We start from the raw sequence: 112,756 nt of genomic DNA, 5'->3' as shown, positions 1-112,756 counted from the left end.
CCGCCCGAGCCGCAGGACGCCGGCAGCGATGAATCGCCCAGCACCACGCGCACCTTGTCGAGCCCCACGCCCATCATCTCCGCCGCCGTCTGGGCGAGGATGGTGTAGCTGCCGGTGCCGATGTCGGTCATGGCGGTTTCCACCGTCACCCGGCCCTCGCCATCGAGCCGCACCCGCGCGCCGGACTTCATGAGCAGGTTGTTGCGGAAGCCCACCGCCATGCCCATGCCCACCAGCCAGTCGCCGTCGCGCACCTGTCCGGGCTTCGGATTGCGCCGGCTCCAGCCGAACCGCTCCGCGCCGAGGCGCAGGCAGGCGACCAGTTGGCGCTGGGAGAAGGGGCGGTCGGGGTTTTCGGGGTCGCGCTCGGTGTCGTTGAGGACGCGGAACTCCACCGGGTCGATGCCGAGCTTCTCCGCCATCTCGTCCATGGCGATTTCCAGCGCCATCAGGCCCGGCGCCTCGCCGGGGGCGCGCATGGCGTTGCCCTCAGGCAAATGGAGGGTGGCGAGCCGCATGGCGGTGAGGCGATGGGCACCGGCATAGAGCAGGCGCGTCTGGTTCACCGCCGTCTCCAGCCCGCCGCCGGGCAGGTCGCCGGACCAGCTCTTGTGGCCGATGGCGGTGATGCGCCCATCCCGCCCGGCGCCGATGCGGATGCGCTGGATGGTGGCGGGGCGGTGCGTGGTGTTGTTGACGATCAGCGGACGATGCAGCGCCACCTTCACCGGCCGCCCCGCCGCCCGCGCGCCCAGCGCGGCGAGCAGCGCATCGGCCCGGATGAACAGTTTGCCGCCGAAGCCGCCGCCGATATAGGGCGAGATCAGGCGCACCCTGTCCTTGGGCAGGCCGAGCATGCGCGCGAGGTCGCTGCGGCCCCACTCGATCATCTGGTTGGAGGTCCACACCGTCAGCCGGTCGCCGTCCCAGGCGGCGGTGGAGGCGTATGGCTCCATCATGGCGTGGGTCTGGTCGGGGGTGGAATAGGTGGCGTCGAGGCGCACCGGGGCGGCGGCGAAGGCGCCGTGGAAATCGCCCACGGCCGTGTCGGCCGCCCCGCCCATGCCGTCGCCCTTCTCAGGTCTAACGGCGCCTTCCATGGCCTTGGCGAGGTCGAAGGCGCCCTCGGCCGGCGCATAGTCCACCTTCACCAGCGCGGCGGCCGCGCGGGCCTGCTCGAACGTGTCGGCCACCACCAGCGCCACTGCCTGGTGATAGTGCTCCACCTCCGGGCCGGCGAGGAGCAGCGCCGTATTGTTGTTGCCCTTCTTCAGCGGCCCCGCGTTGGCAGCCGTGACCACGGCGACGACGCCCGGCGCCGCCTCCGCGGCCGACGTGTCGAGCGCGGTGATGCGGCCCCTGGCGATGGTCGCGCCGACCACGAAGCCGTGGGCGGCATTGGGGGCCACGTCGTGCCGCTCATAGGCATAGGGCGCGGTGCCGGTGGTCTTCAATGGCCCGTCGATGCGGGAGACGGGCTGGCCGATGATCTTCAGCTGGTCGATGGGATTGTCGGCGGCGGGTGTCTCGAACTTCATGGCTCAATTCCTCCCGTCCGCGAGCACGGCACCAAGGGTGCGCTCCACGAGCGTCACCTTGAAGGCATTGTCGGGGGTGGGCTTGGCGCCGGCCAGCAGGCGCTCGGCCACGGCCTTGGCGCCGCGCGGCAGCTCGGCTTCCGCCTCTTCCACCCGCCACGGCCTGTGCGCCACGCCGCCGAGGGCGATGCGCCCCGTGCCGTCCTCCTGGATCACCGCCGCGACGGAGACGAGGGCGAAGGCGTAGGAGGCGCGGTCCCGCACCTTGCGATAAATCTGCCGCCCGCCCACGGGCTTCGGCAGGGTGACGGCGGTGATGAGCTCGCCGGGCTCCAGCGCGGTCTCGATGTGCGGGGTGTCGCCGGGCAGGCGGTGGAAGTCCGCCATGGCGATCCGCCGCGTGGTGCCGGTGGGCCCGACGGTCTCCACCACCGCGTCGAGGGCGCGCAGCGCCACCGCCATGTCGCTGGGATGGGTGGCGATGCAGGCCTCGCTGGCGCCGATGATGGCGAGCTGGCGCGAATAGCCGCCGAGCGCCGCGCAGCCGCTGCCGGGCGCGCGCTTGTTGCAGGCCTGCGCGGGGTCGTAGAAATAGGGGCAGCGCGTGCGCTGGAGCAGGTTTCCGGCGGTGGTCGCCTTGTTGCGCAATTGCGCGGAGGCCCCCGCCAGCAGGGCGCGGGAGAGCACCGGATAGTCCCGCCGCACCCGTGCGTCGGCGGCAAGATCGGTGTTGCGCACCAGCGCGCCGATGCGCAGGCCGCCGTCGTCCGTCGCCTCGATGCGGTCGAGGCCGAGGCCGTTCACGTCGATGAGGTGGCTCGGCGTCTCGATCTGCAGCTTCATGAGATCGAGCAGATTGGTGCCGCCGGCGATGAAGCGGGCGCCGGGGGTCGCCGCCGCCGCTCCCGCCGCAGCGGCCGGCGTCAGGGCGCGCTCGTAGGTGAAGGGCTTCATGCGCGCCTCCCCGCCACCTCAACGATGGCCTCCACGATGTTGGAATAGGCGCCGCAACGGCAGATGTTGCCGCTCATGCGCTCGCGGATTTCCGCCTCGGTGAGTTCGACCGGTGCGGTGAGGTCATCGGTGACGTGGCTCGGAATGTCGGCCTTCACCTCGGCGATCACCGCCACCGCCGAGCAGATCTGCCCCGGGGTGCAATAGCCGCACTGGTAGCCGTCATGTTCCACGAAGGCCGCCTGCATGGGGTGGAGCTGATCGGGCGTGCCCAGCCCTTCGATGGTGGTGACGCTCTGGCCCTCGTGCATGAGCGCAAGCGACAGGCAGGAATTGATCCGCCGCCCGTCCACGATCACCGTGCAGGCGCCGCACTGGCCGTGGTCGCAGCCCTTCTTGGTACCGGTGAGGTGGAGGGTTTCGCGCAGCAGGTCGAGCAGCGTGGTGCGGGTATCCACTTCGACTTCGCGGATGACGCCGTTGACGGTGAGGGAGACCGTCGCGTGGTTGGGGCCGGATGCCCCCGGCAGGGCGGCGGGCTGGGCCTCGGCGCCGCCGGGAAGGGAGGAGGCGACCGCGGTGGCGGCCCCGGCGAGGATCACCTCACGCCGGTTGATATCGAGATCATGGGAGCGCGCCATGGGTGCCTGATCCTCCTTCGGACGGGTGCCTGTGGCTGATGGAATCGGATGCGGAGCGGCGCGAGCGCGGCCGTTGCCGTCAGGATGCGCATGGATTGGGCCGGCCGGCCAGACGACGCCTGCCGAACCGGCGTCCAACGCCGGCGCGGACGCGCGGTTCCGCACTGCGGGATCACGGAACCGTCAGGCCGTGGCGCGCGCGGGCCGGGCCTCGTCCGGGCATGGGAGATAGTGATGATCGCGCCGCCGGCGCCGGAACCTCTCAGTGGCCCCCGCCGCCTCCGGCGCCGGGTTTGGGCCGCTTCATCAGAGGCGCGGCGATCACCAGCGCGACGAACAGGAAGGTGAGCAGGTAGAAGACGTCCGAGAAGGCCATCACCAGCGCCTGCTGGCGCACCATGGCCGCCATCTGCTTCAGCGCCGCCGCCGAGGCATCCGAGCCGAGCCGGGCGAGGCCGGCGGTGATGGTGTCGAGCCGCTCCACCGCCGTGGAGCTTGCCCAGTCCACATGCTCGTGGAGGCGGGCGAGGTGCAGGTCCCAGCGGTTGTTCAGCACCGTGTTGATGAGCGCGAGCCCCACCGCGCCGCCGAGGTTGCGCATGAGGTTGAACAGGCCGGACGCATTCTTCATCTGCGCCGGCGGCATGGTGCCGAGCGAGATGTTGTTGATGGGGATCATCGCGATCATCAGCCCGACGCCGCGCAGGATCTGCGGGATGAGCAGCTCCCAGAAGTCCCAGTCCTTGGTGATGTACGTCACCCACCACGTGCCCACCCCGAAGGCGGCGAAACCGGCGCCCATCATGAGGCGCGGGTCGATCTTGGTCATCAGCCGCCCGGCGATGGGCGCGGTGAGGAACATGGCGATGCCGGTGACGAACATGGTCTCGCCGATCATGAGCGCCGAGTAGCCGCGCACCCGGCCGAGGAAGACGGGATAGAGATAGGTGAGCCCGTAGAGCCCGATGCCCATGATGAAGCTGAAGGCCGAGCCGATGGTGAAGTTGCGGTTCTCGAACGCGCGCAGGTCCACCACCGGATGATCGGTGGAGAAGACGCGGGCGAAGAAGGCGAGGGACGACACGGCGCACACGATGGCGAAGGCGACGATGGTCTGGTCCTCGAACCAGTCGTTGGTCGGCCCCTCCTCCAGCACGAATTCAAGGCTGCCGAGGAAGCCGGCCATGAACAGCAGGCCCCACCAGTCGAACTTGTCGAGCAGCGCGAAATCCGGCTCGTCGAAGTCGATCAGCGTCACCGCCGCCAGCACCACGAACATGCCGGGGATGACGTTGATGAGGAACAGCCAGTGCCAGGAGAACAGGTCGGTGAGATAGCCGCCCACCGTCGGGCCGATGGTGGGCGCCAGCGTCGCCACGAGGCCGATCATGGGCGCCACGATGGGCTGCTTCTCGCGCGGGAACACCGTGTAGGCGGCGGCGAAGACGGTGGGGATCATGCCGCCGCCGAGGAAGCCCTGCAGCGCGCGGTAGACGATCATCTCGTTGATGGAGGAGGCGGTCGCGCACATGAAGCTCATGAGCGTGAAGCCCGCCGCCGAGGCCGCGAACAGCCAGCGCGTGGACAGCGCCCGCGACAGGAAGCCCGAGAGCGGGATCATCACCACCTCGGCGATGAGGTAGCTGGTCTGCACCCAGGAGATTTCATCCGACGACGCGGCAAGGCCCGCCTGGATCTCGGCCAGCGAGGCGGAGACGATCTGGATGTCCAGGATCGCCATGAACATGCCGAACACCATGCACAGGAAGGCGAACATGCGCCGCCCGTCCACATGCGCGGCGGGGGCCGCAGGAGGCGCGGCCGGAGGGGCGCCGGCCGCGGATGGCTTCAGTGTCAGGGTGTCGGCCATGGCCGCGACTCCCGTTCGGGCTCAGGACGCGGGCGAAGGGGTGGGCGCGGCGGCCGTGGAGGTGGGCGGGGTGGACTTGGTGTCCACCGTCGCCGTCACCGACATGCCGGGGCGCAGCTCGCGCTTGGCGAGCACCCTGGGATCGATGGCGATGCGCACGGGAATGCGCTGCACGATCTTGGTGAAATTGCCGGTGGCGTTCTCCGGCGGCAGCAGGCTGAACACCGAGCCCGAGGCCGGCGACACGCTCACCACCTTGCCGGCGAACTCATGGTCCGGATAGGCATCCACATAGACATCCACGCTCTGGCCGGGCTTCAGGCGACCGAGCTGGGTCTCCTTGAAGTTGGCGTCCACATAAACGCCCTCCAGCGGCACCACGGCCACGAGGCGCGTGCCGGTCTGCACCAGCTGGCCCACCTGCGCCGCCCGGTTGCCCACCACGCCATCGATGGGCGCGCGCACCACGGTGAAGTCGAGGTCGCGCTGCGCCTGATCGCGGGCGGTCTTCAGCTCGTCGAGCACATGGGACGCCTCGGTGCGCTGGGCGGCGAGCACCACCACCTGCGCCTCGGCGGAGGCGATGGCGGCCTTGGCGGCCTCCACGCTGGCGGCGGTCTTGTCCTTGTCGGCGCGGGCATTGTCGACGGTGGAACGGCTGGCGAAGTCGGAGCGGGCGAGCTTGTCCTGCCGGTCGAATTCCGCCTGCGCGCGCTTCTGGTCGGCCTCGGCCGAGGCCAGCTGCGCCTTCATCTGGTCGACGGTGGCGCGGGCCGCCGTCTCCTGCTGGTCGAACCGCAGGAGGGTCGCTTGCTGGGTGGCGATCTTGTTCTCCGCCGCCTGGAGGGCGAGGCGATAGTCGCCGTCATCGATGCGGGCGATCACGTCGCCGGCCTTGACCCACTGGTTGGCCTCCACGTCCACGCTCTTCACGTAGCCGCCGACCTTGGCCGCGATGACCGACGTGTCGGCCGCCACATAGGCGTCGTCGGTCGACACGTGGAAGCGGCCCACCTGCCACCAGTGCATCCCGTACCAGCCGCCGGCCGCGACCAGCACCGCCAGCACCGAACCGAAGATGAGCGGCTTGCGCGAGCGCGCCTTCGAGGGGTCCTTGGCGTCGGCCGGAGCCTCCACTTCCACCGCAGGCGCGGCGGGATGGGTCTCCTCCCGCCGCGCCTTGAGCACGGTCACGCCGGCCGAGGGGGGTTCGGCCTGCGCATCCGGCTGCGGTTCGGGTGCAAAAGCGGGCGCCGCCGCTTCATTCCTGATGATCTGAGCCACCTTGATCTCTCCCGGCCAGCTGGGGCCTGACTGAACGGTTTAGTCAAAATCTGGAGTCATCATATTGAACTGAACGGTTTAGTCAATTACTTTGACAAAATGTTGGAACGGTCCCATGCAGGAACCCGCCGAAGGAGGGCGGACATGAACGAGGCACTCGAACACGCCAAGGCGCGCGCCACGGACGGGAACGCCCCCTCTCCCGCCGAGCAGGACATGGAGGCGAAGAAGCGCCTCGACATCATCGACGGTGCCCGCCGCGTCTTCTTCCACAAGGGCTTCGATGGCGCGAGCATGGACGAGATCGCCCGCGCGGCCTCGGTCTCCAAGGCCACCATCTACGTCTATTTCCAGAGCAAGGCGGACCTGTTCCGCGCGCTGGTGGAGGCGGACCGCCGCCAGTCCGCCGAACGTCTCTTCGAGTTCGACGAGGCGGACGCGGACGTGGAGAGCCTGCTGAAGCGCATCGGCGTGTCCTTCATGAGCATGATGATCCGGCCGAACCACATCCGCCTCGTGCGCATGGTGTTCGGCGTGGCGGAGAAGTTTCCGGCCATCGGCCAGACCTTCTTCGAGACCGGCCCCTGCTACGGCGGGCGGCGTCTCGGGGAACTGCTCCAGCGGCAGGTGGAACTCGGCCGGCTCGACGTGGACGACTGCCAGGCCGCCGCCTTCGAGTTCTTCAACCTGTGCCAGGGCAATCAGGTGAAGGCGCTCATGTTCGGCGTGTCCGAAGGGCCGACGCCCGAGGACATCGAACGCACGGTCGGCCGCGCCGTCCGGGTGTTCCTCGCCGCCTACGGGCCGAAGGACAAGCCCGCCGGCTGAAGCCCTCGCGTTCGCGGGCGTTTCGGGTGGGCCTGACCGGCTTCCGGCCGTATCTTTGGCCATCGCATTCCCCTGCGCGGGAGAACCGATTGTCCGCGACGCACCGGCAGAACCGGGTGACGCCCCTCGGCATGTTCGAGGCGGTGCCCGCGCGCGGCCTGCTCATGGGCAACCGGGGCAATCTGCGCCGGCGGGACGGCACGCAGAAGATCTGGCACGCGCGCGGCTGGGTGTGCTGCGTTACATCCTTCCGGGGCCGGCGGATCGATCTTGATGATCCGCGCCGCTACACGCCGCTCTTCTTCATGGACGAGGCGGTGGCGCTGGCCGCCGGTCATCGGCCCTGCGGCGAATGCCGGCATGCGGATTATCAGGCGTTCAAGCAGGCGTGGCGCCGGGCCTTCGCCATTCCCGACGATGCTCCCCTGCATGCTGGCGACATGGACAAGGCGCTGCATAAGGCCCGCATCGCGCGCGGCCATCAGGTGACGCACGTCGCCGCCCTGCGCGATCTGCCCGCCGGCACCTTCGTGGCGCTGGACGAGCGGCCGGGCGAGGCCTTCCTCGTGGAGGCCGGCGCGCTCCATCGCTGGAGCCACGCCGGCTACGGCGCGCCTGTCCCGATCCCGGATACAGACGCCACCGTGCTCACGCCCCGGCCCACGGTGGCGGTGCTGCGGGCCGGCTATGCGCCGCGGATGGCGGCGCGGGGATGAGCGGCACCGCGGTCTGAAGGTGCCAAACCGCCCCCCGCCCGCTCACTCCGCCGCGGCGGCGATGGCCTTCAGCGGCCGTTCCACGTCGCGCACGAGGCTCTCGCGGGAGATTTCCGAGAGGTTGCGCGCGCCGGTGAGGGTCATGGCCACCCGCATCTCCTTGGCGAAGAGATCGATGACGTTCTCGACACCCTTCTGCCCCTCGGTAGCCAGCGCATAGATGAAGGCGCGGCCCAGCAGCACGCCGTCGGCGCCCTGCGCCACCATGCGCACCACGTCGAGGCCGGAACGGATGCCGGAATCGGCGAGGATGGCGAGGCTGCCCTTCACCTTGTCGGCGATGGGCGGCAGCGCGCGGGCCGAGGAGAGCACGCCGTCGAGCTGCCGGCCGCCATGGTTCGACACCACGATGCCGTCGGCGCCGAAGCGCACCGCGTCCTCGGCGTCCTCGGGATCGAGGATGCCCTTGATGACCATCGGGCCCTTCCAGAACTCGCGGATCCATTCAAGATCGCGCCAGCCGATGGAGGGATCGAAATTGGCGCCGAGCCAGCCGACATAATCCTCCAGCGTGGTCTTGTTGCCGCGATAGGCGGAGACGTTGCCGAGATCGTGCGGCGTGCCCATCAGGCCCACGTCATAGGCCCAGAAGGGATGCAGCGCCGCCTGCACCATGCGGCGCACGGCGGCGTTGGGGCCGGACATGCCGGAATGGGCATCGCGATAGCGCGCGCCGGGCACCGGCATGTCCACGGTGAAGACCAGCGTGCGGATGCCCGCCGCCCAGGCGCGCTCCAGCGCGTTCTTCATGAAGCCCCGGTCCTTCAGCACATAGAGCTGGAACCAGAAGGGCTTCTCCACCTTGGCGCGCACCTCCTCGATGGGGCACACCGAGACGGTGGAGAGGGTGAACTGGATGCCCTTGTCGAGCGCCGCCTTCGCCGCCTGCACCTCGCCACGGCGGGCGAACATCCCGCACAGGCCGACCGGGGCCAGCGCCATGGGCATGGCGAGCTTTTCGCCGAGCAGCGTCGTGGACAGGTCCACCTCGCCCACGCTCTTCAGCACCCGCTGGCGCAGGGCGAGCTGGGTGAGGTCGGAGACGTTGCGGCCCAGCGTCACTTCCGCATAGGCGCCGCCGTCGATGTAGTGGAACAGGAAGGGCGGCAGGCGCCGGCGGGCGGCTTCGCGATAGTCCGAGGCGGAGGAGATGATCACGGCGTCAGTTCTTTCTGTTGCTGGCGTTGGGCGACGCGGGAGGAGCGACGGCGGCGCGCCGCGTCGTCCTCGATCTCCCGCAGGGTTTCCTCGACGAATTCGAGATGCAGCAGCGCGGCCGTGCGCGCCTCTTCGGGCCGCCCCGCGATGATGGCGGCGGCGATGGCGCGGTGCTGGTCGTCCAGCGCCTGCGCGGTGCTCGGGATGAGGTAGAGCTTTTCGAGGCTGCGGGAGATGGAGTGGCGCAGGAGATCGAACAGACCCGCCATCACCTGCCGCATCACCGCATTGTGGGAGGCTTCCGCCACCGCCATGTGGAAGGCGGAATCGGCCTTGGCCTGCGTCTGCGCATCGGTGGCGGCGGCGGAGAGGACATTTTCCAGCGCCGCCTGAAGGTTCGCCTTGTCCTGCGGGCCGGCGCGCAGCGCGGCGTGAAAGGCCATGTCCGCGTCCAGCGACTTGCGGATCTCCATCACGTCATGCCAGTAGCCCGGCTCCCCCGCCGCCTCGGCCGCAAGCGGGCCAAGAGCCTCGGCCAGCGGTGCGTCAGCCGGCGCGGCCACATAGGTGCCCCCGCCCCTGCGGCTCACCAGCCGGCCCCGGCTCGACAGATGGCGGATGGCCTCGCGCAGCTTCGGCCGCGACACGTTCAGCTCCGCCGCCAGCGCCCGCTCGGCCGGCAGGCGCGCGCCGGGCTCGAGGCCGCGTTCGGCGATGAGGGCTTCGATGGTGTCGGTCAGGTCGGCCAAAGGGCGGCTCCCGCGCAGCATCGGGATATTGGTCAGTCCAATATGGTCGTGCGGCGCGGGAAAACTCTATGACTTGAGATTGGTCAGGCCGCAAGCGGAAAATTGGCCTGACCAATTTACGCACCCCGGCAGGCTCAGTCCGCCCATTCCGGGTCCGTGGTGAAGGCGATGGTGAGCCAGCGGTCGGGCGTGTCGCTGCCGATGGCGACGCCGATCTCGTCGCGGATCACGTCCCACTCTTCCAGCCGCATGGCCGGCCAGCCGTGGGGCACGATGAAGTAAAGCTCGATCTGCCGCCCCCGCCCCACCCGCGCGACATAGGAGCGGAAGGCGAGGAAGCCGTAGCGCGCCACGATGCCGGCCGCCACCTGATCCACATGCTCCTTCAGCGCCGGCGGGGTGACGAGGAGGATGTCCGCCAGCGCCTGCTTCACCGTGGCGAACGGCAGGGGGATGATGACGAGGCACACCACCGCCAGCGCCACCGGATCGATATAAGGCGAGATCCACGCGCGCGGCGTGCCCTCCACCGCGAGGCCGATGAGGAAGGCCACCAGCAGCGCGAAGGTGAGCCCGGCCGACATCAGCCACGCCTTGGCGTCGAGGGCGAGGAAATCGGATTTGATGGTCCTGTTCGCCCGCCGCACGACCAGCGCCATCGAGAGCGCCACCGCCACCGTGATGACCGCATAGAGGATGGCCTGGTCGAAATCGAGCGCCCGCCCGCCGGACATGAGGCTGCCCACGGCATTGATGAGCGCATAGACCGACGCGCTCATGAGCAGGATGCCGTTGAGCCCCAGCACCATGGGCTCCAGATGCCAGAACCCCATGGTGAAATGGGCGATGAACCCCTTGGCCGATGCCCCCGGTGCGGTGGAGGTCGCGATCAGCCGCGCCACCACGAGGGCGAGCACCGTCATGCTGGCGTCGGTGAGCGCGTAGACGCCGTCGAACACGATGGCATAGGAGCCCGACATCAGGCCGAACACGATGCCCAGCAGCGCCAGCATCAGGGTGACGCCGATGGATATGCGCAGCACCCCCTGCTCGGTCATCCCCGCCCCTCCCCGCGCCCCGGTTCGAGACACAGACTATCCCGCGCCGGCCCCGGCTTGAAACCGCCGCGTTGAGGCGGGAAGCCGCGTGCGCCCGCGTCTCCCTCATCCTGCGCAGGGCGCGCCGGCAGGGCATCGCTTTTCGTTATATGCGGATTGGAAAACGGTATTATTCCTCCCTATCCGGCCTTCCTAGAGTGACCATCGACTTTGCGCCAACCCAGCCTCGGGGCGGCTCGCCAAACATGCAAAAGCGATGCTCACATTCCCGAACGATGCCAAGCTTCTGATCTGCGGACAGCTGACCGACGGGGCGGACCATGTTCCGATCCTCGACAAGTTCAGCACCAAGCCCTGTGGCGTGGTCCACATCCCTTCGCGGGTACAGGTGCGCGAGACGGTGGTGCGCATGCACCGCGCCCATCTTGCCGACAGGCTCTCCCCCTATGAGCGCGGCCAGATTCTGGAGCGGGCGGCCGGCGAGGTCGCGGCGCGCGCGGAGCACCTCGTCGACATGCTCCAGCGGGAGGCGGGGTTTACCCGCTCCGACGCCCTCGGAGAAATCAACCGCACCGTCGACACGCTGAAGCTCTCCGCCATCGAGGCGCGCCTTCTCACGGGGGATGTGGTGCCTTTTGGCGGCGCGCCCGGCCAGAAGAACCGCTTCGGTCTCACCATCCGCGTGCCGGTGGGCATCGCCTGCGCCATCACGCCGTTCAATGCGCCGCTGAACACGGTGGCGCACAAGGTGGGTCCGGCGCTGGCAGGCGGCAACGCCATCATCATCAAGCCGTCGCTGCACACCCCCTCGCCCTCCAATTTCCTGGCGGAAGCGCTCATCGCCGCGGGCCTGCCCCCGGACCTGATCGCGGTGCTGCACGGCGGGGGCGAAGTCGTGCGCTGGATCGCCGAAGAGCCGCTGGTCAATTTCTTCGCCTTCACCGGCAGCACCGAGGTCGGCGGCATCATTCAGGGCTATGCCGGCCTGCGGCGGACGCAGATGGAGCTTGGCTCCATCGCCTGCACCTATATCGGCGATGACGCGGACCTCGATGCCGCATTGCCGAAGGTCGTCGCCGCCGCCTATCGCAAGGCGGGACAGGTGTGCACCTCCATCCAGCTTCTCATGGTGCATCAGGCGCGCCTTGCGGAGGTGGGAGAACGCCTGCGGCCGCTCGTCGAGGCCATCGCCTATGGCGATCCGCGCGATCCGAAGACCGGCATGGGTCCGGTCATCAGCCTCGAGTCCGCCGAGCGCATCGAACGCTGGATTGCCGAGGCGGAAGCCGCGGGCGCGCGCCGGCTCGTGGGCGGCCCCCGCCGAGGCGCGGTCGTGCCCCCCACCCTGCTCGAAGGGGTTTCCGCGTCCACGCCCCTCGGGTGCCGGGAGGTGTTTGGCCCGGTGATGTCGCTGGTGCCCGTCAGATCCCTGGACGACGCCATCGCCCGCATCAATTCCACCCCCTACGGCCTCGCCGCGGGCCTGTTCACCAACCGCATCGACGACGCGGTGAAGGCGGCCTTCGCGCTCAGGGTGGGCAACGTCTTCATCAACGAGACATCCAGCTCGCGGGTGGACCTCATGCCCTATGGCGGCTCGAAGGACAGCGGCTTCGGTCGGGAGGGACCGCGCCATGCAGTGCGCGAGATGACCGAGGAGCGCCTCGTCAGCTGGACCGTGTGAGCCCGCAGAAGCAACTCAGGGCCGGGAACAGAAAACAAAGAAAAACGAACACCGTTATGCGGTGAAGGGAGGACGACATGAAGAAGACGCCTTTGAACGGTTGGAAATCGTCTCTTGCGGTGACGCGCCGTCGTGCGCTCGCGGTCGGCGGAGGGCTGCTCATGCTGGCGGCCGCCGGCAGTGCACGCGCGGATGACGGACCGGTGAAGATCGGCATCATCACCCCCAAGCAGGGACCGAGCGCGGCCATCGGCCTGCACATGGCCCGGGGCGCGGAACTCGCCGTGGCGCTGGAGGGGGGCAAGGTCCTCGGCCGGCCGGTGGAGACCGTCTGGCTCGACGAGGCAAGCCCGCAGATTTCCCAGCAGAACATGCAGCGCATGGCCGACGAATATAAGGTCGCCGGTGTCGTCGGCGGCAATTCCAGCGCCGCGGTTCTGGCCATGATGAGCGTCGCCCAGCGCGAGAAGGTGCCGCTCATCGCCGCGGGCGCCGCCGCGCGCGAGATCACCGGCGCCAACTGCAACCGCTATACGTTCCGCACCCAGGCGCCGGCGCTGGTGCAGCTGAAAAGCGTGTTCGGCGACCTGAAGGGCAAGAAGATCTACTTCATGACGCCGTCCTACGCCTTCGGCCAGGACGTGCTGCGCTCGGCCCGCTCCCTGCTCCAGGAAGCCGGCGCCACCGAGGTCGGCAACGACGAGGTGCCGGTCAATACCGCGGACTACAGCTCCTACATCCTGAAGATCCGGCAGGCGAAGCCGGACGTTGTGGTGGGTGCGCTGGTCGGCCTCGACCTGTCCAACTTCATGAAGCAGTGGAACGAGCTGGGCATGAAGGGGCGCATCCCGATCTACGAGGTTGCGGTCAGCGACACCGACTTCTGGGATATCGGCGCCACCGCCGCCACCGGCACCCATGTGAAGCCCTGGTATTACAACGACCCCAAGAACAGCGAGCGCGAGAAGGCCTTCACCAAGGCGTATATCGAGAAGTACGGCCAGCCGCCCTCCGACAAGGCCTGGTCGGGCTGGGTCGCCATGCGCGCCCTGCTGGAATCCATCGACAAGGCGAAGTCCACGAGCCCGCAGGCGGTCGTGGCGGCGCTCGAGACCTGGCAGGCGAAGGACGGCGTCGTCCCCTACGGCTTCCGGGCCTTCGACCACCAGCTGGTGCGCCCCGCCGTGGTGGTGCGGCTGAAGGACAAGATCACCGACAAGTGGGACTACATGGACGTGGTGCGCTGGACCTCCGACACCGCGGACACGACCGAGAAGGCCTTCGGCACGAAGGCCGAGATCGGCTGCACCATGGACCCGTCCTAGGCCCTGACCGAACAACAAGCTGACCAGAACGGGAACGCGTCATGGAGATCATCCTGTCGCAGGCCGCCAACGGACTTGTATTGGGATTCATCTACGTCCTGATCGCCGTCGGCCTGTCCATCACCTTCGGCATGCTCGGCATCGTGAACTTCGCCCACGGCGCGTTCTTCGCGCTGGGAGCCTATTTCGCCTACGAGCTGAAGATGCGGTTCGGCTGGCCTGCGGTGGTGTTCGCGCCCCTGCTGGTGGCGGCCATCGGCATCGTGGTCGAAATCGTGGTGATCCGGCGTCTCTACGGCAAGGACCCGCTGGTCAGCCTTGTCATCACCTTCGCCCTGGCGCTCCTGATCGAGGCGATCATCCGCTTCGTCTGGGGCGCCGACGGCAAGCCGCTTGCGCCGCCGGAGTTCCTGAGCGGCTTCGTCGAGCTCGGCCCCATCTTCATGACGCAGTACCGCGTGGCTGTCCTCGGCTTCACCATCCTCGCGCTCGTGGCGTTGTGGGCCTTCATGAACTTCACGCCCTACGGCCGCATCCTGAAGGCCGGCAGCCGCGATCCTGAAATGGTGGACATGCTCGGCATCAACCTGCCGCTCGTGCTCACCGGCGTGTTCGGCCTCGGCTGCGGTCTCGCCGCTCTCGCCGGAGTGCTCGCCGGCCCGCTGTGGACGGTGTCTCCCTCCATGGCCGCCAACGCCATCATGCCCGCCTTCGTCATCGTCGCCATCGGCGGTCTCGGCTCCTTCGCCGGAGCGCTGGTGGCGGGCCTCGCGGTGGGGGTCGTCATGTCCCTCACCATCCAGTTCTGGCCCCAGGCCTCCACCGCCTCGATGTATGCCCTGATGCTTCTCGTGCTCCTGCTGCGTCCGCGCGGCCTGCTCGGCACCCGCTGGGAGCGTTTCGAATGAAACCGCTCCTGCGTGCACTCACTTCGCCGGTGGCGATTGCCGGCGTGACGCTCGTCGCCCTCACCGGCCTCGCCGTCCTCACCGGCGCCGCCATCAACCACGTCACCCAGATCGCCATCTATGCGCTCTACGCCGTGGGCGTGAATGTGCTGATCGGGTATCTCGGGCTGGTGCCGTTCGGCGCCTCCCTGTTCTTCGGCTGCGCGAGCTACGCGGTGGCGCTCACCCTGGGGCGCGTCCTCGGCAACGAGATACTGGCGCTCGCCTGGGCCATCCTGTTCTCGCTGCTGCTGTCCGCGGTGCTGGGGGCCATCATCCTGCGGCGCAAGGGGCTCTATTTCTCGCTCATCACCCTCGCCTGCTCGCAGGTGGCGTTCGAGATCGCCTTCAAGTGGACCGAGATGACGGGCGGCGAGAACGGCATCCAGAACGTGCCGCGCCCGCTGTTCCCCGATGCCGTCGCCTTCCACTGGTTCACGCTGGTGGTGGTGGTGCTCGGCCTCGCCGTGCTGTGGCAGCTGGCGCACACGCCATTCGGCCGGCTGATGCAGGCCGTGCGCGACAACGAGCAGCGCACCACCATGCTCGGCTACAACACCTTCGTCATCCGCTGGATCGGCTTCTGCATCAGCGGCATGGCGGTGGGCGCGGCGGGCGGTCTCCTCGCCATGATGCTCCAGGGCGCCTATGCCGACAACATGAGCTGGCAGCGGGCCGGCGACCCGGTGCTGATGGCGGCGCTCGGCGGCGTGCACCATTTCCTCGGCCCGATCTGGGGCGCCATCACGTTCCTCATCCTGGAGAACGAGCTCAGCGTCATCACCGAAAACTGGTGGCTGATCTTCGCGCCCATCATCATCATGTTCGCGCTTTTGTCGCCGGAAGGCATGGCCGGCATCGTCCAGCGCTTGCGCCGGCGCGAAGGCTGGGCGCTGACCCGCAAGGGCATTCCCCCGCGTCCCGCCGTCATCCGTCCCTATGTGTCGGCGCTGGCCGGCAGGGGCGCGGCGTCGAGCGAGCCGGTGCTCTCGGTGCGCGGGCTGAGCAAGAAGTTCGGCTCCATCGTGACGCAGGCCGACATCTCCCTCGATGTCCACGCCAACCAGCTGCACAGCATCATCGGCCCCAACGGCGCGGGAAAGACCACCTTCTTCAACATCCTCACCGGGCTCATCCGTCCGGATGACGGCCGCATCCTGTTCGAAGGCGCGGACATCACGACGCTGAAGCCGCACCAGCGCGCCCAGCGCGGCATCGCCCGCTCGTTCCAGATCCTCAGCGTGTTCCCGCATCTCACCGTGTTCGAGAATGTGCGGATCGCCGTCGCCCGTTCCCGCGGCTTCTGGCACGGCTGGTGGCGCGACGCCTACCGCGATGACGAGACCAACATGAAGGTGTGGTCCGCCCTCGCCGCCGTGGGCCTCGCCGACCGGGCGGCGGACCTGTCCTCCGAACTCTCCCACGGCGAGAACCGCCTTCTGGAGATCGCCATCACCCTCGCCGGCAACGCCTCGGTGCTGCTGCTCGACGAGCCGCTGGCGGGCCTCGCCGAGACCGACCGAAAGGTGGTGAGCGACCTCATCGTGCGCCTGTCCAGGAGCCACACGGTGATGCTCATCGAGCACGACATCGATCGCGTGCTCTCCCTGTCGGATCGCATCACCGTGCTGCACCAGGGTCGGCTCATCGCCGATGGCAAGCCGCAGGTCGTGGCCCGCAATCCCGAGGTCATCTCCGCCTACATGGGCAAGGCCAAGGGCGACGCCGGCACCGAACGCGAGAGCGTGCGCCCGCAGGCCCGCGCGGAGGCTCCCGCCGCCGCGAAGCCGGTGCTCCTCTCCTTCAAGGACGTCTGCGCCGGCTACGGCGGCGGCACGGTGCTGGAAGGCCTGGATCTGGAGGTGCGGGAATCCGAGGTGGTGGCGCTGCTCGGCCGCAACGGCGTCGGCAAGACCACGGCGCTGCGCACCATGATGGGCGCCATCCACGCCCACGAAGGGCGCGTCACCTTCGCCGGCGAGGACATCACGGCGCTGCGGGCGGACCGCATCAACCGCATGGGCATTTCCATCGTGCCCGAGGGCCGGCGGCTGTTCCCCAATCTCACGGTGCAGGAAAACCTGGCGTTGGCCGCCCGCGCGGGTGGTGCCGGGCTGGACGAGGTCTGCGATCTCTTCCCCAAGCTGCGCATCCTCATGCGCAACAAGGCAGAGAACCTTTCCGGCGGCGAGCGGCAGATGGTGGCCATCGCCCGCGCCCTGATGGTGCCGAGCCGCCTCATCCTGCTCGACGAGCCCTATGAGGGCCTCGCCCCGGCCGTGGTGCAGGAGGTGAAGGAGGCGGTGCTGAAGCTCACCACGCGGGCCAGTCTCGTCATCGTCGAGCACCACGCGGAGGAGGTGCTGGCCATGGCCGACCGTGCCTACGTGCTGGTCAACGGCCAGGTCGCCTTCGCCGGCGCGGCGCAGACCCTCGCCCACGACATCGCCTTGCAGGACCGCCTGCTCGGCATCGCGGCCGCCTGATCTCTTTCACAAACAGCGGCGGGCGCGGGCCTGCCACGGAGAAGACGAAAATGACCCTTGTCGTTGCCGAACCCCATGCCCACGCCGACGCCACCAGCAAGCCCGAGGCGGTGACGCGCAATCTCGGCGAACTGTTGTGGATCCAGTATCCCGGCCATCACGGACAGGCGCTCTCCAAGGCCATCGTCACGCCGGACCTCGTGGGCAGCCGCTTCTTCGACCACCGCATCTCCTGCTACGAGCCGGGCGCGTTCGTGGAGAGCCATGTCCACAAGGTGCAGGAGCAGATCTATCACGTGCTCTCCGGCGAGGGCGTGCTGGTGGTGGATGGCGAGCGCCGCCTCGTGCGGTCCAACGACGTCACCTACATCCCGCCCGGTGTGGTCCACGAATTCCACTGCACCGGCACCGACACGCTGGTGTTCCTCGTCATCACCAGCCCGCCCACCGACGAAGATCCGGCGGCACAGGGCGGAGCCGGCGCATGAGCCGCATTCTCGTCACCGGCGGCGGCGGCTGGCTCGGCAGCGCCATCGTCCGCGCCCTCCTGGCGCGCGGCCACGCGGTGATCGCCACCGACGTGGTGATCCCCCCGGCGCTGGAGGCGCTCGCCGCCTCCGACCCGCGCCTGACCTGCGCCACCGCGGATCTCGGCGAATGGCCGCAGGTGGTGGGCCTGTTCCGCGCCCATGCCCCCGACGCGGTCGTGCACTGCGCGGCCATCGTGGGCGTCGTCCAGTGCGCCGACCTGCCGCTGAAGGCCATGCGCGTCAATGTGGAAGGCGCGGTCAACGTGTTCGAGGCCATGCGCCTCTCCGGCGTGAAGCGGATGGTGCACGTCAGCACCGAGGAAACCTACGGCGACTTCACCGCGCCGATGATCGACGAGGACCACCCGCAGAAGCCCACCAGCATCTACGGCCTCACCAAGCTGGCGGTGGAGCACTATGGGCGCGCCTACGGGCGCGACCACGGCCTCGAATGCATCAATGTGCGCACCTGCTGGGTCTACGGTCCGCATCTGCCGCGCCCGCGGATGCCCAAGACCTATATCGACGCCGCGCTGAAGGGTGAGGCACTGCGCATTCCGGCCGGCGGCGATCTGGCCGTGGACCAGGTCTACATCTCCGACACCGTGGCCGGCGTGGTGCTGGCGCTGGAGAAGGCCGAGCACCGCTTCGACGCCTACAACATCGCCACCGGCGCCGCGCCCACCCTCGCCGACGTGGCGGGGCTGGTGAATGCCGCCGTCCCCGGCGCGCGCATCACGGTGGACCCCGGCCCCTATCTCCACGGCGGCCGCATCCTGACCGCGCGCAAGGGTGCGCTCGACATCTCCCGCGCCCGCGCCGAACTCGGCTACGCGCCCCAATACGACATCGCCCGCGGCATCGCCGAGATGATCGCCATCAGCCGGGCCGCAGCCGGCCTCTGAAAGGAATGCGCACCATGAGGCCCCTGGCCATCGTCATCGGCGGAACCCGCGGGATCGGCCTGTCCTGCGTCAACCGCCTCGTCGCCGACGGATACGCCGTCGCCAGCACCTATGTCTCGGCCGGGGCCCCGCCCGAGCAGGCCCACGTGCGCGCCTATGCGGCGGACGTGACGGACGAAGCCTCCGTCGCGGCCCTGTTCGCGGCGGCGAAGGCCGATTTCGGGACCGCGCCGCGCGCCGTGGTGGTGAATGCCGGCGTCAACGTGCCGCCCGCCCCGCTCGCCGATTTCCCGAGCGCGGATTTCGCCCGGCTCCTGAGCGTGAACCTCACCGGCGCCTTCAATGCGCTGCGCGAGGCGGCGCGCCATGTGGAGGACGAGGGGGCCATCGTCGCGCTCTCCACCTCGCTGGTGCGCCGGCCGCTGCCGGGAGCCGGCCCCTACATCGCCTCCAAGGCGGCGGTGGAGGCGCTGGTCCGCTCGCTCGCCATCGAGCTGGCACCCCGCCGCGTGCGGGTGAATGCGGTGGCGCCGGGGCCGGTCGATACCGACCTCTTCCGCTCTGGCAAGAGTGATGAGGCGGTGAAGCGCTCCGCCGCCCTGAGCCTGTTCAATCGGGTCGGCCATGCGGATGAGATCGCCGAGGTGGTCGGCTTCCTCGTGTCGTCGAAGGCGAGCTGGATGGACGGGCAGATCGTCCAGCCCAACGGCGGCTTGGTCTGAGCTGCCGCCATGCCCGCGCCCGCCCCACTGTCCAGCGCCGTCCCGCGCCAGCCCGCTTCCGCCTCAGGCGTGAGCGGCGATGCGTGGCGGCTCCGGCGTGGCCCGCTCGGGCTCTTCCGGATCGGACAGCTCGACCCCCTGCCACCGGCCGCGCTCGACCAGCTCGCGGACCAGCTGGATCAGTTCCGCCCGCACCAGCGCGGTCGCGTCGGACATCTTGTCGGCGGGCTGGGAGAACAGGTAGTTGGGCCGGGTGATGGACGCGTTGCTGATGCGCAGGCAGCGCCAGTTCTTGCTCTGCGCGGACCCATGCACATGCACCGCCGCCATGGGCTTGATGGTGGCGCCCATGCCCTGGGACAGGCACGACATCAGGAGCGGCAGGGAGTCGATTTCGGCGAGGGGCATCAGCTTGATGTTGAGCCGCTCGTACTCGATCTCGATGCGCCGTCTCAAACCATGTCCCTGGCTGGGCAGGATCAGGGGCAGGTCGACGATCTCCTCCAGCGTGATGGTGTCGCGCAGGCGTGGGAAGAGCGGGCTGTTGCAGGGCAGGATGACGAACAATTCCTCGGTCAGCAGCGCCGTGCGGCTCCAGTCCGGCACGGCGGCGGGACCGAACAGGATGGCGAGGTCCAGCTGACCGCTGATGGCCATGTGCTGGATGTGGCCGCTCAGCCCCTCCACGATGTTCACGCAGACGCCCGGAAACCGCTCCTGCATCCGCTCGATCAACGGCATGCCCACTTGGCACAAGGTGGTGGGCGCGAGGCCGACGCTGACCCGGCCGGTGGTCTCCGCCGTGTTCTGGCGGGCGAGCGCCAGGGCATGGTCCAGCTGGCGCAGGATGAACTTGGCGTGGCGGAACAGGGTGTGGCCGTTGCTGGTGGGGCTCACGCCCTTGGCGGAGCGCACCAGCAGAGGTGCACCGACCTCCTGCTCCAGCCGCGCGATCTGCTGGCTCAGGGCCGGCTGGGCGATGAGAAGCTGGCGCGAGGCCTTGGCGAAGCCCCCGCACTCCACGATCGCGACGAAATACTTGAGCTGTCGCGTATCCATGCGCGCGTTCCCTCCTCCACCCGTTCTTCTTCTGGCCGCCACTCCGGCTGGCACGAGCGGATGCCCTGGAGAGACGGCGCCCGCAATGAAGCGCCTATTCGGCAATGTCGCAAGAGCTTTGACGCTCCGCCTCCTGATACCGCAGGACCGGCGAATAGCTCGTTCCGCGCCGCTTCCGGAGGAACGAGCGAGCCCCAACACCCACCGTCATTTCATATTGCGAGTTCATATATCGCATTATGAAGTGAACCCGAGATCAAGAGAAACGGCGCCGGGCGCCGGTCAAGGAAGAGGACACTCCCATGCCCAAGGGCGCAGAACTCATCACCGAATTCCTCATCAAGGAAAAAGTGCCTTACGTGGTCGGCATCTGCGGGCACGGCAATGTGGGCATGCTGGACGTGCTGCATCAGGCCCGCGCGGACATCACGCTCATTTCGCCCCGGCATGAGCAGGTCGCCGCTCACATGGCGGATGGCTATTTCCGGGTGAAGCACGCGCCGCTGGCCACCCTCACCTCCTGCGGTCCCGGCTCCGCCAACATGGTGATGGGCACGGCGGTGGCGCTCACCGATTCCTCCGCCTTCCTCGCCATCACCGCCAACGTGCCCACCAGCCAGTTCAACCGCAGCCCGTTCCAGGAGCTGAACCGGCACAACCAGGCTGACTTCGCCAACGTCATGCGCCCGGTGGTGAAGCGCTCGTTCCAGCCGACGCGGGTGGACATGCTTCCGCTGGCCCTGCGCCAGTCCATGAGCACCATGCTGTCGGGCCGGCCCGGACCGGTCAATCTCGACGTGCCGTTCAACGTGTTCCAGGAAGAGGCCGATATCGGCCTCGAACCCGGCGCGCCCGCACTCATCAACGAGCGCCGCAGCGCCGCGGCACCGGAGGACGTGGCGACCGCCGTCGACCTCATGCTCGCCGCCGAGCGGCCCGTGCTGTTCATCGGCCACGGCGTCGCCCTCTCCGAGGCCGCGGAGGAGCTCACGGCGCTGGCGCAGCGTCTCTCCATTCCCGTCATCAGCTCGCCGAACGGCATGGGCTGCCTCGACATGGAGGACCCGCTCTCCCTCGGCTTCATCGGCCGCAACGGCGCCTATCCCGCCAACCAGGCCGGGCGCACCTGCGATCTGGTGATCGCCGTGGGCGCGCGGTTCGACGATCGTTCGGCCTCCTCCTGGATGCCCGGCTATTCCTGGAACTTCCCCACCTCCAAGCTCATCCATGTGGACGTGGATCACGCCGAGATCGGCCGCAACTACGCCCCGACCCTGCCCATCCTCGCCGATGCCCGCTCCTTCCTGCGCCAGGTGCTGGCGGAGCTGGACCGGCGCAATCTCGCCCCCGGCGCGCGGCTGGCCCCGTGGCACGCGTCCATCGCCGGATGGCGGTCGGAGTGGGATGCGTTCGTCGCGCCCAATTTCGACATCGACAGCACGCCCATCCGCCCGGAGGCCATCGTGCGCGCCTGCGCCGAGGTGCTGCCGGACGACGCCATCCTCACCTTCGATGCAGGCGTTCACCACAACTGGTTCATGCAGTTCTGGAAGGCCCGCCGGCCCCAGACCATGCTCAACAGCTGGGGCTATTCGGGCATGGGCTTCGGCCCGGCGAGCGCGCTCGGCGCGAAGCTCGCGGCGCCGGACCGGCCGGTCATCTCGGTGTGCGGCGACGGCGGCTTCACCATGGTGCCGCACGTGCTGTGCACGGCGGTGGAGTACAACATCCCCGTGGTCTGGGTGGTGTGGAACAACTTCGCCTGGGGCGCCATCCGCGACATCCAGTATGGCCTGTTCGAGGGCCGCGAGCTGGGCACCGCCTTCTATCGCGGCGAGAACGGCGAGCCCTACAATCCGGACTTCGCGCTGTGGGCCAAGGCGGCGGGCGTCGAGGCCGTCACCATCACCCGCACCGCCGATTTCGCCGAGGCCCTGCGCATCGCGGTCGCGTCCGGCCGGCCCTATCTGATCGACGTGCATGTGGACGCCAATGTCCGCCCGCCCGCGACCGGCGCCTGGGCGCTGCCCCCTGTTCCGCACAAGGAGCCGGTGTTCGGCCGCCGCCTGCTGCCCGGCGATCTCGACCATGCGTTCTGAAGACCAGAGCGGCCCCGCCGCCGCGTCGGAGGCCTACGACGTGGTGGTGATCGGCGCCGGGGCGGCCGGCCTCGCTGCGGCGGCCACCGCGGCAGCGCGGGGGCTGTCCGTGGCCGTGGTGGAGAGTTCGCCCTTCGTGGGCGGCACCTCCGCCATTTCCGGCGGCATGGTCTGGGCGCCGGGCAACGACAAATCCCCGCAATTGAACGACAGCCCGGACGCCGTGCGGCGCTATCTCGGCGCCACCGTGCCGGGAGATGCGGGGCGGGAGGCGCGGGAGGCCTTTCTTGCGCGCGCCGGGGAGGCCGTCGCCTTTCTGGAGCGCAACACCGCCGTGCGGCTGCGGCCGGTCGCGTCCTATCCGGACTATTATCCCGACACGCCGGGGGCGACGGCCGGCGGCCGGGTGCTGGAGCCGGTACCGTTCGATGCGCGCCGCCTGGGCCAGGCCTTCGCCCTGCTTCGGCCGCCCCTGCCGGAATTCACCCTGTTCGGCGGCATGATGGTGAGCCGCGCCGACATCCCCCACTTCCGCAAGGTGGGGCGCTCCCTGAAATCGACGCTCCGTGTCGCCCGGCTGATGGCCGCCTATGCCCTCCAGCGGCTCTCCGCCCCGCGCGGGACCACCCTCTATCTCGGCAACGCGCTCATGGCGGCGCTGCTGCGCTCCGTCCTCGACCGGAAGGTGACGCTGCTGCTCGCGACGGCGGCGGTCGCGCTGGAACGGGACGAGAATGGCCGCGTCTGCGGCGTCACGGTGGAGAAGAACGGCGCGCGCAGGGTCCTGCGCGCCAGACGCGGTGTCTGCCTCGCCTCGGGCGGATGCTCGCGGGACGACGCGCTCCGGGCCGCGCACCTTCCGGCGACCGCCGGCCGCCTCACCGCCACCGTCGCTTCCGGCGCGCCCGCTGGCGGCGTGCGGCTGGCGCTGGAGGCTGGCGCCCGCCTCGCCGAGCCGGCGGGCAACAATGCGTTCTGGGTGCCCGCCTCGCGCTTCCGCCGTGCCGACGGCAGTGAGGCCGTGTTTCCCCACACCGTGACGGATCGCGGCAAGCCCGGCCTCATCGCGGTGGACGCGACGGGCCGGCGCTTCGTCAACGAGGCCTTGTCCTATCACGAGTTCGTCCTCGCCATGCTGCGCGCGGGCAACCGGGCCGTGCCGGCCTTTCTGATCTGCGACAAGCACTTCCTGTGGACCTACGGCCTCGGCCGCATCCGCCCCTTTGCCCTGTCGGTGCAGGCAGAGCTGGACAGCGGCTATCTGAAGACAGGCGCCACCATCGAGGCGCTCGCCGAGCGCATCGGCGTGCCGCCGGACGTGCTCGCGGCCACGGTGACGCGCTTCAACGCCCATGCACGGGAGGGAAAAGACCCCGAGTTCGGGCGCGGCGGCGACATCTACCAGCGCCATTTCGGCGATGCGGACATCAAGCCCAATCCCAATGTGGCGCCCATCACCGCCGCCCCGTTCTACGCGGTGGCGGTGCATCCGGCCGATCTCGGCATGTCGCTCGGCCTCGCCACAGACGCCGGGGCGCGGGTGCTCGACGCGAGCGGCACGGCCATTCCCGGCCTCTACGCCTGCGGCAACGACATGAATTCCATCATGAACGGGGCCTATCCCGGCCCCGGCATCACGCTCGGGCCAGCCATCACCTTCGGCTACGTCGCTGCCACCAACCTCGCCGCAGCCTGACCCCCAAAACCAAAAAGACGGAAGGACACGCCATGTTCGAGAACGTGCTCATCACCGGCGCCAACGGGCTGCTCGGCCGGGCGGTGGTGAAGGAGATGCAGGGCCGCGCCCGCGTCACCGGCTTCGACCTCAAGGCCGGCGATGCGCCGATTTCCTGGGAGACCGGCAACCTGACCGATGCCGCCGCCGTCGCCCGCGCGGTGAAGGGCAAGGATGCCATCCTGCAGATCGCCGCCATCCCCAACATCTGGTCGGGCGGCGGCGAGAAGATCATGCAGGTCAACGTGGTTGGCCTCTATCTGCTGCTGGAGGCGGCGGAGGCGGCCGGGGTGCGCCGGGTGGTGATCTGCTCGTCGGATTCCGTGCTCGGCTACACCGTACGCGAGGGCAAGATGGTGCCCCCGTCCTATCTGCCCGTGGACCTCGCCCACCCGCTCAATCCCACCGATCCCTATGCGCTGAGCAAGCTCATGGGCGAGGAAGCGGGGCGCAGCTTCGCCACCCGTGGCATGGAAATCGTGGTGCTGCGCCCGGTCTTCGTCGCCTATCCCGAGATGTATGGCGAGATCCGCGCCCGCGCGGCCGCGCCCGACACCTATCGCGGAACCCCGGCGGGCGGGCCGTCGTCCGCCGGCGGCGGGCCATGCTGGCACCATGTGGACCCGCGCGACGCGGCGCGCGCCTTCCGGCTGGCGCTGGAGATGAAGAACGTCACGTTCGAGCGCTTCCTGCTGTGCGCCAACGTCACCCTCTCCCCCGAACCGACGCTGGAGCGCCTTGCCCGCCTCCTCGGCCGCACGCCGGAGGTCCGGCGGCCGGAGGTCTACGCCCGCAACCCCTTCGCGCCGATCTACGACCTAGACCCGGTGCGCGAGCGCCTCGGCTTCGACGCGGAATTCGACGCGCGCGCCATCGCCATACCGGCCGCAGCCTGATGGTGACGTGGCGCCACTTGCCGCATTGCCGGTCCCCTTCCGGCAATGCGCGCAACAGGTGTATGGAAGGCACAAATCAACCTTTGGCGAGGAAAGGACCGAGCCCATGCCGCCAGCCGTCAGCAAGGAGGACAAGGGCGAGACCACCGGCGAACGCGGTGGCGTTCAGTCCATCGAGCGTGCCGTCGCGATCCTGACCGAGGTCTCGCGCAACTACGGCATCAGCCTTGCCGATCTGTCCCGGGCCGTGGGCCTGCACAGCAGCACCACCTTCCATCTGGTGCGGACGCTGGTCGCCGAGGGCATGGTGCGGCAGGATCGCGAGACCAAGCGCTATCACCTCGGCCGCACCATCTACCAGCTCGCCGCCAGCGCCTCGAGCGAGGTGGAGCTGGTCTCCGCCGCGATGCCCTTCCTGGAGGACCTCGCGACCCGGACCCGCGAGTTCAGCCATCTCGCGCTGCGCAGCGGTCATGACATCATCATTGCCGCAAAGGTCGCGGGAGACGGCGCCTTCCAGATGACCGAACGCAATGGATCCGTGCGCCCCGCCCATGCGACGGCAGTCGGCAAAGTGCTTCTTGCCGCCATGGGCGACGGGCAATTGGCGCGCTACCTGGAGAGCGCTCCCTTCGCGGCCTTCACCGCGCGCACCATCACCGATGCCGAACGGCTGAGGGCGGAGATCACCAGCGTGCGCGCCGCGGGCATCGCCTATGACGACACCGAGTTTCACGACGAGGTCCGCTGCCTCGCCGTCCCCATCCGCGACTTCCGCGGCGAGGTGGTGGCGGCGGCCGGCGTGTCGGGTCCGGTCTGGCGCCTCAGCCTGCCGCGGCTGCACGAGCTCGCCGCGCAGGTGAAGGACACCTGCGCGCTCATCTCCCGGGAGCTCGGCCACCGGTCCGGGACGCTCTGACACCCCAACGTCCCGCGGCAAGATGGGCCATCCCCGGCTTCGCCGCCGGACGCTGCCGCACGCCCGCAACTCGAACCGCAAGGAAGCGCCTATGAACCGCACGCCGCCGACCGCGAGCTTCGGCATCAACACCTATTCCTACACCTTCAGCCGGCCGGCGGCCGCCTGTGTCCGCAGCGCGGCGGAGGCGGGCTATTGCGGCATCGAGCTGATGATCTATCCCGGCCATTTGTGGGAAGGCGCACCGGGTGATGCCGGCCCGGCGGCGGTGCGGCGCGCGCTGGAGGAGACGGAGCTCGCGGCCGTATCGGTCAACGGTCCGAACATTGATCTCAACATCGCCGCGGCGGTGGAGGAGATGCGGGCCTATTCGCTGCGCACGCTGGAAAGCCATATCCGCATCGCCAGCGAGATCGGCGCGCGGTTCCTGGTCCTCGGCCCCGGCAAGGCCAACCCGCTGTTTCCGCTCGACCGGGAGATCCTCCTCGGCCACCTCTTCGCCGCGCTCGATCGCCTTCTCCCGCTCGCGGACCACTGCGGCGTGAAGATCTCGGTCGAGAACATGCCCTTCGCCTTCCTACCCTCCGCCACCGACATCCTCGACGCGCTCGCGGCCTATGGCCATCCCGGCATCGGCGTCATCTATGACGTGGCCAACGCCCATTTCATCGGCGAAGACCCCTGCGCGGGCCTCCGGCTGATGCAGCAGCGGCTCGATCTCGTCCACCTGTCGGACACCACGCGCACGCTCTACCGACACGATCCCATCGGCATGGGCGACGTGGATTTCGCCGCCGTGCCGCCGGTGCTGGCAGAGATCGGCTATGACCGCGCCACCATGCTGGAGATCATTTCCCGCAGGCCCGACGACGATATTGCCGAGGGCGCCGCGCGGCTCGCCGCCATGGGCTTCGGCCCGCCCTATGGTCCTGATGCCGGAGCCTGACCGCGCTCACCTACTGATACCCAAGGAGCCATGGGGTCTCCCTTGGGGCGGGCCGGACCCAACGGATTGGGCCCCAACGCCCATCCCGAACCAAAACGGCGATGAGGGGTATGGAGCGAGACGCGAAGGAATACCAAGGCCGGCGAAAAGCCTTGCAGATGTTACATTCCGACGCTTTCAGGGGCGCCGTGAAACAAGCGACTGGCGGAGAGGGAGGGATTCGAACCCCCGATACGGTTGCCCGTATGCCGCATTTCGAGTGCGGTGCATTCGACCACTCTGCCACCTCTCCGCAGAGCCGGCGCCGGAGGAGTTCCGCTAGGGAAATCCATGACGCCGGTGGCGTGGTCGTGCGCTTCTAGCGGACGTTGGGGCGAAGGACAAGCGGTCGCGCGCAGGTCCGTCGCGGGAACATGAACCGATCTGCGCGGCCGGAGCGGGGCCCCCCAGAGTCCAGCGCCACCATGGGGCGAAGCGCACCGCTCACACCGCCTTCAGGTGCCGCAGTGGCCGGCCGGAGGAAATGCCCTGGGCGGCGGCGATGATGGCGGCGGTGTCGAGGCCGTAATGGGCATAGAGGTCGGCGAGCGTCCCGGTCTGGCCGAAATGCTCCACCCCCAGTGCCCGCACGCGATGTCCCGCCACGGCGCCGAGCCAGCCCAAAGTCGCGGGATGGCCGTCGATGACGGTGACGAGCCCGCAATGGCGCGGCAAGGCCGACAGCAACCGCTCCACATGGCTCTGCGCCCCGGCAAAACCGCGCTCGCGGGCGCGGGCGGCCGCCGTCCAGCCGGCGTTCAGCCGGTCGGCGGAGGTGACGGCGAGGAGGCCCACGTCGCGCCGGTCCTCGGCGATGAGCGCCACGGCATCGATGGCCTCGGGCGTCACCGCCCCCTGCACGGCGATCACCACGTCGCAATTGGGGCCGGGCTCGCGCAGCCAATAGGCGCCGTCCACGATGGCGCGCTTCTGCGCGTCGGTGAAGACGCGCTTCGGCTGCTCCAGCGGGCGGGTGGAGAGGCGGAAATAGACCGAGCCGCCGGTCTCGTCGCGCAGCCAGTTGCGCTCGTCGGCGGCGCCCTCGCCGTCCCGCTGCACATAATCGAAGGCGAATTCCATCAGCACCGCCAGCTCGTCCACGAAGGCCGGCTCGAAGGCGGCGAGGCCGTCCTGCGCCATGCCGATGAGCGGGGTGGCGATGGACTGGTGCGCCCCGCCCTCGGGCGCCAGCGTGATGCCGGAGGGGGTCGCGACGAGGATGAAGCGGGCATCCTGGTAGCAGGCGTAGTTCAGCGCATCGAGCCCGCGGCAGATGAAGGGGTCGTAGAGCGTGCCCACCGGCACGAGGCGGGCGCCGAACAGGGAGTGGGAGAGGCCGAAGGCGGAGAGGGTCAGGAACAGGTTCATCTCGGCGATGCCAAGTTCCATGTGCTGGCCCGTGGGCGAGAATTCCCAGGCGAAGGTGGAGGGGATGCGCTCGCGGCGGAACACGTCGGCCAGCGCCTCGTGGGCGAACAGGCCGCGCCGGTTCACCCACGGCCCGAGATTGGTGGAGACGGTCACATCCGGCGAGGTGGTGACGATGCGATCCGCGAGCGGGCTGTCGCCTTTCGCGAGGTCCTGGAGGATGAGGCCGAAGCCGGCCTGGGTGGAAATGCTGGGATTGGGCGGCGGGGCGAGCGCCGGCACCGTGAGCGCCGGGTCGGAATAGCGGCGCGGGCCGCCCTGCGCGAAGGGCACGCGATCGAGGAAGGCGCGCAGCTCGCCTTCAGGGCGCTTCAGCCCCTCGAACGGCTCCCATTCGCGGCCGGCGCCCACGTTCATGGACGCGCGCAGCGCCTCCATCTGGGTGGGGGTCATGAGGCCGGCGTGGTTGTCCTTGTGGCCGGCGAGCGGCAGGCCGAAGCCCTTCACCGTGTAGCAGAGGAAGGCCACCGGCCGGTCGTGGTCGATGGCGTCGAAGGCGGCGATGAGGGACGCGATGTCGTGGCCGCCGAGATTGGTCATCAGCGCGGACAGCTCGGCGTCCGAGCGCCGGGCGATGAGGGCGGAAACCTCGCCCTGGTCGCCGAGGTCGTCCATCAGGCGCTTTCGCCAGGCGGCGCCGCCCTGAAAGGTCAGCGCGGAGTATTCGGCGTTGGGGCAGGTATCGATCCAGCGCTTCAGCGCCTCCCCGCCCGGCTCGGCGAAGGCGGCCTGCTGGAGCGTGCCATACTTCAGCACGACCACCTGCCAGCCCATGGCCTCGAAGATGCCGGTGAAGCGCTCGTAGAGGCCCTCGCGCACCACGCCGTCGAGGCTCTGGCGGTTGTAGTCGATGATCCACCAGGTGTTGCGCACCTCGTGCTTCCAGCCCTCCAGCAGGGCCTCGAAGACGTTGCCTTCGTCCAGCTCCGCATCGCCCACGAGGGCGATCATCCGCCCCTTGGGCCGGTCGCCGGCGAGGCCGTGGGCGTGGACGTAATCCTGCGCGAGGCTGGCGAACAGGGTCTGCGCCACGCCAAGGCCCACCGAGCCGGTGGAGAAGTCCACGTCGTCGGCATCCTTGGTGCGCGAGGGGTAGGACTGCGCGCCCTTGAAGCCGCGGAAATTCTCCAGCCGTGCGCGGTCCTGTCGGCCGAGCAGATACTGGATGGCGTGGAAGATGGGGCTCGCATGGGGCTTCACCGCTACCCGGTCCTCAGGGCGCAGCACATGGAAATAGAGCGCGCACATGATGGCGGCGAGGGACGCCGAGGAGGCCTGATGGCCGCCCACCTTCAGGCCGTCCGTGCCGGGCCTGAGATGGTTGGCGTTGTGGATCATCCAGCTCGCCAGCCACAGCACCTTCTTCTCCAGTTCGCCGAGCACCGCGAGATCGGCGGTCGAGGGCGGCGCGGGCGGGGTGCGGAGTGCGGGAGCGGCGGAACGGGGGGAGGCCATGGCGTTTCCTCGGCGTGTTTCTTCGGCGATTTCTTCTTCAGCGGGCGGGCCGGAGCACCCGCCGCAACCCGATTGTAGCGTGGGCGGAGCGGCGTTTCCGGTCGAATCGGCCTTACCTTGGCGCGACTTGAGCCATAAATTGCCGCGAGACGCAGCCAACGGAGCAGGATCATGCGCCTCGACGCCATCGACCGGAAGATCCTCGCCGTCCTGCAGGCGGATGGCCGCAAGAGCATCGCGGAATTGTCCGGGGAGGTGGGGCTTTCCCCCTCGCCGTGCCTGCGGCGGGTGAAGGCGCTGGAGGAGGCAGGGCTCATCTCGCGCTATGCGGCGGTGCTGGACCAGCGCAAGGCCGGCCTGCCGGTGAGCGTGTTCGTCTCCATCAAGCTGGAGCGCCAGCAGGAGGAGGCGCTGGATGCGTTCTCCGCCGCCATTCGGGGCTGGCCGGAGGTGCTGGAATGCTATCTGATGACCGGCCCGCGCGATTACCTTTTACGGGTGGTGGCGGCCGATCTCGACGCCTATGAGCGCTTCCTGAAGGAGAAGCTCACGCGGCTCGACGGCATCGCCTCCATCGAAAGCTCCTTCGCGCTGGAACAGGTGAAATATTCCCACGTCCTGCCGCTGCCGTGACGGCCGGACGCGCAAGGAGGATCAGATGGCCATACGCGTCGGCATCGGCGGCTGGACGTTCGAGCCGTGGCGCGGCGTCTTCTATCCGGAAGGCCTGCCCCACGCGAAGGAGCTGCGGCACGCCGCATCCGTGCTGAAGACCATCGAGATCAACGGCACCTTCTACCGCACCCCCTCCGCCAAATCCTGCGCCGACTGGGCGCGGCAGGTGCCGGACGGCTTCGTGTTCGCGCTCAAGGCGACGCGCTACGTCACCCAGCGCCGCGTGCTGGCGGAGGCGGAGGAGAGCGTCGGCAAATTCATCACCAGCGGCATCGTGGAGATGGGCGACCGGCTCGGCCCCATCAACTGGCAGTTCGCGGCGACGAAAGCGTTCGACCCGGACGACATGGCCGCCTTCATGGCCCTGCTGCCGAAGGCCCATGAAGGCGTCACCCTGCGCCATGCGCTGGAGGTGCGGCACCCCTCCTTCGCCGTGCCCGAGTTCGTGGAGCTGGCACGGAAGCACGGCGTCGCCATCGTCTTCGCCGACCACGAGACCTATCCGGCCATCGCCGACCTGACGGCGGATTTCACCTATGCCCGGCTCCAGCAGACCGCCGAGGCGGTCGAGACCGGCTATGGCGCCGCCGACCTCGCGCGCTGGGCGAAGGCCGCGAAGGCGTGGGAGGCCGGCACCGTGCCCGAGGGCCTGCCGCAGGCGGGGGCGCCCGCGAAGGCGAAGGGAAAGACGGCGGCCAGGCGCGATGTCTTCCTCTACCTCATCGGCGGTGCGAAAGTGCGCAACCCGGCCGGCGCCATCGCCTTGCAGCGGCAGGTGGACGGCGAGTGAACAGCCGTTGACCTCAATCAACGCCGGATGTGTGCACTGCGGTAAAGAGATGATGCAGAGACGGTTCCCGACGCCCCGCGGGAGTGCCATCCTCCACCGGCATCGCGGGGGCGTGCCAGCCCCCTGAAGGTGTCCCTATGAAGCGCTCCCTTGCCATCCTCGCCGTCATCGTCGCCCTCGCGGCCGCAGGCGGCGCCGGAGCGTGGTATCTCGCGCACCGCAGCCGCGCCCTGCCCCCCGGCTTCGCCGAGGGCAACGGCCGCATCGAGGCCACCGAGGTGGACGTGGCCACCAAGGCCCCCGGCCGGCTGCTCGACGTGCTCGCCGAGGAAGGCGACTTCATCAAGCAGGGGCAGGTCATCGCGCACATCGACGTCTCGGACCTCGAGGCGGCCCTGCGCACGGCGGACGCGCAGGCATCGCAGGCGCGCCAGTCCCGCGACACGGCCATGCATGTGGTGGAGCAGAGGAAGGGCGAGCTGGACCTCGCCACCAAGGAGCTGGAGCGGCAGGAAACCCTCGTCGCCAAGGGCTTCGCCACCGAGCAGAAGGTGGACCAGTATCGCACCACCAAGCTCACCGCCGCCGCGGCGCTCGCCGCCGCCCAGTCGAGCCTCGCGGCGAGCGAGAGCGCCATCCGCGCCGCCGAAGCGGAGGTTGACCGCCTGAAGCGCCTCGTGGCCGACGGCACGCTCATCGCCCCCAAGTCCGGCCGGGTCATCTACCGCCTCGCCGAGCCGGGCGAGGTGCTGGGCGCCGGCGGCAAGGTGCTGACCTTCATCGATCTTTCCGATGTCTACATGACCATCTTCCTGCCCGCCGCCGACGCCGGGCGCATCGGCCTCGGCACCCCCGCGCGGCTGATGCTGGAGCCGCTGCCGGACCGCGCGGTGCCGGCCGCCGTCTCCTTCGTCTCGGCCCGCGCCCAGTTCACCCCCAAGCAGGTGGAAACCCAGCGCGAGCGCGACCGCATGATGTTCCGCGTGAAGCTCCGCGTCGCCCGGCCACTGGTGGAGAAGTATCTGGATCATGTGAAGACCGGCGTCACCGGCGTCGGCTACGTCCGGCTCGATCCCGCCGCCCAATGGCCCGCCTGGCTCGACTCGGACCTCGTGCGCGACGCCGCCGATGCGCCCAAGGACGCGGGGACCAAGGACGCGGGAGCCAAACCGTGAGCGAGGCCGCTCCGGCGGCACTCCCGGACGCCGTCCGGCTCGCCGGCATCCACCACGCCTACGGGAAGACGCGCGCGGTGGACGGGGTGGACCTCACCATCGCCGAAGGCTCCGCCGTCGCCCTCGTCGGGCCGGACGGGGTGGGCAAGTCCACCCTCCTCGGCCTCATCGCCGGGGCGAAGCGCATCCAGACCGGCCGGGTGGAGGTGCTCGGCGCGGACTTCGCAGCGCGCAAGGCGCGGGAGGAAGCCCAGCCGCGCATCGCCTTCATGCCGCAGGGGCTGGGGCGCAACCTCTATCCCAACCTCTCGGTGGCCGAGAACATCGCCTTCTTCGCCCGCCTGTTCGGCGAGGATGCGGCGGCCAAGGGCGCCCGCGTCGCCCCGCTGCTCGCCGCCACCGGCCTCGACCCGTTCGCCGACCGGCTGATGCGCAAGCTCTCCGGCGGCATGAAGCAGAAGCTCGGCCTGTGCTGCGCGCTGGTGCACGACCCCGACCTTTTGCTGCTGGACGAGCCCACCACCGGCGTCGATCCCCTCTCCCGCCGGCAGTTCTGGGACTTCGTGGACACCATCCGCGCCGACCGCCCGCACCTCACCCTCCTCGTCGCCACCGCCGACATGGAGGAGGCCGCCCGCTTCGGCCGCGTGGTGCTGATGGACAACGGCCGCATCCTCGCCGACGGTAGCCCGGCCGAGCACCTGGCCCGCACCGGCCAGCCGACGCTGGAGCGCGCCTTCATCGCTTTGCTGCCGGACGGCCAGCGCGGCGACGGCGACGCCGCGCTCCCGGTCGCGGCCATTCCGGCCGACGCGCCGGTGGCCATCGAATCCCGCGGCCTCACCCGCCGCTTCGGCGATTTCGTGGCGGTGGACGATGTGAGCTTCACCATCCGCCGCGGCGAGATCTTCGGCTTCCTCGGCTCCAACGGCTGCGGCAAGTCCACCACCATGAAGATGCTCACCGGCCTGCTGCCGGCAAGCTCCGGCGAGGCGCTGCTGTTCGGCGTGCCGGTGGACCCGAAGGACATCGAGACGCGCCGGCGCGTCGGCTACATGTCGCAGGCCTTCTCGCTCTACGGCGAACTCACCGTGCGGCAGAACCTGGAGCTGCACGCCCGCCTGTTCGCCCTGCCGGAGGACGCAGCGAAAAAACGCATCGCCGATCTCGTCGCCACCTTCGACCTCACCGACCATCTCGACGACCTCTCCGACGGCCTCCCGCTCGGCGTGCGCCAGCGCCTGTCGCTGGCCGTGGCGGTGCTGCACGAGCCGGAGGTGCTGATCCTCGACGAGCCCACCTCCGGCGTGGACCCGGTGGCCCGGGACGGCTTCTGGGATCACCTCCAGCGGCTCTCGCGGGATGAGGGCGTGACCATCTTCGTCTCCACCCACTTCATGGGCGAGGCGGAGCGCTGCGACCGCATCTCCTTCATGCACGCCGGCCGCGTCATCGCCACCGGCACGCCGCAGGCGCTGAAGGACGCGCAGCACGCGGCGAGCCTGGAAGAGGCGTTCGTCGCCTATATGGAGATGGGCGGCCGCGCCGCCGGCACCGAGGCCCGCCTGCCGCCGCCCCAGCCACGGCCGGCGGGAAAGCCGGCCGCCTTCTCGCCCCGACGCCTCGCCGCCTATGCCTGGCGCGAGACGCTGGAGCTGAAGCGCGATCCGGTGCGCCTCGCCTTCGCGCTGCTCGGCACCGCCTTCCTGATGATCATCTTCGGCTACGGCATCACCCTGGACGTGGACAAGCTGCGCTTCGCCGTGCTCGACCGCGACCAGACGCCGGAAAGCCGCGCCTATATCGACGGCTTCGCCCACTCCACCTATTTCCGCATCCAGCCGCCGCTCGCATCGCCGGACGACCTCGACCAGCGGCTGAAATCCAACGCCATCGCCTTCGCCATCGAGCTGCCGCCGAACTTCGGCGCCGATCTGCGATCAGGCCGGCAGACGGAAGTGCTCGTCACCATCGACGGCGCCATGCCGTTCCGGGCCGAGACCATCAAGGGCTATGTGGAGGCGGTGCACACCATGTTCCTCGCCGACGCGGCGCAGATGGCGGGGCGCAGCTTCTCCGCCTTCGCCGGGTTGGAGATGCGCTATCGCTACAACCAGTCCTTCCGCAGCCTCGATGCCATGGTGCCGGCCAACATCGCGCTGATGCTCATCTTCATCCCGGCCATCCTCACCGCGCTGGGCGTGGTGACGGAGAAGGAGCTGGGCTCCATCACCAACCTCTACGTCACGCCGGTGACGAAGCTGGAATTCCTGCTAGGCAAGCAGGCGCCCTATGTGGGGGTGGCGCTGTTCAACTTCGTCGTCATGGTGCTGATGGCGCTGTTCCTGTTCGGGGTGCCGCTGAAGGGCTCGTTCCTCGGTCTGGCGCTGGGGGCGTTTGCCTATGTGCTGGCGACGACCGCCATCGGGCTCGTCTCCTCCACCCTCACAAACACCCAGGTGGCGGCGCTGTTCGGCACCGCCATCGGCACCATGATGCCCGCCACCCAGTTCTCCGGCATGCTCCAGCCGGTGGCCTCGCTGGAGGGCGGAGGATGGGTGCTCGGCACCTTCTTCCCCACCACCTATTTCATGCGGGTGAGCGTCGGCGCCTTCACCAAGGGCCTGAGCTTCGCCGAGCTTCTGCCCTTCATCATGGCCACCGCCGCCTTCTGGCCGGCGCTGCTGGCCATCGCCTTCCTCATCCTGCGCAAGCAGGAGACCTGACATGGCCGCGCCCGCCCCCTCCGCGAAAGCCCCCGCCCCCCGCCGCCTGCCGCTGGCCAACGTCCACTGGCTGGTGGGCAAGGAGCTGCTCGGCCTGTGGCGCGACCGGGCGCTGCTGGTGCTGGTGGTCTATGCCTTCACCGTCGCCATCGTGCTGCAGGCGAACGGCATGAAGCACGACCTCAACCGCGCCGCCGTGGCGGTGGTGGACGAGGACAATTCCGCCCTCTCCAATGCCATCCTCGACGCGCTGCTGCCGCCCTCCTTCCAGCGCCCGGTGCCCATCGCCCCGCAGGACGTGGACCCGATGATGGATGCGGCGCGCTACACCTTCGTGCTGAATTTCCCGCCCAACTTCCAGGCGGACGTGCTGGCCGGCCGCAGCCCCGAGGTGCAACTGCTCATCGACGCCACGGCGCTGATGCAGGCCGGCCTCGGCGCCAACGACATCTCCGCCATCTTCCAGACCGAGGTGAACCGCTTCGTCCTGCGTCATTCGGAAGGGGTGGCGAGCCCGGTCAATCTCCAGATCCGCGCCGCCTTCAACCAGGGGCTGGAATCCTCCTGGTTCACCGGCACCATGGGCCTCATCACCAACATCACCATGCTCTCGGTGCTGCTCGCGGGCGCGGCGCTGATCCGCGAGCGCGAGCACGGCACGCTGGAGCACCTTCTGGTGCTGCCGGTGCGCCCGTCCGAGATCATGCTGGCGAAGGTGGTGGCGAACGGGGCGGTGATCCTCGTCGCCACCCTCGTCAGCCTCATCGCGGTGCTGAAATGGGTGCTGGGCGTGTCCATCGCGGGCTCGATCCCGCTGTTTCTCGCCGGTGCCGCGCTCTATCTCTTCTTCACCGCGTCGCTGGGCATCTTCCTCGGCACGCTGGCCGGGTCCATGCCGCAGTTCGGACTGCTGTTCTTCCTCGTGGTGCTGCCCATGAACATGCTGTCGGGCGGGTTCACGCCGCTGGAGAGCATGCCCGAATGGTTGCAGGTGGCGATGCAGGCCTCGCCCTCCACCCAGTTCGTGGCCTTCGCGCAGGCCATCCTCTACCGGGGCGCGGGGCTGGAAACGGTGTGGCCGCGCTTCGCCGCCACCTTCGGCATCGGCGCCCTGTTTTTCGCCGTGGCGCTGGCCCGCTTTCGCACCTTCCTCGCCGCGCAGCAGTGAGGAAGGGGGTTGCCTTCGCTCAGGCGCCGCGCGGGCTCTGGGCGTTGCCTTCGCTCAAGCGCCGCGCGGGCTTCAGATGTAGTCCACGAAAGAGGCGAGCTGCTCCTGAGAGAGGTCGCGCATCTGGGCGAGGGTGTAGGTGTCGAGCACCGTGCCGATGGCGTCGCGCACCCGCACCATGAGCAGGCGCACCTCGCAGGTGGCGATGTCGCAATCCTCGCACGGCTCGTAGGCGTTGCGGCTGGCGCAGGGGAAGGGCGCCAGCGGCCCGTCGAGGGCGCGGATCATCTCGCCGACGATGATGTCGTCCGGCGCCTTAGCGAGCCGGTAGCCGCCGAGCTTGCCCTTCTTGGACGAGAGGAAGCCGGCGTTGCGCAGCTCGCCGAGGATCACGTCGAGGAATTTCTTCGGGATATTGTTGGCCTCGGCGATATCAGCCACCTGCGTGGAGCCGCCGGGCGGCAGACGCGCCAGGTGCACCGCCGCCTTGAGACCGTATTTTCCCTTTTTCGTCAGCATGGAGCGCCCTCTTTCGGGCTTATGGGGACATCGCGCGTCGCCGTCAACGGCGGCCACGTGAAATTCGGGGCGGCGTCACTTGCCGCTGGAGCCGTCCTTCAGCTCGTATCGGCTCATCAGCGGCGCCTGGGCGATGGCGAAGGCGAAGGTCAGCGGCAGATAGCCGAAGGTCTTGAAGGCGACCCAGGTGTCGGTGGACACCGACCGCCACACGATCTCGTTCAGCACCGCCATGACCAGGAAGAAGATGCCCCAACGGATGGTCAGCTTGCGCCAGCCTTCCTCGGTGAGCTTCACCATCCCGTCGAAGACGTAAGGCAGGAGCGGCTTCTTGAAGTAGAGCCCGCCCAGCAGCAGCACGCCGAACAGGGCGTTCACCATGGTCGGCTTCAGCTTGATGAAATGGTCGTCCTGAAGCCACAGCGTCAGGCCGCCGAACACCATGACCACCAGCGCCGACACCAGCGGCATCACCGCGATGCGGCGCGCCAGCACCCACATGGCGCCGAGCGCCAGCAGCGTCGCCACCATGAAGACGCCGGTCGCCACATAGATGCCGCCGCGCCCGTTGGCGATGAAGAACAGCACCAGCGGGCCGATCTCCAGGCCGATCTTGAGCCACGGACTCATCTTGCGGGGGGCGGGCGAGGAGGCGGGCGCGGGCACTGGAGCTTGTGATTGGGTCATTCAGGCGGGCCGGCAGGAGAAAAATACCGCCAATCCCGGCGGTTCAGCCGGAACGGCGCGACGTCACCCATGTGGCGCGTGTCGGGCCAACAATCAAGCCGCGCGCGGGTTCAGCGCAGCGGACCGAGGCACGCGACCAGCTCCGGCCCCTCCTTCGGCACCCGCGCCTGCAGCCGGGACGCGAGGCGCTGGACGCCGGCGGTGGGGTTGCCGGCATCGCGCCGGTGCGGATTGGGCAGCATCACCGCCAGCAGCGCCGCCTGCCGGGCGTCCACCTGCGCCGCCGGGATGCCGAAGGCGCGTTCCGCCCCGGCCTGCACGCCGAACTCCCCGTTTGGCCCCCACTCGGCGATGTTGAGGTAGATCTCGATCAGCCGCCTTTTGCTCACCACCAGATCGAGCCAGATGGCGAGCGGCATCTCGATGGCCTTGCGGATGAGGGCCCGCCCCGGCCAGAGGAACAGGTTCTTGGCGATCTGCATGGGGATGGTGGAGGCGCCGCGGGTCTCCTCCAGATCGTCGGCCTTCTCAAGCGCCTCGCGCAGCTCGCCGATGTCGATGCCGATATTCTGGCAGAAGCTCGCATCCTCCGAGGCGATGACGGTGCGCACCAGCGCTGGCGACATCTTCTCGATGGGCGTCCACACGCGCTCCACCCGCTCACCGGTGATCCAGCGGCCGATCATCAGCGTCGAGACCGGATTGACGACGTTGTAGAGGACGGAGAGCAGCAGCGGGATGGCGGCGAGGACGAGCACCACCCGAAGCACCAGACGGATCATCCCCAGCCCTCCCCGCCGCCATGCGGCTTGACCTTGCCCCCTGGTTGGGGCACCCGGTGGCCCCCGTCAACGGTGCGCCCCGCCCGGGCGTTCCCACCTTGCCCTTCTCAGCCACGCTAGGCCACCCGGTGACCTCTTCCCTCAAGGATCGTCTCGACGCCGCCGCCGCCATCACCGAAACCCGGCTCGCCGCCGCGCTCGGCGCGGCAGCGCTGCCCGGCGAACGGCTGCGGCCGGAGCGCCTGATGGGCGCCATGCGCCACGGCGCGCTGGGCGGCGGCAAAAGGCTGAGGCCCTTCCTGGTGATCGAGGGGGCGGCCCTGTTCGGCGTCACGGCGGAGGCTGCCGTGACCGCGGCTACCGCCATCGAGTGCGTGCACTGCTATTCCCTCGTCCATGACGATTTGCCGGCCATGGACGACGACGACCTGCGCCGGGGCCGGCCCACCGTCCACAAGGCCTATGACGAGGCCACCGCCATCCTCGCCGGCGACGGGCTGCTGACGCTCGCGTTCGACCTGCTGGCGGGCGAGGACGCCCATCCCGATCCCGCCGTGCGCATCGCGCTGGTGCGGGCGCTGGCGCGGGCGGCGGGCATCGGCGGCATGGTGGGCGGGCAGATGCTGGACCTCGCCGCCGAAGGGCGGTTTACCGGCGGCACACCCCTCGCCCACGGCGAGGACGCCATCCGCGACCTGCAGGCCATGAAGACCGGTGCGCTGCTCGCCGTCTCGGCCGAGACGGGGGCGATCCTCGGCGGCGCGGATGCGGGCCAGCGCGCGGCGCTCCTTGCCTATGGGCGGGCGCTGGGCGCGGCGTTCCAGATCGCCGATGACATCCTCGACGTGGAAGGCACAGCGGAAGAGGTGGGCAAGAAGGTGGGCAAGGATGCCGCCGCCGGAAAGGCGACGCTGGTCTCCCGCCTCGGCCTGCCCGAGGCGCGCCGGCTGCTGGACCGTCTGGTGGCGGAAGCGGCGGACGCCCTCGCCCCGTTCGGCGCGCGCAGCGAGATCCTCGCCGAGGCCGCCCGGTTCGTGGCCGCGCGGCGCAGCTGAGTACATTTTCGGATGGGAGCGGCCGGCGAACCGGCCGCTCCCACAGGCGTTCTCAGAGGGCCGTCCTCAGACCGCGAGGTCGCGCCTGTCCTCGACGGTGGAATCGGCGCGCATCCGGTAGACCATCGGCACGCCGGTGAGCACCTCGCGCTTCATGATGCCTTCGGGAGACAGCTTCTCCAGCACCATGATGAGGGCGCGCAGCGAATTGCCGTGGGCGGTCACGATCGTGGTTTCGCCCCGCAGCACGCGCGGCAGGATCTCCTGGTTGTAATAGGGCAGCGTGCGGGCCACCGTATCGCGCAGGCTCTCGCCCCCGGGCGGGGGGATGTCATAGGAGCGGCGCCACACATGCACCTGCTCCTCGCCCCACTTGGCGCGGGCGTCATCCTTGTTGAGGCCGGAGAGGTCGCCGTAGTCCCGCTCGTTCAGCGCCTGGCTGGCCAGCGTCTCCACGCCCGCCTGACCCATCTCGCCGAGCACCAGCGACAGGGTGCGCTGGGCGCGGGAGAGGAGCGAGGTGAAGGCGACGTCGAACTTCAGGCCTTCGGCCTTCAGGAGCGCGCCCGCGCGCTTTGCCTCCGCGACGCCCTGCTCGGTGAGGTCGGGGTCACGCCAGCCGGTGAAAAGGTTCTTCAGGTTCCACTCGCTCTGCCCGTGACGGACGAGGACGAGGATGCGATCCGACATGAAAAGTCTCCAGACACTCAGAAATCGGCGAGGCCGAGCACGTCGGCCATGGAATAGAGCCCCGGCTCCCGCTTGGTCTCTCCGCATTTCGTCCAACGGGCGGCGGCAAGCGCGCCATTGGCGAAGAGCGTGCGGTCCTCGGCCTTGTGAACCAGTTCGATGCGCTCGGCGGCGCCGGCGAAGATCACCATGTGCTCGCCCACCACGGAGCCGCCGCGCAGGCTGGCGAAGCCGATATTGCCCTTCACCCGCGGGCCGGTGATGCCGTCGCGGCCGCGCTCGGAGCAGTCGTCGAGCCTGCGGTTGCGGCCCGCCGCCGCCGCCTCGCCCAGCAGCAGCGCGGTTCCCGAAGGGGCATCCACCTTCCGGTTGTGATGCATCTCCACGATCTCGATGTCGAAGTCGTCGCCCAGCGTCGCCGCCACCCGGCGGGTCAAAGCGGCGAGCAGGTTCACCCCGAGGCTCATGTTGCCGGACTTGACGATGACCGTGCGCAGCGCCGCATCGGCGATGGCGGCATTGTCCTCGTTGGAGAGGCCGGTGGTGCCGATGACGTGGGCGATCCCGGCCTCGGCGAGGCGGCCGGCGAGGCGCACCGTGGCGGCGGGGGTGGAGAAGTCGATCACCACGTCGGCGCCGTTCAGCGAAGGCGCGACGTCGCTTTCCACGGTGACGCCGTTCGGTGCCGCGCCCGCCATCAGGCCCGCATCCTCACCGAGATGGGGGGAGCCGGCATATTCGAGCGCGCCCACGAGCTTCAGCCCCTCGGTCTCGGCGATGGCGCGGATGAGGGTGCGGCCCATGCGGCCGCCGGCCCCGGCAATGACGATGCGCAGATCGGTCACGGGTGTGTCCTTAAAATGGGCCGCGCTCAGGCGGGTGGCAGCTCGCGCCCGGTATAGCCGGAGATGATGAGGAAGTCGGCCACCGACGCCTCCTGCCGGATCGCTCGCGCCTTCTGGTAGGCGGGAGAGAAATAGCACGCGCGCGCCGTCGCCACGTCCTTGAACGCGGTGACGACATACCGTGAACGGCCATGGCCTTCCAGAAGATGATTGCGCCCCCCGCGTACCAGGAACCACGCACCGTATTCGGTGAAGGCCTCGGCAGCGGCAGCGGCATAGTCCTTGTACCGATCGGGATCGGTCACATCCACCTTGACCATCCAGTAGCCGCGCGGGTTGTCGGCCGTGCCCTCCGGCGGCTCCGGCGAGAGCTGCGGGCCGTCGAAGCCCTCCACCGCGGCGAGGTCCGCGATGGCGGTGGCCCCGCGCAGATCGCGCACAGGCCGGTAGTCGGGCGCGTCGTAGAGGGTGACAGCATCCTCGTACGAGGGCAGCTCCACCAGCACGTTGCGATGGCGCTTGATGCCTTCGAGCTGCTCGAAATCGCCGCCGCGGATCACGTAGCGGAAGCCGTGCGACCGGGCGTAGGCGAAGGTCGCCTCCCGGTAGGTGATGTAGTCCACCGGATTGACCACATCGAGATTGAGGAACCAGTAGCCCTTTGCCATCGCTCCGCCCCCGTCACGCACCCTGAAGTTCGGCAAGGATCGCCTGCGCCGCCGCGACCGGGTCCTCGGCCGCCGTCACCGGACGGCCCACCACGATACGGTCGGCACCCGCCGCCAGCGCCTCGGCCGGCGTGGCGATACGCTTCTGGTCGCCCACCGCCGCCCCCTTCGGCCGCACGCCCGGCGTGACCACCCGGCGGTCGGGGCCGAGGATGGCGCGCACCATGGCGGCGTCGGTGGGGGCGCAGATGACGCCGGCGATGCCGGCATCCCGCGCCTGCCCGGCGCGCAGGCGCACGGTCTCGGTCACGCCGCCAACGACGCCGGTGGCGGCGAGGTCGGCATCGTCATAGGAGGTGAGCACGGTGACGCCCAGCACCTCCAGCTTGCTCCCCGCGGCGCCGCGCGCGGCGGCGGCCATGGTCATGGGGTAAGCGTGGACGGTGAGAATGTCGAAGCCTCGCTCGGCGGCGGCGGCGGTGGCCCGCTCCACCGTGTTGCCGATGTCGTGCAGCTTGAGGTCGAGGAACACCTTCTTGCCGGCGGCGATGAGGTCCGCGGCGAGGTCAATGCCCCCCGAGACCGCCAGCTCCAGCCCGATCTTGTAGAAGCTCACCACGTCGCCGAGCTGCGCGACGGCAGCCTCGGCGGCGGCGACGGAGGGATAGTCGAGGGCGACGATGAGCTTGTCGCGGACATCCGCGCGGATCGGGGTGCCCTGAACAACCTGCGTCATGCCATCTCCTCCATTGCGCGCCAGCGGTCCGGCCGCCGCGCGGGACCCGCGCGGAACCAGCAGCCGCCCCCGACCGGTGGCTGGTCGTGGACGCGGGAGATGGGGTAGCCCGCCAGGTGGCACAGAAGCAAGGTGCCGACGCCGCCATGGCCGACGAAGAGGAGGCGCTGTCCCGCCCCTCCATAGGCCGCGAGCGCCGCCTCCACCGCCGCGACGATGCGCGCCTGCGCCTCCACCGCCCGCTCCCAGCCGCGCACGCTCTCGGTGGGGCGGGCGAAGAAGGCGTCGGCCATCTCTTGGAATTCGGCTTCGGGCAGGTAGCCGGTGGCGGAGCGGTCGTTCTCCTCCATCCTGTCGCGGATGACCACCGGCAACCGGAGGGGCGTGGCGATGAGCGCCGCCGTCTCCTTCGCCTTCTCCTCGGTGGAGGAGATGACATGACTGATGCCGGAGAGATCGAAGCGCGCGGCAAACGCCAGCGTGCGCGCCCGCCCGACGGCGGACAAGCCCCAGCGCGGCACGGGGACGGCCGGGTCCACCTGGACCTGAGGATGGGTCAGATAGAGGAAATCCGTCACGGGCGGCACCGGCGGCGTAAGACCGGCGCCGGACCGGCCGGGAAGAGGATCAGGGCCGGCGATAGGCCCAGACGCGGGCCGGGGGAATGTTGCGCCACACCCGCGGCGAACGCTCGCCCTCGATGGCGCCCGGCAGCAGCGGGACGGGCGAGACCACCGCATAGGTGAACTGCACGAAAGGCATACCGGAATGGGAGAGGTCGAACGCCTCGTTGACCATCCGGTGGCGCTCGCTCTCCGGCATGGTGAACAGCGGCAGCGACGAAATGGTGCCCACCGCCTTGCCGGGCAGGCGATCCTTCAGCGTCTTGCCGAGCTGGTAGGCATCGCCGTTGATGACGGTGACGCCGGGATAGCGCAGGCGCAGCAGGGCGCAGAATTCGGGATTGTACTCGATCAGGAACAGGCGCTCGGGGGCGAAACCCCGCTGGATCAGCGCCTTGGTGACCGGGCCGGTGCCCGGTCCAAGCTCGATGACCGGGCCATCCATCTTGGGATCGAGGTAGCTCGCCATCATCTTGGCGAGCGCCGGGCTCGAGGGCGCGACCGCGCCGGTCTTGAGCGGATTCTGGAACCACGACTGCAGGAAACGCACCTCGTCCTTGAGGTTCGGCTTCTGGAGCAGGGGCTTCTGGAGCGGCCTGCGGTGGTCGTGGGACTGGAGCATCAACTGCACCTCGGGGCGCCCGAGCGGGTCGGATATCAGGCGCTTAGACGGGAAAGGGGGCCGGGTCAAGGTTCGCGGTTCGGGCGCAGGGCCCCGTGAAGCAGGTTGTCGAGGGCTGTCGCGAGGAGATCCTCCTCGGAAGCGACGAGAAAGGCGGAGCAGGTGAGCTTCAGGCTGACCATGCCGTGCAGGACGATCCAGAAGGTCAGCGCGAGGCTCTCGATGTCGAGCCCGTCCCGCAGCCGCCCGGCGGTCGCGAGATCCTGGAACACGCCGCCGATTAGCGCGAATGCCGCCGCCCCGGCCGCATCCTTTCCGCCCAGAGCGGTGGCCGCGAAGCCCGGCTCCATGAAGATCAGCCGGTAGGTCTCGGGCTCGGCGCGCCCGAACGCCGCATAGGCGAGCCCCAGGGCCTTGAGCCGCTGGAGCGGGTCCACCGTCTTGCCGGCTTCGGCCAGGGCGTCGAGCAGGGCGCGCATGCCGGCCTCGCCGAGCTCGCGGGCGATGGCCTCGCGATTCTCGAAATGGAGATAGAGCGCTGCCGCCGAATAGCCGGCGGCCTCGGCGATCCGGCGCATGGTGAGCGCTTCGAACCCCTGGTCGAGAACGATCCGGCGCGCCTCGGCGAGGATGCGGGCGCGGGCATCTTCCTTCCGACGGGCGCGCGTCGAGCCGCCGGCGGGCGGAGGCGAGGACTTCACTTCGGACACGACGGCTCCCTGCCGCTTGACATGAACAATGTTCAGTTTATGAACGATGTTTAGTGAACATTGTTCAGGACCCCACCATAATGACCACCCCCGCTCCCCTGCAAGCCGTGGACGCGCCCCGAATCGCCCTCGTCGGGGCGACTGGCGCCATCGGCGGCAGTATCGCCCAGGCCCTGAGCGCGGCCGGCACGCCGTTCGCCGTGGTCGGACGCTCCGCCGCCGGCCTATCGGCCGCCTTCCAAGGGTACCCCCTCGCCACCCCGCGCGTCTGGAACCCGGAGGACATGGCCAGCCTGCGGGCCGCCGTGCGCGGGATGGATACGCTCGTGCACATGGTTGGCGTGCCCTATGACGCCTTTCACCTCCACCCTCGCCTCATGCGGGCCGTGATCGAGGCGGCCGAGGCGGAAGGGGTGCGGCGGGTGCTGCTCATCGGCACCGCCTATCCCTTCGGCCGGCCGCAGGCGGCGCGCGTGGACGAGAGCCATCCGCGCATGCCGCACACCTTCAAGGGGCGGATGCGCAAGGAGCAGGAGGACATCCTGATGGAGGCCGACGCGCGCGGTGCGCTGCGAGGGCTGATCCTGCGCCTGCCCGATTTCTACGGCCCCGGCGTGGAGCGCAGCTTCCTCGCGGACCTTTTCGCCGCCGCCGCGGCGGGGCGCCGGGCCAAAGTGGTGGGGCCCATCGACACCCCGCACGAGTTCGTCTTCGTGCCGGACGTGGGGCCGGTGGTGCGGGCCCTGCTCGGCCGGGAGGAGGTTTTCGGCCGCAGCTACAATCTCGCGGGGGCGGGCACCATCACGGTGCGGGAGGTGGCGCGGCAGGCCTATGCTCTGGCGGGAAGCGCGCCGAAGCTCATGGTCGCGGGCAAGACCATGCTGCGCCTCGCCGGCCTATTCGATCCGGTCATGCGCGAGCTGGTAGAAATGCACTATCTGATGACAGAGCCGGTGATCTTCGACGGCAGCGCCCTTGAAAGGGCCATCGGCCCCCTCGCGAAGACATCCTATGCCGACGGCATCGCCCGATGCATGGAAGCGGCGCGCGCCGGCTGACCGCCAGCGGGGATCAGGCCCCCTCGCCGGCCGCGCCCTGGAAGAATTCCTTCACCTTGGCGAAGAAGCCGGCGGATTCGGGATGGGTCTCGCCGGAGCTTTCCTTGTCGAATTCCGCGAGCAATTCCCTCTGACGCTTGGTCAGCTTCTGCGGCGTCTCGACCACCACCTGCACATACATGTCGCCGGCGGAGCGCGAGCGCAGGATGGGCATGCCCTTGCCGGAGAGGCGGAAGCGCTTCTGCGACTGGGTGCCCTCGGGAATTTTCACCTTGGTCTTGTCACCGTCGATGGTCGGCACTTCCACCGCGCCGCCCAACGCCGCCGTGACCATGGAGATGGGCACGCGGCAATAGAGGTCCGCCCCCTCCCGCTGGAAGAAGGCGTGCTGCTCGATGGACAGGAAGATGTAGAGGTCGCCCGCCGGCCCGCCGCGCACGCCGGCCTCGCCCTCGCCGCCGAGGCGGATGCGGGTGCCGTCCTCGACACCGGGCGGGATCTGCACCGAGAGGGTGCGCTCGCGCGTCACGCGCCCCGCGCCGGCGCAGGCGCCGCACGGGTCCTCGATGACGCTGCCGCGACCCTGGCAGGTGGGGCAGGTGCGCTCAAGGGTGAAGAAGCCCTGGGCATGGCGGATCTTGCCGGCGCCGCCGCAGGTGCGGCAGGCCTTCGGCTGGGTGCCGGGCTTGGCGCCGGTGCCGTTGCAGGCCTCGCAGGCGACGGAGGTGGGGATCTTGATCTGCGCCGTCTTGCCGACGAACGCTTCCTCAAGGGTGATCTCCATGTTGTAGCGCAGGTCCGAGCCGCGCCCGCGCTGCTGGCCGCCGCCACCGCCGCGCCCGCGGCCCATGGCGCCGCCGAACAGATCATCGAAGATATCGGCGAAGGAGGAGGCGAAATCGTTGCCGAAGCCGGGTCCGCCGCCGCCATTCTCGAACGCGGCATGGCCGAAGCGGTCATAGGCGGCGCGCTTCTGGGGGTCCTTCAAGACCTCGTAGGCCTCGTTGACCTCCTTGAACATCACCTCGGCTTCCGCATCGCCCTGATTGCGATCGGGGTGCCACTTCATGGCGAGCTTGCGGTAGGAGGCCTTCAGCACCGTCTCGTCGGCGCCGCGATCGCAGCCGAGGGTTTCATAATAATCGCGCTTGGCCATCGTCTGCCTTCACCTGCCACACTGGCACTTGCCACGCCGGCTCTGTCTTGAGCGGCCATCCTGCAATAGCGATCGGATGCCGGTCCCCAGCCTCACGCACCCCGCTCAGCATCTGGAAGAAGGGTCGGCGCTGCGTCCGGCCTGCGCCCGGTCAATCCGGGGAATAACGCCTGAAACGGCGCGAATCAAATGGCCGCCGCGGCGGCGAAAGACCGGCGGGGCTCGCCCGCCGGTCCTTTTCAAAGTCACGCAGACTTCTTCTTGTCGTCGTCGACCTCGGTGAACTCGGCGTCCACCACGTCGTCCTTCTTGGCCGCGCCGGGCTCCGCGCCGCCCTGCTGGGCCGCATACATGGCCTCGCCGAGCTTGAGGGAGGCCTGGGCGAGGGTGTTGGTCTTGGCGGTGATCGCCTCCACGTCGTCGCCTTCCAGCGAGGACTTGAGGTCATTGAGCGCCGCCTCGATGGCACCCTTCTCCGCCGCGCCGACCTTGTCGCCATGCTCGGCGACGGCCTTCTCGGTGGAGTGGACGAGGGCTTCAGCGTGGTTCTTGGCTTCCACCAGGGCCCGACGCTTCTTGTCCTCGGCCGCGTGGGCCTCGGCGTCCTTCACCATCTTCTCGATGTCGGCGTCATTCAGGCCGCCCGAGGCCTGGATGCGGATCTGCTGCTCCTTGCCGGTGCCCTTGTCCTTGGCGGAAACCTGCACGATGCCGTTGGCATCGATGTCGAAGGTCACCTCCACCTGCGGCACGCCGCGGGGCGCCGGGGGAATGCCCATGAGGTCGAACTGGCCGAGGATCTTGTTGTCCGCGGCCATCTCGCGCTCACCCTGGAACACGCGGATCGTCACCGCAGTCTGGCCATCCTCAGCCGTGGAGAACACCTGGCTCTTCTTGGTCGGGATGGTGGTGTTGCGGTCGATGAGGCGGGTGAAGACACCGCCCAGCGTCTCGATGCCCAGCGACAGCGGGGTCACGTCGAGCAGCAGCACGTCCTTCACGTCGCCCTGGAGCACGCCCGCCTGGATGGCGGCGCCGATGGCGACCACCTCGTCCGGGTTGACGCCCTTGTGGGGCTCCTTGCCGAAGAACTGCTTCACCACTTCCTGCACCTTGGGCATGCGGGTCATGCCGCCGACGAGGACGACCTCGTCGATCTGCCCGGCGGTGAGGCCGGCATCCTTCAGCGCGAGCCGGCAGGGCTCGACGGTCCGCTGGATGAGGTCATCCACCAGCGCCTCGAACTTGGCGCGGGTGAGCTTCATGGTGAGGTGCTTCGGGCCGGTCGCATCCGCCGTGATGAAGGGCAGGTTGATCTCGGTCTGGGTCGCGGAAGACAGCTCGATCTTGGCCTTCTCGGCGGCTTCCTTCAGCCGCTGGAGGGCGAGCTTGTCGTTGCGCAGGTCGATGCCCTGCTCCTTCTTGAACTCATCGGCGAGGTAGCCGACGAGGCGCATGTCGAAGTCCTCGCCACCGAGGAAGGTGTCGCCATTGGTGGACTTCACCTCGAACACGCCGTCGCCGATCTCCAGCACCGACACGTCGAAGGTGCCGCCGCCGAGGTCATAGACCGCGATGGTGCCGGCCGACTTCTTGTCGAGGCCGTAGGCGAGAGCCGCCGCGGTGGGCTCGTTGATGATGCGCAGCACCTCGAGGCCGGCGATGCGGCCGGCGTCCTTGGTGGCCTGGCGCTGGGCGTCGTTGAAGTAAGCGGGGACGGTGATGACCGCCTTCTCCACCTTCTCGCCCAGGAACGACTCGGCCGTCTCCTTCATCTTCTGCAGGATGAAGGCGGAGATCTGCGAGGGGGAATACTTCTTGCCGTCGGCTTCCACCCAGGCATCGCCGTTGTCGGCGCGCACGATCTGGTACGGCACAAGGTTCTTGTCCTTGGCGACGGTCGGGTCGTCATAGCGGCGGCCGATGAGGCGCTTCACCGCGAAGAAGGTGCGCTCGGGATTGGTGACGCTCTGCCGCTTGGCAGGCTGACCGACGAGACGCTCGCCGTCCTCCGTGAAGGCGACGATGGAGGGCGTGGTGCGCGCGCCCTCGGCGTTCTCGATGACTTTCGGGGTGGACCCCTCCATCACCGCGACGCAGGAATTGGTGGTGCCGAGGTCGATACCGATGATCTTGGCCATATGATTCTCCTTGCCGGCAGGCCGACCGGGCCCTTGCGGCACCCGAGGTGGAGGGCCGCGAGCCCCTCTCGCGACCGATCCGCCGGCCCCCTGAAACTTTAGAATTGGGGTTCGCCGCGAAAACAGCGATCGAGGCGCATATAGGGGGGGTGATTTGGCCCCGCAAGGCATGGTAGCAGGCGCCACGCTCCATTTTTCACAGCCGCGCGAGGAAAACGGATGGCCCCCTTCAAGCCAACCGCCGGGCCCGGTCCCGGAGCCGATCCGCGCACGGCCCTCATCCTCGTCGATCTGCAGGTGGACTTCCTGCCCGGCGGCGCCCTTGCGGTGCCCGGCGGCCATGACGTCGTGCCCCTCGCCAACCGGCTCGCCGCAGGCTTCCGCAACGTCGTCCTGACGCAGGACTGGCATCCGCAGGGGCACATTTCCTTCGCCTCGACCCATCCCGGCCGGGCGATCTACGACATGATCGATCTGCCTTACGGCTCGCAGATCCTGTGGCCGGACCATTGCCTGCAAGGCACGCCGGGCGCCGCCTTCGCGCCGGGGCTGGACGTGCCCCACGCGCAACTGGTGGTCCGCAAGGGCCACCACAAGGCCATCGACAGCTATTCCACCTTCTACGAGGCCGACCGCACCACGCCCACCGGCCTTGCCGGATACCTCCGGGAGCGGGGGATCGATACCGTCTATCTCGCCGGCCTCGCCCTCGATTTCTGCGTCTCGTGGTCGGCAGTGGACGCCGCGCGGCACGGTTTTACCACCTACGTGATCGAGGACGCCTGCCGCTCCATCGACGTGGACGGCTCGCTGGCGGCCGCCCTTGCCGACATGAACAGGGTCGCGGTCCGCCGGCTGGCGGCGGCGGACCTTCTCGCCTGAGCGAATGACCGCGACCGCGGACTATCCCTGATCGGCGGCGGTCATCATGCCGAACGGCGCCCCGGTGGCATCGCAGACGATGGCGATGCGGCCGACGCCGGGAATGTCGAAAGGCTCACGGATCACCTGCCCGCCGGCCGCTTTCAGCAGCTCCACACGCGCGCCCACATCGTCCACATTGATGTAGCTGAACCAGTGGGGCGGCACCTGCGGCGGCAGGATCTCGGTCTTGTCCATCATCCCGGCCACCGGCTCGCCGCCGAGGGTCGCGACGTAATAGGCGTGGCCGCCGTCCATGGGCATCTCGCTGAAGGTCCAGCCCAGCGTCGCGGCATAGAAGGCCTGCGCCTTCTCCACGTCGTCGGTCATCAGCTCGTTCCAGTAGAATTTCCCGTGCGGGCCCATCGGCGCCTCCCTCGAACCGGCCGGATGGCCGGCGGCACTATGCCCGAGGCACGGCGCCGCCGCCACGCAGGGAGAGACCTACTCCACGATCAGGATGATCCGCCGCGAGCGCGGCTCCACCACCGCCGCCTCATTGCCGGGCAGGGTGACGTAACGGTATTGGGAGAGGCCGGCGCCCGGCGCGTATCCGGCCTCGTCCAGCGTCTGGTAGCCCTCGTCGGCGTCGAAGTCCGCGCCGTCGCCCGGCTGGCCATAGTCCTCCTGTGCCACCGCCTGCCCGTAGCGGCCATAGGGCTCCGGGGCGGCGCCGAAGCGGCGCAGGTCCACGTCGGGCGGCACCACCGCACCCACCTCGGCGACGAAGCCGCCGGGGATATCCGCCGGCGGAACCGGGTGGCGGACCACATAGGTCTCGATGTAGCGCCGCTGCACCGGCGTGAAGGTCACATAGCCGCCGGGCACCGCCACCGTGGTCTGGGCGGCGGCGGGGGAGACGCCCCCGGCAACCACCAGCGGGAGGAAGGCGACCGCGACCAGACCAGACAGCATCGCCGGACGCGCCCGGCCTCGAGAAAAAAGACCATTCGACAGGAGATGATTGCGCATGACGACAACTCCTCTTCCCGACCCCAGCACCGGGAAGGCATCGTCCGCGGGGATTCTGTCGGCATATGGCCGAAACCTGAGATGAAATATATAGTTACTACCTTGTTAAAACCGGCGTCAGGACAAGGGAAAGCCACCATGCCGCTGCCGCCTCTTCTTCAATCTGCCAAGATCACGTGCGCAAAGATCGTGGCGTCCGGGCGATGACGGGATCTGCGGCGGCAACGCCGGCTCCCCTCGAACTCCAGCCCGGCGCCCTCTGGTTCCGCGAGGCGCTGGACCGGGAGGCGCAAGCCCTGCTCCTCGCCGACATCCGCGCGGTGCTGGACGAAGCGCCCCTCTTCACCCCCACCATGCCGCGTTCGGGCCAACCCTTCTCTGTGCGCATGAGCAATTGCGGACCGCTCGGCTGGGTCTCGGATGCCGCCGGCTACCGCTACCAGAGCTTCCACCCGGACACGCGCCGCCCCTGGCCGGCCATGCCGCCGCGACTGATGGAGCTGTGGGAGCGTCTCGCTGGCGGATCGGCGCCGCCCGAGGCGTGCCTCATCAATTATTACGCCCCAGACGCCCGCATGAGCCTGCACCAGGACCGCGACGAGGCCGACTTCACCGCGCCAGTGCTGTCGGTGTCGCTGGGCGATACCGCCGTCTTCCGTGTGGGCGGCGAAACGCGGCGGGGGCCGACGCGCTCCATCCATCTCTCGTCGGGCGACGTCTTCCTGCTGTCCGGGCCGAGCCGCCTCGCCTTCCATGGCATCGACCGCCTGCTGCCCGGCACCTCCCGGCTGGTCGAGGAGGGCGGGCGATTCAATCTCACGCTGCGACGCGTCACCGCCGCGTGATCGGCCACTTTTCCGCCACGTCATTCACAGAAAAGCCGGATTGCCGCCGGACACAGGCAGACCGGCCCGCAGGCGAAGGCCCGCTTTGGCCGGGTTCCGCCGGAGCCCTCGATGCGCCTCGCCTTCACGTCCGCCTTTCTCTCCGCCGCCTTCGCCGTCCTCTTCGCCTTTTCGCTGGCCGCCCCGGCCGGTGCGACGGAGGTGATGTATCCGCGCGGCTCGGCCCTTGGCCTCGTGCCGCCGCCGGGCATGGTGGAGAGCAACCAGTTCGCTGGATTCGAGGACGACGCGACGAAGTCCTCCATCCTGGTGGTGGACATGCCGGCCGATGCCTATGACCAGCTCCTGCCGGGCTTCAGCGCACAGGCCCTGAACACGCGGGGCGTGATCCTGGAAGACCGCGAGGACTTCCCCCTGAAGGACGCGAAGGCGGTCCTGTTCATCGGCCGCCAGACGGCCGGACCGGTGACCGTGCGCAAATGGGTGCTGCTGGTGGGCAGCGACAAGGGCACGGGCATCGTCACCGTGCAGGTGCCCGAGGCGGGCGCGTCCAGCTATCCCGACAAGGTGGTGCGCCAGGCTCTGTCCACCATCACATTCCGCAGCGTCGCCGATCAGGCAACCTCCCTGCCCTTCGCCGTCACCAACCTCGCCGGCTTCCGCCCGGTGCGGGCGCTGGGCGGCACGACGCTGCTGCTCACCGACGGACCGAAGGATGCCCTCGACGGCCCCGACCAGCCGGTGTTCGTCGTCTCCATCGCCGGCGGCGCGCCACGCGACGACGAGCGCCGCCAGTTTGCCCTGCGCGCCCTTTCCACCATTCCCGGCGTGAAGGACCTCAAGCTCGACCGCGCGGAGCCCCAGCGCATCAACGGACAGGCCGGCTTCGAGGTGATGGCCACCGGCGCCGACGCCCGCACCGGCGTGCCCATCAAGGTGGTGCAGTGGATCCGCTTCGGACCCACCGCCTACATCCGCATGGTGGGCGTGACCAAGCTCGACGCCTTCCCCGACGTCTATGACCGCCTGCGGGCGCTGCGGGACGGCGTGGAGTCCCGCTAGGCGCGCATTGCGCCGGTACCACCCGCGGGATTACCCTTCGCGGTCACTTCCTCCGCCGAGGACCGCTCATGCCCATGTCCGGGCGCAAGGATGCGCCGAGGGAACCGCTGCCCGACAGTCCGCTCGCCGGCGCGCTTTCCCTGCCGGGGGCGGGGACGGACTTCGGCGCCATCGATGCGGACGAGGCGTGGATCGCCGTCATCCGCAAGATGGACGAGACCTATGCGGAGCTGGTCCGCCAGCAGGTGGAGCTGGAGGCCAAGAACACCGCGCTGGAAGAAGCCCAAGGCTTCATCGCCGGTCTCCTCGGCTCCATGACCGACGTGCTGGTAGCTTGCGACCTCTCCGGCCGGGTGGAGCAGGTGAACCTCGCCGCCGAGCGTGCCTTCGGCCTCAGGGCCGACGCCCTCCTCGGCCGTTCCCTGTCCGACCTGCTGGACCCCTCCTCCGAAACCACGGCGGCCGACGTGCTCGCCACCGTCGCCCGCCGCCAGCGCATCGCCGACCGGGAATTTACACTGGCGACGCCCGACGGTCCGCTCGCCATCGCGGTCAACGGCGCACTGAGGTTCGATCCGCGCGGGCGGGCGGTGGGCATCGTTCTGGTGGGCCGCCCCATCGGCGAGCTGCGCGCCGCCTACGGCGCCCTCGCCAAGGCCCACGAGCACCTGAAGCGCACCCAGCAGCAGCTGGTCCATGCGGAGAAGATGGCCTCCCTCGGTCGCCTCGTGGCCGGCGTCGCTCATGAGCTGAACAACCCCATCTCCTTCGTCTACGGCAACGCCCATGCGATGAAGCGCTACGCCGAGCGGCTGATCGCCTATCTCGATCAGGTGCATGCGGGGGCCGATGCCGCGACCCTCGCCAAGGCGCGGGGCGAACTGCGCATCGACCGGGCGCTGTCCGACATTCCCGCCACCCTCTCCGGCATGCTGGAGGGTGCCGAGCGGGTGCGCGACATCGTGGCGGACCTGCGCCGCTTCTCCTCCGACCGGCGCGAGGCGCGGGAGGTATTCGACCTCGCCGGCGTGGTCCGCTCGGCGGTGGACTGGGTGGCGAAATCCCAGATGCCGGACCTGCCCATCACGGTCGCCGTGCCCGAGGGGCTGGAGGCGGTGGGCCATCCCGGCCATATCCATCAGGTGATGATGAACCTCGTGCAGAACGCCGTGGACGCCATGGAAGGCCGCCCCGACCGCCGGCTGGAGATCACCGGCACCCGCTTCCAGACCCCGGACGGGCTGCAGGTGGCGGTGCGGGTGCGCGACACCGGGCCGGGCATTCCCGACGCGCTCATGGACCGCATCTTCGACCCCTTCTTCACCACCAAGGCCGTGGGCAAGGGCACCGGCCTCGGCCTCTCCATCTGCTATCGCATCGCCGAAGAGCACGAGGGACGGCTCGAAGCCGCGAACCATCCGGACGGCGGCGCCATCCTCTCCCTCGTACTTCCGGCGGCGCCATGATGCGGGACCTGAACGCGCCCTTCACCGTGCTCTGGCTGCAATCGGGCGGCTGCGGCGGCTGCACCATGTCGCTGCTGTGCGCCGAGGCGCCGGACCTTGCCGCGACCTTGGCCTCCGCCAACATCCGCTTCCTGTGGCATCCGACCCTCTCGGAGGAGACGGGGGACGAGGCCATCGCCGTGTTCGAGGCGGTTCTGTCCGGCGACATCCGGCTCGATGCCCTGTGCATCGAGGGCGCGCTGCTGCGCGGGCCGAACGGCACCGGGCGCTTCCATACGCTCGCCGGCACCGACACGGCGACCATCGACTGGGTCCGCCGGCTCGCGGCGGTGGCCGAGCATGTGGTAGCGGTGGGCACCTGCGCGGCCTATGGCGGGGTGACGGCGGCCGGCGTCAATCCGGCCGATGCCTGCGGCCTGCAATATGACGGGAGGCGACCGGGTGGCGCATTGGGCGCCGATTTCCGCGCCCGTGCCGGCCTTCCGGTCATCAATGTCGCCGGCTGCCCGACCCATCCCAACTGGGTGACGGAAACGCTGATGCTGCTCTCCGCCGGCCTGCTGCACGGCGGCGACCTCGACAGCTACGGACGCCCGCGCTTCTACGCCGACCACCTCGTCCACCACGGCTGCCCGCGCAACGAATATTACGAGTACAAGGCCAGCGCCGAGAAGATGAGCGACCTCGGCTGCATGATGGAGCACCTCGGCTGCCTCGGCACCCAGGCCCATGCGGATTGCAACACCCGCCTGTGGAACGGCGAAGGCTCCTGCACCCGCGGCGGCCACGCCTGCATCAACTGCACCGCGCCCGAGTTCGAGGAGCCGGGCCACGCCTTCATCGAGACGCCGAAGATCGGCGGCATCCCCGTGGGCCTGCCCACCGACATGCCGAAAGCGTGGTTCATCGCCCTGTCGTCCCTCGCCAAGGCGGCGACGCCGGAACGCCTGCGCCGCAATGCGGTGAGCGACCATGTCGTCACCCCGCCCGCCGTCCGGGACATCAAAAAGCGATGACCGAGGGCACGAAACGGCTGGTGGTCGGCCCCTTCAACCGCGTGGAGGGCGACCTGGAGGTGCGCCTCGACGTGGCGGACGGCACCGTGAAGCAGGCCTTCGTCTCCTCGCCTTTGTTCCGGGGCTTCGAGCGCATTCTGGAAGGGCGCGATCCGCGCGACGCCCTCGTGATCGCGCCGCGCATCTGCGGCATCTGCTCGGTGTCGCAATCCCATGCGGCGGCGCTGGCGCTGGCGGGGCTGGAGGGCGTGGTGCCCACCGACAACGGGCGGGTCGCCACCAACCTCATCCTCGCCACCGAGAATCTGGCCGACCACCTCACCCATTTCCACGTCTTCTTCATGCCGGACTTCGCCCGCGCGGCCTATGCCGACCGGCCGTGGTTCGCGCAGGCCGAGCGGCGGTTCAAGGCGGCGCACGGGCTGAGCGTGCGCGAGGCCCTCGCCACCCGCACGACGCTGCTCCACGTCATGGGCCTGCTCGCCGGCCGCTGGCCGCATACCCTGGCGCTCCAGCCCGGCGGCGTCGCCAAGGGGGCGGACGCGCGGGACAAGATGCGGCTGCTGGCCACCCTCGGCTCCGTGCGCGCGGACCTCGAGGCCCGCCTTTTCGGCACGCCGCTGGAGCGCGTCGCGGCGCTGGCCGACGCGGAAGAGCTGGACGCGTGGCGCCGGACGGGACCGGACGGTGATTTCCGCCTGTTCCTCACCATCGCCGAAGACCTCAGCCTCGCGGCGCTGGGCCGGGCCGACGACCGCTTCCTCTCCTATGGCGCCTATCCGCAGGAAGAGGGCCGGCTCTATGCGGCCGGCACCTTCGCAGGCGGTCGCCTCGGCCCGGTCGACACCTCCGCCATCGCCGAGGATCATTCCTTCGCCCGCATGGAGGGGCGGGAGGCGCCGCATCATCCGTTCGAGGGCTCGACCTTTCCCGATGGCGTGGACGAAACCGGCTACACTTGGTGCAAGGCGCCCCGCCTCGCCGGCCTTCCCTTTGAGACCGGCGCTTTCGCCCGGCAGGTCATCGCCGGCCAGCCGCTCGCCCGCGACCTCGCGACCAAGGAGGGCGCCAATGTGCGCTCGCGCGTTGTCGGCCGGCTGGTGGAGACCGCGCGCACGCTGATGGCCATGGAAGGCTGGGTGAGGGCCTTGAAGCCCGGCGAGCCCTGGTGCGCGCAGGGCGCCCTGCCGCAGGCTGGCCGCAGCTTCGGCCTCACCGAGGCGGCGCGCGGCGCGCTCGGCCACTGGATGGTGGTGGAGCGCGGCCGCATCGCCCGCTACCAGATCATCGCCCCCACCACCTGGAATTTCTCCCCCCGCGACGCCTCCGGCCAGCCGGGACCGCTGGAGACCGCCCTCGTCGGCGCGCCGGTGCGGCAGGGAGAGACGACGCCGCTTGCCGTGCAGCACATCGTGCGCTCGTTCGATCCCTGCATGGTCTGCACGGTGCATTGAACGACCATGGACGGGGCGGCCATCGCGGGCGAGACCATCGAGATTTCGGGCATCGTGCAGGGCGTGGGCTTCCGGCCCTTCGTCTATCGCCTCGCCCTGCGCCTCGGCGTCGATGGCACCGTCTCCAATGCCGGAGGCCGGGTGCTGATCCATGTGGGCGGCCCGCGCACGGCTCTCGAAGCCTTCGCCGCGGCTCTGGTGGCCGAGGCGCCGCCGCTAGCGCGCATCGAGCGGGTGGAGCGCCGTCCGGCCGCCGTGCCTGAGCCCGGATTCCGCATCGTGGAGAGCGGGGCCGGCACGGTCTCCATCGGCGTGGTGCCTGACGTGGCAACCTGCCCGGCCTGCCGTGCCGAGATCGCCGATCCCAACGCCCGGCGGCATCGCTACGCCTTCACCAATTGCACGGATTGCGGCCCGCGCTTCTCCATCGTCGCCGGCCTGCCCTATGACCGGCCGGCGACCACCATGGCCGGCTTTCCCATGTGCCCGGCCTGCCGCGCGGAATACGAGAACCCTGCCGACCGGCGCTTCCACGCCCAACCCATCGCCTGCCCCGCCTGCGGCCCGCGCCTGTGGCTGGAGCGGGAGGGGACGGAGATCGCCTCCGCCGATCCCATCATCGATGCGGCCGAACTGCTGCGGTCGGGCCATATCCTCGCGGTGAAGGGCATCGGCGGCTTCCACATCGCCTGCGACGCCACCGACGCCGCGGCCGTCGCCACCCTCCGCGCGCGCAAGCACCGCCCCACCAAGCCGCTGGCGGTGATGGCGGACCTTCCCGCCGCGCACCGCCTCTGCGTCATCTCACCAAAGGAAGAGGCGGCACTGCTCGCCCCCTCCGCGCCCATCCTGCTGCTGCCGCTCCGGCCGGATGCGGCCCTCGCCACCGGCCTCGCACCGGGCCAGAGCCATCTCGGCCTGATGCTGCCCTATACGCCGCTGCATCATCTGCTGATCGCGGCGACCGGCCGCCCGCTGGTGATGACCTCCGGCAACCGCTCCAGCGAGCCGCAGATTTTTCGCGATGACGAGGCCCGAACCGGCCTTGCCGGCATCGTGGACGGCTTCCTGATGCACGACCGCCCCATCGCCCGCCGGCTCGACGACAGCGTGACGCGCTTCGCCGCCGGCGGACTGCGCGTGATGCGGCGCGGGCGGGGCCTCGCGCCGCTTCCCCTGGCGCTGCCGGAGGATTTCGAGGGGGCGCCGCCGGTGCTCGCCATGGGCGGCGAACTGAAAAGCGCGCTCTGCCTCACCCACGGCGCCCGCGCCCTCCTCTCCCACCATCTCGGCGACCTCGACGAGCCGGCCACGGGCGATGCCTTCGAGACCGCTTTGGCCGACTATTCCGCCCTCTTCGCCCATGTGCCGCAGGTGATCGCCGCCGACCTCCACCCGGACTATCGCGCCAGCCGCCTCGCCGCCGCCCTCGCCGAGGCGCGGGGGCTCCCGCTGGAGAGCGTGCAGCATCACCATGCCCACATCGCCGCCGCCATGGCCGAGACCGGCTGGCGGCGCACGGATGGCAAGGTGGTGGGGATCGCCCTCGACGGGCTGGGGCTGGGCAACGACGGCACCGTGTGGGGCGCCGAGGTGCTGGTCTGCGACTATCGCGAAAGCCGGCGCATCGCCCGCCTCTCCCCCATCCAGCTCGCCGGCGGCGATGCCGCGAGCCGCGAGCCGTGGCGGGCGCTGCTCGCCCACCTCGACCGGGCGCTCGGCCGCGCCGTCGTTGATGGCGACGCCAGCCTCGCCGCGCTGTTTGCCGGAAAGCCGGTGCCGACCCTGCGGGCGATGATGGACAAGGGGCTCAATGCCCCCCCCGCCTCTTCCGCCGGCCGCCTGTTCGATGCCGTGGCCGCCCTCCTCGGCCTCGCACCCGACCGGCTCTCCCACGAGGGCGAGGCGGCCATGGCGCTGGAGGCCGGCGCGGCGGGGGAGGCCGCGCCCTACCCGTTCGCCATCTCCGCGCAGGACGACCTCATCGAGATCGATCCCGCCCCGCTCTGGCGCGCCCTCCGCGCCAACCTTGCCGCCGCCCGGCCGCTCCCGGAGATGGCCGCCGCCTTCCATACCGGGCTTGCCGAAGCTTTCGTCTCCGTCGCGGCGCAGGCGGCAGCCGAGGCCGGCACCCATGCCGTCGCCCTCTCCGGCGGCGTGTTCCAGAATGCCCGGCTGCTGGAGGAGGCTGTCGCCCGGCTGCGCGCGCGCGGCCTCACCCCTCTCATCCCCGCCGAGGTGCCGGCCAATGACGGCGGCCTCGCCTTGGGGCAGGCGGTGGTCGCTGCGGCGCGACATATGGCGTGATGCCATGCGGGCGGGGCCGTTCCCGTCCGGCGCGGGCGGGACTATGGTGGGGCCATGACCACGCCCCATCGTCCGCACCCGCACAGCCGCCCCGAAGGCCGCGCCGCAGGTGTCGTGAAAACCTTCCTCCTCGCCGGCTCCACCCTGCCCGCCCCCGGCCTCGCGCCGGGCCTGCATGTGGTCGCGACGCCCATCGGCAACCTCGCCGACGTGACGGTGCGCGCGCTGGAGACCCTGGCGGCGGCCGATGTAATCGCCTGCGAGGACACCCGCATCTCCCGCCGGCTGCTGGACCGCTACGGCATCCAGACCCACCTCATGGCCTATCACGACCACAACGGCGCCAGCGCCCGGCCGAAGCTGCTGGCCCGCCTCGCCGCCGGCGAGCGTGTGGCGCTGATCTCGGACGCGGGAACGCCGCTGGTGTCGGACCCCGGCTTCAAGCTGGTGGTGGAGGCCGCGGAGCTGGGCTTCCCCGTGCATCCCGTGCCCGGCGCCTCGGCTTTGCTCGCGGCCCTTGTGGCGGCGGGACTGCCCACCGACTGCTTCCTGTTCGACGGCTTCCTGCCGCCCAAGGCCGGCCAGCGCCGCAATCGCATCTCCGCCCTCGCCGCCGTGCCGGGCACCCTCGTTTTCTATGAGACCGGCCCCCGCCTCGCCGAGAGCCTCGCCGACCTTGCCGACGTGCTCGGCCCGCGCCGTGCCGCCGTCTGCCGCGAGCTGACCAAGGCGTTCGAGGAGGTGCGGCGCGCCGATCTGCCCGCCCTCGCCGCCCACTATGCGGACGCCGACGACCCCAAGGGCGAGATCGTCCTCGTCATCGGCCCGCCCCTGGAAGAGGTGGCCGGCGATGCGGACGTGGACGCGGCGCTCCTGCGCGCCCTCAAGGATACGTCGCTGAAGGATGCCGTCGCGGTCGTCGCCGGCGCCACCGGCCGGCCGAAGCGCGAGGTCTACGCCCGCGCCCTCGCGCTCGCGCAGGCGCGTGGGGACGAAAAGCCCGGGGACGCCGACGCGGATGCCTGAGACGCCGGCCAGCCCTCCGCCCGACGCGGGCAAGCTGCGCCGCCGCGCCGCGCACGCTCGCGGGCTCGCGGGGGAGGAACGCGCCGCGACCCTGCTCGGCGCCCACGGCTTCCACGTGCTCGCCCGGCGGGTGCGCACCAAGGCGGGCGAGATCGACCTCATCGCCCGGCAGGGCGACCTCCTCGTCTTCTGCGAGGTGAAGCTGCGGGCGCGGCTCGATGATGCCGCCTTCTCCCTCCAGCCGCGCCAGCGCCGACGCATTGCGGCGGCGGCCGAGGCCTACCTCGCCGAGCACCCGGAGCTTTCAATGCTGAACATGCGCTTCGACGCGGTGCTCCTCGCCCGCACGGGCGAGGCCGAGCACCTGCCCGGTGCTTTTGAAATGGAGTTCTGAGCCGAGTGGCGGCGCGCGCCACCCGCCTATAGATAAAGCCGAGACAGCGAGGCCCAATCGGGCCAGCGGGAGATTGCCATGGCCCTGAAGGTCGCGGTCCAGATGGACCACATTGCCAGCATCAATGTTCAAGGGGATTCCACCTTCGCCCTCCTTCTGGAGGCGCAGCGGCGGGGCCATGCGCTGTTCCATTACACGCCCGACCGCATGGCCATGCGCGACGGCCAAGTGTTCGCGGCCGTGGAGCCGCTGACCGTGAAGGACGAGGCCGGCGCCCACTTCACCCTCGGCGCGCGCGAGCGCATTCCCCTCACCGAGATGGACGTGGTGCTGATGCGCCAGGACCCGCCCTTCGACATGGCCTATGTGACGGCGACCCACCTGCTGGAGCGCATTCACCCGAAGACTTTGGTGGTGAACGACCCCGGCCATGTGCGCAACGCGCCGGAAAAGATCTTCGTCACCGAATTTCCCGACCTGATGCCGCCGACCCTGATCTCCCGCGACCTCGCCGAGATCAAGGCCTTCCGCGCCGAGTTCGGCGACGTGGTGATGAAGCCGCTCTATGGCAACGGCGGCGCGGCGGTGTTCCGCCTCACCGCCGACGACCTCAATTTCGGCTCGCTCTACGACCTCTTCTCCGCCACCTTCCGCGAGCCGTGGGTGATCCAGCGCTTCCTGCCGGCGGTGAAACACGGCGACAAACGCATCATCCTGGTGGATGGCGAGGCGGCAGGCGCGGTGAACCGGGTGCCGAGCGAGGGCGACTTGCGCTCCAACATGGTGCGCGGCGGCGCGGCGCGGCCCACCGACCTCACAGACCGCGAGCTGGAAATCTGCGCCCGCATCGGCCCCTCGCTGCGCGAGAAGGGGCTCATCTTCGTCGGCATCGACGTGATCGACGGCAACCTCACCGAGATCAACGTGACCTCCCCCACGGGCCTGCGCGCCATCAAGCGCCTGGGCGGGCCGGACATCGCGGCGCAGATTTGGGACCGCATCGAGGCCCGCCGCGCCGCCTGAGGCACCTTCCAATCGAGACCAACGCGGCGGCGCCCTCGGCCCGCCGCGCGAACCGCCGTGCGGCTGCGGGCGTTATCCGTCAGGACGCACCCCCGGACATCACAGGACCGACCATGGGACAGCCTTTTACCGCCTCCATCCCCCACCGCCTCGGCAAGGCCGAGGCGACGCGGCGCCTCCAGGCGGGGCTGACCGGCGTGCGCGACCGCTTCTCGCGCCACATCTCCATCCTGGAGGAAACCTGGACCGGAGAGCAGCTGGACTTCCGCATCGCCGCGCTGGGACAGACGGCGAGCGGCAAGCTTCAGGTGGCGGACGATGCGGTGCACCTCTCCGTGGAGCTGCCGTTCATGCTGGATCTGGTCGCCCGCAAGGCGAAGGACCTCATCCAGAAGCAGGGCCGCCTGATGCTGGAGAAGAAATAGGCCGGCTCAGGCCGTTTCCAGTTCCAGCGTCAGCGTGTCGATGGAGAAGGAGCCGTCCGCCTCGAACTCGAAGTGGGTTGCCACGTCCGCGCTGGCGCCCGCCATCAGCGAGCGGATGGCGGCGACATGCAGCTCCGGCGTGCGGATGCGCGCCACCCAGGAGGCGAACTCCAGCCTCAGGCGCCGGTGCGCCGTGCGCACCACCCGGAACCCCGCCTCCTCGGCGATGCGGCTCCATTCGGAGGGGCTGTAGTCCCGTCCGTGGGAGGGATCGCGCAGCAATTCCACCGTCTGGAGGAAGGTGTCCGCCACCGGCCATTCGGGCGCGATCACGTCCATCATGACCACCTGCCCGCCCGCCTTCACCACCCGCCGCACCTCGGCAAGGGCCTGCGGCACATTCCGCCAGTGGTGCGCGCTGTAACGCGAGGCGACCATGTCGAAGCTGCCGTCGGCGAAGGGCAGGCGCTCGGCGACGCCCTGCCGCGTGGCGATGTTCGCGAGCCCGCGTGCCTTGGCCTCGGCCGCGACGGCGCCCAGCATGTCCTCGGACAGATCGTAGGCCACCACTTCGCCCGCGAACGGCGCGGCGGTGAAGCTCACATGCCCGCCGCCGCAGCCGAGATCGAGCAACCGGGCGGGCCGCGCCTCTTCCACGAGGGCCTTGAGCGCATCGAGATCAGCACCCCGCGCATGCACGGCGCTCGCCACATAGGCGGCGGCCTGCGGGCCGAACATCTCGACCACATGGGCCTCGTGACTGCGCACGCCTGCACCTTCGGCGGCCATGACTGTTCTCCCCGATCCTCTTGCTACCTCCAGCATAGCCGGGGCGGCGCTTGACGCAAGTACGATTGTTCTTCTTTCGTTCTTGCGAGCGCGCCCGCCCTCCGCTACCTTGAGATGCAGACGGGCAGCAGGCAGGGGGCGGCTGTGATCCAGCGGGTGGCGACAGTCGCGTTCGAGGGCGTCGAGGCGCGCCCGGTGGATGTTCAGGTGCATGTGGCGGCCGGCCTGCCGGCCTTCACCATCGTCGGCCTGCCCGACAAGGCCGTGACCGAGGCGAAGGAGCGGGTGCGCGCAGCGCTCATCGCGTCAGGGCTTGCCCTTCCGGCGCGGCGCATCACGGTGAACCTCGCCCCCGCCGACCTGCCCAAGGAAGGCTCCCATTACGATCTGCCCATCGCGCTGGGGCTGATGGCCGCCATCGGTGCCATCCCCGGCGATGCCCTCGCCGGCTTCACGGTCGTGGGCGAATTGGCCCTGGACGGCGCCATCGCGGCCGTGGCCGGCGTGCTGCCGGCGGCCATCGGCGCCAATGCGCGCGGGCACGGCCTCATCTGCCCCGCCCCGTGCGGTGCCGAGGCCGCCTGGGCCAGCCCCGACATGGACATCCTCGCCCCGCAGTCCCTCATCCAGCTCGCCAACCACATGACCGGACGCCAGGTGATGGGCCGGCCCGAGCCACGGATGAAGCCGCCGGGAGACACCATGCTCGACCTCCGCGACGTGAAGGGCCAGGAGACCGCCAAGCGGGCGCTGGAGGTGGCCGCTGCCGGCGGCCACAATCTCCTGTTCGTCGGCCCGCCGGGTGCAGGCAAGTCCATGCTGGCGCAGCGCCTGCCCTCCATCCTGCCGCCGCTGTCGCCGGCGGAGATGCTGGATGTTTCGATGATCGCCTCGGTGGCCGGCACCATCGAGGACGGCGCGCTGATGGACCGCCGCCCGTTCCGCGCCCCGCACCATTCGGCCAGCATGGCGGCCATGGTGGGCGGCGGGGCCAAGGCGAAGCCGGGCGAGGTCTCGCTCGCCCACAATGGCGTTCTGTTCCTCGACGAACTGCCGGAATTCACGCCGCAGGTGCTCGATTCCCTGCGCCAGCCGCTGGAATCGGGCGAGGTCCTGATCGCCCGCGCCAACCATCGCGTCACCTATCCCGCGCGCTTCCAGCTCATCGCCGCCATGAATCCCTGCCGCTGCGGCCGCGCCGGGGAGCCTGGCTTCACCTGCAAACGCGGACCACGCTGTGCCGACGAATATCAGGCGCGGCTCTCCGGACCCTTCCTCGACCGCATCGATCTCCATCTCGAGGTGCCGTCGGTCTCGGCCTCGGACCTCGTGCTGCCGGCCCCGGCCGAAGGCTCGCGGGAGATTGCGGCCCGCGTCGCCATGGCGCGGGAAATCCAGCTGGAGCGCTATGCCGCCCTCAGCCGACCGGACGTGCGCACCAATGCCGAGGCTTCCGGGCCGTTGCTGGAGGCGGTGGCGACGCCCGATTCGGCCGGAGCGATCCTGCTTCGCGATGCCGCCGACGCCATGCGGCTCAGCGCCCGCGGCTATCATCGCGTGCTGAAGGTGGCGCGCACCCTCGCTGATCTCGATGGCGCGGACGGGGTCGGCCGCCGCCATCTGGCGGAAGCCCTCGCCTATCGCGCCGCGGCGGAACGGCCCAGGGCGGCGGCCTAAAGTTGCGGCGGCGTAGACCGGCTGCCGCGCAGAAATTGTCCGGCACCGCAGCGGTGCCGGACGGGAGCGGACAGGTTGCCGCCTCAGCGCATGGCGTTGACGGCGAGGCCCTCGATATAGGTGATCTGGGCGAGGTCGCCCGGCTGCACCTTCTGCACGTCGGCGAGCACCTTGTCGTTGGCGGCGCGCACCACGCGGACGTTGCCGTCCGGCCCCTCGAAGGTCACGGTGCCGGCGGCCGGGTCGAGGCCCACGAAGATGGAGGTCAGCGTGACCTCGCGGATGCCGAAGCCCTCCGGCCAGCCCGGCAGGCCGTCCGTGATGACGACCTCCGCCATCACTTCGCCCGGCTTGCCCTGGTGCGCCTTGCCGAGCGCGGTGACGACGCCCGGCGCCACGCGGATGAGCAGGTTCTCTCCCACCCGGTAGAGCGAGAGGTCGCCCAGCAGCGGGGGCGCGATCACCGCCCAGCGGCGGCCGGCAGGATCTTCCAGCACCACACGACGGGTAACGGGATCAGCCGACACGAACTTGGCCTTGTAGGCGAGCACGTTCACCTGCCCGATGCCCTGCACGAGCACCTGGGTCACCTCGACCGGCATCGGACGCTGCTGCGCCTGAGCGCCCACCGGCCCCACAAGTGCGAGGCCGGCAAGGAGCGCGGCCGAAAGGTGCATGCGCGTGGAAATCATGTCGTCCCCCCAACGAATCACAGGCGCGGACGCGCCGGGAGCCTGCCGCTATCACCTGAGGCGTCGTAGCGGCAAGGCGGGATCGCGAGGCGCTGGCGCGGCGGGTCCACCCATTGTCACAATCGCGTCGGAAAACTATGGTGATGCTGGCGTTCAAGTCCTGGGCACCCGCCTGAAGCGGGGCAACTTCCAGGTCGCTCCTCGCAGCCAGTGCGGCGCGTCGGCCGGGCAGTTACGCTCTGGACGGCGCACGGGCGGAGGAGCGATACCAAGCGTTGGGTGAGGCACGCCCGCCGTCGGCGGCGGCCCGGAGTGGGGCTCGTTGCGATGAAAAGAATGGGACAGCCGGATCCCGGCTTCAACCTGCCAGCCCTGTTCGGCCGCGGCTTCGACGTCGCCCGCGACGCGGCGCGGGATTTCGCCCGCGATTTCGCCAAGGACCTGAAGAAGGATTTCGGCCGCGAGGGCGCCACGCCCATGTTCGGGACCGAGCCCGGTGCCTTCCCCTTCCTGCGGCCGCAGCACGCCGCACCCGGCGCGCGCCCTGCCATGCCGGCGCCGCAGAAGCTGGTGACGGATTTCCGCGCCTATTCGGGCCTGCGCCACCGCGACGCCGTGCCGACCGCGCCGGAGAGCATCGTCCTCGGCCGGCTCGGCGCGCTGGAGGTGCGGCTCGCCCGCACCGCGCGCGACGTGCGCCGCGCCCAGCGCCTGCGCTACAAGGTGTTCTACGAGGAGATGTCGGCCACCCCCGACGCCACCACGCGCCTCGCCCGGCGCGACATGGACAGCTTCGACACCATCTGCGACCACATCCTGGTGCTGGACCACGACGCCGGGAAGATCGTGCTCGGCCGGCGCAAGCCCAAGGTGGTGGGCACCTATCGCCTGCTGCGGCAGGAGGTGGCGAACCGCCACGGCGGTTTCTACACCCAGGGTGAGTTCGATGTGGGCGGGGTCATCGCCGCCCATCCGACCCTGCGCTTCCTGGAACTCGGCCGCTCCTGCGTGCTCAAGCCCTACCGCAACAAGCGGACCGTCGAACTGCTGTGGCACGGGGTGTGGACCTACATCCTGCGCAACAAGATCGACGCCATGTTCGGCTGCGCCAGCCTCGAGGGCACCGACCCGGCGGAACTCGACCTGCCGCTGTCCTTCCTGCACCACAACGCCATGGCCCCGGAAGAGTGGCGCGCGCGGGCCGTCGAAGGCCGGCACGTCTCCATGAACCGGATCGCCAAGGCCGACATCGACATGAAGAAGGCGCTGCAGGCGCTGCCGCCCCTCATCAAGGGCTATCTGCGGCTCGGCGGCTTCGTCGGCGACGGCGCCGTGGTGGACCACCAGTTCGGCACCACGGATGTGCTCATCATCCTGCCGGTCTCGGTCATCAGCCCGCGCTATGTGGAGCATTTCGGCCCCACCGCGAATCGCCACGCCATCTGAGCGTTGGCAGGCCGCGCCGGGCCGTGCATAAGCTGCGCCCTCAGGAGAGGGCGCCATGATCGAGATCACGCCCCGCATCGCCATCGCCGAGGACGAGATCGAGCTCGCCTTCGTGCGCGCGTCCGGGCCGGGCGGGCAGAACGTCAACAAGGTATCGAGCGCGGTCCAGCTGCGCTTCGATGCGTCGCGCTCGCCCAACCTGCCGGAGGGCGTGAAGATGCGCCTCGCCCGCCTCGCCGGCCGGCGCATGACACAGGATGGCGTCATCGTCATCCAGGCCCAGCGCTTCCGCACCCAGGAACGCAACCGGGAAGATGCCATCGAGCGGCTGGTGGAGCTGATCCGCGCCGCCACCGTGGTCATGCCGGTGCGACGGCCCACGCGCCCCACCCTCGCCTCGAAGGAGCGGCGCCTTGCCGCCAAGGACCGGCGGGGTCAGGTGAAATCCATGCGGCAATCGAAGCCGGATTCGGACTGAGGCGCCTTCAGGAGCCGGTCAGCGCGCCGCCTTCAGCAGGCGGTCGGCGGCGGCCCGGGCCTCCTGCGTCACGGTCGCACCGGCGAGCATGCGGGCGATCTCCTCGCGCCGCGTGCTGGCGGTGAGGGCGTTGACGCGGGTAGTCACCGGCGCATCCGGGTCCACCACGTCCAGGGCGCTCGCCTTGGCGATGAGGAGGTGGTTGCGCGCCCGGGCGGCCACCTGCGGCGCGTGGGTCACGCACAGCACCTGCACCCGCTCGGCGAGACGGCCGAGGCGCTGGCCGATGGCGTCCGCCACCGCGCCGCCCACGCCGGTGTCGATCTCGTCGAAGATCAGCGTCGGGGCCGAGCCGCGATCCGCCAGCACCACCTTCAGCGCCAGGAGAAAGCGCGCCAGCTCGCCGCCGGAGGCCACCTTCATCAGCGCGCCGGGTCGCGTGCCGGGATTGGTGCGCACCCAGAACTCCACCTGGTCCTGTCCGCCCGGTCCCGCCGCGGCGGGGTCGGTGGTGACGCGGGTGATGAAGCTCGCCCGCTCCAGCTTGAGCGGCGGCAGCTCCGCCGCAACCGCCTTGTCGAGCACGGCGGCGGCGCTGTGGCGCGCGCGTGAAAGGTCCTCGGCGGCGGTCCGATAGGCGGCCTCGGCCTCGGTCACGCTCGCTTCCAGCCGCGCCAGCGTGGCGGCGCTGCGGTCGAGGCGCTCCAGATCGGACTGATAGCGGGCGGCGAGGGCGGGCAGATCGTCGGCGCTGACATGATACTTGCGGGCGGCCGCCCGGAGCGCGAACAGCCGCTCCTCGATGCGCTCCAGCTCGCGCGGATCGAAGTCGGCATCGGCGCGGGCGGCTTCCAGATGCTGGCGCGCCGTCTCCAGTGCATCAAGCGCCTGGTCGATGGCCTCGACGGCCGGACGCACCAGCGCCTGGGCGTCGCCCGCCCGGCGCTCCAGCCGGCGCACGGCGGCGGCCAGCGAAGGCACGGGCGAACTGCCGCCCGAGACCGCATCCAGCGCCTCGTCAAGATCACCGGCGATCTTCTCCGAGCGCATCATGGCGGTGCGCCGCTCGGAAAGGGCGAGTTCCTCGCCCGGCTCCGGGCCCAGCGCGGAGAGTTCTTCCACCGCGTGGCGAATGAAGTCGGCCTCGCGGGCGGCGATTTCCAGCCGCTCCCGTTCGTCCTTCGCTTCGGCGAGCGCAGCGCGCCACGCGCGCCACAGGTCGCCCACGGCCGTGACCTTGCCGGTGAGGGCACCGAAGGCATCGAGCAGGAGCCGGTGGCTCGCGGCGTCCACCATGGCGCGGTCGTCATGCTGGCCGTGCAGCTCGATGAGGCTCGATCCGATGAGGCGCAGCGTCTGCACGCTCACCGCCTCCTCGTTGACGCTGGCGCGGGTGCGCCCGTCAGCCATCTGGATGCGGCGAATCACCAGCGGCCCCTCGTCGGGCAGCTCGGCTGCGGCGAGGATGGCGTGGGCTGGATGGTCGGCGGAGAGATCGAAGGTGAGCGTCACCTGCCCCTTGGGCTGGCCGTGGCGCACCAGAGCGCCGTCGCCCCGCCCGCCAAGGGCGAGGGACACGGCATCGAGCAGTATCGATTTGCCGGCACCCGTCTCACCGGTCAGGACCGTGAGGCCCTCCGACAGGGTGAGATCGAGCTTCTCGATAAGGACGATGTCCCGGATCGAGAGCGTCGCCAGCATGGAATATCAGCCAAGCCCCATCTTCTTGAACGCCTGGCTGATCCAGGACGCCTTGTTCTCCTGCGGCTCGGCCCCTCCGGACTGAACCAGCTTGTAGGCGTCCTTATACCACGAGCTGTCGGGGAAGTTATAGCCAAGCACGGCCGCGGCCGTCTGCGCCTCGCCGACGATGCCCATGGCCATGTAGCACTCGGTGAGGCGATAGAGGGCTTCCTCCACCTGCCGGGTCGTCTGGTACTGGGTCACGACCACCTTGAAGCGGTTGATGGCGCCCGTGTAGTTGCGCTGCTCCAGATAGTAGCGGCCGATGGCCATCTCCTTGCCGGCGAGCTGGTCGCGGGCGACCTCGATCTTCCGCTTGGCGGTGGCGGCGTACTCGGTGTTGGGATACTTGCGCACCACGTTCTCGAGCGCGTCGAGGGCCTGACGCGTCTTGCGCTGGTCGCGGGTGATGTCGGGAATGTTCTCGTAGAGCGCCGAAGCGACGAGATACTGGGCGTAGGCAGCGTCGGCCGAGCCCGGGTAGAGCGCAATGTAGCGCTTTCCGACGCCGATCGCCTCGTCGTACTTGCCCGCCTCGAAATAGGAATAGGTGGTCATGAGCAGCGCCTTGCGTGCCCATTCCGAATAGGGGTGGGTCCTGTCCACATCCTCGAAGCGCTTGGCCGCCTTTTCCGGCTCCTGCCGGCGCAGCAGGGTCAGGCCTTCGTTGTAGATCTTCTCGGCCGGCTCGTCGGGGGGAATGGTGTCGTCCTTGTCGCTGGCGCAGCCGGAGACGAGGAGACCCATGGCCACGGCAAGCACCAGCATCCCGCCGCGCACGAGCGCAGCCGTCAGCGCGGCACCACGCAGGAGGGCGCGCATGGGCAGGACATCGTTCAAGAATCGCATCACGGTTCAGCTTCCGTCCCGCGCCTCAAGGCGCCGCTTGTAACCGAAGGATCGCGCCGGGGAAAACCGCACGGCCGGCAAACCGCCAGCCGGGCACATCCGCCCCACTCCTCGACACGCTCCCTGCTCGTTTCCCCCCATTTCGGGCCACGGCAGGCACTGCCTGCGCGCGTCCGGAATACCTCGACCCCCGCGCCCATGGCCACGGCAGGAAAACAGCCCCTCCGCGCTATCGGTGCTTTCAGTCGGCAATGTGGCGGCGGGCGCTCGCGCGTGCCTTCGGCGGCGAGAGTGTGGCCGCCCCGCCACGCCGGCTCACGCAGCGCGAGGGCGAGCGGCATCTAAATCGGAACGGGGTTAAGACTTCGCAAGCGCGCGGCCGGCCTCGCCCTCCGGGCCCAGGCGACCGGCCCAAGCCAAAACAGAAGCGGCGCCCGAGGGGGCGCCGCAGCTTCAGGATGAGGAAGACCCGATTGGAAGATCAGATTTCCGGGGCGAACACCGGAACCGGGCTGGAGACGCCCATCTCGGCGCCCACGGTGTCGCGGACGGGCCGGACCGGAGCCTCGACGAGGGCATAGTTGGCGCGGTCGGCGAGCAGGGCGTCCACCACCTGGAAGTTCAGCTTGTGGCCGCCGCGGAAGGAACGGTAACGCGCCAGCAGGGGCATGCCGGCGAGGGCGAGATCGCCCACCGCGTCGAGCGCCTTGTGGCGGACGAACTCGTCGGAGAAGCGCAGACCCTCGGGGTTCAGCACGCCGCTCTCGTCGAGGCAGACGGTGTTCTCAAGGGCGGCGCCGCGGGCGTAGCCGGCAGAGCGCAGACGCTCCACATCCCTGAGGAAGCCGAAGGTGCGGGCGGGCGCCAGTTCGCGGCGGAACACGGCCGGAGACATGGTGGCGGCGAAGCGCTGGCGGCCGATCAGATCGTGGCCGAACTCGATCTCCACCTCGAGGCGGAAACCGGCTTCGTAGGGCAGAAGCTCGCCGAAGGACGCGCCGTTCTCGACGCGGACGGGCTTGAGCACCTTGAGGAACTTGCGGCGGCCGCGCACTTCGGTGACGCCGGCGGCGTCGATGGCGGCCACAAAATCGCCCGCGCTGCCGTCGAGGATCGGAACTTCGGGGCCGTCGATCTCGACCGTGGCATTGTCCACGCCGAGGCCGCTCAGGGCCGCGAGGACGTGCTCGACGGTGGAGACAAGGGCGCCGGAGCGATCGCCGAGAACGGTGGCGAGGTCGGTGGCCTGAACGGAACGGCGGCTGACGGTGGCCTTGCGGGGCGCCTGATCGGCGAAGGAGCGGATGAAGACGACACCAGTGTTCGCGGACGCGGGCTTCAGGGTGATGGTCGCTTCGACCCCGGCGTGAACGCCGACACCCTTGAGTGCGATTTCGCGAGCCAGAGTGGTCTGCATCTTTGGTGCGTCCCGTTTCGGGGAAGTTTCCGGCTAACGGGTGTGTCCCGCCTGCCGCACTCCTTCCCTCAAACCTTCACCTTGGGTCCCAACTTTCGCCCCGGTTGTACAAAGAAATTGTCAACACGGCCGGCGAGTCGGTCCCTCAGGATGGGTGCACCCTAGTCGTCACGGGGGGTGACGCCAAATCACGCTTGCTTACCCTCTGTTACGAACGCCCTTTCTCAATTTCTGATTAACTATCAAATAGTTAGTGGCAAGTTTCAGGGCGCCGGACAGGCCTCTGTTACAGCCGTTCGGAGGGTCCTGGGCAATCGAATCGGGAGAGATGTGGCGCGAAAGCCACAGGGTCCGGGCGTCTCGAAGCCGCCCCTGGGCGAACAGATCGGTTGCCGCGGATTGGCCGCGAAAAGGGCGGCAGGGGGGCCGGCAGCCGGCACCGGGGAGACCAGTGCCGGCCGAACTTTCATCGAACGTCCGTTCGCCGGACCTCAGTTCGCCTGACGGCGCAGGAAGGCCGGGATTTCCAGCTGGTCGTCGTCATGGTGCGGGCCGGGACGCGAGGGCACCTCGGCGGCCGGACGCATGGGCGGACGCTTGGCGAACTCGGACACCGGCGGCTCACCGCCACGCGAGGGCATGGTCGGGCGGGCATCGCGCGGCTCGCCACGGCCTTCGGCGCGGGGATCGGGACGCTGCTGCTCGGGACGGCGCTCGGGAGCGCGCATGCTGGGCTGCTCGCGGCGCGCGGGCTCGGGTTCCGGCTCCTCGCGGCGACCGACGTGGGCGAGGCGCTGCAGCAGCGTCATGCGCTTCTTGTCCGGCTGGGCCTGCTCCACCGGCGGCTCGCCCCGCTGGGCGCGGATCTGGTTCTGCGCGGGCAGCGGCAGCTCGTCGACGCGGGGCATGCGCGGCGAACGCGGACGCTGGCCGGCCGGCGGGATGTAGGGGGCGAACTCGTCCTCCACCATCGGCGCGGGCTGGGGCGCGGGCTCCGGCTCGGCGAAATAGGTGGGCTTGGGCGGCGCAGTGCGGATGGTCACGTCGTCGATGGCGACGGCGCGGTCAGCCGGGGCCTGCTGGGACTGAGCCGGCGGGGCATAGGCCTGGGGCGCATAGGCCTGCGGCGCCTGGCCCTTCTGGGCGGCGTCTTCCATGGCGATCAGGTCTTCGGCCTGGATCGCGGCCACGGCGCTGCGGATCTGCGCCTCGCGGGTGGCCTCGACGGCAGCCCGGCCGGCGTTGGAGATCTTGCGACCACCCAGATCGGGGAAGCGGTCGGCGACCGGCTGCAGCTGCTCGGGGATCACCGCCGGGTCGATGCCGGTGGCCACCACGGAGACGCGGATGATGCCGTCGAGCATCTCGTCGAAGGTCGCGCCGAGGATGATGTTGGCGTCGGGGTCCACTTCCTCGCGGATGCGGGTCGCCGCCTCGTCCACCTCGAACAGGGTCATGTCCTTGCCGCCGGTGATGGAGATCAGCAGCCCGCCGGCGCCGCGCATGGAGGTCTCGTCCAGCAGCGGGTTGGCGATGGCGGCCTCGGCGGCCTGGATGGCGCGCTTGTCGCCGGAGGCTTCGCCCGTGCCCATCATGGCCTTGCCCATGTCGCGCATCACGGCGCGCACGTCGGCGAAGTCGAGGTTGATGAGACCTTCCTTCACCATCAGGTCGGTGATGCAGGCGACGCCCGAATAGAGCACCTGGTCGGCCATGGCGAAGGCGTCGGCGAAGGTGGTCTTCTCGTTCGCCACCCGGAACAGGTTCTGGTTCGGGATGACGATGAGGGTGTCGACGCTCTTCTGCAGCTCGCTGATGCCGTGCTCGGCGACGCGCATGCGGCGCTGGCCCTCGAAGTGGAAGGGCTTGGTCACCACGCCGACGGTCAGGATGCCGAGCTCGCGGGCCGCGCGGGCCACCACGGGGGCAGCGCCGGTGCCGGTGCCGCCGCCCATGCCGGCGGTGATGAACACCATGTGCGAGCCGGACAGGTGATCGCGGATCTCGTCGATGACTTCCTCGGCGGCGGCGCGGCCGACCTCGGGCTGGGAGCCGGCGCCGAGACCCTCGGTCACCGCCACGCCCATCTGCACCACGCGCTCGGCCTTGGTGAGGGCGAGGGCCTGGGCATCGGTGTTCGCCACCACGAACTCCACGCCGTGGAGCCCGGAGGTGATCATGTTGTTAACGGCGTTGCCGCCGGCGCCGCCCACACCGAACACCGTGATCCGGGGACGAAGCTCACGAATGTCGGGCATCTGAAGGTTGATCGTCATGCTATTGCTCCGTCCCGATCGGCCCTGTCCGCCGCTCGCGAATCCTTGATGACCTCTTTGTTACGGCAGCTTTCGTTAACCATGTCTAAAAGCTGTCCTTCAGCCAGCGGCCAACGCGACCGAAATAGCCCGGTCCCTCGCCCACTGCCGCCTGCCGCCGGCGCGGCTCGAAGTGTTCGAGCCCTGCCACCTGCGGATAGACGAGAAGACCTGCCGTCACCGCGAAGGCGGCGCCGCGCGCAGCCTCGGGAAGACGGGAAACGCCAAGCGGGCGGCCGATTCTGACCTGCGGGCCGATGACCCGCGCCACGAGATCGGCAAGCCCCTGAAGCTGCGCCGCGCCGCCGGTGAGCACGATGCGCCGGCCGGCATCCCCGGCATGGCCGGAGGCCCTGAGGCGATCGCGCAACAGTTCAACGATTTCCTCCGCCCGCGGCTTCACGATGGTGACGAGCCGGGACTTGGGAACCATGTGCGGCTGGTCGCGCGAATCACCCGACAAGGGCGGCACGGTCAGCATGTCGTGGTCGTCGGAGGAGACCGCCACCACGGCCCCGTGCAGCGCCTTCAGGCGCTCGGCATCGGCGAGGCGCGCGGGCATCCCGCGGGCGACATCGTTGGTGATGTGCTGGCCGCCCAGCGCCACGCCGTCCACGTAGAGACAATGGCCGCCGGCGACGATGGAGAAGGTGGTGGTGCCAGCCCCCATGTCGATGAGGGTGACGCCCAGTTCCATCTCGTCGTCGGTGAGCGAGGACAGCGCCGCCGCGTAGGGCGCCGCTACCATGGCCTCGATGGAGAGATGGCAGCGCTCGACGCACAGCACGAGATTCTTCAGCGCGGTGAGGTCGGCGGTGATGACGTGCATGTCGGCGCCGAGCTCGCGCCCAAGCATGCCGCACGGCTCACCGATGCCGCGCCGGCCGTCCAGCGAATAGCCCACCGGCAGCGCGTGCATCACGGCGCGGCCGTCGCCCACCGCGTAGGTGGAGGCGGCCTCCAGCACGCGGCGGATGTCGAATTCCTCCACCGCCGGGGCGGAGAGGCGCACCGCGGCCTCGTAATGCTGGGAGGCGAGCCGGCCGCCGGAAACGCCGACCACCACCGAGGCGATCTGCACGCCCGAGGCACGCTCGGCCATGTCCACCGCCTGGCGGATGGCGAGTTCCGCCTTGGCCATGTCCACCACCGCGCCGCCCTTGATGCCGTGGGCACGGGTGTGGCCGATGCCGAGCACGTCGATGGCGTGGGTACGGCGCGTCAGCACGTCCGATGCGCCGCGCGGCTTCAGGCGGGCAATGGCGCAGACCACCTTGCTGGTGCCGATGTCCAGCACCCCGACGATGCCGCCCTTCTTCGGCGGCAGCGGGCGCATCTTGGGTGCGAAGCCCTGGGCGAGCCGTCCCCTCATGCGGGGCCTCCCTTCTTTGACTTGGCGCGGGCCTTGAGCATTTCGGCACGGGCGGCGGCGGCAGCGTCGGACTGGCGCACCACCACGCGATCCGGCAGGCGCAGGTCGACGATGGTGATGTCGCGGCTGAGCAGTTTCTTCTCTCGGTCGAGGTCCATGAGGGCGACGAGAGCCCCCTCCAGATTCTCTTCCGGCAGGCGCACGTCGATGCCGTTGCGCGTCTTCAGCGTCCAGCGTCGCTCCGCGACGAAGATGGCGGCGCGCACCTGCTCCTTGAGGGCGGGCAGGCGGGCGAGCACGTCGACGATCTCGCCCACATGATTCTGCGCGCCTTCGCCCACCACGATGGGCAGCTGCACGTAGCGCGGATCGTCCGAATAGGGTGCGATGGGCGTGCCGTCGCGGGCGATCACCTTGAGTTCGCCGTTGATCTGCCAGAGCGCATAGGCCTGGCGCTCGGAGACCGCGATCTCGATCCGGTCGGGATAGAACTTGCGCACGCTGGCGCTGGCGATCCACGGCAGCGATTCGAGCCGGGCGCGCATCTCGTCCGCGTTCAGGAACAGGATGGAGGTGGAGGACTTGATGCCCGCCGTCTCCAGGATCTGTGCCGGCGTGACGTGATTGTGCCCGGAGATGTTGACTTCCTTCACCTTGAAGCCGGCGAGGTTGCCGGCGGCGTCCGCCACGTCGATGGCGATGCCCTTCGCCTCCTCCACATGGCCGCCGAGCACGGTGCCGTAGGCGGAGAAGCCGCCGATCACCGCGATGGCGAGGAGGCTGGCGCTGCGCCGGCCCAAGCGCGAGGTGGACATGCGCACCGACAGGCGGCGCAGGAAAAGGGCGAGGCGGCTGGCGGGCCGGGGATCGATGGCGAGGCGCTTGTGCCGCCCGGGGGGCGGCGCCGGGGCGCGGGGCGCGGCATCGGGCCTTGCGCCATAGCCTGCACCGGGGCGCTGCGGGGGTCGCCTGCCCGCGCCGGGGCGGGGTCCTAGCGATCCAGCGACGCGTCCTCCACCATCCATGTCACAAGCTCGCCGAATGAGATGCCCGCGTGAGCGGCCAGTTCTGGCACCAGAGACGTCCGCGTCATGCCGGGCTGGGTGTTGACCTCGAGACAGACGAGGCCAGAGGCATCGCCCTTCGACGGGTCGAAGCGAAAATCGCTCCGCGACACCCCCCGGCACCCGAGAGCTCGATGCGCCGTGAGGCTTAACATCTGCACCCGTTGGTAAATTTCGGGTAAAATGCGCGCGGGAAGGATGTGACGAGAGCCGCCCGGTGCATACTTGCTTTCGTAATCGTAAAACGCTTGGGTCGATTCGATTTCAATGACATCGAAGACTTTGTCGCCCATCACGGCGCAGGTCAGCTCGAGCCCGGCAATAAATTCCTCCACAAGAAGATTTTCACCGAGGGTCCAGTCCTCGCGCGTCAATTCCTGCGGCGGGTGCTCCTGGTCCTCGCGCACGATGAAGACGCCGACGCTGGAGCCGCCGGTATTGGGCTTCAGCACGTAGGGCCGTTCCATGGCATGGGCCTTGGCGGCCGCGGCCCGGCTGACCAGCCCGCCCTTGGCCACTGGCACGCCGGCCGCGGCCAGCATGATGCGCGCCTGCGCCTTGTCCATGGCCAGCGCCGAGGCCAGCACGCCGGAATGGCTGTAGGGAATGCGCAGGATTTCGAGGATGCCCTGGATGGTGCCGTCCTCGCCCGGCGCGCCGTGCAGCACGTTGAACACCACGTCCGGCTTGAGACGCGCCAGCACCTCGGCGACATCGCGGCCCACGTCGACCGGCGTCACGCGGTAGCCGGCGCCTTCCAGAGCGGCGGCGCAGGCGGCGCCCGAATTGAGCGAGACCTCCCGCTCGGAGGACCATCCGCCCATCAGCACCGCCACGTGTTTGGCCATCGACGTCATTCCCGTTCCGTTACCGGCGCGCGCCGGCGCCTGCTCTGAAGAGAGCAGCTTTGCGCCAGCACCATGGCGCGGTCCGGTTTTAGGTTTTGCTAATGGCTCAGACGGGGGAGAGCGGAAGCCCGATGCGCTTGATCTCCCATTCCAGCGTCACGCCGGAATTGTCCTTCACCCGCCGGCGCACCTCCTCGCCCAGCCCCTCTATCTCCGCCGCCGTGGCGCCGCCGAGATTGATGAGGAAGTTGGTGTGCAGCTCCGACACCTGCGCGCGGCCGATGGTGAGCCCCCGGCACCCGGCGGCGTCCACCAGCTTCCAGGCGCTGGTCCCCGGCGGGTTCTTGAAGGTGGAGCCGCCGGTGCGGCTCTTGATGGGCTGGGTCGCCTCCCGGCTTTCGGTGATCTTGGCCATCTCGGCCGCGATCTCCGCGGGATCACCGGGGCGGCCCTCGAAGGTGGCGCGGGTGAAGATCACGTCGTCCGGCACGCCGCAATGGCGGTAGGTGAATCCCATCTGCGCATTGGTGAACCGCACCTTCTGCCCGGCGCGGGTGACGCCTTCCGCCTCCACCAGCACGTCCTTGGTCTCGCCGCCATAGGCGCCGCCGTTCATGCGCAGGGCGCCGCCAATGGCGCCGGGGATGCCACGCAGGAAGGAGAAGCCGGCGAGCCCCGCATCAGCTGCCGCGCGCGCCACCTTCACATCCGGCACGCCGGTGCCGGCAACGATGCGCGTGCCATCGACGCTCACGTCGGTGAAGCCACGGCCGAGGCGGATCGCGATGCCGGGCACACCGCCGTCGCGCACGATGAGGTTGGAGCCGAGGCCGATCACCGTCACCGGAAGATCAGCCGGGATATGGGCCAGGACATAGGCGAGGTCGTCGGCATCGGCCGGCAGGAACAGGAGCTGCGCGGGGCCACCGACCCGAAACCAGTTGAAATCGGCGAGCGGCGCATTGGCGGTGAGCGTGCCGCGCAGCTGCGGCAGGAGCGGCCGCAAGGCGGGCAGAAGATCAGGGAATGCGGCGGGGGCCGCCCCGCTGGTCTCGGCCATGCTCATGGTGTCACCGGTCCTTCGGGCGTGCCTCTCCCACACATGCGGCGACAGGGCAAGCCGGGCGATTTCCCGATGGCCACGGCCGTGGCATCATGCGGCTCCGTTCGCCTGGAGCTGCCCACCATGAGCGAAGACGCGCTTCCCCCCGACACCAAGCTCACCACCACCAAGCAACGCTGGGCCGAGGAAGGCCGCTTCCTCACCGGCCGCGTCGCCCGCGCGGACGCCGAACGCCTGCCACCCGGCCAGCATCTGGTGCGCGACTGGCCGGTGCTCGACCTCGGGCTCCAGCCGGTGGTGACGCGTGAATCCTTCCGCCTGGACGTGACCGGCGCGGTGGAGACCGCCCTCTCGCTGGACTGGGCGGCGTTCTCCGCCCTGCCCCAGAGCCGCAGCCTCAGCGACATCCACTGTGTGACCACCTGGTCGCGCTACGACAATAATTGGGAAGGGGTGCTGACCCGCGACCTGCTGGAAGCCGTGCGCCCCGCCCCGCACGCCACGGCGGTGATGCTGCACAGCTATGACGGCTACACCACCAATCTCCTGCTGGCCGACTTCGCCTCCGAGGACGCCCTCATCGCTCACAGCTGGGAAGGCCGCCCGCTGACGCAGGAACACGGCGCCCCCGCGCGCCTCGTGGTGCCGCACCTCTATTTCTGGAAAAGCGCCAAGTGGATCAAGGCCATCGAGTTCATCGCCCGTGACAAGGCCGGCTTCTGGGAAGAGCGCGGCTACCACATGCGCGGCGACCCGTGGGCCGAGCAGCGCTATTCGGACGATTGAGGAATTACCGTCCGAACGATCCCCGCAGGACTGTCATGGCCCGGTTCGTCCGGGCCATCCACCCCGCCAGTCGTCCGGTGATGGGCGTCCAGCACCCGCTTCGCTCCACCGTGGATCGCCCGCACAAGGCGGGCGATGACGGCGTGAAAGGAAGCTCGAAAGAAGACACCGACCGCGCCACCCTCACGCCGCCCGGCGGCGCGTGACCTCGGAGCGGGCGAAGAGTTCGGCCACCCAGTCCACGAACACGCGCAGCCGGCTGGTGAGGTGGCGGCTCGGCGGATAGACCACGTGGATGGGCATCTCTCCGGCCCCCCAGTCGGTGAGGATGGGCACCAGCGCGCCCGAGGCGAGGTGCTCCTCCACCTGGAACACCGGTGACATGACCGCGCCGAGCCCGGCCAATGCCGCGGCGATATAGGCGTTGCCGTCATTGGTGGCGACGCTGTAGCGCCCGGTCAGCTCCACCACCTCGTCGCCGCGCGTGAAGTCGAAGGGGTGGTAGCGGCCGCTCTGCTGACTGAAGTAGCGGATGAGCTTGTGCGTCTCCTCGAAATCGAGGGGATGCCGGGGCGTGCCGTAGCGCGCGAGATAGCCGGGCGACGCCGCCGTGACGAAGCGCAGGACGCCGATGCGCCGCGCCACGAGGTTCGGGTCCTGGATCTCGCCGACGCGGATCACGCAGTCCACGTTTTCGCCCAGGAGGTCCACCGGCCGGTCCGTGCACCCCACGTCCAGCGCGATGTCGGGATAGCGCTCCAGGAAATCCGGCAAGGCGGGCATCAGCAGTCGCGTCGCCAGCGAAGGCGAGATGTCGATGCGCAACTTGCCGCGCGGCACCGCCTGCGCGGAGGAGAGAGAGCCGTCCAGTTCGTCGATGTCGTGGAGAATGGCGAGCGCCCGCTCGTAATAGGCCGCCCCGTCCGGCGTTACCGTCACCCGGCGCGTGGTGCGGTTGAGCAGGCGGGTCTGCAGGTGCCCCTCAAGCGTCTGGATATGCTTGGTGAGCGTCGCCTTCGGCATCCTCAGGAGGTCGGCGGAGCGGGTGAAGCTGCCCGTTTCCACAACCCGGGTGAATGCGCGCATTGCAGCAAGCTGGTCCATGCGAGGCCCTTGAATGCGTCATTGTTCCCAATCATGAACAATGAACTCACGAACTGGCGATTTATCCCCTTCTAGATCGCCAATATGGTTTCCGCATCGCACAAGGGCGTGAGAGCCGGGGAATGGCTTACCGCCCAAAAGGACGAGACAGATGACCCCGACCAGCCAGACCATCACCCTCGAGACCGGGACCGGCGCGCTGCCGGCGCGGCTCTATGGGTCGCGGCCGGAGAAGGGGTATGCACCGCTCGTCTTCCACCTGCACGGCGGCGCCTTCACTGGCGGCACGCTGGAGTGCGGGGCCTATATCTCCGGCATCCTCGCGGCGGCCGGGGCGGTGGTGGTCTCGGCGGATTATCCGCTGGCCTGCGAGCACCCCTTCCCCTTCGCCCTCACCGCGCTTTTTGCCGCCGTCACCGATGTCTACCGCCGCCGGGCCGCCCTCGCGGGGCGCGGCGCGCCGCTCTATCTCGCCGGGGAGGAATCGGGTGGCAACCTCGCCGCCGGCCTCGCCATGATGGCGCGTGACCAGCGCTCCCCTCCCATCGCCGGGCAGATCCTCGTCTCGCCCATGCTCGACCCCAGCCTCGCCACCGCCTCCATCCGCCGCGCCGATGCCGGCAGCTGCGGCTGCAAGTGGGCGGACGGCTGGCAGACCTATCTCGGCTCGCCCGAGAAGGCCGCCCATCCCTATGCCGCGCCCCTCGCCTCCTCCCGCCTCGGCGCTCTGCCGCCGGCTCTGGTGGTGAGCGCGGAGGACTGCCCCATGTGCGACGAGAGCCGGCGCTACGCCGATGCGCTCGCCTCGGCCGGCGTGCCGACCTGCGTGCACATCCTGCCGGGGCCGACCGAATGGCCCGACAGCATTTCGTGTCCGGCGCCGAAACCGGCCGCCTGGACGGGCGCCATGCGCGACCTGTTCCGCGATTTCTTCGTTTCCACGCGTCCCGCTTCACGGTCCGGTCGGCTCAAGGCCGATCCGGCCGTCCTTTGACAGACCGACCGCCAAGGACTGCCCCCATGACCGCCCAGACTTCCGCCCAGACTTCCGCCCCGAACGACACGCCCCCCACCCCCGAGTCCGCCTCCACCAGGCCCGCCGCGAAGAAGTCCCGTCTCCGGGAAGCCCTGCTGCTCGGCACCGCCGCGCTCTTCGCGGTGTTCGGCGTGCTTTATGGCCTGCCCAAGGAGGGCGGCGCCCACGCCGACAAGCCCGCCGCTGCTGCGGCGGCGGCTCCGCCAGCCGTGCCGGTTTCGGTGGCCACCGTCGAGCAGCGCGACACCCGCCTGTTCGACACCTTCTCCGGCCGTCTGGAGGCGGTGGAGCGGGTTGAAGTGCGCTCCCGCGTCGCCGGCGCCATCAAGGCGGTGCATTTCCGCGAGGGCGCTCTGGTGCGGGAGGGCGAACTGCTCGTCTCCATCGATTCCGAGCCCTACGAGGCCGATGTGGCCGAGGCCGAGGCGCAGGTCGCCTCCGTCCAGTCGCGGCTCGAACTCGCCCGCAACGAGCTGGAACGCGGCGAGAAGCTGTTCACCACCAAGACGCTGTCCCAGAGCACCCTGGACGAGCGCCTCAACGGCCAGCGCGCCGCCGAGGCCGGGCTCAGGGCCGCGCAGGCGAAGCTCGCCGCGGCGAAGCTCAATCTCTCCTACACCAAGGTCCGCGCGCCGGTGGCAGGCCGCGTCGGCAAGTCGGAGATCACGGTCGGCAACCTCGTGGCCGCCGGCCCCGGTGCGCCGGTCCTCACCACCCTCGTCTCGGTCGATCCCATCTACGCCAGCTTCAGCGCCGACGAAGGCACCGTCGCCCGCGCCCTCGCCGGGCTCGGCGGCGGTGGTGACGTGGCCGACCGGCTCGACCAGATCCCGGTGCTGATGACCGTCGCCGCCGGCACGCCGCCGGTGGAAGGCGTCATGCAGCTGGTGGACAACCAGGTCGATCCGCGCACCGGCACGGTCCGCGTCCGCGCCCGCTTCGCCAATCCGGACGGGCGGCTCCTGCCCGGCCAGTTCGTGCGGCTGGAAATGGGCCAGCCCAAGGCCGCGCCCGCCGTGCTCGTGAGCGAGCGGGCCGTGGGCACGGACCAGGACAAGAAGTTCGTCTTCGTGGTCGATGCCTCCAACAAGGCAGTGTGGCGCGAGGTGACCCTCGGCGCCCCGGTGGACGGCCTGCGCGTCGTCACCAACGGCCTGTCGGCGGGCGAGCGCGTGGTCGTCAACGGCCTCCACCGCGTGCGCCCCGGCGCCGCGGTGACGCCCGAGCCCGTCCCCATGCGGGTGAGCGAGGCGGCGACGACCCGCACGAACTGACACGAGCCGCCTTCCCGGTCCTAACCGGGGAGGCCTCCAGCGAATTCGCCTCGCCCCCTCCCCGCACGGAGGGGGTCGGGAGAGGGCTGCGCCGGGCGTAAACGCCCCCTCGTCCGGTGCAGCCCCTCACCCCCATTGCCGGTCCGATCCCGCGCGCAGACCGCTGCGGGGACGGCCGGTTGCGTCCCGCGTTCCGCTCCTTTCATCCAGCCGCCCCGAGGCGGGAGGGTTCCATGAACCTGTCCAGATTCTTCATCGACCGCCCGATCTTCGCCGGCGTGCTCTCTGTCCTCATCTTCCTTGCCGGCCTCATCGCCATGCGGGCCATGCCCATCTCGGAATATCCCGAGGTGGTGCCGCCGCAGGTGGTGGTGCGCGCCACCTATCCCGGTGCCAATCCCAAGGTGATCGCCGAGACCGTCTCGACCCCGCTGGAGGAATCCATCAACGGCGTGGAGGGCATGCTCTACATGTCGAGCCAGGCCACTACCGACGGCATCATGACGCTGACCGTCACCTTCAAGCTGGGCACCGACCCGGACAAGGCGCAGCAGCTCGTCCAGAACCGCATCTCCCAGGCCGAGCCGCGCCTGCCGGAAGAGGTGCGGCGTCTCGGCGTGACGACGGTGAAGTCCTCGCCGGACCTCACCATGGTGGTTCACCTCATCTCCCCCAACAACCGCTACGACACCACCTATCTGCGCAACTACGCTGTGCTGAACGTGAAGGACCGCCTCGCCCGCATCGACGGCGTGGGACAGGTGCAATTGTTCGGTGCCGGCGACTATTCCATGCGCATCTGGCTCGACCCGCAGAAGGTGGCCGAGCATGGCCTTTCCGCCGCCGACGTGGTGCGCGAGATCCGCGCCCAGAACGTGCAGGCGGCGGCCGGCGTGGTCGGCGCCTCCCCCGGTGCGCCGGGTCTCGATCTTCAGCTCTCCATCAACGCGCAGGGCCGCCTCGCCAACGAGGAGGAGTTCGCCAACATCGTGGTGAAGAGCGGCACCAACGGCGAGATCGTGCTGCTGAAGGACGTGGCGCGCATCGAGCTTGGCGCGTCCGAATATGCCCTGCGCTCGCTCCTCAACAACACCCAGGCGGTGGCGGTGCCGATCTTCCAGGCGCCGGGCTCCAACGCCATCCGCATCGCCGACGACACGCGGCGGGTGATGGAGGAGATCAAGCAGAACATGCCGGAGGGCGTGGACTATTCCATCGTCTACGACACCACCCAGTTCGTGCGCGCCTCCATCGAGGCGGTGATCCACACGCTGCTGGAGGCCATCGCTCTGGTGGTGCTGGTGGTGATCGTGTTCCTCCAGACCTGGCGGGCCTCCATCATCCCGCTGCTGGCGGTGCCGGTCTCCATCGTCGGCACGTTCGCGGTGATGTACGTGTTCGGCTTCTCCATCAATGCGTTGACGCTGTTCGGACTGGTGCTCGCCATCGGCATCGTGGTGGATGACGCCATCGTGGTGGTGGAGAATGTGGAGCGCAACATCGAGGGCGGTCTCTCCCCGCGCGAGGCCACCTACAAGGCCATGCGGGAGGTGTCCGGCCCCATCATCGCCATCGCCCTCGTGCTGATCGCGGTGTTCGTGCCGCTCGCCTTCATCACCGGCCTCACGGGGCAGTTCTACAAGCAGTTCGCCCTCACCATCGCCATCTCGACGGTGATCTCGGCCGTCAACTCGCTGACCCTCTCGCCCGCGCTCTCGGCGCTGCTGCTGAAGGGTCACGCCGCGCCGAAGGACTGGCTCACCCGCGTCATGGACCGGCTGTTCGGCTGGTTCTTCCGCGGCTTCAACAAGGCGTTCGTGCGCGGCTCCGGCGCCTATGGCGGCGTGGTGCGCCGGGTGATCGGGCAGAAAGTGCTGATGCTCGGCCTCTACGTCGTGCTGGTGGCGCTCACCGGCGTGCTGTTCAAGGCGGTGCCTCCGGGCTTCGTGCCGGGGCAGGACAAGCAGTATCTGGTGGGCTTCGCCCAGCTGCCGGACGGCGCCACCCTCGACCGCACCGAGGAGGTGATCCGCAAGATGAGCGACATCGCCCTGAAGGAGCCGGGCGTGAAGTCGGCCATCGCCTTCCCCGGGCTCTCCATCAACGGCTTCACCAACTCGTCCAACTCCGGCATCGTCTTCGTCGGTCTCGACGAATTCGAGGCACGCCGCGACCCGTCGCTGAACGGCAATGCCATCGCCATGAAGCTGAACGGCAAGTTCGCCGGCATCCCCGATGCGATGATCGCCATGTTCCCGCCCCCGCCGGTGCAGGGGCTCGGCACCATCGGCGGCTTCAAGTTCCAGATCGAGGACCGCGCCGGCCTCGGCTATGCCGCCCTCGACGAGGCCACCAAGGCCTTTCTCACGGCGGCGCGGCAGGCGCCGGAGCTGGCCGGCCTGTTCTCCTCCTTTCAGGTGAACGTGCCGCAGCTCTTCGCCGACATCGACCGGGTGAAGGCGCGTCAGCTGAACGTCGCCGTCACCGACGTGTTCGAGACCATGCAGATCTATCTCGGCTCGTCCTATGTGAACGACTTCAACAAGTTCGGCCGCACCTACACGGTGCGCGTCCAGGCCGACGCGCCCTTCCGCGCCCGCGCCGAGGATGTGGGCACGCTGAAGGTGCGCTCGGCCACCGGCGAGATGATCCCGCTCTCGGCGCTGCTCAAGGTGCGCTCATCGGCGGGGCCGGAGCGGGCCATGCGCTACAACGGCTTCCTCTCCGCCGACGTGAACGGCGGCGCCGCGCCCGGCTTCTCCTCGGGCGAGGCGCAGCAGGCGGTGGAGCGCATCGCGAAGGATACGCTGCCCAAGGGCTTCTCCTTCGAATGGACCGAGCTGACCTATCAGGACATCCTGGCCGGCAATTCAGCGGTGTTTGTGTTCCCGCTCGCCATCTTCCTCGTCTTCCTGGTGCTGGCGGCGCAATATGAAAGCCTGATGCTGCCGCTCGCCATCATCATGATCGTGCCGACCGGCCTCTTCGCCGCCATGACCGGCGTGTGGCTCGCGGGCGGGGACAACAACGTCTTCACCCAGATCGGCCTCGTGGTGCTGGTGGGGCTCTCGGCGAAGAACGCGATCCTCATCGTGGAATTCGCCCGCGAGCTGGAATTCGAGGGCCGCACGCCGGTCCAGGCCGCCATCGAGGCGAGCCGGCTGAGGCTCCGGCCCATCCTGATGACCTCCCTCGCCTTCATCATGGGCGTGGTGCCGCTCGTCACCTCCATCGGTGCGGGCGCGGAGATGCGGCAGGCCATGGGCACGGCGGTGTTCGCCGGCATGATCGGCGTGACGGTGTTCGGCATCTTCCTGACGCCGGTCTTCTACGTGATGCTGCGCGGGCTGGCCGGCAACCGGCCGCTCACCCAGCACGGCCACGGCGCCGTGGGGAGCACGCCGGCAGCTCCCGCGCCCCACGCGCTTCAGCCGGGGGAGTAGTCCCTCCCGCAGGCGCTTGAACTAACGCCCTCTTCCCTTGCGGGAGAGGGTCGGGGCGAGGGGTATTCCCTCCCCCGCCCAGCGCCGGGACTGCGGCACCAACCCCCTCACCCCCAACCCCTCTCCCGCAAGGGGAGAGGGGAGCCGCAGCTCAGTAACCCACGCCCATCATCCCCAGTGCCTTCGCGAAGAAGTCCGGCCCGCCGAAATTGCCGGACTTCAGCGCCAGCACCATGGGTTCGCCCGGCTGGCCTTCCGTGCGCAGCAGCGGCACGCCGGGGGCGATCTCGGGGCCGACGAGGAAGGCGGGGATCTTCAGCCGGTCCACGCTCGCCCCCGATGTCTCCCCGCCGGCCAGCACGAGGCGGCGCACGCCGGCCGCCACCAGCCCTTCGGAAATGGCCGCCGTGCCGTGCTCGACGGCAACGCCCGCCGCATGGCGGCCGAAGCGGGCCTGCACCTCGGCCACCTGCTCGGGCGCTCCGCTCGCGGCGATGAGCACCGGCCCGGATGCGAGGCGCGCCTTCGCCCACTCCAGCGCGGCGGCGACCTCCGCCTCGGGGTGGGTGACGAGCCGTTCGGCGGAGAGCCGCAGCACCGGCATCTGTCCTTCTGCGACGGCAATCTGCTCCAGCGTCGCCTTGGAGCAACTGCCCGCGACCACCGCCGCATATCCGCCGATGCCGGCCGCCAGCGCCGCGCCATCACTCTCCCGCCGCAGCACCCGCCCGTCCGCGATCAGCGCCCGCGCCAGTCCAAGGCCGAGGCCGGACGCGCCGGTGGACAGCGGCAGGGCCGCCGCCGCGATGCCCACCGCCTCCAGATCCCGGTCGAACACGGCATCCACGATGGCCGCCGTGCGCCCCTCCAGCGCCAGCTTTTCCAGCCGGGCGGACACCGCAGCGGCACCCGCCGCCACGTCCTTCAGCGGCACCAGCCCGACCCGGCCCGCGCTCTGGCGGGCGAGCACGCGCTTCAGGTCCGAATCCGTCATGGGGTTGAGGGGGTGGTCCTTGAGCGGGCTCTCGTTCAGCGGCACGTCGCCGACGAAGAGGTGGCCCATGTAGACCGTGCGCCCGGTCTCCGGGAACGCTGGCGTCACCGGCACGATGGCGGCGCCGGTGGCGAGGCGCAGGGCATCGGTGACGGGGCCGATATTGCCCTCGTCGGTGGAATCGAAGGTGGAGCAGACCTTGAACAGGATGTGGGACGCGCCCCGCTCCTTCAGCCACGCATAGGCCGCCAGCGACTGCGCCACCGCCTCGTCCGCCGGGATGGAGCGGCTTTTCAGCGAGACGACCACCGCGTCGGCATCGGGCAGCGCCAGCGCAGCGTCTGGCACGCCGATGGTCTGGACAGTGCGCACGCCCTCCTTTGACAGCGTGTTCGCGAGGTCGGAGGCGCCGGTGTAGTCGTCGGCGATGACGCCGAGGGTGAGGGGCATACGAAATCCCTTGGGCCGGTTGTTATCAGCGGGCGGGGCCCGGCTTGCGCAGCCATCGCCTGATCTAATCGTTTTGATTAGATCGTCAACAGACGATGGGGGGAGGGTTCGACAATCGGCCAGTCACCCGGCCAGCGCCGCAGCCACCTCTTCGACTGTCCCTTTCACCGCCACATACTGGTTCTTGAAGTTGATCTGCGACACGTTTTTGACTTGCGGGTGCGGAGCGATGCTTACCCACCCACTACGGTTCACCAGAATCTTTCCGGGCTTCAGAGCCGCCTGCTGAAAGCTAGCGAATACGTTAGCCCCTGCGAGCTTGAGGATCGTCCCCAAATCCTCGTTCGCCGAAACACCGCGCCCGCCCGCAGCATCCACCAGCAGGCGCGTCCGCGACGGTGCGGCCGCGTCGGGGACTACTGCATAGATCATATCCGTATTGACCAGGATACGATCATACGGCGGATCCGAAGTCACAGTGATGATCGGCATTCTGCTCGCTCCCTGCTCAAGCCTCAGCATATTAACACCGCCTGAGGAGCTAGAACAAAGGCGTTGTTACCCCGAGTTGCGCAGGCCCGCCGAGATGCCGTTGATGGAGAGCTGGATACCGTGCAGCACCTGGTCGTCGCCGGGGCTGGCGCGGTGCTGGCGCAGCAATTCCACCTGCAGGTGGTTCAGCGGGTCGAGATAGGGGAAGCGGTTGCGGATGGAGCGATCCAGCAGCGGATTACCCTCCAGCAGCTTCTGCTGGTCCATGATGGCGAGCAGATGCTTCAGCGTCAGCTCGTATTCGGCGCGGATGCGGCCGAAGATGGCGGTGCGCAGCTCCACGTCCGGCACCAGCTCGGCATAGCGCGAGGCAATGGCAAGGGAACTCTTCGCCAGCACCATGTCCATGTTGGACAGCAGCGTGCGGAAGAAGGGCCATTCGTGCTGCATGGCCTTGAGGAAGGAGAGGCCATAGTCCGGCCGGCGCGCCACGAACGCTTCCACCGCGGTGCCGAAGCCGTACCAGGCCGGCAGCATCAGCCGGCACTGCGCCCAGGAGAACACCCACGGAATCGCGCGCAGCTTCTCGATGGAGCGCGTTCGGGCCCGCGAGGCCGGGCGCGAGCCGATGTTCAGCGTCGCGATCTCGTTGATGACGGTGGAGGACCAGAAATAGTCCTCGAAGCCCTCGGTCTCGTAGACGAGGTTGCGATAGGCCGCGAACGCCGTGTCCGAGATGTCCTCCATGGCAGTGAGGAATTCGGTGCGCGGCGCCTTGTATTGCGGTTGGAGCAGGGAGGCCTCCAGCGTCGCCGAGACGAGGATCTCGAGATTGCGCCGCCCCACGTCCGGGTTGGAATATTTGGAGGCGATGATCTCGCCCTGCTCGGTGATGCGGATCTGCCCGTTCACCGCACCGCCCGGCTGGGCGAGGATGGCGTCGTAGCTCGGCCCGCCGCCGCGTCCCACCGAGCCGCCGCGACCGTGAAACAGGCGCAGGCGCACATTGTGCGCGCCGAACACCTCAATGAGGCCGATCTCCGCCTTGTACAATTCCCAGCCGGAGGTGACGAAGCCGCCGTCCTTGTTGGAATCCGAATAGCCGAGCATCACCTCCTGCTCGGCGCCGCGGCTTGCCACCAGCTTGCGGTAGGCGGGAAGCGAGAAGGCGCGGTCCATCACCTTGGCGCAGGCCTTCAGGTCCGAGATGGTCTCGAACAGCGGGATGATGTTCACCGCGCTGGCGAGGCCGCCCGTTCCGTCGCTGGAGACGAGGCCGACTTCCTTCAGCAGCAACGCCACCTCCAGAAGATCGGAGACGCCTTCGGCCTTGGAGATGATGGCGTTGGGGATCACCTCCCGGCCCAGCGCATGGTGCGCGGCGGCCGCCTCGCGCAGGATGTCGAGTTCGGAACAGGTCTCGTCCGAATAGGCGATGAAGGGCGAGGCGAGCGGCCGGGGCGTCGCCAGCTCCTTCAGCAGCAGCGCGATGCGCGCCTCCTCGTCGAGGCCCGCATAGTTGGTGCCGGGCGCCGCCTTCTCCAGCAGCTCGGCCACGACGCGCTCGTGCACGTCCGAGTTCTGCCTGAGGTCGATGCAGGCGAGATGGAAGCCGAAGCAGTCCGCCGCCCGCCGCAGAAGCCGCAGCCGCCCCCGCGCCAGCACCTTCGATCCGTTCGCCACAAGCGAGTCGTGGATCACGTCGAGGTCGGCGCGGAACGCCTGCGCCGTGGCATAGGGCGCGAGGCCCTCGGCCGTCGCCAGCGGCTCGCCGCGCAGCTTGCGGGCGGTCTGGCGCAGGCGCTCCAGAACGTAGGCGAGGGCGAGGCGATAGGGCTCCTCGCGGTGCTCCTGCGAGCGGTCCGGAGAACGGGAGGCGAGCTCCGTCAGGGCATCGGATACGGTCACGAGGCGCTGGGCGAGGGACAGTTCCGCCCCGAGCGCCACCAGCTCCTGCTCGTAATGGGCGAGGATGCGGTCGCGATGCAGGCGCACGGTCTCCTTCAGCACCTCGGCGGTGACGAAGGGGTTGCCGTCGCGGTCGCCGCCGATCCAGCTGCCGATGCGCAGGAAGGAGGGCAACTGCACCTCGTCCCCCGCCTCGGCGAGGCGGTCCTCGATGGCGCAATAGAGGCGCGGCACCTCGGTGAGGAAGGTGTAGTCGTAATAGGAGAGGCCGTTCGCCACCTCGTCCAGCACGGTCAGCTTGATGCGGCGGAGCAGGGCCGTCTGCCACAGGGTCAGCACCGCGCGGCGCAGGATTTCCTCGCCCTCGTCCCGCTCCCGCGGGGTGGGCACGACGCGCTCGCGGCGATCCAGCTCGGCGGCGATTTCCATCTCGCGGTTGAGCGTGCTCTTGCGCCGCACTTCGGTGGGGTGGGCGGTGAGCACCGGGCTCATGCGCGCGCCCGAGAAGAAATCCGCCAGCGCCTCGCGGCCGATCCCCATCTGCTCCGCACGGGAGAAGGCATAGGCGAGGCTACCCGCGCGCGGCGCCGAGCCGGCGATGGCGTGGGCGCGGTTGCGGCGGATGTGGTGCTGGTCCTCGGCGATGTTGGCGAGGTGGGAAAAGTAGCTGAAGGCGCGGATGGTATCGAGGGAGCGGTCGGCCGGCAGTGCCCCCAGAAGGGTACCCAGTTCATCGCGGGCCGCCTGGTCGTCGTCGCGGTGGAAGCGGATGGAAAGCTGGCGGATGCGCTCCACGAGGTCGAACACCTCGTCGCCTTCCTGGTCGCGGACGGTGTCACCGAGAATGCGACCGAGCAGCCGGATGTCGTCGCGCAGCGGCTGGTCCTTCACGTCCTCTGCGCGCGGCGCGATGCCGCTCGAAAGTGCCAAATTCGTCATCCGACTTCCCCCGGACTCGTCCGCTGCTGCGGCGCACGTCTCTTTCGACCTTAGTCTTAAGGAAATTGTGCAGGAGCGAAAGACCGTTCCGGGCGAAGGTGATTTCACGCGCCGTGAAGACGGGCCTCGGCGGCGCGGGCGGCACCGGACATCACGGCGAAGATGGAGGAGAAGAAGCGCTCGATCGCATCCCGCCCCAGCGGGGAAAGGCAGCCGGTGCCACGCATGCCGCGCTCCACCAGCCCGCGCTCCTCGCTGAGCCGCAGCAGATCGAGCACATGGGCCCGCGACAGGTGGAAGCGGCGCGAGAGATTGGCGATGGACGGCGGCTCCTCGCCGTTGGATTCGGCGGTGAAGAGGGCGAGGAGCACCATCAGGCCGCCGTCGCGGTCCACCAGATCGTTCAATTCCGGGGCGGCGGAAACGGGCCGGAAGCCGGAGAGGAAGGCCTCGCCCAGCAACACCGCGAGAACCCGCGTGAAGGCTGCGTCCGCGAGGCGGGGGGCGAGCCGGGCGAGTTCCGGATCCTGTGCCTTGCCGGCCTCGAATACGAGGCGCCACCGCCGGTGCTGGAGCGCGACGAGCTTTTCCTGCGGCATCAGCGGCTTCACCCGGCGATCCTCGGCCGGCGCCGCCGACGCCAGATAGCCGCCCCAGCGCATGAGGGCGAGCATCGCCTTCGCGCGGCCCCGGCTGCACAGGCCGGTGGAGGTGCACAGGGCCACGATCCGCGCAGCCGTGAGCCCGCCCCCCTCTTCCGGCGGCAAGGCATCCAGATAGAGCACCATCAGGCCGAACATGTTGCGGCCGCGATCACTGAGCACGCGGTTGAGCAGCCGGTTGCCGCTGTAGAGCGCGCTGATTTCGCCGACAAGTTGTGCCACCGCCCGTGGAAAGGCGGGATGGGCGATGATGGCGCCTCGCGTTTCGGCAATGCCTGCCGTGTCGAGCCAGTTCACGGCCGCTCCTGCCCGCACCGCCACCAGCCCCAGCACCCGCGCCTCCGACATATCGTCCCGCAACGTCTCGCCGCCAGTCGGGCCAAGAATCGCCATTGCGGTATTACAGGATGACGCCTAGCTGACCCGAAGTCACCTCGGCGCGATGTCAACCCGGGCGTCACGCACAGGTGTCTGTTAAGGATGCCGAGGCCGCCATGCGACTGCGCCTGCTGACACGTTCCGCTTTCCTCGCCGCCACCCTCGCCGCACTGCCGCCGGCCGCCGTCGTCACCCTCGCGACGACCGCCCCCGCCGGGGCCGTGGTCTATTGCAGGGCGGTTGGCGTTCCGAAGGGCTGCGTCGCCCGTCCCACCGCCCCTGCAGCGCGCGCTGCGGTTCATTGCACCCGACCCGGCTATCCCGCAGGCTGCGTGCCGGGTGCCGGAGCCCCCGGCGTCGGCGTCACCCCCGGCGTCGGCGTCGGTGCGCCCGGTGTCGGTGTTGCGCCCGGAGTCGGCGTGAATGCCGGCGGCCCGGTCAACCGCGTCGGCGTGCGCTGATCGCGTGCGTCCTGAAATTCACTGGAGGCAACATCCCATGAAGTCCCTGCTCTGCGCCGCCGCCCTCACCCTCGCCTGCGCCGCCCCCGCGCTCGCCGACAAGGCCGCGGCCGACCAGTGCGCCGCCGGCCTCGGCCCCGACGCCAAGGCCGTCTATGCTGCCGCCGCGCCCGGCTTTGCCGGCGCTGCCGATCCGCGTGCGCTCGTCACCGAGAAGACCAAGGCCCTGGTGCAGTCCGGCGCGCTCTCCATGAGCAACGCCCGCCCCGCCGCCGAGGCGGCCGGCGCCTGCCTCACCCAGCTGCGCTGAACCAGACCGGCCGTCGGCTCCAGACGAGCCGGCGGCCTTTTCCTGCCATCCAGGCCGGCGGCGTGTTGTTCCCGGAGCGCTTGCCCGAAGCGGTCGCGCGGGTCTAAGGCTGGCGTCTCCCCGCCAAGACCGACCGGCCCATGCCCCACACGCCCGACACCCTTCTCGCCTTCCTCGCGCAGAACGACATTTCCGGCACCACCTACGAGCATCCGCCCGTCCACACGGTGGCCGAATCCCAGGCGCTGCGCGGCGAAATTCCCGGCGCCCACACCAAGAACCTGTTCCTGCGCGACGGGAAGAAGACCTATTTCCTGCTGACGCTCGCCGAGGATACCCCGGTGAACCTCAAGGCGCTGCGCGGCCCGCTGGGGGCCAAGGGCTCGCTCTCCTTCGCCTCGCCCGAGGCACTCATGGAGCATCTCGGCATCCTGCCCGGCTCGGTGAGCGTGCTTGCGCTCGCCAACGATACCGAAGGCCAGGTCCGCTTCGCCATCGACGCCGCGCTCATGCGCGCCGACCTCGTGGGCTGCCACCCGCTCACCAACGCCCGCACCACCGTGCTCACGCCGGACGCCCTGCGCGCCTTCTTCCGCCTGACCGGCCACGAGGCGCTGGAGGTGGAGATTCCGCCGGCCGGCGAGGCCTAAAGCCCCGCTCAACTGGCGCAGGGTTTCAATTGGCGCAGGGTTTCATGGCGCTCTCGTCGGAGCCGGCCTGCGCCAGCAGCGTTCGCAGATCGATGTCCTGGATCAACGTCACGAAATTGCCGCCCGGCTTCAGCCTGAGATAGGTGCTGAGCAGCAGCGGCCCGGCGGGCAGCGCGCTGCGCACGCATCCCTCCGCCGACACCGCGAGCGATCCGCTGGCGCGCCGCCCCTTCGCAAGCTCGTCCGATTTCAGCGCCAACGCCTCGCTGCGCGCCGCCTCCAGCTTGCGCCGACCCTCTTCGGTGAGGCGGAACAGGGTGATGCGCATGCCCGCGCGCTCCTCCTCCTTGAGCGCCGCGAGGGCCTTCGGGTCCGTCTCCACCTCCAGCAGCGCCTGGACGGTCGTCTTGCGGGCCTCATCCCCCTGGCGCCAGTAGGACATGACCACGAATGCCCCGCCGGGCACCGCCACGATCTCCTTGGGCGCGCGCACGGCCGCGCGCAGGACGGTCAGGTCAGCCGTTTCGAGATCGAGGGTGGCCAGCTGCGGCAGTGAGCTGATGGGCACATGGGAGCAGGCGCCAACCGACAGAACAAGCACCAGCAAGGCGAGCGCCCGCATGGGCCAGGCAGGGGCGAGAAAGAAACGCATCCGATCTCTCATTTTGGGTTGAATAATTACTGTTTTACGATAAAAAATGAATGCGTCAAGGAAAGGCTACTGATGTCCCCTCCGCCCCTCGACCCCAAACTCCATCGCGTGGTGCGCCTCGGGCGCGCCCTTTCGGTCGCAACCCTCGTGATCCTGCTGCTGCTGGTGGCATCCGGCCTCGGCATCTGGCTGTCGCCGGGGCTGGTGGAACGGGTGATCGTCCCGCGCATTGGCCTCGCCGGGCATCCCATCGCCCTCGATGGCGCAAGCCTCGCCGCCGGCCTCGCGATTTCCGCGATCCCCCTCGGCATCCTCGCCTACGGCCTGCTTCAGGTGCGCCAGATCTTCCGCGATTTCGGCCGCGGCGAACTCATCTCCGCCTTGCTGGCGGTGCGGCTGGAGCGCTTCGGCGCGGCGGTGGCGCTCCAGGGCCTGATCGCCCCCTTCGTCGGGGTCGCACTAAGCATCGCCCTCACCCTCAACAACCCGCCGGGCGCGCGCGCCATCGCCGTCTCGATTTCCAGCCATGACGTGGTGGCGGTGATCGTCGGCCTGCTCGTCATCGGCGTGGGGGCGGTCATGCGCGAGGCCGCGCGCATCGCCGAAGAAAACGCGAGCTTCGTCTGAGCGGGGAGGCTATGGGAGCACCATGCCCATCATCGTCAATCTCGACGTGATGCTGGCGCGCCGCAAGATGCGTTCGCGCGAGCTTGCCGAGCGCATCGGCATCACCGAGCAGAACGTCTCATTGCTCAAGTCCGGCAAGGTGCGCGGCGTGCGCTTCGACACGCTCGCCCGCATCTGCGAGACCCTCGGCTGCCAGCCCGGCGACATTCTGGAATATGTGCCGGGGAAAGAGGACGCGGACGAGGCGGCGGACTAGCGCCGCGCTACGCCATCAGCCCGGGTCGCCCCCCGCCCGGGCGTCATAGGCGGCCTGCGCCGCCAGCACCGCCTCCATGTTGCGCTCGGCCCAGTGGGCGATGGCCGCCACCGCGTCGGTCAGCGTCCGGCCGAGGGGGGTCAGCGCATATTCCACCGTGACCGGCACCGTGGGGAAGACCGCCCGCGAGAGGAGCCCGTCGCGCTCCAGCTTCTTCAGCGTCTGCGACAGCACCTTCTGCGAGATGCCCTTGATGTCCCGCCTGAGGTGATTGAACCGCACGGGGCCGTCGCGCAGCCGGTCAAGGATCAGCACCGCCCATTTGTCGGCGATGCGGTCCAGCACCATGCGCGTCGGGCATTGCGCCTCATAGACGTCGAAGGGCCAGGGGAGACGGCAGCTCTCGGCGTCCCGCTCAGGCGCGTTCTGCGGTTTCCCGGAAGTGACCATGTGAGTTCAAGGTGCTCTCTTTTGGGCTCGCTCGACCAGGAGTATGTATCCGATCGGAAGCTGGTTTCTAGTGGAAACCTATCCTCGGATGCCCGCGCCACCGCGCGCCGGCGAGCAGGAGAGCGATCATGTCGGGTCAGATTCTGGTTTTCGCGGCCAACGGCAACGTGGGCCAGCCGCTGGTGCAGGCCCTTCTGGCGAAGGGCGAACAGGTGAAGGCGGCCTCCCGCGCGGGCAAGGCCGTGGGCGGCGCGCGGGGCGTGGCGCTCGACATGGACGATCCCTCCACCTTCGCGACGGCCTTCGCCGGCGTGGACCGGCTCTTCCTGCTGGCGCCCACCGGCTCCCTCGACATCACCGCCCGCCTCCTGCCCGTGATCGAGGCCGCGGCCGCCCGCAAGGTGAAGGTGGTGCTGATGACCGCGCTCGGCGTGGATGCGGACGACGCTATCCCCTACCGGCAGGTGGAACTGGCGCTGGAGCGCTCCGGCACGCCGTTCGTGATCCTGCGGCCGAACTGGTTCGCGGACAATTTCCACACCTTCTGGAAGGCCGGCATCGACCACGGCGTGATCGCCCTTCCCGCCGCTGACGGCAAGACGAGCTTCATCGACGCCCGCGACATCGCCGAAAGCGCGGCGGCCGCCCTGACCACGGATCGCTTCGATGGGCGCGCCTTCAACCTCACCGGCCCCGAGGCGCTGACCTATGGCGAGGCGGCGGCCATCCTCGCGCCGGTGACGGGCAAGCCCATCGCCTACACGCCGGTGAGCGACGATGCCTTCGTCGGCATCCTCACCGGCGCGGGCGTGCCGGAGCCCTATGCGCGCTTCCTCGCCACGCTCTTCCACCCCGTCCGCGAGGGCTGGACGGCGCGCGTCACCGGCGATGTGGAGATCCTGACGGGCCATGCGCCGCGCGCGCTTTCGACCTATGCGCGGGACAATGCCGCGCGGCTCGCCTGAGCCGCGTCACAGGTCCATGCGGTAGCGGACGAAATCGTCCGCCGCGACGAAGCTGTCGTAGAGCCGGCGGGCAGGATTATCCTGCCGCGTGTGCCAGTAGAGGCTGGACCAGCCCCTCTCCTTGCCCATGCGGACGAGATCCGCGATCAGCGCCCGGCCGATCCCGCCGCCGCGGCAGGCGGGATCCACGAACAGGTCTTCCAGATAGCAGACGGGGTTGGCGACCCAGGTGCCCTCGTGCAGGACGCTGTTGGAGAAGCCCACCGGCTCGCCGCCGCGCCGTGCGATGCGCCCGATGATCGGCACCGAGGGATCGAGGATGCGCGCCCAGGTGCGGGCGGTGATGTCCGCCCCCACCTCGGTCTCGTAAAAGGCGTTGTGGCCCGCCCACAGGCGACGCCATGCGGCCTCGTCCTGCGGCTGGGCGTCGGCGATCAGCAGGGCCACATCCGTGCCCGGCCGCTCAGTTGCCGCCGTCCAAGAGGCGGCGGGCGATGACCTGCGCCTGGATCTCCGCCGCGCCCTCGAAGATGTTGAGGATGCGCGCGTCGCACAGGATGCGCGACACCGGATATTCCAGCGCGAAGCCATTGCCGCCGTGGATCTGCAGAGCGTTGTCCGCCGCCGCCCAGGCGACGCGCGCGCCGAGCAGCTTGGACATGCCGGCCTCGAGATCCGTGCGGCGCCCCTCGTCCTTGGCGCGGGCGGCGAAGTAGGTGATCTGGCGGGCGATCATGGTCTCCACCGCCATCATCACGATCTTGTCGGCGACGCGGGGGAAGTTGATGAGCGACTTGCCGAACTGGATGCGCTCCTGCGCATATTTCAGGCCCACCTCCATGGCCGCCTGGGCCACGCCCACGGCGCGGGCGGCGGTCTGGATGCGGGCGCTCTCGAAAGTGGTCATGAGCTGCTTGAAGCCCTGCCCCTCCTCGCCGCCGAGCAGGTTCTTCGCCGGCACGGTGAAGCCGTCGAAGCCGATCTCGTATTCCTTCATGCCGCGATAGCCGAGCACCTCGATCTCGCCGCCGGTCATGCCCTCGGCGGGGAACGGGTTCTCGTCGGAGCCGCGGGGCTTTTCAGCGAGCAGGATGGAGAGGCCCTTGTAGCCGGGCTCGGCCGGATTGGTGCGCACCAGCAGGGTCATGATGTCGGCGCGGACCGGATGGGTGATCCAGGTCTTGTTGCCGTTGACCTTGTAGACGTCTCCCTCCTTCACCGCGCGGGTGCGCAGCGAGGCGAGGTCCGAGCCGGTGTTGGGCTCGGTGAACACCGCCGTGGGCAGGATCTCGCCCGAGGCGATCTTGGGCAGGAAATGGCCCTTCTGCTCATCCGTGCCGCCGGCGAGGATCAGCTCCGCCGCGATCTCCGAGCGGGTGCCCAGCGAGCCGACGCCGATATAGCCGCGCGACAGCTCCTCGGTGACGACGCACATGGCCTCCTTCGGCAGGCCGAGGCCGCCGAACTCCTCGGGGATGGTGAGGCCGAACACGCCCATCTCCGAGAGCTGGGAGATGATCTCCAGCGGGATGTACTCGTTCTTCAGGTGCCACTCGTGGGCATGGGGGGCGACTTCCGCCTCCACGAAGCGATGCATCTCGGTGCGCATCGCCTCCGTGGTCTCGTCGAGGCCCGCCTCGCCGATGGTGCCGGCGAGGTGCGCGTCGCGGATGATGTCGGCGAGCGCGGCGCGGCTGGCCGCCGTGTTGCCGTTCTCCACCAGAGCCGCGATGGCAGGCTCGGCGGCCAGCGCCGCAATGGTCGCGCCGGAGACATAGAGATCGGGGAGCCGGACGATCTCGCCCTGGCTCATGGGAATGCCGCCGAGGATCTGCGTGATGTACTCGCCGAGGCCGATCTGTACGATCAGCTTCTCGGTGTCGCCGAACTTGCCCATCTCGGTCAGGCGGTCGGCATAGTGCACCAGCTCGCGCACGGAGAAGACGTAGGTCGCGAGCCACGCGAGGCCGTGGGTGGCGCGCTGCTCCTTCTCCAGCAGAGCGGAAGAGATGCGCCCGCCGTCCGTCACCTTGGCCTTCACCAGGGAGGTCGCCTCGGCCAGCAGCTTCTCCAGGCTGTCGGTCGCGACACGCCCGAGCGCCACGGCGTCGAATTCCCCGGTGGGCACGGACTGAACGGCGGCGCTGGCGGACATGAACTCTCCCCTTTGATTGTGCATTGCGCAATTGACCTATCCTTGCCCCGGAACCGGGCCAAGGCAACGCCTGATTACGAAAGCCGGGATCGGCCCGGATCAGACACCGCACCGCAAATGGTGCGGCGCATGCGCCTTGATACGGCATCCGCCGCCACGGTCGATCCGACTTTCGCCGTGAGGGGACCGAGCGGAAGCCGGCCGTCAGGGCGTCTCGCTTTGCACCTCGGCGAGGCGGGCGGCGAGCTCCTCGAGGTTCTCGCGCATGTGGACGCAGGCCGAGACCGCCGAGAACAGGGCCGTCAACGTCTCCGAGCCCACCGCACCGAAGGCGCCCTGGGTATTCAGCTCCTCCACCCGCGCCTCCAGCGCCGCCACGGCCGCGCTGGCCGCATCGGCACGGGTGGCAAGGTCGGCAACGGGCAGGCCGTCCAGCCGGTCGGCGATGGCTGACATCTGGGCGGAGAGCGTCGTCGTCGCGGCCGTGAGAGCCGCAGAGACGAGGCCGGCGACGGGCTCGTCCAGCGGCCGGTCGGCGTTGCGCAGCAGGATGATGGCGGAATGCCACAGTCGCCGGGCGCCGCGCACGACAGGCGCGGGATCGGTCTGGGTGGTCAGGCGACCGGCCTGCTCCGCCCGCACCTCCACGAGGCGCAGGTCGGCCGCGCGCAAGGCGAGACGCGCCCCGGCGTTGAGCCGGTCGATGACCGATGGATCGATCCCCTGCCCCAGCAGGCCGTCGCGTCCGAGGTCCAGCAGCCGCGCGGTCAGCCGCAGCGCCTTGGCGCAGTGGGGAAACAGCTTCCCCAGCGCCCGCTCGGGCAGGATGAGAATGGCGCACAGGAGGCCCACCGCCCCGCCCAGCGTGATCTCCGCCACCCGCGTCAGCCCCGCAAGCCATGGCGCGACATCGCCCGGATGGGCCAGCATGACGATGATGACCGTCACCGGCGCCAACTTGAAGCTGGGCGAGCGGGCGGCCATGGCCGCAGCGATGAACAGCGCCAGCGACAGCACCACCAGCGTTTGGATCTGGGAGGGTCCGGCCACCATCGCCCCCGCGACGCCGACGACGCCGCCCGCCAGCGTTCCCAGCGCCCGGTCGATGGCCACCGACAGGCTGGCGCCCAATGTCGCCTGCACCACGAGCACGGCCGTGAGCACCGCCCAATAGCCGTTGGGCAGGGAGAACTGCTCCGCCAGAAGATAGGTGACGATGCCGGCGATGGTGGCCCGAAGCGCGAGCTTGAGATGGGCGAGGGCGATGACCTTGCCCAGCCGATCCCGCAGCGTGGGAACGCCCGATGCGGCTTCCGGCGTTGCATCCAAAGACTCGGCCTGCGAAGGCCCGGCGGCCGGGGATTCAGCCGGTGGCGGTTCAGCCGGGGAATTGGGCTGGCGCGGCATGGGAAATCTCGGCGGGTCCGGACGCCGGATCAGATGGCGCCGTGTCCTCGCTGTCTAGCCGAAGGGGCCGGCCGCCACCAGCCGGACGGTGGACGGGCACGGCCGGCGCTTGCCATTCCGGCCGGAAAGCCCGATTTGACTTGAAACGGGAGACCACATGCTGCGGCGCATCTACCATATCGTTCTGGATGCGTTCTGGACGTTCTCCGCCGACGACGGCTGGGCGATCGCCAGCCATATCGCCTTGTCCGCGCTCATGTCCCTGTTCCCGTTCCTCATCTTCGTCACCGCGCTGGCCGGCTTCCTAGACCTGCGCCCGCTGGCGCAGGAGACCATCCAGCTCATCCTGGAGACCTGGCCGGAGCAGGTGGCCGGGCCCATCTCCCGCGAAATCTACAACGTGGTGAACCAGGTGCGCACCGATGTGCTCACCTATGGCGTCGTCCTCGCCCTCTATTTCTCCTCCAATGGCATCGAAAGCCTGCGCATCGGCCTCAACCGCGCCTATGGCATGAAGGAGATGCGCGCCTGGTACTGGCTCCGGCTGGAATCCATCGGCTACGTGCTGATCGCCTCCGCCGCCATGCTGGCCCTCTCCTTCCTCGTGGTGCTGGGGCCGCTGCTGTGGCAGACGGCGGTGGCGCAGGTGCCTGCGCTGGCGCCCTTTTCCCGCGTCATCACCCTGCTGCGCTTCGGGGCCACCTCCATCATTCTGGTGGTGTCCCTGCTGGTGGCGCACCTGTGGCTGCCGGCGGGACGGCGCAAGCTCGCCGAGGTCGCCCCCGGCATTCTGGTGACGCTCGTCATGTGGCTGGTCGCCGCCACCGCCTTCGGCTTCTATCTGGCGGAATTCCCGGCCAACTATGTCACCACCTATGCCGGCCTCGCCTCGGTGATGATCGCGCTGGTCTTCCTCTACCTCACCGCTTCCATCTTCGTGTTCGGCGGCGAACTCAACGCCGCCATCAAGCGCGCCTTCTCGCCCCCCTCCTCCATCGAGGAGCCCGAGGCGATGAAGGCGCTGTCCTGAGGCCGCCATGCGCGCGCTCCTGCCCGAGCCGCGGCCGGACGGCCGCCAGTCGGAGACCGCAAGGGCGGTCCAACGCGGGGTGCTGCGCCATCTGGCGCTGGCCGGCATGGCCGGGCTGCCGGAATTCTCGCTGGTGAGCGGACGGCGGGCCGACATCCTCGCCATGGGGCCGAAGGGCGAGATCACCATCATCGAGATCAAGTCGTCGGTGATCGACTTCCGCACCGATGCCAAATGGCACGAATACCGGGATTTCTGCGACCGGCTGATGTTCGCGGTGCCGATGGACTTCCCCGTCGAGATTCTGCCCGAGGAAACCGGCCTGTTCGTCGCCGACGCCTTCGGCGCCGAATGCCTCAGGCCTGCGCCGCTCCATCCTTTGCCGGCCGCGACACGCAAGGCGCTGACCCTGCGTTTCGCCCGCGCCGCCGCGACGCGGCTCGCTGTGCTCTACGACCCGGACCTGCTGCGCGCGGACATGTAGGGATTGCAGTCACGCCACCGATGGGTCACGCCGCTGGTGCGTCGCGCCAGCCGGGCGGGAGGCCGAAGGCGCTGGAGAAGCCGCGTTCCCCAGCCGGAGACAGGCGCAGCGCGCGGCTGTCCGTCGCGCGGTGCACCCATCCAAGATCCAGCGCCCGATCCAGCAGCGCCGCGCCCAGACGGCCGGCGAGATGGGGCCGGCGCTCGCTCCAGTCGAGGCAGGTGCGGCAGAGCGGCCGCCGGCCCTTGGCCCCGTCGTCGAGCGCGACGCCGAAATCACAGAGGAGGCGGCGGCCCGTATCCGTTACCAGTCCGGCACCGTCGGTGAGGATCACGTGGCCGTTGGCGCGGAGGCCGTCGGCGAGGGCCACGGCAAGGCGGCCGGCCATGTGGTCGTAGCAGGTGCGGGCAAGCCGCAGCGCGGCATCTCTGGGACCGATGGGACGATGGCGCTTCGGCCCACCCGCCGCGACGGTCATCAAAGCGTGGAGCGCCTGCGCCACATCCGCCGAGGCGAGGCGGTAGTAGCGGTGGCGCCCCTGCTTCTCCACCTTGACCAATTCCGCTTCGGCGAGGCGCGCCAGATGGCCGCTCGTGGTCTGCGGCGTTACTCCGGCGTGATGCGCCAGTTCGCCCGCCGTCAGCGCCTGCCCGCCCATCAATGCCGAGAGGATGTTGGCGCGCGCCACGTCGCCGATCAGGCGGGCGACCTCGGCAACGGTATTTCCCGAAACCATGTTCGACATGCCGGAAAGCTAGCCGCCCGCGCCGCCCGCGTCACCGCCGGATGCTTCGGCCCCGGCCGAAGCATGCCCGCGCTTTCCCCCGCTAGAGAGGCCGTGGAATGTTGAGTGAGGGACGCGATCACAATGGCCGGCAGGACACGCTTCGGTATCGAGTTGCTTTTGCTTCTGGTGCTCTCGACGCTCTGGGGTGCGTCCTACACCTTCATCAAGGTCGGGGTGGAAACCATCCCGCCGCTGACCTTCATCGCTGCCCGGACCCTGATCGCCGGAGCCCTCCTCGCGGTCATTCTTCGGCTGCGCGGCATGCGGCTGCCGCAGGATCGGGCCACCTGGGCGCGCTTCCTGTTCCAGGCCGGGCTGAACAGCGTCGTGCCGTTCACCCTGATCGCCTGGGCCGAGCAGACCGTGGACGCGGGCGTCGCCACCATCCTCAACGCCACCTCCCCCATCTTCGCCTTCCTGCTGACGGCCCTCGTGACCCGGCATGAAGCCGTGACCGCCCGCAAGCTCCTCGGCGTTGCGGCAGGTCTTGCGGGGACGGGCTTCATCGTCGGCTTCGGGGCTCTGGAGGGATTTGGCCAGCAAGTGTGGGCCCAGCTCGCCATCGTCGCGGCGACGGTCTGCTATGCCGGCGCCGCCATCTTCGGCAGGGCGTTCAAGGGGCTCGACCCGATGATGCCGGCGGCGGGCTCCCTGCTCTGCGGCGCGGCGGTGCTCCTGCCGGTCAGCATCGCGGTGGACCGGCCCTGGACGCTGGCACCGAGCGCCGGCTCCCTCGTCGCGCTGGGGCTGCTGTCGGTCTTCTCGACCGCGCTCGCGTTCGTCATCTATTTCCGGCTGGTGCGGACGCTCGGCTCCATCGGCACCACGGCGCAGGCCTATCTCAGGGTGCCCATCGGCGTGGCGATCGGCGTCCTGTGCCTTGGCGAGACGCTGGCACCGGACGCCTGGATCGGCCTCGCCTGCGTCGTTGCGGGTGTCGTCGCCATGACGTGGCCGACGCGCAAGACGGCGTGACGGCAAAGACCCGCTCTTGCCGAGCGGGCTCCGCTAGCGCGGCGCCCTTTTGGCCAGAATTCGCTGCAGGGTGCGGCGGTGCATGGAGAGGCGGCGGGCGGTCTCGGAGACGTTGCGGCCGCACAATTCATACACCCGCTGGATGTGTTCCCAGCGCACCCGGTCCGCCGACATGGGGTTCTCGGGCGGGGTGGGCTTGTGATCGGCATTGGCGAGCAGCGCCGCCACCACGTCGTCCGCATCGGCGGGCTTGGCGAGATAGTCCACGGCACCGAGCTTCACGGCCGTGACGGCTGTGGCGATGTTGCCGTAGCCGGTGAGGACGATGGCGCGGGCACCGGGGCGGTGCTTCTTGAGCGCGGAGATGACGTCGAGACCGGTACCGTCGCCGAGCCGCATGTCCACCACCGCATAAGCGGGGGCCGAAGTTTCGACGCGGGCGAGGCCGTCCGCCACCGTCTCGGCGGTGGCCACCTCGAAGCCGCGGGCCTCCATGGCCCGTGCGAGGCGCTGGAGGAAGGACCGATCATCGTCGACGATCAGAACCGACCGGTCGTCCCCCACCTCAGGCATCTCGTTCATCGCGTCTTCCTCAATCCCTCATCGGCAATGCCGGCAAACAAGCACGAGCTCCGGGGCTTTTACGCCGATACGCCCGTAGATTAATCCAATGCGCGTCCCTTTGTCGCGTCCCCATCCACCTCGATCGCCAGCGCCTTGCGCGGCCAATGGATGCCGATGACCGCGCCGGTGGCCGGCGGGATGCGGTTTTCAAACGTCAGATTGGCCCCGGTGCGCTCCAGCAGTGTCTTGGCGATGAAGAAGCCGAGGCCGAGGCCACTCTCCGCCTCGAGGTCCGCATCCTGCCGCTCGCGGGCGCGGGAGGTGACGTAGGGCTGGCCGATACGCCCGGAAATCTCCGGCGAGAAGCCCGGCCCATCGTCGGCGACGACGATGTCGAGGCCCGAAGGGGTCCACTGGGCGCTGATGTCCACGCGTGTCGCGGCGAAGTCGACCGCATTCTCCACGAGGTTGCCGAGGCCGTAGAGGAGGCCCGGATTGCGGGCGATGACCGGGGCGTCGGGATCATCCTTCACCGAGACCGCGATGGTGATGCCGAAATTGCGGTGCGGCTCCACAACCTCCTCCAGCAGCAAAGCCAGCGGCATGCGGTCGAACGGCGCGTCGCCGGACCTGAGCGAGGTCAGCGTCTGCAGGATGTCGCGACAGCGCGCCACCTGGTCGCGCAGCAGCGCCACGTCCTCGCTGTAGGGGCTGTTGTCGCCGATGGAGCGGTGCATCTCCTTCACCACCAGGGCGATGGTGGAGAGTGGCGTGCCCAATTCGTGGGCAGCGGCGGCGGCCAGACCATCGATGGCCGTGAGGTGCTGCTCGCGGGCCAGCACCAGCTCTGTGGCAGCCAACGCATCGGCCAGCTCCCGCGCCTCCTCCGCCACCCGCCACGCATGCATGCCGATGAAGCCCACCGCCACGGACAGGGACACCCAGATACCGGCGAGGTAAAGGTCCGGCAGCACCGGCACATCGGGACCGGCCCACGGCAGCGGCCGGGTCCACAGGCCCACGGAGCCGGCGCAGGCCACCGCCAGGATGCCGAGCATCACCGTCGTGCTCCAGGCGAGCGCGGTGGCCGAGATCATCACCGGAGCGAGATAAAGCAACACGAACGGGTTCTTGAGCCCGCCGGTGAGGTACAGCAACGCCGTAAGCTGAAGCACGTCATAGGCGAGCAGAGGGCCTGCCGCTGCGTCGCCGAGCCGGCGGGCGACGGGATACTTGACCCGCAGGAGCACGTTCACCAGCGCCGAGAGGCCGACCACCGCGAGGCAGGACGTCAGCGGCAGGGGGAAGCCGAGGCCGAGATTGACCACGACCAGCGCCGCAATTTGGCCGGAAATCGCCAGCCAGCGCAGGCGAATCAGGGTGTCGAGGCGCAGGCCGAACGATCTGCCGTGGGGCGGCGTTACAAAGGCGGTGGTCATGGAGTAACGATTCCGGTGTCCCGATGTGTGGAAGCGAGCCTCACGAAAGGGAATAGTGACCCTACTGCCATAGCAGCGGAACAATAGCGGCCTATGTCTTTTGTCGGCATTGACCAACCTTGGAAGTCGGCTCACGCTTGCGTCAACGTGCCGCCTTTCTAGGCAGCCAGTAACGGTGAGGACCACTCATGGCAATCGGCGAGTTCGCAAGTGCTACCCGGCTGCCGCGTCAAGGCGACGTTGGGCTCTCGACTCCGCTCTATTGGATGTACGAGATGGGCTATGCTGCGCTCAACCCATCCCGGGCCATGGCGGACGCCAGCCGGCTGTTCCTGAAAAATCCGATCAACCCGGTCTCGCATACCACCATCGGCAAGTCCATGGCGGCCGCCTGCGAGTTGTTCGAGCGCACCACCCGCCGCTACGGCAAGCCGGACTGGGGCATCACCCACACCTCCGCGGCCGGCCAGACGGTGCCGGTGCACGTGAACACGGTGTGGGAACGGCCGTTCTGCCGGCTGCTGCATTTCGAGCGCGCGTTCGAATATCCGCCGCGCCGTCCGCAGCCGCGCCTGCTCATCGTGGCGCCGGTTTCCGGCCATCACGCCACGCTGCTGCGCGGCACGGTCGAGGCCATGCTGCCCACCCACGACGTCTACGTGACCGACTGGATCGACGCGAAGCTGGTGCCCATGTCGGAAGGCCGCTTCAGCCTGTCCGACTATGTGGACTACCTCATCTCCATCTTCCACCGCATGGGCGGCAACTGCCACGTCATGGCGGTCTGCCAGCCGGCGGTGCCGGTGATGATGGCCATCGCCCGCATGGAAGCGGAGGAAGATCCCTTCGTGCCCAAGTCCATGGTGCTCATGGGCGGCCCCATCGATACCCGCGAGGCCCCCACCGCGGTGAACACGCTGGCCCAGGACCGCGGCATCGAATGGTTCCGCCGCAACGTCATCACCACCGTGCCGTGGCCGCATCCCGGCGCGCTGCGCGAGGTCTATCCGGGCTTCCTGCAGCTCAACGGCTTCATGTCCATGAACCTCGACCGGCACCTGCAGGCCCATTGGGACCTGTTCCGGCACCTGGTGCAGGGCGACGGCGACTCGGCCGAGAAGCACCGCGATTTCTACGACGAGTATCTCGCCGTCATGGACCTGACCGCGGATTTCTACTTGGAAACCGTGGAGAATGTCTTCATCACCCATGCCCTGCCGAAGGGCGAAATCATGCATCATGCGCAGGTGGTGAAGCCGGACCTCATCCGCCGCGTCGCGCTGATGACGGTGGAAGGCGAGAAGGACGACATCTCCGGCATCGGCCAGACCAAGGCCGCGCACAAGCTGTGCCCGCTGATCCCCGAGGACATGCGCGCCCATTGGGAGCAGCCGGGCGTCGGCCATTACGGCGTTTTCAACGGCTCGCGCTTCCGCTCGGAGATCGCGCCGCGCATTTCCGACTTCATCCTCTCCCAGGAATTCCGCAAGGATGGACGGGCCCGGCCCATGCCGGACCGCCCGGCGCCGGAGGCCGCGGGGGAGGAAGAGCCGGACGTGTTCGCCCTCAACAAGAATGTGACCGCGCTTTATCCCCGGATTGCGCCGACTTAGTACTGGCGGCGCGGCGAAATTCTTGGGAAGATACCGGAGGTAACTTCGCCCCGGCTGCCCAATGCTGTTTCGCCGCCAGACTCGCAATGAGGACCGCAAATCGTCGCTGACGCCCGGCGTCGAGACGATCGAGCTGTTGCTTGACGACGAGACGCTGCGGGTCGCGGTTCGCCGCCATCCGCAGGCGCGCCGGCTGACGCTCAGGGTGCGGGCGACCTCCCGGGACGTGACCCTCACAGCCCCGCCCCATGTGGCGCTTTCCTTCGCCCGCGCCTTCGTGGAACGGCATCGCGAATGGGTGCGCGTGCGCCTCGTGCGCCTGCCGGAGGCGGTGCCGTTCGAGGATGGCGCCGTCATTCCCCTGCGCGGCGAGCCGCACCGCATCGTCCATCGCCCCGATGCGCGCGGAACCGTGTGGATCGAGCCGGCCGTCCGCGGCATGCCCACCCTCTGCGTCGCCGGCGAGGCGCCGCACATGGGGCGCCGCGTGCTGGACTTCCTGAAGAAGGAGGCCCGGCGCGACCTTGCGGCCGCGGTGAAGCATTATACGCAGGCGCTCGGCGTCGAGGTCGGCCGGCTCACGCTGCGCGACACGGCGAGCCGCTGGGGCTCCTGCTCGGCGCGGGGCGACCTGTCCTTCTCCTGGCGGCTGATCTTCGCGCCGGCCTTCGTGCTGGATTATCTCGCGGCCCACGAGGTGGCGCACCGCCTGGAGATGAACCACGGCGTGCGCTTCTGGCGGCTGGTGGAGCAGGTCTGCCCCAACCGCAAGGAAGCGGAGGCGTGGCTGAGGCGCCACGGCTCCGAACTCCACCGCTATGGCGAAGGCTGAGCTTCGCGGCCTTCTCAGGCGACCTTCTTCCGGCCGAGGCTGATCGCGCCGGGGCCGGCGGCGAAATAGATCAGCAATCCGCCGATGATGCCCACGTTCTTGAGGAACTGGGTCTGCTGCGCCGCCTGGGCTGCCGCATCGGGGAAGGTCCAGAACATGTGCGAAATCATCGTCGCGACGACCGTGAAGCCCGCCATCCAGATGGCGGTCGCCCGCGGAAACAGACCGACGATGAGCAGCAGCGGCCCGACGACCTCGGTCGCGGCCGCGATCGGCGCCAGCACCTGCGGCAGGAGAACTCCCTTGCCGGCCAGAAAACCGGTGAAGCCGGAGAGATTGCTGAGCTTGCTGATGCCCGAGGGCAGGAACAGGGCCGCAAGGAAGATCCGTCCCACAAGCAGGGCGAGGTCATCAAGGGTACGCAAGGCGTCATCTCCAACACACACTTCCCCATGCGGAAGCTCGGCGAGTGTTTGATACCGCCGACGCTGCACTGCAACATCGGACAGGGAGGTTTCAGGACACTATTGCGTGTGGTCCCGCCCCGCCTGCTCGGCGGCGGCGAACATCAGCCGGGCCGCCACGGGGAGCGCAACCGACAGTCCGGCAAAGCGGAAAAGGTGGTGCGCGCTCATGAAGGCCGGGTCGTAGCCCATGGCGAAGCCAAGGGCCGTCATGGCCTCCAGCGCCCCCGGCGCGAAGGCCGTGACCAGCTTGCCGAGATCGTCGCCCGTCAGCCATGCGGCCAGCAAGGCGAACAGGGTGGAGATCGCCACCGCCACCAGGAAGGCCCCAAGCGAGGCGAGCACATAGGCCCGGATGGTGGCGAGCGACGTGCCGATGAAGCGCACGCCCACGCTGCCCCCCAGCACCACGAAGGCCGGGATGAGCAGTTCCGCCGGTAGCACGGCGGTGGACAGGCGGGTGGCGTGAAGCACGGCGCTGCCAGCGAGCGCGCCGAGGATCAGGCCGCCCGGTAGCTTCAACCGTGCCGCGAGCAGGGCCGCGCCGGTGCAGACGACGAAGAGGACGACAATCTCGCTGAGGGTCGAGACATGGGGCGGTGGCGGCACGCCGCCCGCCGTCATGCCCAGCGCCGCCAGCACGTTGGGCAGGGCCGCCACCAGCAGGAACAGCCGCAGCGTCTGGGCGAAGGCGACCTGCCGCAGGTCCGCGCTGGTATCCGCCGCCATGGCGACCACGGTGCCGAAGGCGCCGGGCGCGGAGGCCCAGAAGGCGCTTTCCCGGCTCCAGCCGGCCACGCGGGTGAGGAAGAGCGTGCCGCCCGCCATGGTGCCGAGCACGCTGGCGCCGAGGCAGGCCATGCTCACCGGCCAGGTGGCGGCGCGGGCGAAGGTCTCCGGCGTCAGCATGGTGCCCATGGAGGTGCCGAGCACCACGAAGGCGAGGAAGCGCAGCCATTCCGGGACGTCGATGCGCACGCCCGCCAGCGCGAGGCCGATGCAGGCGACCAGCGAGCCCGAGATCCACGCCGCCGGCAGGCCCAGAAGCGCGAAGATCCCGCCGCCGAGAGCGCCGGCCCCCAGCGTCACCGCCGCCGAGGCGGCAGAGCGCATCCTGAAAGGCAATCCCCTCACGCGGCGTCCGATCCGGCAGGCCGGGTCCGCTCCAGCCACACGACAAGGCGCCGGCTCGCCTCGGCGAGCTGGGCATCGCCCCGCGCGAAACACAGGCGCATGAAGCCGTCGCCACCAAGGCCAAAGGCGGTGCCGGGGGCGAGGCCCACATTGGCCTCGTCCACCAAAGTGAGGCCCAAGCTGCGCACGTCGCGCCGCCCCTCGATGCCGAAGAACAGATAGAAGGCGCCGGGCGGCTTCACGAGATCCACGCGACCGGTGGCGAGCAGCGCATCGCCCACGAGGTCACGGCCGCGGCGGGCGCGGGCGATCTGCTCGGCGACGAACGGCTCGCCCTGTTCCAGCGCCGCGATGGCGCCGCGCTGCATGAAGGCGGCAACGCCGGAGGTGGAATACTGGATGAGGTTCTCGATGATCTGGCCGAGACGCGGGTGTGCCTCCAGCCAGCCGATGCGCCAGCCGGTCATGGCCCAGTTCTTCGAGAAGGTCTGGACGAAGAGGATGTGGTCCTCCTCATCCATGATGTCGTGGAAGGATGGTGCCCGCCCCTCCTCGCCATAATAGAAGCGGCCGTAGATCTCGTCGGCGATGATCCACAGGCCGTGGCGGCGGGCCAGCGAAAGCACCGCCTTCAGGTCGTCCCGCGTCGCCACGAAGCCGGTGGGGTTGGCCGGCGTGTTGAGGAAGATGGCGCGGGTCGCGGGCGTCACCGCCGCGGCGAGCCGGTCGTGATCGAGGGTGAAGCCCTCCGGCCCGTAATTGAAGGGCACGTAGACGGGGCGCGCGCCCGCCTTCTGCGCCGCAGCCGCGGCGTTGGGCCAGGTGGGGGAGGGAATGAGCACCTCGTCCCCCGCCCCGGCCACCAGGGCCACGGCCACATGGATCGCCTGCATCCCCGAGCCGGTGACGAAATAGCGCTCCGGCGTTTCCGGCACGCCGTAGAGGGCGCTCATGTAGCGGGCGATGGCGGCCCGCAGTTCCGGCAGGCCGCGCTGCCAGGTGTAGAAGGTCTCGCCGGCGTGGAGGGCGGCAGCCGCCGCCTCACAGATGAAAGGCGGGGTGGGCACATCACCCTCGCCGGCCCACAGCGGGATCATGCCGGGCCGGTCTCGGCCGTAGTTCATCACCTCGACGATCCCGCTTTCGGGCAGCGCGCGGACATGCTCGCGCACGCGCTCCAGATAGGGATCTTCCACGGGCAAGGCGGAAACGGGCGCAGCAGGGGACATCATGGCTTGCTCGCGGGCACGAAGCGGGGTGGCGGCGCGGAGGGAAATCGGCGGGTGCGCCGGCGCGACTTATAGAGCCTCGGCGCGCCCGTGCGCCATCAAATGAAGTGGCGATCCGATCAGTCCCGGTGATGAATCGCGCCTCCCGTTACGGCATTGCACGAATGCAATGGCCTCTTGCGGAGCGGGGCCGTTGCCGGCGCGGGGGTGCGGTCCTACGTCCTGAGCACCACCCGCGCACCTCCGCGCCCTCGCCGGTTCAAACAGGATGCCCCCCATGTCGCAGACCGTCACTCCGGCCATCGATGCCGCCGCCATCGACCGCCTGTTCCTTTCCGCCCGCACCCAGAATGGCTGGACCGATGCCCCGGTCAGCGAGGCTGAAGTGCGCGCCCTCTATGATCTGGTGAAGTACGGCCCGACCTCCGCCAACACCCAGCCGGCCCGCTACGTGTTCCTCACCACTCCGGAAGCCAAGGAGCGCCTGCGCCCTGCCCTGCCGGAGAGCAACCACAAGATCCTGGCCGCGCCGGTGGTGGCCATCATCGGCTACGCCCTCGACTTCCACGACAAGATCCCCGAGCTGTTTCCGCACTACCCGCAGTTCCGCGACCTGTTCATCAACAATCCCGGGATGATCGAGCCCCACGCCTTCCGCAATTCCTCGCTGCAGGGCGCCTATCTCATCCTCGCCGCCCGCGCGCTCGGCCTCGATGTCGGCCCCGTCTCCGGCTTCGACGCGGCGAAGGTGGATGCGGAATTCTTCCCCGGTGGCACCACCAAGACCAATTTCATCGCCGCCATCGGCCATGGCGATGCCTCCAAGGTGATGCCCCGCCTGCCGCGCCTCGCCTTCGACGACGCCGCGCAGATCCTCTGATCTCCGCTCCAGAACGAAAAAAGGGCGCCCCACGGGGCGCCCTTTGCGTTTGGGCCCAAGGCCTCAGCTGAGAAGGCCTCAGTTAAGGCCGATGGTGGTGAGGTCCTGGAACCAGTGCTGGGCCTGCACGAAGCTCTTCACCTTGGGGGAGAGGGCGTGCGGGTTCACGTCGTGCACCACCCAGACCAGAACGGCGTCGTCCACCACCTGCTGGTGCACCTGGGCGAGCAATTCGTCCTGCTTCTTGGTGTCGAAGGTGCGCTTCGCCTCGTCGATGAGGGCGTCCACCTTGGGGTTCGAGTAATAGCCCCAGTTCACGCCCACCGGCGCCACCTGCCGCGAATCGAAGAAGCGGATGAGAGCGTAGAGCGGGTCGGAGGTGACATAAGCGATGTTGTTCGAGGTGATGCCCTCGTTCATGGGGTCCTTCGCCCCCTTGCGCCAGGCGGTGTAGAGCGCTTCCAGCTCCACCACCTTGAACTCCACATCGATGCCGATCTCCTTGAAGCTCGCCTGCAGGAACTCGTTCATGGGCAAGGACAGCATCTGTCCGGTGCCGCCGGCGGCGATGATGAAGGTGGTCTTGAGCGGCTTTTCCTTGGAATAGCCCGCCTCCTGCACCAGCTTCTTGGCGGCCTCGGGATCATACTTGAGGTCGAACGTGGGCTTGCCGAACCACGGGCTGGTCTTGTCCACCTGCCCCTTGGCGGGCTGGGCGAGGCCGTTCATCAGCTCCACCACGCCCTCCCGGTCCACCGCGAGGTTCAGCGCCTTGCGCAGGCGGATGTCCGTCCAGGGCGAGCCGGGCAGCATGGAGAGGTGGTAGTTCCACACGTGCGGGGTGACGTTGGTGACGAGCTTCATGCCGGCAGCCTTGAGCTGCGGCACGGCGTCGGGCGCGGGGGTCTCGATCAGGTCCACCTGCCCGGCGAGCAGCGCGTTGGTGCGGGTCAGCGCCTCCGGCATGGGGATGAGGATCATCCGGTCGGTCTTGGGCAGGCGGGACTTGTCCCAGTAGTCGGGGTTCTTGACCAGCTCCAGCCGCTCGCGCGGCACCAGCTTGTCCTGCTTGAAGGGACCGGTGCCCGAGGGGTTCTGGGCGAACTTGTCCCAGTCCTTGCCGAGCTTCTCGTACTGGGCCGGGCTCGACACCAGGAACCAGAGCATCTGGTAGGGGAAGAACGAATCCACGTCCTTGGTGGTGATCTCCACCGTCATGTCGTCCACCTTGCGCCAGGAGGCGATGGACGGCAGGCGGGTCTTCACCTGGGCGGACTGGCGCTTGTCGAACTGGGGTGCCTTCTCGTCCAGCACCTTGTCGAGGTTCCACACCACGGCATCGGCATTGAAGTCCGAGCCGTCGTGGAACTTCACGCCCTTGCGCAGGGTGAACAGCCACTTCTTGGGGTCGGCCGGGTCCACCTTCCACTCGGTGGCGAGGCCGGGCACCAGCTTGCCGGGCCGGTCGGCCACGTTCATTTCCCAGGCGACCAGCGGGTCGTACAGGGTGTAGCCGGTGAATTGATAGGCACCTGCCCCACGATCAGGCTGACCGGTGGTCTGCGGAATGTCCGCCATGGAGATGCCATAGCGGACCACGCTCTCCGCGCCCGCCGGCGCCGCCCCGGCAAGACCGAGGAAAAGCGCGGCGGCAAGAGAGGTTCGAAGCGTCCGGAAACGCAGCATCTATCGTCCTTCCGTGAGTAAGCCCCACGGAAGGAAGGCAAGAGATATGCCGTATGCTTCGCTTTGCGAAACGGGCGTCAGCGGTTGCGGCGGGGCGGCCGGTTCGAGGACTTGCCCGAGGACTTGCCCCAGTTGAACACGCGGTGCGGAAACACCTCGCCGTTCTCGCCGTCGCCGATGGCGATGAGCGCACCCTGGCAGGACACGGCCACATGGCCCTCGACGATGGGGGCGTCGCGGCCGCGCAGGATGATGCTCTGGCCGCAGCGCAGGCGATGGGCCTCCTGCGGCGTCACGTTGAGCTGGGGGATCTCCTCCAGCGCCACGGCCACCGGATCGAGCGCATCCATCAGCGCCTCTTCGCTGGCCTCGGCGCGGTCGCGCAGCTCGTCGAGGGGCACGAGGCGCTCCTCCAGGAACGGCCCGACGCAGGCGCGGCGCAGTTGGCAGATGTGGCCGCGCGAACCCAGCATGCGGCCGAGGTCGCGGGCGATGGCGCGCACATAGGTGCCCTTGCCGCACTCGGCCTCCAGCACCGCATGGTCGGCGTCCGGACGGTCCATCAGCTCGATGCGGAAGATGGTGACGGGGCGCGCCTCCAGCTTCACCTCCTCACCCTCACGGGCGAGGTCATAGGCGCGCTCGCCGCCGATCTTGAGCGCCGAATAGGCCGGCGGCACCTGCATGATCTCGCCGCGGAAGGTGGGCAGCGCTGCGAT

At 69.3% G+C, this 112,756-nt stretch carries 104 protein-coding genes and 1 tRNA gene (2 of these 105 running past the window's edge); 52 read left to right on the top strand and 53 right to left on the bottom strand.

Annotation, left to right across the window (positions count from 1 at the left end):
- The 5 genes from paoC to V5F74_RS19510 form a co-directional block, all read right to left on the bottom strand.
- Positions 1–1,538, bottom strand: the 5' portion of a protein-coding gene (gene paoC / locus V5F74_RS19530) for an aldehyde oxidoreductase molybdenum-binding subunit PaoC (protein WP_394009738.1). The gene continues 676 nt to the left of window position 1, outside the view; 1,538 of the gene's 2,214 nt are visible here — the first part of the coding sequence; the start codon lies at positions 1,536–1,538; the stop codon falls past the left edge of the window.
- A gap of 3 nt (positions 1,539–1,541) precedes the next feature.
- Positions 1,542–2,492: an FAD binding domain-containing protein gene (locus V5F74_RS19525; RefSeq protein ID WP_394009737.1), complete on the bottom strand. Its 951-nt coding sequence runs from the start codon at positions 2,490–2,492 to the stop codon at positions 1,542–1,544.
- Complete coding sequence (gene paoA, locus V5F74_RS19520; RefSeq protein ID WP_394009736.1) at positions 2,489–3,133, bottom strand: aldehyde dehydrogenase iron-sulfur subunit PaoA; 645 nt, start codon at positions 3,131–3,133, stop codon at positions 2,489–2,491. Before paoA ends, V5F74_RS19525 begins: the two co-directional genes overlap by 4 nt.
- Before the next feature lie 262 nt (positions 3,134–3,395).
- On the bottom strand, positions 3,396–5,003 hold the full coding sequence (locus V5F74_RS19515; RefSeq protein ID WP_374252186.1) for a DHA2 family efflux MFS transporter permease subunit: 1,608 nt from the start codon (positions 5,001–5,003) through the stop codon (positions 3,396–3,398).
- Between the two features lie 21 nt (positions 5,004–5,024).
- Positions 5,025–6,287, bottom strand: coding sequence for an HlyD family secretion protein (locus V5F74_RS19510; RefSeq protein WP_449361632.1), 1,263 nt, complete (start codon positions 6,285–6,287; stop codon positions 5,025–5,027).
- Positions 6,288–6,431: 144 nt separating this feature from the next.
- Between V5F74_RS19510 and V5F74_RS19505 the strand changes: the two genes are divergently transcribed.
- Both V5F74_RS19505 and V5F74_RS19500 read left to right on the top strand, forming a co-directional pair.
- Positions 6,432–7,115 carry a TetR/AcrR family transcriptional regulator gene (locus V5F74_RS19505; protein WP_394009735.1) on the top strand — a complete coding sequence of 228 codons (684 nt, stop codon included), beginning with the start codon at positions 6,432–6,434 and terminating at the stop codon, positions 7,113–7,115.
- An 89-nt stretch (positions 7,116–7,204) separates the two neighbouring features.
- Positions 7,205–7,831: a hypothetical protein gene (locus tag V5F74_RS19500; protein ID WP_394009734.1), complete on the top strand. Its 627-nt coding sequence runs from the start codon at positions 7,205–7,207 to the stop codon at positions 7,829–7,831.
- A 42-nt stretch (positions 7,832–7,873) separates the two neighbouring features.
- Here the strand turns inward: V5F74_RS19500 and lldD are convergent, their stop codons facing one another.
- The 3 genes from lldD to V5F74_RS19485 form a co-directional block, all read right to left on the bottom strand.
- On the bottom strand, positions 7,874–9,049 hold the full coding sequence (gene lldD, locus V5F74_RS19495; RefSeq protein WP_394009733.1) for an FMN-dependent L-lactate dehydrogenase LldD: 1,176 nt from the start codon (positions 9,047–9,049) through the stop codon (positions 7,874–7,876).
- Complete coding sequence (locus V5F74_RS19490) at positions 9,046–9,798, bottom strand: FCD domain-containing protein (RefSeq protein WP_394009732.1); 753 nt, start codon at positions 9,796–9,798, stop codon at positions 9,046–9,048. Before V5F74_RS19490 ends, lldD begins: the two co-directional genes overlap by 4 nt.
- Positions 9,799–9,932: 134 nt before the next feature.
- Positions 9,933–10,856 carry a cation diffusion facilitator family transporter gene (locus tag V5F74_RS19485; protein ID WP_394009731.1) on the bottom strand — a complete coding sequence of 308 codons (924 nt, stop codon included), beginning with the start codon at positions 10,854–10,856 and terminating at the stop codon, positions 9,933–9,935.
- 256 nt (positions 10,857–11,112) lie between these two features.
- On the opposite strand from V5F74_RS19485, the gene V5F74_RS19480 reads away from it, so the two are divergent.
- From V5F74_RS19480 to V5F74_RS19450, 7 genes are all read left to right on the top strand, one after another.
- Positions 11,113–12,540, top strand: a complete 1,428-nt coding sequence (locus V5F74_RS19480; RefSeq protein WP_394009730.1) for an aldehyde dehydrogenase family protein — start codon at positions 11,113–11,115, stop codon at positions 12,538–12,540.
- Positions 12,541–12,617: 77 nt separating this feature from the next.
- A complete protein-coding gene (locus V5F74_RS19475; RefSeq protein ID WP_394009729.1) occupies positions 12,618–13,865 on the top strand; it encodes an ABC transporter substrate-binding protein in 1,248 nt (415 codons plus the stop codon).
- Positions 13,866–13,906: 41 nt separating this feature from the next.
- A complete protein-coding gene (locus V5F74_RS19470; RefSeq protein ID WP_029556510.1) occupies positions 13,907–14,773 on the top strand; it encodes a branched-chain amino acid ABC transporter permease in 867 nt (288 codons plus the stop codon).
- Positions 14,770–17,298 carry a branched-chain amino acid ABC transporter ATP-binding protein/permease gene (locus tag V5F74_RS19465; RefSeq protein ID WP_394009728.1) on the top strand — a complete coding sequence of 843 codons (2,529 nt, stop codon included), beginning with the start codon at positions 14,770–14,772 and terminating at the stop codon, positions 17,296–17,298. The genes V5F74_RS19470 and V5F74_RS19465 overlap by 4 nt, the downstream gene beginning before the upstream one ends.
- 50 nt (positions 17,299–17,348) lie before the next feature.
- Entirely contained in the window at positions 17,349–17,786 is a 438-nt protein-coding gene (locus V5F74_RS19460; RefSeq protein ID WP_394009727.1) for a cupin domain-containing protein, read from the top strand.
- Positions 17,783–18,733, top strand: a complete 951-nt coding sequence (locus tag V5F74_RS19455; RefSeq protein WP_029556507.1) for an NAD-dependent epimerase/dehydratase family protein — start codon at positions 17,783–17,785, stop codon at positions 18,731–18,733. The genes V5F74_RS19460 and V5F74_RS19455 overlap by 4 nt, the downstream gene beginning before the upstream one ends.
- A gap of 14 nt (positions 18,734–18,747) precedes the next feature.
- Positions 18,748–19,455, top strand: a complete 708-nt coding sequence (locus V5F74_RS19450) for an SDR family oxidoreductase (RefSeq protein WP_245279309.1) — start codon at positions 18,748–18,750, stop codon at positions 19,453–19,455.
- A 63-nt stretch (positions 19,456–19,518) separates the two neighbouring features.
- Here V5F74_RS19450 and V5F74_RS19445 read toward each other — a convergent pair whose 3' ends face one another.
- Positions 19,519–20,514: a LysR substrate-binding domain-containing protein gene (locus V5F74_RS19445; protein WP_051678922.1), complete on the bottom strand. Its 996-nt coding sequence runs from the start codon at positions 20,512–20,514 to the stop codon at positions 19,519–19,521.
- 302 nt (positions 20,515–20,816) lie between these two features.
- On the opposite strand from V5F74_RS19445, the gene V5F74_RS19440 reads away from it, so the two are divergent.
- The 5 genes from V5F74_RS19440 (at position 20,817) to V5F74_RS19420 (ending at position 27,109) form a co-directional block, all read left to right on the top strand.
- Positions 20,817–22,613: a thiamine pyrophosphate-binding protein gene (locus V5F74_RS19440; protein WP_394009726.1), complete on the top strand. Its 1,797-nt coding sequence runs from the start codon at positions 20,817–20,819 to the stop codon at positions 22,611–22,613.
- Complete coding sequence (locus V5F74_RS19435; protein WP_394009725.1) at positions 22,603–24,309, top strand: FAD-dependent oxidoreductase; 1,707 nt, start codon at positions 22,603–22,605, stop codon at positions 24,307–24,309. The genes V5F74_RS19440 and V5F74_RS19435 overlap by 11 nt, the downstream gene beginning before the upstream one ends.
- Positions 24,310–24,341: 32 nt before the next feature.
- Positions 24,342–25,244, top strand: coding sequence for an NAD-dependent epimerase/dehydratase family protein (locus V5F74_RS19430; RefSeq protein ID WP_394009724.1), 903 nt, complete (start codon positions 24,342–24,344; stop codon positions 25,242–25,244).
- A gap of 106 nt (positions 25,245–25,350) precedes the next feature.
- The gene (locus V5F74_RS19425; RefSeq protein WP_051678921.1) at positions 25,351–26,163 is read left to right on the top strand and encodes an IclR family transcriptional regulator; all 813 of its coding nucleotides are present in this window, start codon (positions 25,351–25,353) and stop codon (positions 26,161–26,163) included.
- 91 nt (positions 26,164–26,254) lie between these two features.
- Positions 26,255–27,109 carry a sugar phosphate isomerase/epimerase family protein gene (locus V5F74_RS19420; RefSeq protein WP_051678920.1) on the top strand — a complete coding sequence of 285 codons (855 nt, stop codon included), beginning with the start codon at positions 26,255–26,257 and terminating at the stop codon, positions 27,107–27,109.
- Between the two features lie 202 nt (positions 27,110–27,311).
- On the opposite strand, the gene V5F74_RS19415 is transcribed toward V5F74_RS19420, so the two are convergent.
- Both V5F74_RS19415 and V5F74_RS19410 read right to left on the bottom strand, forming a co-directional pair.
- A tRNA-Ser gene (locus tag V5F74_RS19415) sits at positions 27,312–27,401 on the bottom strand.
- A gap of 191 nt (positions 27,402–27,592) precedes the next feature.
- Positions 27,593–30,031, bottom strand: coding sequence for a 1-deoxy-D-xylulose-5-phosphate synthase N-terminal domain-containing protein (locus V5F74_RS19410; protein ID WP_394009723.1), 2,439 nt, complete (start codon positions 30,029–30,031; stop codon positions 27,593–27,595).
- Positions 30,032–30,199: 168 nt separating this feature from the next.
- Here V5F74_RS19410 and V5F74_RS19405 point away from each other — a divergent pair, with 168 nt between their 5' ends.
- From V5F74_RS19405 to V5F74_RS19385, 5 genes are all read left to right on the top strand, one after another.
- The gene (locus V5F74_RS19405; protein WP_024281234.1) at positions 30,200–30,664 is read left to right on the top strand and encodes an Lrp/AsnC family transcriptional regulator; all 465 of its coding nucleotides are present in this window, start codon (positions 30,200–30,202) and stop codon (positions 30,662–30,664) included.
- 25 nt (positions 30,665–30,689) lie between these two features.
- Entirely contained in the window at positions 30,690–31,496 is an 807-nt protein-coding gene (locus tag V5F74_RS19400; protein ID WP_394009722.1) for a DUF72 domain-containing protein, read from the top strand.
- Positions 31,497–31,633: 137 nt separating this feature from the next.
- The gene (locus V5F74_RS19395; RefSeq protein WP_394009721.1) at positions 31,634–32,671 is read left to right on the top strand and encodes an HlyD family secretion protein; all 1,038 of its coding nucleotides are present in this window, start codon (positions 31,634–31,636) and stop codon (positions 32,669–32,671) included.
- Complete coding sequence (gene rbbA / locus V5F74_RS19390) at positions 32,668–35,397, top strand: ribosome-associated ATPase/putative transporter RbbA (RefSeq protein ID WP_394009720.1); 2,730 nt, start codon at positions 32,668–32,670, stop codon at positions 35,395–35,397. Before V5F74_RS19395 ends, rbbA begins: the two co-directional genes overlap by 4 nt.
- A 1-nt stretch (position 35,398) precedes the next feature.
- The gene (locus V5F74_RS19385) at positions 35,399–36,565 is read left to right on the top strand and encodes an ABC transporter permease (RefSeq protein ID WP_024281238.1); all 1,167 of its coding nucleotides are present in this window, start codon (positions 35,399–35,401) and stop codon (positions 36,563–36,565) included.
- 72 nt (positions 36,566–36,637) lie between these two features.
- Here the strand turns inward: V5F74_RS19385 and V5F74_RS19380 are convergent, their stop codons facing one another.
- The 3 genes from V5F74_RS19380 to V5F74_RS19370 form a co-directional block, all read right to left on the bottom strand.
- Entirely contained in the window at positions 36,638–37,084 is a 447-nt protein-coding gene (locus tag V5F74_RS19380; RefSeq protein ID WP_024281239.1) for an RrF2 family transcriptional regulator, read from the bottom strand.
- Positions 37,085–37,159: 75 nt separating this feature from the next.
- Positions 37,160–37,771 (bottom strand): septation protein A, encoded by a 612-nt coding sequence (locus tag V5F74_RS19375; RefSeq protein ID WP_394009719.1) that lies wholly within the window; start codon positions 37,769–37,771, stop codon positions 37,160–37,162.
- 110 nt (positions 37,772–37,881) lie between these two features.
- Entirely contained in the window at positions 37,882–38,553 is a 672-nt protein-coding gene (locus V5F74_RS19370) for a biosynthetic peptidoglycan transglycosylase (RefSeq protein WP_156026283.1), read from the bottom strand.
- Between the two features lie 128 nt (positions 38,554–38,681).
- Here V5F74_RS19370 and V5F74_RS19365 point away from each other — a divergent pair, with 128 nt between their 5' ends.
- Positions 38,682–39,608 carry a polyprenyl synthetase family protein gene (locus V5F74_RS19365; protein ID WP_394009718.1) on the top strand — a complete coding sequence of 309 codons (927 nt, stop codon included), beginning with the start codon at positions 38,682–38,684 and terminating at the stop codon, positions 39,606–39,608.
- Positions 39,609–39,674: 66 nt separating this feature from the next.
- On the opposite strand, the gene V5F74_RS19360 is transcribed toward V5F74_RS19365, so the two are convergent.
- The 7 genes from V5F74_RS19360 to V5F74_RS19330 all read right to left on the bottom strand — a co-directional run bounded on the left by V5F74_RS19360 (position 39,675) and on the right by V5F74_RS19330 (position 44,502).
- The gene (locus V5F74_RS19360) at positions 39,675–40,298 is read right to left on the bottom strand and encodes a 2,3-bisphosphoglycerate-dependent phosphoglycerate mutase (protein WP_394009717.1); all 624 of its coding nucleotides are present in this window, start codon (positions 40,296–40,298) and stop codon (positions 39,675–39,677) included.
- Positions 40,299–40,315: 17 nt separating this feature from the next.
- Positions 40,316–41,143 carry a 4-hydroxy-tetrahydrodipicolinate reductase gene (dapB, locus tag V5F74_RS19355; RefSeq protein WP_394009716.1) on the bottom strand — a complete coding sequence of 276 codons (828 nt, stop codon included), beginning with the start codon at positions 41,141–41,143 and terminating at the stop codon, positions 40,316–40,318.
- Positions 41,144–41,169: 26 nt separating this feature from the next.
- Positions 41,170–41,811 (bottom strand): DUF1330 domain-containing protein, encoded by a 642-nt coding sequence (locus V5F74_RS19350; protein WP_029556488.1) that lies wholly within the window; start codon positions 41,809–41,811, stop codon positions 41,170–41,172.
- Positions 41,812–41,824: 13 nt separating this feature from the next.
- Entirely contained in the window at positions 41,825–42,547 is a 723-nt protein-coding gene (gene pyrF / locus V5F74_RS19345) for an orotidine-5'-phosphate decarboxylase (protein ID WP_237354770.1), read from the bottom strand.
- A complete protein-coding gene (locus tag V5F74_RS19340; RefSeq protein ID WP_394009715.1) occupies positions 42,544–43,125 on the bottom strand; it encodes a histidine phosphatase family protein in 582 nt (193 codons plus the stop codon). Before V5F74_RS19340 ends, pyrF begins: the two co-directional genes overlap by 4 nt.
- 49 nt (positions 43,126–43,174) lie before the next feature.
- Complete coding sequence (locus V5F74_RS19335; RefSeq protein ID WP_024281248.1) at positions 43,175–43,792, bottom strand: class I SAM-dependent methyltransferase; 618 nt, start codon at positions 43,790–43,792, stop codon at positions 43,175–43,177.
- A 65-nt stretch (positions 43,793–43,857) separates the two neighbouring features.
- A complete protein-coding gene (locus V5F74_RS19330) occupies positions 43,858–44,502 on the bottom strand; it encodes a TetR/AcrR family transcriptional regulator (RefSeq protein WP_051678917.1) in 645 nt (214 codons plus the stop codon).
- Positions 44,503–44,582: 80 nt separating this feature from the next.
- Between V5F74_RS19330 and V5F74_RS19325 the strand changes: the two genes are divergently transcribed.
- Entirely contained in the window at positions 44,583–45,560 is a 978-nt protein-coding gene (locus tag V5F74_RS19325; RefSeq protein ID WP_394009714.1) for an NAD-dependent epimerase/dehydratase family protein, read from the top strand.
- 13 nt (positions 45,561–45,573) lie between these two features.
- Here V5F74_RS19325 and dnaJ read toward each other — a convergent pair whose 3' ends face one another.
- Positions 45,574–46,716, bottom strand: a complete 1,143-nt coding sequence (dnaJ, locus tag V5F74_RS19320; protein ID WP_029556483.1) for a molecular chaperone DnaJ — start codon at positions 46,714–46,716, stop codon at positions 45,574–45,576.
- A 245-nt stretch (positions 46,717–46,961) separates the two neighbouring features.
- Positions 46,962–48,857: a molecular chaperone DnaK gene (gene dnaK / locus V5F74_RS19315; protein ID WP_029556482.1), complete on the bottom strand. Its 1,896-nt coding sequence runs from the start codon at positions 48,855–48,857 to the stop codon at positions 46,962–46,964.
- A 219-nt stretch (positions 48,858–49,076) separates the two neighbouring features.
- Between dnaK and pncA the strand changes: the two genes are divergently transcribed.
- Positions 49,077–49,739, top strand: a complete 663-nt coding sequence (gene pncA, locus V5F74_RS19310; protein ID WP_394009713.1) for a bifunctional nicotinamidase/pyrazinamidase — start codon at positions 49,077–49,079, stop codon at positions 49,737–49,739.
- A gap of 21 nt (positions 49,740–49,760) precedes the next feature.
- Here the strand turns inward: pncA and V5F74_RS19305 are convergent, their stop codons facing one another.
- Together V5F74_RS19305 and V5F74_RS19300 are read right to left on the bottom strand one after the other, a co-directional pair.
- A complete protein-coding gene (locus tag V5F74_RS19305) occupies positions 49,761–50,144 on the bottom strand; it encodes a VOC family protein (protein WP_029556480.1) in 384 nt (127 codons plus the stop codon).
- A gap of 78 nt (positions 50,145–50,222) precedes the next feature.
- On the bottom strand, positions 50,223–50,693 hold the full coding sequence (locus V5F74_RS19300) for a hypothetical protein (protein WP_394009712.1): 471 nt from the start codon (positions 50,691–50,693) through the stop codon (positions 50,223–50,225).
- Between the two features lie 260 nt (positions 50,694–50,953).
- Between V5F74_RS19300 and V5F74_RS19295 the strand changes: the two genes are divergently transcribed.
- The 10 genes from V5F74_RS19295 to V5F74_RS19250 all read left to right on the top strand — a co-directional run bounded on the left by V5F74_RS19295 (position 50,954) and on the right by V5F74_RS19250 (position 61,768).
- Positions 50,954–51,595, top strand: a complete 642-nt coding sequence (locus V5F74_RS19295; RefSeq protein WP_394009711.1) for an alpha-ketoglutarate-dependent dioxygenase AlkB family protein — start codon at positions 50,954–50,956, stop codon at positions 51,593–51,595.
- A 111-nt stretch (positions 51,596–51,706) separates the two neighbouring features.
- The gene (locus V5F74_RS19290) at positions 51,707–52,657 is read left to right on the top strand and encodes a hypothetical protein (RefSeq protein ID WP_394009710.1); all 951 of its coding nucleotides are present in this window, start codon (positions 51,707–51,709) and stop codon (positions 52,655–52,657) included.
- 68 nt (positions 52,658–52,725) lie between these two features.
- Entirely contained in the window at positions 52,726–54,123 is a 1,398-nt protein-coding gene (locus V5F74_RS19285; RefSeq protein ID WP_250167772.1) for a sensor histidine kinase, read from the top strand.
- Entirely contained in the window at positions 54,120–55,139 is a 1,020-nt protein-coding gene (locus tag V5F74_RS19280) for an NADH-quinone oxidoreductase subunit B family protein (RefSeq protein WP_394009709.1), read from the top strand. The genes V5F74_RS19285 and V5F74_RS19280 overlap by 4 nt, the downstream gene beginning before the upstream one ends.
- Positions 55,136–56,593: a nickel-dependent hydrogenase large subunit gene (locus V5F74_RS19275; RefSeq protein WP_394009708.1), complete on the top strand. Its 1,458-nt coding sequence runs from the start codon at positions 55,136–55,138 to the stop codon at positions 56,591–56,593. Before V5F74_RS19280 ends, V5F74_RS19275 begins: the two co-directional genes overlap by 4 nt.
- A 6-nt stretch (positions 56,594–56,599) precedes the next feature.
- Positions 56,600–58,900: a carbamoyltransferase HypF gene (hypF, locus tag V5F74_RS19270; protein ID WP_394009707.1), complete on the top strand. Its 2,301-nt coding sequence runs from the start codon at positions 56,600–56,602 to the stop codon at positions 58,898–58,900.
- A 54-nt stretch (positions 58,901–58,954) separates the two neighbouring features.
- On the top strand, positions 58,955–59,926 hold the full coding sequence (gene rsmI / locus V5F74_RS19265) for a 16S rRNA (cytidine(1402)-2'-O)-methyltransferase (RefSeq protein WP_038192859.1): 972 nt from the start codon (positions 58,955–58,957) through the stop codon (positions 59,924–59,926).
- A complete protein-coding gene (locus tag V5F74_RS19260; protein WP_029556471.1) occupies positions 59,919–60,320 on the top strand; it encodes a YraN family protein in 402 nt (133 codons plus the stop codon). Before rsmI ends, V5F74_RS19260 begins: the two co-directional genes overlap by 8 nt.
- Positions 60,321–60,398: 78 nt before the next feature.
- A complete protein-coding gene (gene gshB, locus V5F74_RS19255) occupies positions 60,399–61,343 on the top strand; it encodes a glutathione synthase (RefSeq protein ID WP_394009706.1) in 945 nt (314 codons plus the stop codon).
- A gap of 113 nt (positions 61,344–61,456) precedes the next feature.
- The gene (locus V5F74_RS19250; protein ID WP_024281266.1) at positions 61,457–61,768 is read left to right on the top strand and encodes a polyhydroxyalkanoic acid system family protein; all 312 of its coding nucleotides are present in this window, start codon (positions 61,457–61,459) and stop codon (positions 61,766–61,768) included.
- 6 nt (positions 61,769–61,774) lie between these two features.
- Here V5F74_RS19250 and V5F74_RS19245 read toward each other — a convergent pair whose 3' ends face one another.
- The gene (locus tag V5F74_RS19245; RefSeq protein WP_394009705.1) at positions 61,775–62,557 is read right to left on the bottom strand and encodes a class I SAM-dependent methyltransferase; all 783 of its coding nucleotides are present in this window, start codon (positions 62,555–62,557) and stop codon (positions 61,775–61,777) included.
- Between the two features lie 144 nt (positions 62,558–62,701).
- Here V5F74_RS19245 and V5F74_RS19240 point away from each other — a divergent pair, with 144 nt between their 5' ends.
- Positions 62,702–64,234 carry a YifB family Mg chelatase-like AAA ATPase gene (locus tag V5F74_RS19240; protein ID WP_394009704.1) on the top strand — a complete coding sequence of 511 codons (1,533 nt, stop codon included), beginning with the start codon at positions 62,702–62,704 and terminating at the stop codon, positions 64,232–64,234.
- An 83-nt stretch (positions 64,235–64,317) separates the two neighbouring features.
- Here the strand turns inward: V5F74_RS19240 and V5F74_RS19235 are convergent, their stop codons facing one another.
- The gene (locus V5F74_RS19235) at positions 64,318–64,926 is read right to left on the bottom strand and encodes a hypothetical protein (protein ID WP_394009703.1); all 609 of its coding nucleotides are present in this window, start codon (positions 64,924–64,926) and stop codon (positions 64,318–64,320) included.
- A 327-nt stretch (positions 64,927–65,253) separates the two neighbouring features.
- Here V5F74_RS19235 and V5F74_RS19230 point away from each other — a divergent pair, with 327 nt between their 5' ends.
- On the top strand, positions 65,254–66,372 hold the full coding sequence (locus V5F74_RS19230; protein ID WP_029556467.1) for a GNAT family N-acetyltransferase: 1,119 nt from the start codon (positions 65,254–65,256) through the stop codon (positions 66,370–66,372).
- Positions 66,373–66,427: 55 nt separating this feature from the next.
- On the top strand, positions 66,428–66,850 hold the full coding sequence (gene arfB / locus V5F74_RS19225; protein WP_394009702.1) for an alternative ribosome rescue aminoacyl-tRNA hydrolase ArfB: 423 nt from the start codon (positions 66,428–66,430) through the stop codon (positions 66,848–66,850).
- 18 nt (positions 66,851–66,868) lie between these two features.
- On the opposite strand, the gene recN is transcribed toward arfB, so the two are convergent.
- From recN to murB, 8 genes are all read right to left on the bottom strand, one after another.
- On the bottom strand, positions 66,869–68,551 hold the full coding sequence (gene recN / locus V5F74_RS19220; protein ID WP_394009701.1) for a DNA repair protein RecN: 1,683 nt from the start codon (positions 68,549–68,551) through the stop codon (positions 66,869–66,871).
- A 6-nt stretch (positions 68,552–68,557) separates the two neighbouring features.
- Complete coding sequence (locus V5F74_RS19215; protein ID WP_029556465.1) at positions 68,558–69,442, bottom strand: outer membrane protein assembly factor BamD; 885 nt, start codon at positions 69,440–69,442, stop codon at positions 68,558–68,560.
- A gap of 481 nt (positions 69,443–69,923) precedes the next feature.
- Positions 69,924–70,859: a UDP-3-O-acyl-N-acetylglucosamine deacetylase gene (gene lpxC / locus V5F74_RS19210; protein WP_024281274.1), complete on the bottom strand. Its 936-nt coding sequence runs from the start codon at positions 70,857–70,859 to the stop codon at positions 69,924–69,926.
- A 491-nt stretch (positions 70,860–71,350) separates the two neighbouring features.
- Positions 71,351–73,135, bottom strand: coding sequence for a cell division protein FtsZ (gene ftsZ / locus V5F74_RS19205; RefSeq protein ID WP_029556463.1), 1,785 nt, complete (start codon positions 73,133–73,135; stop codon positions 71,351–71,353).
- An 85-nt stretch (positions 73,136–73,220) separates the two neighbouring features.
- Positions 73,221–74,546, bottom strand: coding sequence for a cell division protein FtsA (gene ftsA, locus V5F74_RS19200; protein WP_024281276.1), 1,326 nt, complete (start codon positions 74,544–74,546; stop codon positions 73,221–73,223).
- Positions 74,543–75,361, bottom strand: a complete 819-nt coding sequence (locus V5F74_RS19195; RefSeq protein ID WP_156026279.1) for a cell division protein FtsQ/DivIB — start codon at positions 75,359–75,361, stop codon at positions 74,543–74,545. The genes ftsA and V5F74_RS19195 overlap by 4 nt, the downstream gene beginning before the upstream one ends.
- A gap of 176 nt (positions 75,362–75,537) precedes the next feature.
- The gene (locus tag V5F74_RS19190) at positions 75,538–76,458 is read right to left on the bottom strand and encodes a D-alanine--D-alanine ligase (protein ID WP_024281278.1); all 921 of its coding nucleotides are present in this window, start codon (positions 76,456–76,458) and stop codon (positions 75,538–75,540) included.
- 106 nt (positions 76,459–76,564) lie between these two features.
- Positions 76,565–77,524 carry a UDP-N-acetylmuramate dehydrogenase gene (murB, locus tag V5F74_RS19185; protein ID WP_245279307.1) on the bottom strand — a complete coding sequence of 320 codons (960 nt, stop codon included), beginning with the start codon at positions 77,522–77,524 and terminating at the stop codon, positions 76,565–76,567.
- Positions 77,525–77,644: 120 nt separating this feature from the next.
- Here murB and V5F74_RS19180 point away from each other — a divergent pair, with 120 nt between their 5' ends.
- Together V5F74_RS19180 and V5F74_RS19175 are read left to right on the top strand one after the other, a co-directional pair.
- Positions 77,645–78,307: a sulfite oxidase-like oxidoreductase gene (locus V5F74_RS19180; protein WP_029556459.1), complete on the top strand. Its 663-nt coding sequence runs from the start codon at positions 77,645–77,647 to the stop codon at positions 78,305–78,307.
- A 35-nt stretch (positions 78,308–78,342) separates the two neighbouring features.
- Positions 78,343–78,513, top strand: coding sequence for a hypothetical protein (locus V5F74_RS19175; RefSeq protein ID WP_156026278.1), 171 nt, complete (start codon positions 78,343–78,345; stop codon positions 78,511–78,513).
- Here the strand turns inward: V5F74_RS19175 and V5F74_RS19170 are convergent.
- Positions 78,491–79,411: a LysR family transcriptional regulator gene (locus V5F74_RS19170; protein ID WP_029556458.1), complete on the bottom strand. Its 921-nt coding sequence runs from the start codon at positions 79,409–79,411 to the stop codon at positions 78,491–78,493. The genes V5F74_RS19175 and V5F74_RS19170 overlap by 23 nt on opposite strands.
- Before the next feature lie 151 nt (positions 79,412–79,562).
- Here V5F74_RS19170 and V5F74_RS19165 point away from each other — a divergent pair, with 151 nt between their 5' ends.
- From V5F74_RS19165 to V5F74_RS19155, 3 genes are all read left to right on the top strand, one after another.
- Positions 79,563–80,405 carry an alpha/beta hydrolase fold domain-containing protein gene (locus V5F74_RS19165; protein ID WP_029556457.1) on the top strand — a complete coding sequence of 281 codons (843 nt, stop codon included), beginning with the start codon at positions 79,563–79,565 and terminating at the stop codon, positions 80,403–80,405.
- 26 nt (positions 80,406–80,431) lie between these two features.
- Positions 80,432–81,721 carry an efflux RND transporter periplasmic adaptor subunit gene (locus V5F74_RS19160; protein WP_394009700.1) on the top strand — a complete coding sequence of 430 codons (1,290 nt, stop codon included), beginning with the start codon at positions 80,432–80,434 and terminating at the stop codon, positions 81,719–81,721.
- A gap of 233 nt (positions 81,722–81,954) precedes the next feature.
- On the top strand, positions 81,955–85,164 hold the full coding sequence (locus V5F74_RS19155; protein WP_394009699.1) for an efflux RND transporter permease subunit: 3,210 nt from the start codon (positions 81,955–81,957) through the stop codon (positions 85,162–85,164).
- A 151-nt stretch (positions 85,165–85,315) separates the two neighbouring features.
- Here the strand turns inward: V5F74_RS19155 and otnK are convergent, their stop codons facing one another.
- From otnK to V5F74_RS19135, 4 genes are all read right to left on the bottom strand, one after another.
- Positions 85,316–86,608 (bottom strand): 3-oxo-tetronate kinase, encoded by a 1,293-nt coding sequence (gene otnK, locus V5F74_RS19150; RefSeq protein WP_394009698.1) that lies wholly within the window; start codon positions 86,606–86,608, stop codon positions 85,316–85,318.
- A gap of 123 nt (positions 86,609–86,731) precedes the next feature.
- Positions 86,732–87,100 (bottom strand): hypothetical protein, encoded by a 369-nt coding sequence (locus V5F74_RS19145; RefSeq protein WP_394009697.1) that lies wholly within the window; start codon positions 87,098–87,100, stop codon positions 86,732–86,734.
- Positions 87,101–87,166: 66 nt separating this feature from the next.
- A complete protein-coding gene (ppc, locus tag V5F74_RS19140; protein ID WP_394009696.1) occupies positions 87,167–89,947 on the bottom strand; it encodes a phosphoenolpyruvate carboxylase in 2,781 nt (926 codons plus the stop codon).
- Positions 89,948–90,051: 104 nt separating this feature from the next.
- Positions 90,052–91,002, bottom strand: a complete 951-nt coding sequence (locus tag V5F74_RS19135) for a hypothetical protein (RefSeq protein ID WP_394009695.1) — start codon at positions 91,000–91,002, stop codon at positions 90,052–90,054.
- 101 nt (positions 91,003–91,103) lie between these two features.
- Between V5F74_RS19135 and V5F74_RS19130 the strand changes: the two genes are divergently transcribed.
- The 3 genes from V5F74_RS19130 to V5F74_RS19120 all read left to right on the top strand — a co-directional run bounded on the left by V5F74_RS19130 (position 91,104) and on the right by V5F74_RS19120 (position 92,408).
- Entirely contained in the window at positions 91,104–91,448 is a 345-nt protein-coding gene (locus V5F74_RS19130) for a hypothetical protein (RefSeq protein WP_029556451.1), read from the top strand.
- Positions 91,449–91,485: 37 nt separating this feature from the next.
- Positions 91,486–91,758 (top strand): hypothetical protein, encoded by a 273-nt coding sequence (locus V5F74_RS19125; protein WP_024281289.1) that lies wholly within the window; start codon positions 91,486–91,488, stop codon positions 91,756–91,758.
- A 140-nt stretch (positions 91,759–91,898) separates the two neighbouring features.
- Entirely contained in the window at positions 91,899–92,408 is a 510-nt protein-coding gene (locus V5F74_RS19120; RefSeq protein WP_394009694.1) for a prolyl-tRNA synthetase associated domain-containing protein, read from the top strand.
- 25 nt (positions 92,409–92,433) lie between these two features.
- Here the strand turns inward: V5F74_RS19120 and V5F74_RS19115 are convergent, their stop codons facing one another.
- Positions 92,434–93,060, bottom strand: a complete 627-nt coding sequence (locus V5F74_RS19115) for a hypothetical protein (protein ID WP_029556448.1) — start codon at positions 93,058–93,060, stop codon at positions 92,434–92,436.
- Positions 93,061–93,132: 72 nt separating this feature from the next.
- Between V5F74_RS19115 and V5F74_RS19110 the strand changes: the two genes are divergently transcribed.
- Positions 93,133–93,687 (top strand): DUF2975 domain-containing protein, encoded by a 555-nt coding sequence (locus V5F74_RS19110; RefSeq protein WP_250167750.1) that lies wholly within the window; start codon positions 93,133–93,135, stop codon positions 93,685–93,687.
- Positions 93,688–93,709: 22 nt separating this feature from the next.
- A complete protein-coding gene (locus tag V5F74_RS19105; protein WP_250167749.1) occupies positions 93,710–93,943 on the top strand; it encodes a helix-turn-helix domain-containing protein in 234 nt (77 codons plus the stop codon).
- Between the two features lie 15 nt (positions 93,944–93,958).
- On the opposite strand, the gene V5F74_RS19100 is transcribed toward V5F74_RS19105, so the two are convergent.
- On the bottom strand, positions 93,959–94,291 hold the full coding sequence (locus V5F74_RS19100; protein ID WP_374250736.1) for a winged helix-turn-helix transcriptional regulator: 333 nt from the start codon (positions 94,289–94,291) through the stop codon (positions 93,959–93,961).
- Between the two features lie 230 nt (positions 94,292–94,521).
- On the opposite strand from V5F74_RS19100, the gene V5F74_RS19095 reads away from it, so the two are divergent.
- Positions 94,522–95,358: an SDR family oxidoreductase gene (locus tag V5F74_RS19095; protein ID WP_394009693.1), complete on the top strand. Its 837-nt coding sequence runs from the start codon at positions 94,522–94,524 to the stop codon at positions 95,356–95,358.
- 6 nt (positions 95,359–95,364) lie between these two features.
- On the opposite strand, the gene V5F74_RS19090 is transcribed toward V5F74_RS19095, so the two are convergent.
- The 3 genes from V5F74_RS19090 to V5F74_RS19080 all read right to left on the bottom strand — a co-directional run bounded on the left by V5F74_RS19090 (position 95,365) and on the right by V5F74_RS19080 (position 98,842).
- Entirely contained in the window at positions 95,365–95,799 is a 435-nt protein-coding gene (locus V5F74_RS19090) for a GNAT family N-acetyltransferase (RefSeq protein WP_394009862.1), read from the bottom strand.
- A gap of 22 nt (positions 95,800–95,821) precedes the next feature.
- Positions 95,822–97,513 (bottom strand): acyl-CoA dehydrogenase family protein, encoded by a 1,692-nt coding sequence (locus V5F74_RS19085; RefSeq protein ID WP_394009692.1) that lies wholly within the window; start codon positions 97,511–97,513, stop codon positions 95,822–95,824.
- A gap of 204 nt (positions 97,514–97,717) precedes the next feature.
- Positions 97,718–98,842, bottom strand: a complete 1,125-nt coding sequence (locus V5F74_RS19080) for an FUSC family protein (RefSeq protein WP_394009691.1) — start codon at positions 98,840–98,842, stop codon at positions 97,718–97,720.
- Between the two features lie 235 nt (positions 98,843–99,077).
- Between V5F74_RS19080 and V5F74_RS19075 the strand changes: the two genes are divergently transcribed.
- Complete coding sequence (locus tag V5F74_RS19075) at positions 99,078–99,950, top strand: YihY/virulence factor BrkB family protein (RefSeq protein WP_029556440.1); 873 nt, start codon at positions 99,078–99,080, stop codon at positions 99,948–99,950.
- A gap of 7 nt (positions 99,951–99,957) precedes the next feature.
- Positions 99,958–100,434, top strand: coding sequence for an MmcB family DNA repair protein (locus V5F74_RS19070; RefSeq protein WP_029556439.1), 477 nt, complete (start codon positions 99,958–99,960; stop codon positions 100,432–100,434).
- A gap of 25 nt (positions 100,435–100,459) precedes the next feature.
- On the opposite strand, the gene V5F74_RS19065 is transcribed toward V5F74_RS19070, so the two are convergent.
- Positions 100,460–101,170 (bottom strand): ArsR/SmtB family transcription factor, encoded by a 711-nt coding sequence (locus tag V5F74_RS19065; RefSeq protein WP_029556438.1) that lies wholly within the window; start codon positions 101,168–101,170, stop codon positions 100,460–100,462.
- A gap of 132 nt (positions 101,171–101,302) precedes the next feature.
- On the opposite strand from V5F74_RS19065, the gene V5F74_RS19060 reads away from it, so the two are divergent.
- Positions 101,303–102,196, top strand: coding sequence for a DMT family transporter (locus V5F74_RS19060; protein WP_250167744.1), 894 nt, complete (start codon positions 101,303–101,305; stop codon positions 102,194–102,196).
- A gap of 33 nt (positions 102,197–102,229) precedes the next feature.
- On the opposite strand, the gene V5F74_RS19055 is transcribed toward V5F74_RS19060, so the two are convergent.
- Positions 102,230–102,778, bottom strand: a complete 549-nt coding sequence (locus V5F74_RS19055; RefSeq protein ID WP_024281303.1) for an ActR/PrrA/RegA family redox response regulator transcription factor — start codon at positions 102,776–102,778, stop codon at positions 102,230–102,232.
- 80 nt (positions 102,779–102,858) lie between these two features.
- Positions 102,859–104,199 (bottom strand): ActS/PrrB/RegB family redox-sensitive histidine kinase, encoded by a 1,341-nt coding sequence (locus V5F74_RS19050; RefSeq protein ID WP_029556437.1) that lies wholly within the window; start codon positions 104,197–104,199, stop codon positions 102,859–102,861.
- A gap of 188 nt (positions 104,200–104,387) precedes the next feature.
- Here V5F74_RS19050 and V5F74_RS19045 point away from each other — a divergent pair, with 188 nt between their 5' ends.
- Together V5F74_RS19045 and V5F74_RS19040 are read left to right on the top strand one after the other, a co-directional pair.
- The gene (locus tag V5F74_RS19045) at positions 104,388–105,812 is read left to right on the top strand and encodes a polyhydroxyalkanoate depolymerase (protein WP_394009690.1); all 1,425 of its coding nucleotides are present in this window, start codon (positions 104,388–104,390) and stop codon (positions 105,810–105,812) included.
- Between the two features lie 61 nt (positions 105,813–105,873).
- A complete protein-coding gene (locus V5F74_RS19040) occupies positions 105,874–106,644 on the top strand; it encodes a M48 family metallopeptidase (RefSeq protein ID WP_029556435.1) in 771 nt (256 codons plus the stop codon).
- Between the two features lie 14 nt (positions 106,645–106,658).
- Here the strand turns inward: V5F74_RS19040 and V5F74_RS19035 are convergent, their stop codons facing one another.
- The 3 genes from V5F74_RS19035 to V5F74_RS19025 form a co-directional block, all read right to left on the bottom strand.
- Positions 106,659–107,069, bottom strand: a complete 411-nt coding sequence (locus V5F74_RS19035; protein ID WP_024281307.1) for a DoxX family protein — start codon at positions 107,067–107,069, stop codon at positions 106,659–106,661.
- Between the two features lie 99 nt (positions 107,070–107,168).
- A complete protein-coding gene (locus tag V5F74_RS19030) occupies positions 107,169–108,221 on the bottom strand; it encodes an AbrB family transcriptional regulator (protein ID WP_394009689.1) in 1,053 nt (350 codons plus the stop codon).
- A gap of 17 nt (positions 108,222–108,238) precedes the next feature.
- Positions 108,239–109,474: a pyridoxal phosphate-dependent aminotransferase gene (locus tag V5F74_RS19025; protein ID WP_394009688.1), complete on the bottom strand. Its 1,236-nt coding sequence runs from the start codon at positions 109,472–109,474 to the stop codon at positions 108,239–108,241.
- 274 nt (positions 109,475–109,748) lie between these two features.
- Here V5F74_RS19025 and V5F74_RS19020 point away from each other — a divergent pair, with 274 nt between their 5' ends.
- Positions 109,749–110,351, top strand: a complete 603-nt coding sequence (locus V5F74_RS19020) for a malonic semialdehyde reductase (RefSeq protein WP_374250730.1) — start codon at positions 109,749–109,751, stop codon at positions 110,349–110,351.
- Between the two features lie 78 nt (positions 110,352–110,429).
- On the opposite strand, the gene V5F74_RS19015 is transcribed toward V5F74_RS19020, so the two are convergent.
- Both V5F74_RS19015 and truB read right to left on the bottom strand, forming a co-directional pair.
- A complete protein-coding gene (locus V5F74_RS19015) occupies positions 110,430–112,037 on the bottom strand; it encodes an ABC transporter substrate-binding protein (RefSeq protein ID WP_250167740.1) in 1,608 nt (535 codons plus the stop codon).
- A gap of 77 nt (positions 112,038–112,114) precedes the next feature.
- On the bottom strand, positions 112,115–112,756 hold the 3' portion of the coding sequence (truB, locus tag V5F74_RS19010; RefSeq protein ID WP_394009687.1) for a tRNA pseudouridine(55) synthase TruB. 465 nt of this gene lie beyond the right edge of the window; the window shows 642 of its 1,107 coding nt (coding positions 466–1,107); the start codon falls outside the window, past its right edge — the gene reads right to left on this strand; the stop codon is at positions 112,115–112,117.

The sequence above is a fragment of the Xanthobacter aminoxidans genome (assembly GCF_043193615.1).
In the GTDB taxonomy this organism is placed as follows: domain Bacteria; phylum Pseudomonadota; class Alphaproteobacteria; order Rhizobiales; family Xanthobacteraceae; genus Xanthobacter; species Xanthobacter aminoxidans.
The sequence above is the reverse complement of the archived record's forward strand: the minus strand, read 5'-3'. Positions and strand labels throughout refer to the sequence as shown.

Bases quoted from the DNA above. Each gene is read 5' to 3' on its own strand.
- V5F74_RS19260 (WP_029556471.1), top strand. From the start codon at position 59,919: ATGCCTGAGACGCCGGCCAGCCCTCCGCCCGACGCGGGCAAGCTGCGC.
- V5F74_RS19160 (WP_394009700.1), top strand. From the start codon at position 80,432: ATGACCGCCCAGACTTCCGCCCAGACTTCCGCCCCGAACGACACGCCC.
- V5F74_RS19230 (WP_029556467.1), top strand. From the start codon at position 65,254: ATGAAAAGAATGGGACAGCCGGATCCCGGCTTCAACCTGCCAGCCCTG.
- V5F74_RS19125 (WP_024281289.1), top strand. From the start codon at position 91,486: ATGAAGTCCCTGCTCTGCGCCGCCGCCCTCACCCTCGCCTGCGCCGCC.
- V5F74_RS19440 (WP_394009726.1), top strand. From the start codon at position 20,817: ATGCCCAAGGGCGCAGAACTCATCACCGAATTCCTCATCAAGGAAAAA.
- V5F74_RS19040 (WP_029556435.1), top strand. From the start codon at position 105,874: ATGCTGTTTCGCCGCCAGACTCGCAATGAGGACCGCAAATCGTCGCTG.
- V5F74_RS19435 (WP_394009725.1), top strand. From the start codon at position 22,603: ATGCGTTCTGAAGACCAGAGCGGCCCCGCCGCCGCGTCGGAGGCCTAC.
- V5F74_RS19180 (WP_029556459.1), top strand. From the start codon at position 77,645: ATGAGCGAAGACGCGCTTCCCCCCGACACCAAGCTCACCACCACCAAG.
- V5F74_RS19350 (WP_029556488.1), bottom strand. From the start codon at position 41,811: ATGGCAAAGGGCTACTGGTTCCTCAATCTCGATGTGGTCAATCCGGTG.
- V5F74_RS19070 (WP_029556439.1), top strand. From the start codon at position 99,958: ATGCGCGCGCTCCTGCCCGAGCCGCGGCCGGACGGCCGCCAGTCGGAG.
- paoA (WP_394009736.1), bottom strand. From the start codon at position 3,133: ATGGCGCGCTCCCATGATCTCGATATCAACCGGCGTGAGGTGATCCTC.
- V5F74_RS19295 (WP_394009711.1), top strand. From the start codon at position 50,954: ATGACGGGATCTGCGGCGGCAACGCCGGCTCCCCTCGAACTCCAGCCC.
- V5F74_RS19135 (WP_394009695.1), bottom strand. From the start codon at position 91,002: ATGGCGATTCTTGGCCCGACTGGCGGCGAGACGTTGCGGGACGATATG.
- V5F74_RS19215 (WP_029556465.1), bottom strand. From the start codon at position 69,442: ATGCGATTCTTGAACGATGTCCTGCCCATGCGCGCCCTCCTGCGTGGT.
- hypF (WP_394009707.1), top strand. From the start codon at position 56,600: ATGGACGGGGCGGCCATCGCGGGCGAGACCATCGAGATTTCGGGCATC.
- arfB (WP_394009702.1), top strand. From the start codon at position 66,428: ATGATCGAGATCACGCCCCGCATCGCCATCGCCGAGGACGAGATCGAG.
- V5F74_RS19335 (WP_024281248.1), bottom strand. From the start codon at position 43,792: ATGCTCCAGTCCCACGACCACCGCAGGCCGCTCCAGAAGCCCCTGCTC.
- V5F74_RS19430 (WP_394009724.1), top strand. From the start codon at position 24,342: ATGTTCGAGAACGTGCTCATCACCGGCGCCAACGGGCTGCTCGGCCGG.
- V5F74_RS19385 (WP_024281238.1), top strand. From the start codon at position 35,399: ATGGCCGCGCCCGCCCCCTCCGCGAAAGCCCCCGCCCCCCGCCGCCTG.
- pyrF (WP_237354770.1), bottom strand. From the start codon at position 42,547: ATGACGCAGGTTGTTCAGGGCACCCCGATCCGCGCGGATGTCCGCGAC.
- V5F74_RS19485 (WP_394009731.1), bottom strand. From the start codon at position 10,856: ATGACCGAGCAGGGGGTGCTGCGCATATCCATCGGCGTCACCCTGATG.
- V5F74_RS19450 (WP_245279309.1), top strand. From the start codon at position 18,748: ATGAGGCCCCTGGCCATCGTCATCGGCGGAACCCGCGGGATCGGCCTG.
- murB (WP_245279307.1), bottom strand. From the start codon at position 77,524: ATGAGCATGGCCGAGACCAGCGGGGCGGCCCCCGCCGCATTCCCTGAT.
- V5F74_RS19110 (WP_250167750.1), top strand. From the start codon at position 93,133: ATGTCCCCTCCGCCCCTCGACCCCAAACTCCATCGCGTGGTGCGCCTC.
- V5F74_RS19420 (WP_051678920.1), top strand. From the start codon at position 26,255: ATGAACCGCACGCCGCCGACCGCGAGCTTCGGCATCAACACCTATTCC.
- V5F74_RS19400 (WP_394009722.1), top strand. From the start codon at position 30,690: ATGGCCATACGCGTCGGCATCGGCGGCTGGACGTTCGAGCCGTGGCGC.
- V5F74_RS19130 (WP_029556451.1), top strand. From the start codon at position 91,104: ATGCGACTGCGCCTGCTGACACGTTCCGCTTTCCTCGCCGCCACCCTC.
- V5F74_RS19455 (WP_029556507.1), top strand. From the start codon at position 17,783: ATGAGCCGCATTCTCGTCACCGGCGGCGGCGGCTGGCTCGGCAGCGCC.
- V5F74_RS19075 (WP_029556440.1), top strand. From the start codon at position 99,078: ATGCTGCGGCGCATCTACCATATCGTTCTGGATGCGTTCTGGACGTTC.
- V5F74_RS19515 (WP_374252186.1), bottom strand. From the start codon at position 5,003: ATGGCCGACACCCTGACACTGAAGCCATCCGCGGCCGGCGCCCCTCCG.
- V5F74_RS19250 (WP_024281266.1), top strand. From the start codon at position 61,457: ATGGGACAGCCTTTTACCGCCTCCATCCCCCACCGCCTCGGCAAGGCC.
- dnaK (WP_029556482.1), bottom strand. From the start codon at position 48,857: ATGGCCAAGATCATCGGTATCGACCTCGGCACCACCAATTCCTGCGTC.
- V5F74_RS19085 (WP_394009692.1), bottom strand. From the start codon at position 97,513: ATGTCCGCCAGCGCCGCCGTTCAGTCCGTGCCCACCGGGGAATTCGAC.
- V5F74_RS19525 (WP_394009737.1), bottom strand. From the start codon at position 2,492: ATGAAGCCCTTCACCTACGAGCGCGCCCTGACGCCGGCCGCTGCGGCG.
- V5F74_RS19505 (WP_394009735.1), top strand. From the start codon at position 6,432: ATGAACGAGGCACTCGAACACGCCAAGGCGCGCGCCACGGACGGGAAC.
- V5F74_RS19025 (WP_394009688.1), bottom strand. From the start codon at position 109,474: ATGATGTCCCCTGCTGCGCCCGTTTCCGCCTTGCCCGTGGAAGATCCC.
- gshB (WP_394009706.1), top strand. From the start codon at position 60,399: ATGGCCCTGAAGGTCGCGGTCCAGATGGACCACATTGCCAGCATCAAT.
- V5F74_RS19190 (WP_024281278.1), bottom strand. From the start codon at position 76,458: ATGGCCAAACACGTGGCGGTGCTGATGGGCGGATGGTCCTCCGAGCGG.
- V5F74_RS19045 (WP_394009690.1), top strand. From the start codon at position 104,388: ATGGCAATCGGCGAGTTCGCAAGTGCTACCCGGCTGCCGCGTCAAGGC.
- otnK (WP_394009698.1), bottom strand. From the start codon at position 86,608: ATGCCCCTCACCCTCGGCGTCATCGCCGACGACTACACCGGCGCCTCC.
- lpxC (WP_024281274.1), bottom strand. From the start codon at position 70,859: ATGCAGACCACTCTGGCTCGCGAAATCGCACTCAAGGGTGTCGGCGTT.
- V5F74_RS19050 (WP_029556437.1), bottom strand. From the start codon at position 104,199: ATGACCACCGCCTTTGTAACGCCGCCCCACGGCAGATCGTTCGGCCTG.
- V5F74_RS19145 (WP_394009697.1), bottom strand. From the start codon at position 87,100: ATGCCGATCATCACTGTGACTTCGGATCCGCCGTATGATCGTATCCTG.
- V5F74_RS19460 (WP_394009727.1), top strand. From the start codon at position 17,349: ATGACCCTTGTCGTTGCCGAACCCCATGCCCACGCCGACGCCACCAGC.
- V5F74_RS19120 (WP_394009694.1), top strand. From the start codon at position 91,899: ATGCCCCACACGCCCGACACCCTTCTCGCCTTCCTCGCGCAGAACGAC.
- V5F74_RS19100 (WP_374250736.1), bottom strand. From the start codon at position 94,291: ATGGTGCTGGACCGCATCGCCGACAAATGGGCGGTGCTGATCCTTGAC.
- V5F74_RS19480 (WP_394009730.1), top strand. From the start codon at position 11,113: ATGCTCACATTCCCGAACGATGCCAAGCTTCTGATCTGCGGACAGCTG.
- V5F74_RS19105 (WP_250167749.1), top strand. From the start codon at position 93,710: ATGCCCATCATCGTCAATCTCGACGTGATGCTGGCGCGCCGCAAGATG.
- V5F74_RS19095 (WP_394009693.1), top strand. From the start codon at position 94,522: ATGTCGGGTCAGATTCTGGTTTTCGCGGCCAACGGCAACGTGGGCCAG.
- V5F74_RS19275 (WP_394009708.1), top strand. From the start codon at position 55,136: ATGACCGAGGGCACGAAACGGCTGGTGGTCGGCCCCTTCAACCGCGTG.
- V5F74_RS19395 (WP_394009721.1), top strand. From the start codon at position 31,634: ATGAAGCGCTCCCTTGCCATCCTCGCCGTCATCGTCGCCCTCGCGGCC.
- V5F74_RS19055 (WP_024281303.1), bottom strand. From the start codon at position 102,778: ATGAACGAGATGCCTGAGGTGGGGGACGACCGGTCGGTTCTGATCGTC.
- V5F74_RS19325 (WP_394009714.1), top strand. From the start codon at position 44,583: ATGACCACCCCCGCTCCCCTGCAAGCCGTGGACGCGCCCCGAATCGCC.
- V5F74_RS19155 (WP_394009699.1), top strand. From the start codon at position 81,955: ATGAACCTGTCCAGATTCTTCATCGACCGCCCGATCTTCGCCGGCGTG.
- V5F74_RS19375 (WP_394009719.1), bottom strand. From the start codon at position 37,771: ATGACCCAATCACAAGCTCCAGTGCCCGCGCCCGCCTCCTCGCCCGCC.
- V5F74_RS19465 (WP_394009728.1), top strand. From the start codon at position 14,770: ATGAAACCGCTCCTGCGTGCACTCACTTCGCCGGTGGCGATTGCCGGC.
- V5F74_RS19285 (WP_250167772.1), top strand. From the start codon at position 52,726: ATGCCCATGTCCGGGCGCAAGGATGCGCCGAGGGAACCGCTGCCCGAC.
- dnaJ (WP_029556483.1), bottom strand. From the start codon at position 46,716: ATGGCCAAGCGCGATTATTATGAAACCCTCGGCTGCGATCGCGGCGCC.
- V5F74_RS19235 (WP_394009703.1), bottom strand. From the start codon at position 64,926: ATGATTTCCACGCGCATGCACCTTTCGGCCGCGCTCCTTGCCGGCCTC.
- V5F74_RS19470 (WP_029556510.1), top strand. From the start codon at position 13,907: ATGGAGATCATCCTGTCGCAGGCCGCCAACGGACTTGTATTGGGATTC.
- V5F74_RS19195 (WP_156026279.1), bottom strand. From the start codon at position 75,361: ATGTCCACCTCGCGCTTGGGCCGGCGCAGCGCCAGCCTCCTCGCCATC.
- V5F74_RS19115 (WP_029556448.1), bottom strand. From the start codon at position 93,060: ATGCGTTTCTTTCTCGCCCCTGCCTGGCCCATGCGGGCGCTCGCCTTG.
- V5F74_RS19305 (WP_029556480.1), bottom strand. From the start codon at position 50,144: ATGGGCCCGCACGGGAAATTCTACTGGAACGAGCTGATGACCGACGAC.
- V5F74_RS19015 (WP_250167740.1), bottom strand. From the start codon at position 112,037: ATGCTGCGTTTCCGGACGCTTCGAACCTCTCTTGCCGCCGCGCTTTTC.
- ppc (WP_394009696.1), bottom strand. From the start codon at position 89,947: ATGACGAATTTGGCACTTTCGAGCGGCATCGCGCCGCGCGCAGAGGAC.
- V5F74_RS19300 (WP_394009712.1), bottom strand. From the start codon at position 50,693: ATGCTGTCTGGTCTGGTCGCGGTCGCCTTCCTCCCGCTGGTGGTTGCC.
- V5F74_RS19370 (WP_156026283.1), bottom strand. From the start codon at position 38,553: ATGATCCGTCTGGTGCTTCGGGTGGTGCTCGTCCTCGCCGCCATCCCG.
- ftsZ (WP_029556463.1), bottom strand. From the start codon at position 73,135: ATGACGATCAACCTTCAGATGCCCGACATTCGTGAGCTTCGTCCCCGG.
- V5F74_RS19065 (WP_029556438.1), bottom strand. From the start codon at position 101,170: ATGGTTTCGGGAAATACCGTTGCCGAGGTCGCCCGCCTGATCGGCGAC.
- V5F74_RS19165 (WP_029556457.1), top strand. From the start codon at position 79,563: ATGACCCCGACCAGCCAGACCATCACCCTCGAGACCGGGACCGGCGCG.
- V5F74_RS19020 (WP_374250730.1), top strand. From the start codon at position 109,749: ATGTCGCAGACCGTCACTCCGGCCATCGATGCCGCCGCCATCGACCGC.
- rsmI (WP_038192859.1), top strand. From the start codon at position 58,955: ATGACCACGCCCCATCGTCCGCACCCGCACAGCCGCCCCGAAGGCCGC.
- pncA (WP_394009713.1), top strand. From the start codon at position 49,077: ATGGCCCCCTTCAAGCCAACCGCCGGGCCCGGTCCCGGAGCCGATCCG.
- V5F74_RS19425 (WP_051678921.1), top strand. From the start codon at position 25,351: ATGCCGCCAGCCGTCAGCAAGGAGGACAAGGGCGAGACCACCGGCGAA.
- V5F74_RS19380 (WP_024281239.1), bottom strand. From the start codon at position 37,084: ATGCTGACGAAAAAGGGAAAATACGGTCTCAAGGCGGCGGTGCACCTG.
- V5F74_RS19030 (WP_394009689.1), bottom strand. From the start codon at position 108,221: ATGCGCTCTGCCGCCTCGGCGGCGGTGACGCTGGGGGCCGGCGCTCTC.
- V5F74_RS19175 (WP_156026278.1), top strand. From the start codon at position 78,343: ATGGCCCGGTTCGTCCGGGCCATCCACCCCGCCAGTCGTCCGGTGATG.
- V5F74_RS19360 (WP_394009717.1), bottom strand. From the start codon at position 40,298: ATGTCGGATCGCATCCTCGTCCTCGTCCGTCACGGGCAGAGCGAGTGG.
- V5F74_RS19410 (WP_394009723.1), bottom strand. From the start codon at position 30,031: ATGGCCTCCCCCCGTTCCGCCGCTCCCGCACTCCGCACCCCGCCCGCG.
- V5F74_RS19290 (WP_394009710.1), top strand. From the start codon at position 51,707: ATGCGCCTCGCCTTCACGTCCGCCTTTCTCTCCGCCGCCTTCGCCGTC.
- V5F74_RS19170 (WP_029556458.1), bottom strand. From the start codon at position 79,411: ATGGACCAGCTTGCTGCAATGCGCGCATTCACCCGGGTTGTGGAAACG.
- V5F74_RS19245 (WP_394009705.1), bottom strand. From the start codon at position 62,557: ATGGCCGCCGAAGGTGCAGGCGTGCGCAGTCACGAGGCCCATGTGGTC.
- V5F74_RS19060 (WP_250167744.1), top strand. From the start codon at position 101,303: ATGGCCGGCAGGACACGCTTCGGTATCGAGTTGCTTTTGCTTCTGGTG.
- V5F74_RS19445 (WP_051678922.1), bottom strand. From the start codon at position 20,514: ATGGATACGCGACAGCTCAAGTATTTCGTCGCGATCGTGGAGTGCGGG.
- ftsA (WP_024281276.1), bottom strand. From the start codon at position 74,546: ATGAGGGGACGGCTCGCCCAGGGCTTCGCACCCAAGATGCGCCCGCTG.
- V5F74_RS19475 (WP_394009729.1), top strand. From the start codon at position 12,618: ATGAAGAAGACGCCTTTGAACGGTTGGAAATCGTCTCTTGCGGTGACG.
- recN (WP_394009701.1), bottom strand. From the start codon at position 68,551: ATGCTGGCGACGCTCTCGATCCGGGACATCGTCCTTATCGAGAAGCTC.
- V5F74_RS19280 (WP_394009709.1), top strand. From the start codon at position 54,120: ATGATGCGGGACCTGAACGCGCCCTTCACCGTGCTCTGGCTGCAATCG.